The following is a 115,343-nucleotide window of genomic DNA, read 5'->3' on the forward strand; positions in this document are numbered from 1 at the left end:
CAATGGGAGAGCGCAGAAACTGAAATGAAGGCCTTCTTTGAGCGAAACCGATTCGATCAGGTCACCCGCGATGAGATCGCTGAACTCACGGAACTATTGTTGGTTCCATATGTATCAAACTAACCTAGCCCGCGGCGACGACGCATAGCAGCGATTGAAGGCGCGTAATCCCGACACGGCGTCGCTCGCGGCACAATACCCAAACATCGCCGCGCCGGCGTCGCAGCGGAGTACACGCGACTGGCAATCGCCGCTCGGATCGACTCGGTCGCCGTGCACGATGCCTGCGATGGCGCCGGGCACGAACGGTGAGCTGGCCGAGTCACTGGCCGCTGCCCGCGCCGCATGAGCCGCGCAGGTCAACATGATCGGCGAATGTCAAGACGCCCACCGCGATGATGCGAAGGGCCGATCCAGGATATCTATGCGCTCTCGCCACTGCAAGATGACCCCTTGTTTCCCCTCTCTGCTGGCCAGCGACCTGACGCCAGGTCAAAACCCGCGGCTTTCGCATTGAGCCGGGCGAGATCGAGGCGTGCCTGGCTGCGCACCTTAAGGTGCGCGATGCGGTGGTGCTGACGGTGCTCGATACCACGCCAAACCATGCCTACCAGGATGACGAGAGTCCTTCGCGTAGTTTTGTGCGCGGTTGGGATTTTTTGTCAAGATGCAGTTGCTGCCATTACATCGAGTCGTTATCATCCGTGGTTCGATTTTGAGTCCGGCGCGCCAATGGACGTGCGTGGGCGTGCAACCGGGGAGCTGTGGAAGAAAATAGCCTTTCATATTACTTTCGGTTTATTACTTTAGCGTTGTCCCGGCCCGGCTTGAACTGGCCACAACAAACGAAAACGACGCATGTCGCCAAGGTAGCATGCGTCATATTGTGTGATGGCAGCAACCGCAAATCTTGCGTCCTGGTTAATCGTGACCGTCGCCGCCATGGCGGCGTTTTATGCTGTGATCGCCGCGGCGGTATCGCTGCGCGGGCGTCGCCCCCCGCATCCGGCACAGCTGAATGTGCCAGGCGTGCCGCTTGCGCCGGTCAGCGTGCTCAAGCCGCTATGTGGACTAGAGCCGCGGCTGTTTGAAAATCTCGCGACATTCTGCGAGCAGGATCATCCGTGCTTCGAATTGCTTTGCGGCGTCCACTCCCCGAACGATCCGGCGATTGCGGTCGTCGAGCGGCTGCAAGCGGCTTATCCGACATGCGACATCCGACTGGTTGTCGATCCGCATGTGCATGGCAGCAATCTGAAGGTCAGCAATCTGATTAACCTGGCTACACGTGCCCGCTACGATACGATTGTCCTTGCCGACAGCGATATCGCGGTGCAGCCGCATTACCTGGCCTCGGTGTGTGCGCCGCTGGCCGATCCGGCTGTGGGCGTGGTCACGTGTCTGTACCGGGCGCACGGTGTCGGTCCGTGGTGGACGCGGCTCGGCGCGATGTTCGTCAACGACTGGTTCGCGCCGTCGGTGCGGGTCGCGCATGCCGGCGGATCGACCCGCTTTGGTTTCGGCTCGACGCTGGCGCTGCGGCGCCAGACCCTTGATACAATTGGCGGCTTCCAGCGGTTGAAGAACTGCCTCGCAGACGATTACTGGCTGGCCGAGCACGCGCGCGAAACCGGGCTGGCGACAGTACTGTCCGACATCACGGTGTCCACCGACGTCGCGGAGTCGCATTTCGGTGCGCTGTGGCGGCGTGAAACGCGTTGGTTGCGCACGATCCGCTCGATCAATCCGTTCGGTTTCGGCTTCCTGTTTGTCACGTTCACGTCGCCATGGCTGATCGCGGCTGCGGCACTCGCACTGGCCCAGCCTGCGTCCCAGACGTTGTTGGGCGGTGTGGCCGCGGCGCTGGCCGGCATCGGCTTGCTCGCGCGACTGGTGTTGCATTGGCGTGGCATCGACATCACTGGTGAGTTGGATCGGGACCACGACGCGCGCGCCGTGCGCCCCTTCCTGCGCGATTTGCCACTGGTGCCATTGCGGGACATGTTGCTGTTGGGCCAATGGCTAACCGCTGCGGTCGGCTCGCACGTAGACTGGCGCGGCTCTCGCGTGCCGCTGGTCGGCACGCCATTGCCGCCGCGCAACCGTGAGTCGCTGTAGCGGTATGCGTCCCGACCGATCAAGGTCACGGCTTTTTGGGGAACGGGGTGCGGCGTTCATCGCACATTGCGGAGCATTCGACTAAATGAAGACCCTTTTCTTGCAGGCTCCGTCGTTTGACGGTTTTGACGGCGGCGCCGGATCACGATATCAGGCCAAGCGCGAAATACGTTCATTCTGGTACCCGACATGGCTCGCGCAGCCCGCCGCGATGGTGCCGGGCAGCCGCGTGCTCGACGCGCCGGCTGACGGCCTATCGGTCGAGGCGACGCTTGATATCGCGCAAGGCTACGATCTGGTCGTGATCCACACGAGCACGCCGTCGTTCCCGACCGACGCGCTGTTTGCGCAAAAGCTCAAGGAGCGCAAGCCGTCGGTGATGATCGGCATGGTTGGCGCGAAAGTGGCGGTCGATCCGCATGGCTCGCTCGGCGCGAGTGCGGCGATCGACTGGGTCGGCCGCGAGGAGTTCGACTATACGTGCAAGGAAGTGGCCGAGGGCCGGCCATTGAAGGACGTCACTGGCCTGTCGTATCGGCTGGCCGATGGCTCGATCGAGCACAATCCGCCGCGGCCGATGATCGAGAACATGGACGCGTTGCCGTTCGTGGCGCCTGTCTACAAGCGCGACCTGAAGATCGACAACTATTTCATCGGCTACTTGAAGCATCCGTACGTGTCGATCTATACCGGCCGTGGCTGCCGCTCGCGCTGCACGTTTTGCCTGTGGCCGCAAACGGTCGGTGGACATCGCTATCGGGTACGCTCGGTCGAGAACGTGTTAGAAGAAGTGAAGTGGATCCGCGACAACATGCCTGAAGTCAAGGAGATCATGTTCGATGACGACACGTTCACCGACTTCAAGCCGCGCGTGGAGGCAATCGCGCGCGGGCTCGGCAAGCTCGGTGTCACATGGTCGTGCAATGCGAAGGCGAACGTGCCGTATTCGACGCTGAAGATCATGAAGGAGAACGGCCTGCGGCTGTTGCTAGTCGGCTACGAGTCTGGCGACGATCAGATCTTGCTGAACATCAAGAAGGGATTGCGCACGGATATCGCTCGCCGTTTCAGTGAAGACTGCCGCAAGCTCGGCATCAAGATTCACGGCACGTTCATCCTTGGCCTGCCCGGGGAAACGCGCGAGACGATTCAAAAAACCATTGCGTATGCGAAGGAAATCAATCCGCATACGATCCAGGTGTCGCTGGCCGCGCCGTATCCTGGGACGACGCTGTATAAGCAGGCCGTTGAGAACGGTTGGCTAGAGGAAAACAAGGTCATCAACCTGGTCAGCCACGAGGGCGTGCAGTTGGCGGCGATCGGCTACCCGCACTTGTCGCGCGAGGACATCTATCACGGCCTCGAGGAGTTCTATAAGCGGTTCTATTTCCGGCCGTCAAAGATCTGGGAGATCGTGCGGGAGATGCTGACGAGCTGGGAAATGATGAAGCGCCGGCTGCGCGAAGGGGTCGAGTTCTTCCGCTTCCTGCGAGCCCACGAGGCGTGACCCAGTCGCCGGCTCGCGCATTGATCGTCACCGCCGACGATTTCGGGCTGCATCCGCGCGTGAACGAGGCGGTTGAGCGCGCGCATCGCGATGGCATTCTGAGTGCGGCGAGCTTGATGGTGGCCGCGCCAGCCGCGCGCGATGCGCTCGAGCGCGCGCGCCGGATGCCGTCGCTGCGTGTCGGCTTGCATCTGGTGCTGGCCGACGGCAATGCGATGCTGCCGCGTGAGCGTATCGCGTCCCTGGTCGATGCACGCGGCCGGTTTGGCGATGCGATGGCTCGTGATGGGGCTCGGTTTTTTTTCCTGCCGCCTGTGCGCCGGCAGCTGGCCCGCGAGATTCGCGCGCAGTTCGATGCGTTCGCTGCAACCGGCTTGACGCTAGACCACGTCAATACGCACAAGCATTTCCACCTGCACCCGACCGTCTTGTCGCTGATCGTTGAAATCGGTCGCGACTACGGCATGCACGCGATGCGGCTGCCGCGAGAGGTTGACGCGCCGTTGCTGCTGCGGCCGTGGATTGCGCTGGTCAAGTCGCGGCTGCGGCGTGCCGGGATTGCGCACAACGACTACGTCGTGGGCATGGCCCGCAGTGGCCAGATGGACGAGGCCGCGCTGCTCGCGGCTGTCGCGCATCTGCCGCCCGGGGTCGGCGAGATCTATCTGCATCCGGCCGTGCCGGGCGAGGGGGCCATCACGTCGTCGATGCGCGATTACCGCCATGCGGACGAACTCGATGCACTGTTGTCGCCGCGTGTTGCCGCGGCGCTGGCAGCGGCGAACGTGCGGCGCGGCGGTTTTCGCGATGTGCTGCCGGCCCGGCCCCGCGCGAATCGCGAGGCGCTCGCATGAAGCTGCTGCGCGCACTGAGCTGGCCCTTGGGCATCGCGATCTTCGTCGCGCTGCTGTGGCACGAGGGTGTGCATGACGTGAAGCAGCCGCTATCGCAGGCGGGATTTGCGTTGTTATGGCTGGTGCCGTTTCACGTCGTGCCGCTTGCATTCGATGCGCAAGCATGGCGAATCCTGTTGGAGCGGCGCGCGTCGCTGCCGTTCCTGACCTGGGCGGCGACCGTACGTGAAGCCGTGTCTCGAATGCTGCCGTCCGCGGGCATTGGCGGTGAACTGGTCGGTATCCGGCTGGCTGCGTGGCGCGTCAACGATTCGAGCTTGGTGGCCGCGTCGGTGGTGGTCGAGGTGCTGACCACGATCGCGGTCCAGTACGTGTTTTCGGCGCTGGGCATCGTGCTGATCTTCCTGCAGGCTTCGCACCGCGGTTCGTTGACCCCGATTGTCGTCGGCCTTGTGTTGTCGTTGCCGATACCGTTCGTGTGCGCGGTGTTGTTGCGACGCGGTGGCTTATTCGACAAGCTCGACCGTTTCGCGAAACGATTGTTCGGGGCCGGTCACCGGTTGCTGGCCGGCGTCGATGGCGCTGCATTGGATCGCTGCATCAACGCGATGCTCACGCGTGCGGCGACGTTGGCGTCAGCGTTCGCTTGGCAACTGGCCGGCTACATAATCGGCGCGCTGGAAACGTATTGGGCATTGGCACTGCTTGGCCATCCTGTATCGATCGGCGCGGCGCTGGCCATCGAGGCGCTGACTCAGGCGGTACGCCACGCGGCGTTCATCGTGCCGGCCGGTCTCGGTGTGCAAGAGGCGGCGGTGCTCGTGCTGGCGCAGATGTTGGGGGTCGATGCGGCGACCGCGATGTCGCTGGCGGTGACCAAGCGCATGCGCGAGGTCGTGTTCAGCGGCCTGGCGCTCGCGTCATGGCAGCTTGCGGAGTTCTGGCGTGCACACCGGGCTATTGGCGAGCCATGGCGCCGTCGTTGGCGGGTGCAGCGACGCCTGCGACTGCGGGCGCGCCGTACTGCCGCGGCTTCCGTGCCGTTGGGGCGTCGCTGACGCGAGCCGTGTTAGCGGCACAATGCGCTGTGCTCGGCCGGTTTGACGTCGCGCTCGATCGCCTGCAGGTGCCAGCGGCCGTCCGCGGGCTCACCGCTGCGGGTGCTGACCCAGGCCGCGGCGCCATGTTCGATTGCGGCGCGCACGCCGCGCCCAAAGCGCAAGCCGTGCAGCGTGCACAGCGGGGCGTTTTCCTCGGGGCTGCACAGCAGCATTGTGTCGTCCTCGTCGTGCCGTCGTCCCCGCGATGGCAGATCGATGCCACTGTGCAATTCACGCGACCAGACACGCTCATCAATATCAGGCCACAATACCGCGAAGTCGTCGCGAGCCTGCGGATCGCTACCGTTAACTAGGATTGTCAAGTGCATCATGTGCTCCTCGCGATTGGCGGGGACACCATCTGATCTCAACCGTGACCGGCGAACCAGCGTAACCGACGTGATAGGGGCGCGGCCTCAGCCACGCTGTATCGCGCGTGCCGCTTTGCGGCATTGCTGGAAGCGCAAGTAGCCGCTACGCAACAAGATCTCGTTGGAATCCGAAACTTGAAGCACGTTGCGCGCGGCATGCTCGATCGCCGAACGGTGCTGGTCGAACGCCGCCAACAGGTCGCCCGGATTAGGCGACTGCGCACCAAAATGGTCCTCGAGTGCTTCTGCCGAGATCGAGCAATCGACTTGTCGGTCATCGACCTTCGCGGTGAACCCCACGGTCAGATTCCAGCCGCGGAATTCCGGCGGGGTATTGACGAAAGTGATCTCCATGAAAGGCTCCCACGTGGCGCGGATGGAGGTGGTGCGCACGGCCGCGCGACGGCGCATCACCCGGGGCTGGGCGCTCTGCCGGCCCCTATTTGAATGATCGTAGCTGCTGGCGCGCGAAAAGCAAGAAAATCAATAACGGGTGCCCAGTGTTTGTGCACCTATTTTCCATGGTTGTAGCCCCACCGGTAGTGACCCCTGGCCCAATGGTATCCCGGCGCGGGAGCGCCTGGCACCACCTCGACGACGAGGGCTGGTTGCGGCGGGTGCGTGGGCTCCACCACGCACGCGGCCAGCGCGGCGGGTACAGCTGCGGCGAGCGTGAGCGCGCGCAGGTGCGGAATTGCTGGACATGGCATGCTCCATTCGAATGCTCCTGTGGGTTCGTCGGGGCGCCGGCGCAATGACGGCGCCTTTGCGTAGAGCAACGGCCCACGGCGACCATGCGTGGGCATCATGGCCGTATGCAAACGCCTGAAGTTGTAACAGGCGGATTGCGCTGATGCGGCACGCTGACGCGCGAGCGTGACGCAGGCATGCGCCCCACATCCCAGAGGTGAGCGCATTCGGGACAAGAGTGTAGGATTTCAATGTGGCGCAGCGGCGGGCGCCACAAAGGTGAGGTTTTTCGGGAGTGGCGTGCAACGCGCACCCGGTCAAGCTATCCCGGCCCGATCCATCGCGTGCCAGCGACCGCAGTGCGCGGCGCACGCCGGCCTCGGGCATCCAGTCGATGCGGCATCGAGCCGCAGCCGGGTGTCAACATGTTCGCACTGGTTTCAAGCGATTGTCGCGCGATCCATAGCGGATCGATCGCACGATCCAGGCGCGGGCCGATGTCCATGAGCGACAGCGGCGCGGCGCGCGACGATACGTAGAAGCCGGATCCGCGTGGAGCAGTGATCGTGCGTGCGCGACGAGCCGGTCGTACGCGTCCCCAATCGTTGGTTTGGGCACCTGCAGGGTGTGGGCCATCACGCGAATCGACGGTAGGCGCTTTGCTGCCATGACATGACCTCAATATCGGGTATGCCGCGCATGCTGTCTCCTGCATGGGTGATGCCGGTTAACGATCCATTGGCAGCGGAGCAACGTTAAGGGCGGGTGACGCACTGGTCGAAAAGACGTTTATACGGATTCACCACAAGGGGGGCGTGCTGACCAGGCGATCACGTATATGGCCCATCGTTCGAGCGGTCTCTAACCTATCTCGCAAAGAAGTCGATTATACGCTGTCGCCATCCTGTGACGCAGTGCCGCAGGACTATTGGTCGCGTCTTCTGTATCGTTGTCTTGACAACTATTAGTAGTATGTTAATTAGGGTATCTAATTAATAATCATAGTCTTGCCGAGACTTCGCGAAGACAGCGCTTAGATCGCCATCCTGGCTATTAATTTACGTGTGCGGACCTAACCTGATTGGGCACTGACTGAGGGTGTTAAATAGATGCGCGTTGCATTTCCGCCAAGTCAGATGCCTTTATTTGACAGTTCAATTAGTGAGGCTCCCCATGCAAGTCAATACGATCAGTCCAGGCTCGGCGCAGGTGGATTCCTTGTCGTTTCACAATGAGCTGAATACAGGTAGTGAAGTCGCGGGACAGCGGCAGGCACGTGCCGGTTCAAAGCCAGAGGGCGTGCTGGCTGAACTGCCTGCGCTCGCATGCCGCACGTCGATGGCAAGGCGCAGAAATGTGACGAGCCAGGCCGCCTGTTTTGCCCAGCATCCTGAAGCGAAGTATTATCCCCCCGTGGTGCAACAAATCAGTGGCCTATTGGAGAAACAGAACATCGGCATATCGGATCGCGCGCATGATGGGGTTATTGCGAATATGGAAGGGTTGCGCTCTGGTACGCAAACCCATACGGGGGCGCATCTGGTCGAAAGCAGGGTATTCGGACGCGATGCCATTGAACATTTCAAATCGGGTGAGACGTACCTTGCTGTGGTAAATTGTGTTGGCTCTCTAATCAATGGCGTGGCGTCGATGACAGTCGGACCGGCGCATGATTTCGACGATGCTCGACGGTCGTCGGATCCCCAGCGGGCCGCACGTGCGTATGCCAGTATCGCTTGGGACTTCGAAACACTGCCGTCGCCGACACCGCGCGATTGACGTGGACCATCGCGGACGTCATAGGTGACCAATATGTCCGGCTACGCTCCCGTGGCGCCGCACGCTGCTGGTTGGCCATGTTCCGGATGCCGCAGACGGGCCGGCCCGGTGCGGCATCCATGGTTGCAGATGGCCACGGCCGGCCCCACATCGGCATCCGCCAGTTGGATATCCAAGCCGTCAATTTTTGTGAAGGATCGGTGACCTGACCTCCAACAATCTATCGGCCAGCCACACCACATCATCCGGCATCCTGACATGACTTCGGAGGCGTTTGGTGACATGTGGCGCATGCTTGAGCGTGGCTGTCAATGGAGCGGTCTGGTTAAGAGCCGTTGCAAGAACGGCGACGATGACTGGGTGCTGGACAGCGTCACGCCGGTCATCGGACTGGGCGAATGGTCGGCTACCTTAGCGTGCGCGCGAAGAGGTCGCGTACGCGAGCAGCTTCGCATTGGTCACCACCGGATCGAGCACGAAGCCGTATCCGGCGGCGTGCATGGCGGGCTGCCATCAAGTTGAGCGCTTGCACGACTTCCGGGCAGTTTTGGCAGGACAGCGAAAAATACGTTTCAAACCGGTAGTCTCCGTCCAATTCACGGATCTGCTGAATCAGTGCATCGTCGAGCTTCAATGGGTGTCCGCCGGTCTGCAGCAGCGCAAGTACCAGCGACGTGAACTCGTGGCCGAGCGGGACGCCCGCAAAGCGGATGCCGTTGAGCTTGCCCGGCTCGCCAATCGAGAACGACGGCTTGCGCGGTTCCTCGTCGCGCCGCACGTTGACACGGATGTGGTCGGACAGCGACGCAATATCGTCGAGCGACGCGAGCAGTTCGCGCGACTTGTCGCTGTCGTCGACCGATGCGACGATGTCGATTGGCCGACTAACCTTTTCCAGGTACGCTTTGAGTTGATGCTTCAGGGTTGTGTCGAGCATGTCAGTGCCAGTTGGGTACGATTGGGGGGCGCGGCGCCTTCGGGGTGACGGCGTCGCGCGTCATGCGACGCCTTGCGTCAGATCTTTCCGATCAGGTCCAGCGACGGCTTGAGCGTTTGCGCGCCGGGGGACCATTTCGCAGCGCAGACTTCGCTTGGATGCGCAGCGACATACTGGGCCGCTTGCACCTTGCGCAACAATTCACCGGCGTCGCGGCCGATGCCATTGTCATGGATTTCGCATAACTTGATCTCGCCTGCCGGATTGACGACGAATGTGCCCCGCAGCGCCATGCCTTCCTCTTCGACGAGCACGTCGAAGTGACGCGAGATCGCTTGCGTCGGGTCGCCGATCATGGGGTAGGCGATTTTGCCGATCGTGTCTGACGTGTCGTGCCACGCTTTATGTGTGAAATGCGTGTCGGTTGATACATTGTAGATCTCGACACCGAGTTGCTGGAACTCAGCGTACCGGTCCGCTAGATCGCCAAGCTCGGTCGGGCAGACGAAGGTGAAATCGGCCGGGTAGAAGACGATCACCGACCACTTGTCCTTAAGCGTCTGGTTGCTGACCGGTACGAATTGACCGTTGCGATAAGCGGTCGCGTTGAACGGCTTGATCCGGCTGTTGATGATCGACATTCGGTCTTCCTGATTGTAGGGCTTTGATCCAGGACGCTAGTATGTCGTTGGTATGATATTAGGTAAATTTGATTGGATTTATGGATCCAATTTACATTTCCTATGCAATGGCGGACACGAATGTCACGTTGCCCACTGCGGGATCACCTTGCCGCGCAATGCTTGGGCTGCCTCCTGTCGCGGGCAGCGGCGCGACGAAGGCATCGACCAGGCGCTGCCGGAGCCATGCGCTTGTGGGCTACACATGCCGCAGCGGTTCGCAATTGGCTTAAGGCGGCGCTGGGTGATACGATCTATGCTGTGCGACGCCGGCTATAATTCGTGTACGAGCCTCAGAAAGCCGCCGCTTCTTTACGTTCTAATTCTGGCCGCCCTACTTGATCGCAGCATAAGGACGATATCTACCGTATGACGCCGCAGAGTAAAAATGAATTGTTTAGGACTGACTATTCGGAGTAAGCTTCCTTAACTATCATCGACCTTTTGGCTTTAAATTTATATGTTAGGTGTTGTCCAGTGTTCTTGTGCAAGCTAAGTGAGCCAACTTCTCCTAACATCTTCACCAACACATGGCCTCGTTTATAGCTTAGAAGGGCAAGTCCTTGTCCGTATGTCATTCCGGTGTCATAATAATTAAATTTGCCATGACTATTTGACCCGATTCGCTCCACTTCTGAGCCAGGCTTTCCATTGTATACAATTAAACTTGATTTGTGTGCGTCGGCAAAATCAGAAAGTAAATTATTGTCAAACGGTTCAATGTCGGATTCCGGTTTTTGCCACTCCTTGATGGAATATTTAAAATCTTCTGATGACATTAAAATCGACTCCACACCCTGTATTGATGTTTTCCAATCTTCGCTAGGTGTGGATATGCCAGCATGATAAGCATAAAATGCACGTTCTTGAACGGAAAACATCATGGTGCATCCGCTTAACCCTCCGCTGGAAACAAGGATAGGATGGCCATTTTCAATTTGGCTAAAATCAATTCTTATCGCAGCTGTTCCTGCAGTGGCATTGGCGATTGAAATCACTTCAGTATTAAATTTTAATTTATTAGGCCCCCAATAAGAACCTTGTGTAATGCCAGCATTGGAATCATACGATGTAATTTGGCTTCCATTCCCAACACCGAGTACTTCTCTTTTTTGCTGTTCCGTGGCGCTTAATATTTGGGTGGGACCGAAGGACTCAGGTTTCGCCCTGCCTGGAATCGTACTTTCACGGCGTAAGAACTGGAAAGGTATGCGAGCTTCGCTCTCGCTTGCCAAGTTAATGATCCCTTTGTTCAATAGCGGTGTTGTGTGACCTGACTGCACTCGATTCGCAACACTATATATAGGCATCAAGCCGCTTTTATCGGTTAGCACGATCGGGTTGTTTTCTACCATTCGATAGAGGTTGAGGCCACCCACTGTACCAATCGGATCGGGGTTGAGCCATCTTCCAAGCCACGACATGTAATAACGGTAACCGTAGTTATATAGACCGGTCAAATCGCGTTCCTTGCCGGAATAGTGGATGAACTTGTATTTGGCTTCACTCTGATTCTTAGCACTTGAAACAGAGGTGCCCCCAAACGGATAGTATTCTTCCCGCGTCAGCACATTAGCTGCGCTGTCCAACTCGAGCGTCACCGATCCATTTGCATCGTCCAGGCTGTAACGCAACTGGTCATTGTGGATTTCTGCCGGTTGGCCCTTATCCCAATGCAGGATGCGAACTTGGGTACGCCCGATGTTTCCTGTATGGATAACTTTTAAGTCCTCCGTGACTTTAGGGGCGGCCTCATCGTCTAACGTGATGATTTCGCTTTTTCTGATTTCCAACCCGGGCAGATAAATGACCGTGGTACGCTTTTGATTTTGCTTTTCATCCGCGTAAAAAATCGTCGTCTTCCGTACCCGTATGCCACGTGCATCATATTGATACACTTCCCGGTCGTTGAGTGCCGGTGTGTCGCGCTCAAGCAGCACAACTTGATACAGCTGGTTGCGTCCATTCCACATCAGTGGCTGCATGGAGTCCGGTTGCAATTGCAGGCTGTTGCCACACGCATCAAAGTACCGCCCATCGATATCCGCTGGTTTCAGGCTGCCTGCCTGATTCTGCATGACCGCATGATTACTTGTGTCCGACACCACGATTGAGCGTGTATAAGTACTTGCGCCCTGGTGCTGGATTTGCGTCAGGTTGCCGCCCCGATCATAGTGATACTGCCGTGTGTAGTTTGTCAGCAATGAATCATCCTGCGGTAATGGAACGATCGGCTGTAATACCGCGGGTACTTGGCTACCTGCATTGGCATTTTCGCGACCGCTCACTTGAATCAGTTGATAGAGCGCATCGTAGCGATAGGTGTTGAAGGCGTTGATTTGTTGGTTACGATAGTAGCTGACCGGCTGCGTAGCTTCCTCGCTACCAATGATGTTGCCAACAGGATCATACGTGTAGCGGATCGCTTGCAAACATGCCTCACGCGGCTGGCCTTGGCGATTGATACACGAGCGCTGCGCGACAATGCTGATCAGCCGCTGGCTTTGCGGTTCATAGCCATAGGTGGTCGTCACAGCATTGCCAGCGGTTTCCTTCTGCACCTGACCCGCGGCATTGTAGTCAATGGATGCTAGTAGCGTTTGAGCGGTGCTGTTCACTGGTCTTAGGCTAACCGAGGCCTGCCGGCCGGCGACATCGTACGCTGTTTGCTGCACATTACCCGCCGCATCGGTTTGGGTCAGCGGCATTCCCATCGCGTTATAGGTCCAGCACGTCGTGTAGCAGTGCGTATTATCCAGTTGGCCAGAGGTGGGCTGACTCCAGTCGGGATCCTTTTCCGCGTGCAACAGCAGTTGGCGGGTCTGAGTTTGCGGCTGGCCGGTCAGTGTCATCGCTGACGTTGTCAACTGTCCGGCAGTATCGAGCTGTTTGTTCATTACACCGCACAGATTAGCTGATTGCGCATCTTCCCGGGTTAATGTGCTGTCGTTGTCGCCATAGGTCAGAATGGTTAGTCCAACCGGCGCTGTCTGGCTAACTGGCTGCTCGGTGATTTGCGTGAGCCGGCTCAGCTTATCGTACTGGCTACACGTTACTGTGCCGCGTGCATCACGCTGCCAAACCGGCTGTCCATTAACATCAAAGAGTCTCCAGTGTGTTCCAGCGTCAACGCTATCGGTACGTAGCGCCCGACCAGCCAAATCAGAGTGGTAGTGAACGTTGTTGAGTGGCACGTCGTGCATGCTGGACGGCTGGCTTCCTAAGCGTGGATCAGTTCGGTTAAGCACAAATCCCGCCATACTATATACAACGGTTGTAATGCGCTCATCCATGTCGCTGCCCACCGTAGTACGGTTGTATTGGAGTGTGCGAACGGTTAAGCCCCGATTGTTGGCGACAGTGATCGTTGGCGTGCCATTATATAGCGTCTTATTCATAGTGTGGACCGTATAAAGTATATCTTCGCATTCCTGAAATAGAATATCAGATTTATATTGAAGATCTTCGGCCGCTATATCGATTCGCGATAACTCCGTTGCGAACCTCAGCTAAAAAATTATATCTTTCTGTAGATGATGAAGAGGCACTGCCGACAAAATCGATAGAAATAATCCCAGGATTATTGCCTGAAGTCACGAGGCTTTCGACTGCATTCGCCACAATTCCATGATTTTTCGATGCCAGATGCTTAAGCCCCCTAGAAATAAAAGGTGGCTTTTTGATGCTAATTCCTGGCATATTGGTTTGTGTTATAACAATTTTTCCATTGGGTGCTGTTTGACCAAAATTCGCAATATGAGAAGCCATTGATTTGCCACTGAGAGTATTTCCCCACTTCGTGTGCACACTCGAGCTATAATCCCAAACAAAATCTTTAATATTCTCATGCACGCCTTGCGCTTCTTTAGTCAACACGGCGATATTCCTTCCAGTGTGTACAGATTCACCAACCGTGACATCCCCCAGGGTTCTATTGCTAAAATGGGCAGGCGTAATAAGCCTATCAGCATATCTGTCCGTCACTCGCGAGAGAAAGACATTTTTAGCGTCTACAGCATCCTCTTCTTTGAAATGAAATTTCAATATATACAAAGATCCTGAGTCTTGTGCTGCATGGTCAAGGAGTGCGTAGATTTCAGAGAGTGCATCGCCCGGGGTATTGCTCAGGCCATGAAAGAATGCATACTGATATCTGGAAAAAGATTTAGTGGCAGGCCGGATATCAAAATACTGAACACCAGCCTGGGCTTGCTCGACGAGGCTCAACTCTTGAGTTCTAAAAAGGCCTTTTAACCAGGATCCTATGGAGGTTAGTCCATCATTATACTTATACGTTCCTGCATCGTGGGAACCTAGCATGGCAATATCCGATATTCTGGTGTCGCCAGGCATATTGCTATTTCTATTGACTGGCGCGCGGCCGTTGGGGTCGGACAATCCAACAGGATTATTTCTAACCATCCGATAAAGATTGAGCCCATCTATCGTACCGGCCGGATCGACACTGAGCCAGCGGGCCACCCAAGGTTGGTAGTAGCGGTATCCGTAATAATATAGGCCAGTGGCATCACGCTCCTTATTCGAATAGCGCACGCTCTTGTAGTCCGCTTCGACTGCACTACGTGCGGTCCACACCGCGGTGCCACCAAATGGGTAGTATTCTTCCCGGCTGCATAACTCGCCGGCCGCATCGAGTTCTAGCACACTGCTGCCGATCAGATCGTCAACGCTGTAGCGTACTTGATTGTTGGTCATTCCCGACGGCGGCGCCGTTGTCCAATGCATCACGCGCACCGAGAGCTGCCCCGTGACTTGTAGACGGATAAGCTGCACATTTTCCGTTTCTGTGCCCCCAGTATAAGTCGTACGGCATTCCAATCCCGGCAAGTACAGTACTCGGCGCACTTGTATGGTGTTTGCGCTTTGCTGCTCATTGACTTTTAGCACACGCATGCCGCCACTGTCGTAGCGATACCATTCCCGGTCATCTTGACCGCTGTCCCGGCGGACCGGTGTGACTTGACACAACGCGCCACGATGATTCCAATCCAGCGCTTGCCCCGGCATAAGCGTGCACTGATGGCCGGCGACATCGAATAGTGTATCGACCTGATCGGGTGTTAATCCATGCCGTGCCAGTACCGCTCGGTTACTGCGGTTGGACACCGTGATGTCGACTGTGTAGCTATTGCTCGTGGCGGGCGCGCTGTGGCCAATTTGTGTTAAGTTGCCCGCACGATCATACCTATAGTGACGGGTGTAGCCAGTGTAGATACTGTCGTCGGTGACCAGCGGAACCAGCGCGCTGGGTAATTGCGTACCTTGTTGGCCCCGGCTGGCGGTTTCACGGCCGGTTGCGCTCACGAGCTGATAGAGCGCGTCGTAGGTGTAAGTCTGCTGTGGCTCGACTTTCTGGTTACGCCAAAAAGAGGAGGATTGTGCGTTGTCGCACACATTGAGCACGTTGCCCACTGGGTCGTAGGTATAACGCAGGTCCTGCAGTAGCGTGGCACGACTATTCTGAGCCAGACGGGCCGTGGCAATCCGCACGCGCCGCTGAGTTTGCGGCTCGTATTCGTAAGCAGTGAGCATGCCGTTACCCGCTTGCTCGCTTAGCACCTGCCCCGCTGCATTGTAGTTGATCGCGCTCAACAGGGTCTGATTGGCCCCGCCGGCTAACATCAGGCTGTGTTTGGTAAGCCTCCCGGCAACATCGTAGCACCGATGCTGCTGATGGCCGGCCGCGTCGGTCTGTGTCAGCCACTGATCCACCGCATCATAGTCCCAACGGGTCATATAGACGGACGCATCAAGCAAATCCTGCCATGCTTGTTCGTCTTGGCCGGCCCAATCGGCATCATGTTCGGCATTGGCGAGTAACTGACGCGATTGGCACAATGCTTGGCCGGCTAGAGAGAACGAGGCAGAGCTCAGCCGACCGACTGTATCGTAGTGGCGGACACACTGGCCGCGCAGATTATTGTCTTCGGGATGCACCTCGGCCTCGCCATAAAAGAAAGCATCACGCGTTGCAGGCGCCGCTTCGCTGACAGCTTGCTCTTGGACGGTCAGCACACGGCCGAGTGGATCATAGTTCCGGGTGGTTACAGTGCCGCAAGCATCATGCTGCCAGTAGACACGATCTTCCACATCATGGAGGCTGAGGGTGGTGCCTGCATCAACGCTTGCCGTGCGCAACACGCGGCCGCTCAGCGCGTGCACGGACTCAAAGTTGGGCGCAAGGCCTGTAGCAAACAGCCGGGGATCGATACGGCTCACTGCAAAGCCAGCGGGGCCAAACACAGTGCGTTCGATACGTTCATCGAGCGGATCCGTCGCCGTGCTGCGGTTGTAATACAGTGTGCGTACAGGCAGCGCACGATTGTCCGTTACCACCAACGTGGGCGTGCCAAACGCAGGATTGTTCAAGTTTGTCATGGCGGTTTATTGATTTCTATTAGCAATTTGGGTATCAGTCCAGTAGACGATTTGCCGGTCATTCACCTTTTAGGTGTCTCCTTGCCACGTATCGTTCTCATCCTCGGCTACCGTAAACCACGGGTAATAGCCGGTTCGGCGCAGGTAGCCTTTGGCGGTCAGCACCTGGATTTCACGCCCTGTCGCATCGTAATAGTGCGTGTCGGCGTAGCCGCAACTGCGCATTGCCTTGTCTGCGACATAGCGCCAGTCATTGATGAAGTAAGGCTGATAGCTGCGCACCGGCTGACCTTTGTTGTCGTACTCCACCTTGCCTGAAACGGCCCAACGAGTTGAGGCAGTCGCGCTCACCGGCTTACCGGTGCTATCCACAACGATTTCGCCTTGTGCATCACGTTGCCATGCATCGCCTGGCGGTACTTTCTGCACGGCTTGAAGCGTGCGGCCTAGCCCATCGAAATAGGCGAGGTTGACCCCAACCTGCTGTGCTGTGTCATTCGCGTAACGGTCTGCCGTGAGTGTGACAAAGTGCACTGGCATGCGAATCAGCGCGGTAATCAGCGACCGCACTTGGTCGGGAATGCCAGCGATGGACACACTGCTGGCTGCCCACGCATGACCCGCAGCTAGCACCTGACCTTGGGCCGTGATGAAGCGTTGCGATTGCAGCGTATTCCACACCGCTGCGGGATCATCCGGTGCCTTGATCACCGCTCTTAACGCCGCTTCGGTAAGCTGCCCCATCCAGCTAAAGGTATCAATCACGCTAAAATTGGCAACCACTTGTGGTTGGGTACCCGCCTGCTCGATCGCTTGTTCGACGGTCAAGCCCGCCGCAGAAAACGCACTCACAGGCGAGAAGCCTACCTTTTGCCCTTGTTCAGTGCCATAAAAACTGCTGGCGACAACACGCCCTAGTGCATCAAGCTTCACCTCGTGGGTATTCGCATTGATATCTACGATTTGCCAGGGCACTAAAAAGCGATAGTCGTAGGCTGCGGTGATTTGATTGTTCAACGCGTCCGTGGTACGCGTCAACGCGCAATAATCATCATCGTAATCATAGGTCACTGGGCCGGTGAGCTTCGTCGGTTGCACGCTCTTTGGACGATAGAATCCATCAGCGCCCAGATAAACCGTGTAGCCGCGCGGCGCAACCCAAACTTGGGGCTCAGGGCCATTGGGCGGTAACAAGCGTTCGGCTTGTTGATAACCGGCGCTGGTCAGCCATTTCGCTCGTGCCTCGGTATCCAGCACGCCGTCGTAAGCGGCCAGCGCAGTGTCATCGAATTCGGCGGTCTCTACGTGATCGACCAGAGCGGTCAGTGCCGGCAGTGAATCCACATAGACGGTTTTCTGTTGTCCGGTATAGGTACGCGGTTGGCTGGCGCCCAGCAGGCCGCTAGTTTGGATTAATGCTTCATAGTTGAGTCCGCCCGCCGGCGCTGCGCTGGCTGGATAGATCAGCACGTTAGTGCGTTGCTGGCTGGGCAGTCCCAGGCGCCATGCTTGCGTGGCATCCAGGTGAATCGGCTGTGCGCGCGTTTCGCTCAGATGCAGGTTTTGCTGTTGGTCGTCATAGCTGCTGGCCCAACTCGTCGCGGGCAAGGTGTCCGGATAAGGATTCATCCCAGTCTTGGGACGCCGCGGATATGCGATCGTGACTTGCCAGCCCAAGTTGCCATACTGATCCCGCTGCAACACGACTTGCTGATTGACGACCGGATCGACGGCAATGCGCTCGTAGTGGTAACTGACCTGCTCCAGCATGCCGGGCAACGCAATAAGGTCCGCGTTGCCCGCGCGGGCTTGCACTTGCCGCACTTGGTAGCGCCACGTGCTCACACTGTAGGGCACTTGCTGTGCACTACCCTCCAGGCCATATACTTCTTGCCGCAATGTCTGCCCTTTGAGCGCCCGGAATAGCCACCAGCGGATCGTGTCATTGGGTGCGTCCAGTGCGGTGTCTTGTTGTGTCGCGCTGTCAAAGCGGGTCAGACGGGTCGGTAGCAGCGTCACGGCGCCCGCATCCCGATACGGCGTGCCTGCTAACGCGTGTTCATCGTTCTCGCGCCCGGTGTGATACCAGGTCTTAGTCAGCAAAGGCGGTGCCAGCGGCACACTGGGAGTATGGGCCATAGGGTCCGCCTTTGTCTCCGCCACGATGTTTGGCGTGTCTTGCACGGTCACAAGGCCAAAACCGCGGAATTCACGCTCCACGCCATCATAGACGCCATGATGATAGCCATACTGATGGCTCACGGTGTTACCGGTGATTTCGTCAAACGTGCTTACTTGCGCGAGCGTGTGAATGGGCATTGGCAACGAGGAGCTCGCGTCGTTGCCGGCTTGCTTGTCATCCAGCCAGTATTGCGCCGAACTCCGGTAAGCTAGTTCGGTCTGCGCGCCCCTATTGTTGTTCAGCGTCGTGAGCAAATACGGCTTGGCGCGCGCGAAATCGAGCCGCCAGTGCGTTGGCGTCATATGCGGATAGGTAATGACAAGACTCGCGACACCCAAGCCTTGCAAATCAGCGAAGCTGACCTGGCACAACCGGTCGAATGTCAGATTGCCGAGCAGCGGGAGTGTCACAGGCGCAGCAAAACCGTTACCCGACTGGTTTAAGTACACCGTCAAACTGTCGTGATTGAAGTAAATCAGATCACTCGCACCGCTGCCATCCAGGTCGGCTAAAAAGACCTGATCGGGATTGAACGTCTCGTACGCTAGGTTCAGCGTGGCCAGTGTGATCGGTTTGCCGAACCGGCCGCGCCCGAGATTAGGCCAGCAGGTCACGCCGTCGTAGCGCACCCGCACCAGATGGGGCTGGCCTGAGCCGAGCACATCGCTAAAAGCGATCAGCTCGTGCGCTGCTCGTCCTGCGACTGGCAACGCAATGCCGTTATCTTGCGCAACGTCCTCAGCACGCGAAAATCCATCACGGCAATTCATGTATAAGCGCACGCTATTGGGGCCAATCAATGCCAAATCGGATAGGCCTGTGCCGACCAGATCGGCCAACTGCGCTTGTGGATGAAAGAACTCCGGCGGCAATGCCGCAAACGGCATGAAGTTCGACCAGGTTTTGTCTTCCCGCAATGTGAAATAACCGTTTAAACCCGGCTGCGTGACCAGCCAATCGAGACGGCCATCGCCGTTGAAGTCCATCAACATTGGGCGCGCCGGCTGCATTGACGGTACGGCAGGCAATGGCTGCCAGGCGCCGTATTCGACGCTGTCACCGCCTTGCTGGCCTCGTATCGGCGCACGGTAACGCCAGTCGCTGCCAGCACGATAGAGCACACCGGGGAGTCCCTCACCATACAGGTCCACGAGTTGATAGCGCTGGCCGTCATTGAGGCCCGCTAGCCCCTCGAACACTTGATAACCCGCTGGCAGCGTACCCAGAGAAAAACCGCTGTAGCCGAGCTCTAGCGGTGGCAGGCTTTGCAACGTGCTATCCGCTTCATAGGCAAGCGACTGCGCAAGCGTGAGCAGACTGAATACTGGGGATTGATGGTATGTGAGCAGCAAGCGGCTGATGAGGGTGTCCGGCGCGTTCAGCTGCTGCGGGAAATGATGAAATAGCAATACCTGCCGGCACAACCGATGGGTGCGAAACTCAAAGCCATACTGATAATGCGAAAAGCTGTCCGCGCGGACAGGCCATGTGCCGCTTGCAGCATAGGGCGGAGCGCTTTGGCTGTCACCTCCCCGTTCTCCATAGTCAAACACTAGGCTAAACAGCCAATCGCAGTCACTCGCATCATCGGTATCCCACAGATACAAGTCGGCTGCCGCGGTGCGATTGCCGTATGCTACCTGAATCAAGTAGCGGTTGACCTGATGGTCACGACCGGCTTCGTTACCGCTTAGATTCACATTGTCTGTGTTTTCTGAGCGATACTGGTAATAAATATGTTCACCCAGCGGGTTAACCGATTCCTCGATCCGCCACTCGGCAATCTGGGTCGTATTGGCGGGATTTGCAATCCGCCCGGCTGGGGTTTTACCCAGGCAGTGCAGTTGACCGTCGGCGCCGTGAATTAGCCAGAATGCATCACCGGGCTGCGTGCCTTGCCAATACTCGATCCGATCGAATGCGCGTTCTACACGTGGAAAATAACGCGTTACCTGATAGGTGGTGTTAAGCGTTTTGCTGCCATATTGATGAACGGATGCGGTAATGGGCTGGCCGTGCGCATCCCGTTCGCTGACCAGTACCTCGCCGTCGGGGCCAAGAAACTCGTCTTGTGGGCCGCCATCGTAGCGCGGCACGCCGTGACGCGTGCGGCGCTGGATGAGTAGAAGATTCAGTTGCCAACCCAGGCCAAACGGACCGTTGCCGGCGCCGCTGCTGTAGGTAAGCGTCAATGCCGGTGCATAGCCGCGACCGGTCGAGATCGGCAACGGCAACGTTAGCATTGCTGTCCCGGTGGGGCCGCTCGGATTCAGTGACTCGCCTAGGCCTTGAATCGCCCCTCCTCCTTTGGGTAGCGATGGCGCGGTAAGCGTAACAGTAGAAGAGAGTGTGTCGTGCATCATCCCAACCCTTATGAGCCGGCATCCTGGCGCGTCGGCACATTAAGCATCCTGATGAGAAAGCAATCCCGAGGCTCCTGCCGCCTTTAAGCATCGGGATTTTTCCAAGTTCTGTTACGGAACGCGCGGAGCCGGCGCCGCGCTTCGGTCAGCCTAATTTGCGAGTGCGCAGGCCGCCCTCCGCTCCGCCAGTCTTGCTCTTGGCCACCAGTGGATCAAGCCAACGGCTTAGGCCTGGCATGCTCGGATGCTGTCCCGGGCAGGACTCGGTCGGTAGGCGAATCTTCTTGGACACTTGGCAGCCGCACAGGGTACAGACCTTGTTGCCGGTGCGATGACCAAGCTCGTCACGGATGGGCCGGGCCGGCAGCAGCTTTTGCACCAGCTTGTTGGGTTCGCCTAGGTTCGGGCAAGCGACACAGGCTGCCTCGCGGCGGGCAATGGTTTCGTCGTCGGCTACGGTAAAACCTGCCTTCCCCCAGTTGACCATAGCTTTGGCAGCGCGGCTGATCAATTGTGCATTGGTCACCTCGCCCGCGGAATCGAAGTCGCAGTTGCGAGGATCCATCAGTAGCGGTTCAAGGAAGCCGATTACGTTGCGAGATGTAATCAGCGCAGCCGCATAGGAGGGATCGCTAATGGCCCGCTGAAAAGCGCCGACTGGTACCGGCTCGGGCCAGCCAATTACCTGAGCCAGCCGAGTGCGCAGGTCGTCAATGGTGTCGGTTTCCTTGATGTCGAGAAATGCCTTGATCATAGATTGACCTTTGTTTGTCTTGTGGGCGATGGATGGCCGACGGTGTGGGCCGTCGGCCGCCTTGCGCTTAACTAGTTAGTGGTAAAGACTGCAGTGTTTTTACCAGGCATTAATGGTTGCTGCTCGATCGACAGGACCCCCCCTACAGTCAGCGTGTACTCTGTTTGAGCCGCTAGGTCAGCAGTCACCACCACGGTCGTCGGATCAGTTGGTGACACCTGAGCTGAATAGGCACTTGCCAGCGGCTCGAGGGCGTAGTTACCCAACTCGCTGGCGGTGGTTGAGTCAACCGGTAAACTGAATGTCACTGTAAAAGTGCCGTGCGGTTGGCCAGTTTGGCCGGATGCTGTGCTAACCTCGAGGGCCGGGTCGGGCGGACCACCGGCGCAATGAGGCAGCGGCAGCAGGTTGAACGCTGCTTGCATGGCTTGGATTCGGCAATCACACGAGACGTTCATGCAGGTATCGCTGCCGCCCTTGTTAGCGTCAGTGATATAGGAGAACAGTTCGGTGATCTGGTCAATGCCTTTGGCCATAATCGGCGCCGCTTGCACTCCAATCCATACCTCGGGCAGCACGCCGGCGATGCCATAGCTGGCGACGCCCAGACAACTGAAGCCAAGATTGTTGTGCGGCGGACCACCGGTGGTGGCGCCTACCATGGTGGCGATGACAGCGGCCAGGCCCTCGAACTTCAGGCATTCCAGTCGGCCCATGCCGCCGGTCATTAACACCCGAAGGCGGCCATATTCCTCAAAGATGTACGCGTTCGGCATCAAATTGCGTTCATCGTAGAAGAAATCGATATGGGGGTAGAACGCGTTGAATAGCTTGAATTGATAGTTGATCAGTTCCTTACCCGCCTGCGATGCTGGCGAATAGGTGGGAGCGTAACGAGCAATGTCCCAGGCTTGGTCCGGGTTGAGAAAAGCGAAGGCATTTTCAGGCACATAGGCCGAGTGGATTGAATCATAAGGTTCGAATTCCTCAATGGCTGGCTGGGCAGCATCGATGGCTGCCTTGCTGAGGTGAGTGACGTTGGCACGGAAATCTGTGTAATCCAGGTTGGGATAGGCATCCTTGTAAGCCTGGGTGCCGAACTCGGGCAGCTTGTCCATATCCTTGACCGTTGACAAGCCAGACACTGACAAGTCAGCCATTGCTGAGGTGCATACAGCGATTTGGAGCGCCCAGTCTCCGCATACTACACCCTTGGCCAAAATCAGATGGCCACTTACCGACTTGGCCGGGCCAATGCTGGTGGCGATGTGGTGCATGCCCTTCTTAAACACGCCGACCTCGAGGGAAATCAACGGCTTGGTGCTGCCGTCAGCGGTCAACAGCAGGTGCTTGCCCGGCACCAGCGCAGCGGCTTGGATTAGGCCTTCTGGAGTAAGGAACAACTGGGTGCGGTTCACCAACAGGTAGTCGGTATTGGGGGGCGAACCGAAAGTGACTTTCAGCATAGTGTTGTGAGCACCTTGATCCCCAGCGCCGGCGCTGAACTTTACTGGCCGCTGGCTCCACGACTTCAGCGAGACGTCGTCAGCGACGTAGACCGGGTCACCGATCTGAAAGTCGACGATCGCCTTGTACGTGTCCTGGGCAAAGGCTACCGGAGTGTTATTGGCAAAACAGCCACAGCAGCAATAACAACCTAGGGATATGATTGGCACGGGACTGGTGGCGCTGTATGAGCAGCAATTGGGCGGGGGGTTGCTGCCTGAGCAGCCGTTGGGATAGGGTTGTTTGCAATTGCAGTATGCTTCCGAGTAGTCATGGACTATTGAGGCGTCGCAGTGGTTTGTGTCACACATTGTGCCGCCTAGCTTCTGAATGTTCTGCAGGCATTCAGCGTACCACCAAGGTTGGTCTTGAACTGTGCTCATGCATACCTCCTAGGAAAGTGGGTTTGAGAAAAACGTCGTCATACGGCGTTTTCTCTCTCCCGGTTTAGGATCAAATTCAAAATGGGGCAGCGCTATACATCACCACCACCGCTACATCGATCAGCTTGGTTGAGTCAAGGGCGCCGTCGTGGGTTAGCAGCTTGGACGGCGTTTGTGCGAGGTTGAACACGAGCGACCAAGTTACTCCGGTGAATTGACTTGGGAACACACTGCCGTCGACTCGACCAAAATTGTTGACGATAGCCACTGGAGCTGCCGTCGACGGTTGCCCATCGATTTGTAGGTCAATAAAAGCTTGACTTGTACTGCTAACGGAGCTGCCATCAGCAAGTTTTAATTGGACTATAACTGAGTGTAGCTTGACACTTTTAAGGTTGGGCAGGACGATTCCGTTACTGATGGGGAACGAGATGGTCTGAGTATGGTTGACCGGCGCCGTGTGCATGGCCTGGTACCATTGAGCGGAAAATGCGCTGGCCAGCTCGAAGGTTGCATTCATCAGCCGAGGGAAAGTGGATGCCTGTTGGTTATAAAATTGCTTGATTTGTTGGCCGAAGGTAATGCCGCCATCCTTAGCGGTGTAGCGCACCTTGACGATAACGTCGGTAATCGAGTTGAAGTCGATAGTGTTGGTCTCGGGTGGCAGTGAGAAAGTCCACGACGATACCGCGCCAGTGCCTTCGAACGGCAGATAACGTTCGTCGTTGAAGTCGAGGACGAAGAGTCCCGAATCGTCCATGCCTTGTGAGATGGCGATGTGCTGGTCAGGCACCCAGTTTTGGCGCAGGGTGCCAGCTGGCGGCGGGGCGAGGGTATCCACGTTGGCCGAGTTTCGCTGGGCCAAATATTGTACCGTCGCCACATTGGAAGCGGTTACCACCGCATTGGAATTTTGGGTCAGGGTGGCGTGCAAATCCTGGTAGGGCCCGACTAAGCAGGGAATTGAGATCGAAATGGACTTGATTTTGCGGCAGTAGTGGCTGGGGAAGTCGAAGTCGAACAATGATTCGGATAACGTAAAGTCCAGTTGGCCGCGGGTCGACGCACTGTTGCCTTGCGCGAAGCCCCAGCAAAAACCGATGAAGGCCATCGGGAAAGTTTGGCGCAGTGATACCGTTTTCTCGATCTCTAGCCGGCGTATGTTGTTGTCCGTATAGGACTTCTGCAATTGTGCGAGGGATAGCGCCAGTCCTTCGCCGGCTAGCAGGCCTTGATGGAGGTTGTCCCAATAGGCGAAGGTGATAAATTGGTCGTCACGGTCCAGTTCGTACTGGTAGGTAGTCTGAGCCGCCAGCGCCAAGTCTTGTGCCAGTCGGTAGGCCTGGAAGTACAGCGTGCCCAGCCGCCCAGTCATCCAACGATACAGATCCTTGTTGGTGAACTTGGTTTTGAGAAAGTCCAGCTCTTGCTGGCTGTCTTTGATTTGCTGCAAAGTGGTGGCCAGATCTTGCTGGGCTCCGGCCAAACGGGCGGTAGTCGCGGCGATGTCATCGGTAATCTGAGCAATGTCATAGCCAGCCAGGGCCGTTTGCAATTGCCAGTCCGACGTACGTCGCTGATACTCGGCCACGGTAGTGGAAATGCTGGCGCTTTGGCCGAGGATGTCCGATTCGGCGCCGGCGATCATGGCGCCTGCGTTGACAGCGTCGCCGAACTTCATGCCGCCGTCGGCCAGACCAAAGATGTTAGGCGCCAAATAACCAGCAATAGACAGGCCGTTGAAAGCAATGCTCCCGGCGCGCGCGACGAGGGCCTCGGCCATCAGAGTCAGCGCAGCGAGTTCGGCGGCGTTGAGCCCGGCAGAGAGCAATGAGTTGTAGTGATTCTGCCGATACTGGGCGTTGGCCAGGCCTTGCTGCAGGGCCAGAATCTGGTTGTTCAAATCCTCGATGGCCTTGCGCTTGACCAAGGTGGTCATCTGCATGATGTCGACTGCATGAGTCTGCGTCATCACGGCTAGCGCCTCGGCATCGCAAGCTTGCAAAGCTACCAGCAGCGACTGGCCGAAAGCGCGCACCTTCTCGGTAGCATCGACTGCTTGCTGGATCATCACGGCAAAGCGATAGTGCGGCACCTTGGGCTGCGATTGGCTGACCAGCGCCAGGATGTTGTTGCCACTCGCCGCGGCTCGCACTAGGGCCATAGGGTCGATCGGCGGCTCGAAAAGTGGCATCGGCTGAGGCTGGCCGTCGATGTTCAAGCAGTTGCGGATCTTGGTGACGCGGTCGGCCACCTCGTCCCAAAGGGCAATTAGGCGATCGTTCTCTGGCACGATAAACACGCCACCCAAATCGTTGAACGGCTTGCCGACTTGGGTCAGTAGTGGCCCGTTGACCACCATCGCGGGTATCGCATTCTCCATTTCGATTAAGAATTGCGGGATGTCACCGGGCTTGTTGCCGTAATGTGCCAAGATGATATTGAAGGTAGTGGGTGCCGCTTGGCTGCAGGGGCCGACATCGACAGGTCGCGGACCCAGCAGGTCGCTGGCGTAGGCATAAAGCATACGGGCGGTGGTGATAGTTTCCCACGTGTATTGTGAGAAATTGGAGTCACCCCAGGCCAACAGGTTTTTAATATAAGTTAGTACTACGGCCTTTTCGTAGGCGCCGATGCGCAGGCGGGCGATGGCGTCGGGATCAAATGGATCGTTATTGTAGGCGGCGATCTCAGCGCAGTTGGTCAATTGATCTTTCAGCGATTCCAGTGTGTGGTTGCGAAACGGCAGGAACTGCCAGTAGCGGCAGGTCGGGGTAACCAAATATTGGTTGACCAGCACGTTTTTGATTTCCATTGCCGTTGCCGGCCTTACCGACAACGCTGCCGCCAGCATGGCTGGCGGTGTGCTCAACGCCAACGCCAGTACGTTGCCACTGTCGTCGATCAGCCGGGTGGGATCGGTAGTCAAGATAGTGTAGTAAGCTTTCGCGTCCTCGGTAGTTACATCCTTGGGTCGCAGAGTGACAAAGCGAGCCTGGGTCAAAGGTGCTGGCGGCAGGGTGGGGTTGAAAATGTACTGCAGCCACGTCTCAGCATCTTGAAACTGCTGATTGTCGTGCAGCATTTCGGCAACCAGGAAAGGGGCGTGAAAGAATAGCTCCCAATAATACTGACCAAACGGCCCGTCGAAGTCGACTTGGCGACCGAAATAACACGTGGGGGAAAGCATCACCGGTTGGCCGGTCGAAGGCCCGATCAAAATGTTTTCCGTGATGGGCTTTAGATCCGAGAACGGCTGGGCGGCGTCGGTCGGCAATTGCTGTTGCTGCAACGCCAGCAGCGCGGCAACGCCGCCAGCATCAAGTGCGGCGCTCAGACTGTCGATGGCGCTGGTGGCCAGACGCGATACTGTGAACTGCAAGGTGTACAGCGAATCTATGACGGCGAAGCCGGTGGTGCCATGCGCGGCGGCGGCCGGGCCGCTACCTGACAATAAGATGTTGCGGACTTCTTGTGCGCGGCCGAGATCGGTGCCCAGTGTCTTCGCCAGCATCTGCACCGACGTTGTCTTGACAAGGTCGGTATCGACCTGGCCGTTGTCTTTAATTAAAACATTCGGAGCTTTTGTTAGGATAGTGTAGAACTGGCTGGCTTGGGCGGCGTTGATATCGCGGGTGACTAAGGTGGCTGGAGTGATGGCCGCAGTGGTGGGAGTTACTGCCAGCGCCGCGTCGATCATTGGCAACTCGGGTCCTTTCGGTGGTCGAGCCTCGAGCAGGAATACCTGTGCGCCGTCGGCGACGATGAAGCCGCCCGGTTGGTTGGTCACTGGAATCACCGAGGCGTTGCTGGCCCCGACCTGCGATAGCAGCGCCAGGCTACCGAAATAGGCATTGAGCAGGACTTCCCTCACTTGACGGGCGGTGCCGACATCGGTAGACAGCGCCGCTGCCAGCATATTTAAATCAACTGTTTTAATTAGATCCGATACCGACCCCGTCTCGGGATTGACAAGGTTGGTGACGGGCGCTGTTAGTGCAGCGTAGAACTGTTCCGACCGATTCGAGGTGACATAGTCGTTGACAAACGATTCTTTGGTGATAGGTACCGAGTTGGCCGTGGAGAAAAATGGAATGTTTATTCCTTTACCTTCAATGTAGTTGGTGACCAGCGTGTTTTGCTCGCTGGACGCTACCAGTGAATTGCCGTTCAGGCCAGTGATGAGGCTGGGCGCAGCATTAGCCGCCGGTGTGTCGCCTTTAAGAATTAAGTACTGTCCTTCAAACAGAAGCGGCGCAGGCTGCAGGGTAGCGTCGATCGTTACCATCGGGAACAGTGGCGTCTGGCCGGGCAAGTCGAGGCCGCTCAACTGCGTTTTGATCAGCGTCGCTTGACCGATTGCCGTGCAGAACTCGGCGACTGTGGGATTGGCGGCATATTTGGCCGAATCAGGCGGGGGATTGCCGTCGCCTGATGACTGGTTAATCATCGGGCCGAAGTAGATGCACAGTTTCTCGCTCTCGGCTGAGTTATTGGGAAAGGCCGCCGCTGGAATGCGCAAGCAGCCGACCTTGTTCCACAGCACATCGGGCGACTGGTTGAAGCTAGCCGAAAACGGTCCGTAGAGGTTGGGTTGGATACCGGTGACGTTGACTGGCAGATCAGTGACCAGGGTCTGCGGCTGCACCCAGTTGCCGCTGGCGTTTTGGAACGAGTACTTTAGTGACAGCTTGGTGATGGTTGCCCGCTTATTGGGATCGCCGGTGCCGTCCAGCTCTTGCGTATCAATCAACTCGCTCCAGAATAGCAACAACCGGTTGAAAGCGTAGATCGCAGTGACTTGTTCAGCGTTAATCGTAATGGATACCGGCAGCCATTGAGTCCACTGAGCCGCGCTGGCGTTATTGCAGTTGCCCAAGGTCTGGCGGCAGGTGGTATAGAATTTGTAGGGCTGGGTCGTAGTGCGGGCGAACAGGAACAGGGTATCGATTTCGCCCTTTTCATGATCGTGGACCACTGCGCGACAGGCGTCGACGATCTTCAGCTTAGCCAATTCGGACAAGCCATTTAAGTATTTGCGGAATTCCTCGTCAACTTTGTCTGCGGTGATGTCACCCTGCAACAGACCGTTCTCGAAGTTTTTGAACAACTCGGTCTTGCTCTGGCGCAAGCTGGGGTCGATATAGTTCTCAGGATAGAGGAAGATTTCGCGGTTGGCTTGCCATACTCGGTAATTGAGCAGCCATTCCCACCACACGTCAGGCAGATCGTCGGTGCTGATCACCACGTTGCGCTCAAGGTTCAACCGGCACCGCTGCAGATACAGTTGGGCGGCGTTCAGTGCCTCTTTAATCACCGAGATACGCGCGCAGCCTGACATCTCTACGTCGATCAGTAGGTATTCGTACAGGCTATCGGCAGTGGTGATATCGCTGTAGGTCGGGCGTAGCTGGCTGATGGCGATGGGTACCAGCGCGTCGCGCCAGTTTTCCAGCAATGGTCCATTAATCTGGTCATACACGGTTGGCCATGCCTGTGCCTGAGTGTTGGCTCTGAGCGATTCCAGCAATTGGCCGGCTAGCGCGTCAGCAGTGGCGAAATTGGCTTTGGTGGCCGAGGCCTGAGCGGTGGCGACGATGTTGCTTAGCATGTAAGCATCGATGCCGATGGCGGTGCACATGTCAAACACTCGTTTCAGGCCAGCGACGCGGGTCAATGTGCTAGCGGCGACGTCCTTCCCATACATTTTGGTGCGGATGAACGTACATTGATCGACGTCCCAGCCAGTAACACTGCATAGCCGGACATCGGCGTCGAGCGCGGCGAGTTTCTGGGCGTCGGATAGATAGCGGGCCAGGCCATCGTCGTTATCATGCAAGGCCGCTACCATGCCGGTGAAAGCATAGACGGCACTTACTGCAGCCAGTGGGGTAGCCACTGGCTGGCCTGGTACCGCAGTAAAGCCGAAGGCAGTCGGGACCGACATTATGGTGGCCAATGCGGTGTTCGAAAGGGTCATCGCCCCGGTTAGTACCAACATCTGCGAGGCGGTTAGCACCATGGCAGAAGCGGCAGAAGGCGGTTGCTGGGGCACAGTGGCTGCCGCCTCCAGCACCTCGAGCGGCGCTTTGTCGCTGCCGCGTTGAGTCGCAAGGTAGGTGGTGCCCGAGGTGGGATTCACGATGGCGAAGGACAACGGCCCTACCTGCAGGGTGACGGTTGGAGAGCCCGACAGCGAAAAGCCAGCGGCGGCGAAAGCGTCAGCCACTTTCTTTGGATCAACTATCCCAGCGGTTTTGACGTCGTCTAACAGACCGCGGAACAATGGGGTCGGGCCGCGATAATAGGCGACGCCGATCAGGTCAGATGTCACTGCCTGGTAAGCGGTGCCGTTATCGTCCACCGACCACGATGCCCCAGTCTGCGGCACGATAGTGGTATTAGCCGGGAGGGTGATGCCTTTGGCGGCGAAGGCTAAGGTTAATTTGGCCAAATCGGGTAAGCCGCCAGTCTGCACTGTGTCCACCGGTAGCGAGAACAGCGACGCTAGCAAGAAAGGCTCGACGGGGCTGGATAGATGCTGCCAACCGGCGGCGCCAGTGAGAATTACCGCCATGGTGTCGGCCTTGGTCCCGAAAAAGGTGGCCAACTGCTGCGACGCGGCGTCCAACTGACTCTTGGCCGTTTTAGCCAAGGTCTGTACGATGGTGTCCACTTGTTCGGTGGTCGGTGCCAACACCGTTGGGTCGTAGAGAGGAGCCGACGATAGGTCGGGCCGGACTGCAGTAGCATCCTTGAGGACAACGCCGATCGGGTTGATGTAGCCAGAATTGACCAGTACTTGCGTACAGGCGGCCGATTCAGCGCCAGTAATGCCCGGCGAGACGAAAGCATCGGTAGCCAACAGCGTGGCTTTTAGCGCGGTGCCTAGACTAAGCAGCAGGGTGGTGACAGCCGCTGGCTGATAGCCAGGGGTGGCGTAGATGCTGGGTATGCCAGTCATCAAATAGTTCAGGTTGGGCACGCCAATGCCTGACGCCTGGACCCACTTGGCTGTAGCCAATATCTTCAGTAGCTCGTCGCGGGTGAAAGTGTGTGGCAGTGTGGTGGCAGTGCCTAGGCCTACCGCCTGCATTAGCCCCAGATAAGCCGGGGCCCGCATGTTGAGAAAACTTGCCAGCATCGCATGGCGGTATAGTACCGATAAGTTCGACACCGTCAGCGACACCTTGGCGTTGGCGCCAAAAGCGGCAGCGGCAATGCTGGCCAAATCGTCGGCATTGGCGGGGATACACGACACTACTGCGGCGGCTGGGGTACCATCGGCCGAGGTGCCTACTGTCCAGCTCAGTGGAGCATCGGTATACAGCGGGTTAGCGTAACTGCTGGCGTTAGCGGAGATGGTTGGGTGATAGACTGACCGGCTAGGGAATTGGGCCAGCACCGTCGGGTTATTAAAAATGACGTCGAAGGGTGCGGCTGAAACCTCAGTCGGCCCACAGCCAATGGTGCGGATGTCGAACCACATGGCCACGGCTACGTCAAAATCCATACCGGCGTCGATTAGCTGTTGCACTTTGGCCAGTTCGATGAGGGTGGCCGAGGTCAGCTCGGTGGCGCAGGTCAGGTTGCCCGAGTCGTCGCGGGATGGTGCATTCAAAGTGTTCAGCGCCCAGTCTAACTGGGGATAGCTCCAGCCCAGATAGCTGGCCAGTCGAACAAAGCGGTTGACGGTGTCGAGCGTGTCCAAGCACTGGTTGCCGATCTTCGTCACCGTGTCGTCATTGACGGTGGATTCCACCGTCTTGAGATACTGGCGGACTGCCAGCGGTTTGTTGATGAAGAAGCTATGCGGGATAATGCCGGCGGTCACCGTTGAGGACGGGCGGTTACCGTTCCACGGCGTGGGGTCCCAGTCGCCAGAATAACCGGTTCGCCATTTGCCTGTGAACGAGGCTCCGTCGTCCGAAAAAGTCAGTTGGAAATCGCCCGCGCTGGTATCCTTTCGCCAATAGCCGGTCACTACGGTTCCCACTAGCACAGCCGTTAAGGTGCCACCAGTGTCGAAGTTACCGGTCACCCGGTCGCTGGTCTGAGTCAAGGCCAGCGAGGTGCTGAGGCCGGTGGTCGTGTAGTTGCCGGTCGTGTCAAAGATTTCGCGGGCGCTTAGATTCTGTACAAGTAGTGTGCCGACATCAGTGAGCTCCAGTCCAGTCTGGGCCATGAAGGCATCTAATCGATCCATGCCGGCCAAGTTGCCTGCGCTAATGGCCAGGCCGTAGTTTTTTGATACTGCTTGGGCTATGTTTTGCGGGAGTGCCAAATTACCCAATTGCTCGGCCGACAAGTGCAGATATTCGGCGTATTCGGCCAGGTTCGGCACATCGTGGTTGAAAACGCTATAGGCCTGAGCCAGGGTGACCGACTTGGCTGCCAGATAGTTGCGCAGGCGATCCAGTGGCTGGTTGTAGGGTAGGTTGAACGGATAATAGAGGTTGGCGAGCGTCAGGAAGACGTCGTCATCTTGCAGCAGATGGGATTTGACTAGCCCCGTTTTCACCGTCTGGGCCAGGATGGAATCGACAATCTGCAGATAGGGTACTTCGTCGAAGGTGTTAGCGTCGGTCAGCGGGATGTCGCCGAGATCGGGCCGCCGGTCGTTCAACTTCAATCCAGCCGGGATTGACGGGTTGGGTTGAGTAATGGCTAGGTCGATCGTCCTGAGCAGGTCGACCAGGTAGGCGGCTGGGCTGAGGATGGTCGGGTCTTCGCCGGCATTGCAATAATTCAGGTTGCCAAACAGAGTTTGATAGTTGGACAGCGTCTCGAAATAGTCTTGGACGTCGCCGCTGACATTGTAGCCACGGAGCGCGCGAAAATGCGGCGATGCGATCGAGCCCCTAAGGCTGGCGATCAGGTGCGATACTCGCGTCTTGATCAGGCTCGAGCGATCATAGAGGCGGCGGGCGGTGGCCTCGCCATCGTCCCCCAATTTGGGGCCGAACTCGCGCACGAAGCGACTGCGAGCGATCGCGGTGATTTGATGAGCCGAACTAAGACCTTCCGCCAGCAGCACGCGAGCGATGCCGGGATCGGGCTCAATGCGTAGCACCCGCTGTAGGCTGCGCAACTGGGCTAGTGTTGGCGCGTTTGCCTGTTCGTCGAGTTGCAGCTTATGTAGCGTCTCGGGGTGGATCAAGTCAGCGGTGACGCCGCCGACATCGGACAGCTTAGTGAGCGCGTCATCAAAAGCAATCATGCGGGGCTCCAGGCAAAGACGTTTAAAGAGGACGGCGTCAGGACAGTGCAAACGGCCAGCACCGTTCCACACACTTGTCGACGGTATCGAACGTCGCGTTCATCTGAAACGAAGTCGAGTACGGTGACTGCGAACTGGCTGGAATGACGTGCGGCAGCTCGCCTATTACGTTTCTCCCAGATATCCGGCGAGCTTTCTCGAAACGTTCGATCAACGAGCAGTTGATACAGATTGCATGGCATCATCGCTGTGTCCTCTGGTTTACCAAGCCCCATAGCTGAAGCTTCGTTAGATCGAGAGATTCACGCACTATTGTGTGCGGGCTTAAGCATGAATTCCGTTAAGCTGTGCAATCCATCAACCCTTTGTCAATGCGTCTTTAATGTCTCGCAGCAGCGCGATATCTTCACGCGGCAACTGAGGTATGGCGGACGCAATCGGCTCCTACGCGCGCATGCTGCTTGCGAGCCCTTTAGCGCGGCCTGCGTGTACGTTATTGATCGGCCCCCCGTGCTGCGACGAACTCGACGGTAGCAGGTTGGGACGCTCGATGCGTACGCGGCACTTTTGCTGCAGCTGCATCCAGAACTTACTGAACACGGCCGTGGGCATCTCATGTTGGCCTTGCGCGTTATTCCTTCGCCGCCAAGATCATGAAGGTGGTTTGAGTAACCGGCCTCATTACCGATAACTTGGTCAAACGCGTTCTCGAAGGTGCTCATACTGCGCCTCCCCAAAAGCGACACTGTTCGCGTCACAGGCAAAGCGATGTTGCACAAATTGAATTAATAAGCCGCTCTGTTCGCCCGTCAGCGCGAATCATTAACAGCCACTAGTCACTGAACCCACTCTCAGGAAAAGCAGGAATGTTGTGGCATCCTATACAAACACGTTGTCTTCGTGCCGCAAAGCCTGCATTCCTAAGGCGACTTGATAGTCTTCCCGCCGTTGTATGGCACACGGAACCGTTTGAAAACGAAAATAATCTCTCATAACTTCCTCAAGTCTTCAAGCACTTTTTGGTCTCTTTTAGGTTTAGTATTTTTTACATAGGTGAGGCCTTACTCGTTCGGACAGTGCTTTTAGATTTTTAAGTGGCACGTCCGGGGCGATCATGCTGCCAATTTGATCGCAGGCAGCGTCGCGAAGGTATGCTTGTCCGGCATCCGATCTGTCAGACTCGAATGGGGCTGTTTCCGTTTGTGCAGCGCGGTGTGTTCACCGATGGAGTGGCGGGCATGACTGACTCGTACGCCTTCAGGTAGCGCTCTTCATACTTGATGCTGCGTCATACCCGCTCAACGAACACGTTGTCATGCGAGCTTCTTTTGTCGTCCATCGACATTCCGATGCCTCGGCTCAACACGGCCTCGGTGAACGCGTTCGCCGTGAACTAGCTACCTTGGTTGGTATTCCCAATTTCGGGATGCCCGCATCGCGCGAATGCCTCTTTAAGTATCTCGACAGCATGCACTGCCTCTAACGTGATCCCTAATCGGTACGCGAGGACCTTGACTCAGCAATTCCGCCTTGGTGAGCGCGCTCTCTAAAAAATCATTCTCCAGGGCCAACTAGCCGATCTTGGCATGCGGCGACTTCAGGCCTACCGGTGGCGCGCTTGTAGCACCGAACACATCCGCCGTACGTTGCTGCAACTGCCGTTCTCATTCCGTGATCTGGTTTGGATGCCCATCGAACTGCTGCGTCAGTTCGGACAGCGTCCGCTCGTTCTGACTGCTACCAGTGCCACTTTCGCTTTGAACACTGTTGAGTGCGTCCATCGGGTTCTCTTCGTCATCTTCTAAGTTCTTTTGTCGGCATTATCGCCGGCTCAGGCTCTGAGCATTCCACTTAACCGACTGTCCGAATCCGCGCGGCTACCTCTTATCGGCATGACCACAAGCGATGGCAACGAGCGACAAAACGCTAGACGGGATGAACGTATGGAACCTTAAGTCAACTACCCAATCAAGTGCAGGCACGACGCTTGCCGTAGAAATTGCGGTGCTGCCAGTCACGTCTGTCAAAATCCAATTTATAGTATGTCGAATATATTAAAGTGTGCCACAGTAGCGAATCCTGTATAAACCGTTGCTTATGCTCGAAGCGTTATGCAGTTTGCCAGCGAGACTGTATAGCAAGACCGCATTGGGTCTTTCCCTAATCGCCGTCGGCCCATCGAGTTGGCGGCGTCTTTTTTGATGCAACGCGAAGCGTCGTAAAAAGTTTTGTCAAAGTGAGTTTAAAGACGCTCGTTGGTGATCCGACGTCCATCCATGCCACGATGGCTTAAGCCGGTATGGCGGGTGGCCGCTGGAACTCCTCTGTAGTGTCACGATGTATCCGAAAGCATAACTGGCTTGGCGAATTTTGTGTTTGACACCGCGTTGCCGGCGCGCTGCATGCGAAGTCGTTTCGGCACGTGATCGCGATGCCGCGCTACCGTGCCATGTCCCGCACAGGCCATGCAATGGAGAATGTTGGTGCACAAGAAACGAGCGATGCTGCTGGCCACGATGATCCTTGCGTACGCGCTTCGATGCGTGGCCGTGGAGCCGGGCACCATGCGGTACGGGAACGACGATTGTCTCATGCGTATCAGCGACAGCGCGAGCGAGCGGACGCGTCGTGATCAGCAGCGATACTGGCGCCAATATAACGATCAACAACGGTATTGGCGGCAATACAACGACCGGCAACGATACTGGCGGCAATATAACGACCGGCAACGATACTGGCGGCAATATAACGACCGACAACGATATTGGCGGCAATATAACGATCGGCAACGATATTGGCGGCAATATAACAATCAGCAACGATACTAGCGCCAATATAACGATCTAACGATCAGCAACGGTATCGGTAGCAATACAACGATCAATATCGCTATGGGTGCGAATATAACTAGCGCGGCACGATCGGCACCCGCGCGGCCTCGGTAGCCACGCGGCCTGACGGTGCAGCGCGAGTCGCGACGACAGTCGCCGCGTTTTTACGGTATTTTTTCTTGCGACGCCGCAAAGCCGGGCTCTAGACTTCGTACAGCTGATTCAGTGTGGAGGAAGTCGCATGTCATTGCAGCGCTCGTATGTCGATGATGGCAAGGCGCGAACAATCGGACGGGGCGTCACACTCAGACGGTTCGATCCACGCGTGGATTCCTATGCGTCGTTGACCGCTATGTTGCATCGCGCATTCGCCGGCCTTGGGGCCATGGGGCTGAACTGCACCTGCGTCGATCAGCCGGTCATCTCGACGATGCAACGTGCGCGGGCCGGCGATTGCTTCGTCGCGGCATGTGGCTCTGCGCCAATCGGCACAATGACGTTGTATGCCCGCGATGTCGATTCCGCATGCGATTACTATCGGCTGCGTGATGTTGCGACGCTGCGTCAGTTTGGCATCGATCCGGCATGGCAAGGACGCGGGCTCGGCACGATGCTGCTAGCGTTCGCCGAGCATTGGGCGGCCACCCGCGGCTACGCGGCGCTCGCGCTCGATACCCCGTATCCGGCGTCGCACCTGATCGCATTCTATTGTTCACAGGGATTTCGCCTCGTTGACGTGATGCGATTTGCTGACAAACGCTATGACAGCGCTATTCTGAGCAAACCGCCGGTTGCGGCACGTATGCTCGGCCAGTGGGACCGGCGATTGATGCCGGCGCGGCGCACGTTGGCCCGGGCTGCATAAGCGTGGCAGCGCCTATCCAGCGCATGGTTCATCTTCGCTCGCATTGTTGGCGCATCACCTCCCATGGAATACAAGGGGCAGCGTCGAAGCGAGATAGAAGCCCAGTCCGAGCGTCGGATGGCCTGCGACGATCGTCGCCGTTGCGATGACAACGCCGGTCAACGCCAGCGCATCCAGCCATCGGCGCACGCGCAGGCGGCGGCGAAGTGTTTGTTGCCTTGTGCGGCCTTTTCCGCCGCCATGGCGGATCGAATACTTCAAGATGGACAGATCAGACATGACGTTCTCCAAGCGGGAATCTTGCATAGTCACTCGCCAAAAAAACGGTGTGTAAATATTTGATTGGCTGCCGTAAAACGACATCCACAGCCCAATGTCGGTCAACTGCAGCAGTGAGTCGGCGCCGGGACACGGTCGGGTGTCGGACGCACACGCTCTCTTGACGTTTTTTATATGCACGCGCGCCGGAATTTTTCGGCGGCGGGCGACGCGGCGCAGCGGGGACCTGTGACGTGGGAGTCATAACAAGCGGTGAGGCGTGCCGCTGATCCGATCCTAGAAGACAAAATCGATCCTAGAAGACAAAAACACTGTATGCGTGTACAGTATCGGGGAGTATCCTAAAATGGTCGGATAAATTGTCTTCCTCGAACTCAATCCGTATCCGTGGCGCGCGCCAGCATAACCTGAAGAACCTCGACCTCGACTTGTATCCGGGCGAGATGACGGTGGTGACCGGACCGTCGGGCTCCGGCAAGTCGAGCCTCGTGTTCGACACGCTCTATGCGGAAGGGCAGCGTCGCTATGTCGAGACTTTCAGCGCGTATGCGCGTCAGTTCCTGGACCGTATGGACCGCCCACAGGTAGATCGGGTCGATGGCGTGCCGCCGGCCATCGCGATCGACCAGACGAATCCGGTGCGCAGTTCACGTTCGACCGTCGGCACGATGACCGAGTTGAACGACCATCTGAAGCTGCTCTATGCGCGTGCCGCGGAGCTATTTGACCGGCAGACCGCGCAGCGAGTGCGCCACGATACGCCCGAGACGATCTACGCGGAGCTTGTCGAACGCACACGCGAGCGCGATCCGCGGGTGATCGTGACGTTCCCGGTTGAGCTGCCGGACACCGCAACGGAGGCGGAAGTCGAGCAGTGGCTATCGGCAAGCGGTTATACGCGCGTGCACGCGCAGCGCGTGGTTGCTGCCGCGTCCGGTTCCCGCAAGCTGCTGGACGTCGTCGCGGATCGTTTCCGCGTGCACGGCGCTGACAAGGCGCGGGTCGTAGAGGCGATCGAGACGGCGCTCAAGCGCGGCGGCGGCCGCGTCGATGTGCAGGTGCCCGAGCACGGTGACGTACCCGCGCAGACCTGGCGCTTCTCGACCGGCCTGCATTGCCCGCACAGTGATTTGCGCTACGCGCAGCCGCAGCCGGCCTTGTTCTCGTTTAATTCGCCCTATGGCGCGTGCGACAAGTGTCGCGGTTTTGGCCGCGTGATCGGCGTCGATCTTGGGCTGGTGATCCCGGACGAGCGCAAGTCGCTGCGCGATGGTGCGGTCAAGCCGATGCAGACCCCTGCGTGGAAGGAGTGCCAGGACGACCTAATACGTTATGCGGCGCGCGCGGGCATCCCGCGCGACACGCCGTGGGCGCAGTTGTCCGCGCAGCATCGCGATTGGGTAATCAACGGCTCGCCGGATTGGGACGGCGATTGGCAGCGGCAGTGGTATGGCGTACGGCGTTTCTTCGATTATTTGGAATCGAAGGCGTACAAGATGCATATCCGCGTGCTGCTGTCGAAGTATCGCAGCTATACGCCCTGCGACACGTGCGGCGGCGCACGGCTCAAGACCGACGCGCTGCTGTGGCGGCTCGGCACACAAGCCAACGCGGACGTGGTGTTACCGCGTGAGCAGCGGTTCATGCCGCGCGGCGTGGACTGGACGCGTGCGCAGCTCGAAGCGTTGCCTGGCTTGACGATCCATGATTTGATGCTGATGCCGATCGAGCGCATCTGCCGGTTTTTTGACGAGCTAACGCTGCCGAGTCTGTTGCTCGACGATGCACTGAAGCTGTTGTTGGCCGAAGTGCGCACCCGCTTGCGCTACTTGTGCGACGTCGGTCTTGGCTACCTGACGCTGGACAGACAGAGTCGCACGCTGTCCGGCGGCGAGGTGCAGCGGATCAACCTGACGACCGCGTTGGGCACGTCGCTGGTCAATACGTTGTTCGTGTTGGACGAGCCCAGCATCGGCTTGCACCCGCGCGACCTCGGCCGGATTATCGAGGCGATGCAGCGATTGCGCGACGCCGGCAACACACTGGTGGTCGTCGAGCATGATCCGCTTGTGATGCTTGCGGCCGACCGCCTGATTGACATGGGCCCCGGTCCAGGGGAGCGTGGCGGCACGATCGTCTACGACGGCACGCCAGTTGACGTACGCGATGCGGCGACGCTGACCGGCGCATATCTGGGCGGCCGCAAGCGTGTCGCCGATGCGTCCGAGTGGCTGCGTCGCCCCGTCGATGCGCAAACGCGAAGACTGGTGCTCGAGGGGGCGACCGAGCACAACCTGCGCGACGTCACCGTCGAGATTCCGCTGCAGCGGCTGGTGTGCGTGACAGGCGTGTCCGGCTCCGGTAAATCAACGTTGCTGCAGAACGTGCTGTACCCGGCCCTGGCGCGCCACTTTGGCAAGCCGACCGACGCGCCGGGGGCCTATCGCGCGCTGCGCGGCGCCGACGCATTGGGCGAGGTCGTGTTCGTCGACCAATCACCGATCGGCAAGACGGCGCGGTCGAACCCGGCCAGCTATGTCGGCGCGTTTGACGAAATCCGCAAGCTGTTCGCCAAGGCGCCGCTCGCGCTGCAGCGCGGCTACACGGCCGGCACATTCAGTTTCAATGCCGGGGACGGGCGCTGTCCGACATGTGGTGGCTCGGGGTTCGAACACGTCGAGATGCAGTTCCTCAGCGACGTGTACCTGCGCTGCCCAGATTGCGACGGCAAGCGTTATCGTGCGGAAGTCTTGGACGTGACGATCGAGCGCACGGCGCCAGGCGGCGCGACGCGGCGCCTGGCGATCACCGACGTACTGGAGTTAACGGTCAGCGAGGCGACGGCGCTGTTCGCCAGCGATGGGGAAGTGCTGCGCGTGTTGCAGCCGATCGTCGACGTTGGACTCGAATATGTGAAACTCGGGCAGCCGGTGCCGACGCTGTCCGGCGGTGAAGCGCAGCGGCTCAAGCTCGCCGGTTTTCTTGCCGAGACCACGCCGGGCCGGGGGGCGGGCACCGTGCCGACACGGTTGTTTATGTTCGACGAGCCGACCACCGGTCTGCACTTCGACGACATCGCGAAGCTAATGCGCGCATTCGGCAAGCTGCTCGAGCGTGGTCATTCGCTGATTGTGATTGAGCACAACCTCGATGTGATCCGCGCGGCGGATTGGTTGATCGATCTCGGCCCCGACGGTGGTGATGCGGGCGGCAAGCTCGTGTGCAGTGGCACGCCGGAAGAGGTGAAGCGCTGCGCGCAGTCGCACACAGGTCAGGCGCTGTTGCAATACGATCGGGCATTGCAAGCAGGTGACGTCAGGGCGACATTGCCCGGTGCGCATGGCGTGAACGAGCCGTTGGTGCCGCACCTGGCTGGCGAGGCCGCTGCCGCCGGCGTTGCGCTGCAAACGGCGTTGACGGCGGGGCGCGTGCGGCACGCGAGCCCCGAGCATGCGGTGCGGATCGTCAACGCGCGCGAGCACAATCTGAAATCGCTTGACGTCGATATCCCCCACGGTAAGTTCAATGTGGTCACTGGGGTGTCGGGCTCGGGCAAGTCGACGCTCGCGTTCGACATTCTGTTCCATGAGGGACAGCGCCGCTATCTCGAGTCGCTGAACGCGTATGCCCGCTCGATTGTGCAGCCCGCTGGTCGGCCGGAAGTTGACGCGGTGTATGGTATTCCACCGACCGTCGCCATCGAGCAACGGTTGTCGCGCGGCGGCCGCAAGAGCACGGTCGCGACGACATCCGAAGTGTGGCACTTTCTGCGTCTGCTGTATGTGAAGCTGGGTGTGCAGCATTGCGTGCATGACGGCACGCCGGTCACGTCGCAGAGCATTGAGTCGATCGCCGCACAGTTGCTGCGTGACTACAAGGGGCAGCATATCGGCCTGCTCGCTCCACTCGTCGTGAACCGCAAGGGCGTCTACACGGACCTGGCTAAGTGGGCAAAGGCACGGGGCAATACGCACCTGCGTGTCGATGGCGCGTTCGTCGGTGTCGATCCGTGGCCGAAGCTGGACCGCTTCCGCGAGCATACGATCGAATTGCCGGTCGCCGATCTGGTCGTGTCGGCAGATCACGAAGGCGAGTTGCGCCGCCTGCTGGCGGACACGCTCGAGGTCGGCAAGGGCGTGATGCACGTGCTCGCGCCGCTGGACGGCCTGCTCGACGGCATGACGCGCGGCGGCTCAGGCGCCAATATCGGCGCGATCAAGGTGTTTTCGACCAAGCGTGCGTGCCCGGTGTGCGGCACTAGCTACCCGGAGTTGGATCCGCGTATGTTCTCGTACAACAGCAAGCATGGCTGGTGCACGACATGCGTGGGTACCGGTTTGAAACTGACGCGTGAGCAACGCGCTGCGTTCGACGATACGGTCGTCGGCGGTGATGAGCGGGGTCGTGAGCAAACGCTGCCCTCCGAAGAGCAAGAGCCTGAAGGCGTCGGCGACACACCTTGCCCGGATTGTGGCGGCACGCGGTTGAACGACGTGTCGCGGGCGATCACGTTTGCCGGTCAGCCCATCGTCGCGGTTGCGCAGTGGACAGTATCGGATACGCGACACTGGATCAGTCAATTGCAGATGGGCGGGCGCGAGGCGGAGATTGCGCGCGACGTCGTCAGCGAGATACAAAGCCGGCTCGAATTTCTCGAAGAGGTCGGGTTGGGCTACCTGAGCTTGGATCGTGCGGCGCCAAGTTTGTCCGGTGGCGAAGCTCAACGCATCCGCCTTGCCGCGCAGCTTGGCAGCAACCTACAAGGGGTGTGCTATGTGCTGGACGAACCGACGATCGGACTGCATCCGCGCGACAACCGGATTTTGCTGGACGCACTGCGCAAGCTCGGCGACAAGGGCAACACGCTGGTCGTTGTCGAGCACGACGAGGACACGATCCGGCGCGCGGACCATATCATCGACATCGGGCCCGGCGCGGGCAAGCGCGGCGGTACGCTCGTCGCATCCGGCCGTGTCGCCGACATCGCGGCGGACCCGCGGTCGTTGACGGGCCGCTATCTCGCACAACCGATCGTGCACCCGTTGCAGCCGAGGCGCGCTGTCGATGCGGCCGGCCGCATGGCGCCGTCGCGTTGGCTGACCGTGCAGCGCGCGTCGCTGCACAACCTGCGCGATGTGACGGTCGATATTCCGCTGGCGCGGCTGGTTGCGATCACGGGCGTATCGGGTTCCGGCAAGTCGACGCTCGCGCGCGATGTCCTGATGGCGAACCTGCTCGATGCGGTCGGGCGCTCGGTGCTGTCATCGCCGGCACAGCGTCGCGCGCGCAAAGCGGCACAGGGTGACGCCGACAACGTGTCGGCACGCGCTCGACGCGCCAGCGTGCTGGCGCGCACCGACGCTCGCCCGCGTGTCAGTGTCCGTCATCTGTGGCGCGGTTGTGAGTCGATTACCGGCTGGGACGGCATCGATCGGGTGCTGGAAGTGGACCAGACGCCAATTGGCAAGACGCCGCGCTCCTGTCCGGCCACGTACATTGGCATCTGGGATGCGATCCGCAAGCTGTTTGCGCAGACGCTGGAGGCGCGGGCGCGCGGCTACCAGGTATCGCGCTTTTCGTACAACACCGGCGACGGCCGCTGTCCAGCGTGCGAAGGACAGGGCGTGCGCACGATCGGCATGAGCTTCCTGCCGGACGTCAAGGTGCCGTGTGATGTTTGTCACGGGCAACGGTTCAATCCGGAGACGCTGGCTGTCACGTGGCGCGGCCGCAGCATCGGTGACGTGCTGACCATGGAGATTGATGAGGCAGTCGAGTTTTTTGGCGCGATCTCATCGATCGCACATCCGTTGCAGTTGATGAAGGACGTGGGGCTGGGCTACTTGACGCTGGGGCAGCCGTCGCCGACGTTGTCTGGGGGCGAGGCACAGCGCATTAAGCTCATCACCGAATTGAGCAAGGTCCGTGATGACGTCGCGCGACGCGGCCAGCGCGCTCCGCATACGTTATATGTGCTTGATGAGCCGACGGTCGGCCTGCACATGGCCGATGTCGCGAAACTAATCCATGTGCTGCACCGGCTCGTCGATGCCGGGCACAGCGTCGTCGTGATCGAGCACGACCTGGATGTGATCGCCGAGGCGGATTGGATCATCGACCTGGGTCCGGAAGGCGGCGCCGGCGGCGGGACGGTGGTGGCCGCCGCGGCGCCCGAAGGGCTCGTCAAGGTCCGGCATAGCCATACCGGCGCGGCGCTTGCATCAGTGCTCGCGCGTGAACGGGTGCCGGGGCACGATGCTTCCTACGGTGATCTTCGTGCGGGTTGAGGCTCGCTGGGGTGTTCGCTTGATTGGTGCTAACTTTGATTGATAAAGGGTTGTATGGTTAGCCAGTCTCGGCTTCACCCAGCGTCCCAATGATCCGCGACGCAGGCAACGTGTATGTCCTTCAACGCACGTGCGCTCTTAGCATCGATGTGTTCGGTATGTGGAAGGATCATCACGTCGGGGGCCTTTCATATGTATCAAGAGGAACTATGCCGCGAATGGGAAAGCCTTGTTTGATTCGAACGTGCTGATCGACTCCGTGAATGGCATGGAGGCGGCGAAGGACCTTGTCATGGATTGCGTCCGCAAGTTCGTGGTTGAGGACGCAATCGTAAGGTTTCTCACCCGCTCACGCCAGGTGCGCTGGAATTCGCGCTTACATATAGACTACTTAACCTTTGGGCTAGAATCTGACCAATTTCAGTGGCCGGTCCAGGCCCTCCCATGTCCCTATGTTTGCAATGTATATTGCATATTTCAATATTTTTAAGAATATAAGGTTTCCAAAGATCAGGAGAGGCTAGCGGAATTGATTCATCATCCGCTATCGTGGCATAAAAAAACAGTGCGTCGCCACAATAGATAGGTATTGAAGCTTCTTTTAAAAGACGATGATTATTTTTGATAACATCCCGAGTTTTTCCCCATAAATAATCTCCTACATTTGGGATGCTGTCATCCCCATACCGGGACAGCAGCTCAATATAAAATTCCTTTTGAATTTTATCTGGATCATCAACTCGCTGAGCATAATCTGGATAGCTGTCTAGCAAAGCCAGTAACGACACGCTTTCACCTTGTTGTTCTAGTTGCGACGCCATACTATGGACTACATTGCCGCCGAAAGACCACCCTAGCAGATGATAGGGCCCGTTAGGCTGAATGCGGCGAATTTGCTTGATGTAGTCCGCCGCCATTTCATCGATTGTTTCCGCAAGTGGTGAAGCGCCATTGAGTCCTCGGGCTTGTAAGCCATAAACGGGTTGATCAGTATCTAAGTAATTTATCAAATTCCTATAGAGCCAGCTTAAGCCACTGACGGGGTGAACGCAAAAAAGAGGTGGCCGGGTACCAGTGGGTTGAATAGGAAGCAAAACAGCGAAGGCGTCATCGCGAATACCTGTTTTTTGAACTAAGCGCTGTACCAGTCCCGCGATGGTGGGAGTTTCGAATAGCGAAAGGATAGTAATCTCGATACCCAATGTAATGCGGATGCGTTCAATCATCCGAATAGCGAGCAGTGAATGCCCTCCAAGCGCGAAGAAGCTGTCCTGACGCCCTACTCGCTCCACGCCCAGCAATTCGCCCCAGACGTCAGCAAGCGTAGTCTCGAGTTGGCCCTGCGGCGCTTCATATTTTTGAAGTGCAAGTGCACCCGTGTCAGGTACCGGCAACGCGCGGCGATCTAGCTTGCCGCTCGGCGTGAGCGGAAAAGCATTGAGCTGTACGAATGCACTGGGGACCATGTATTCAGGCAGGCTAGCTGCTAGATGTATGCGGAGCGTGTTGGCCAGTTGTTCGTCTGCATCCGCTATTACATAGGCTACTAAGCGTTTATCCTGATCCTCGCCTGTCGCTAGTACCACCGCATCACGCACCTGCGCATGCCGAGCCAAGCATGCCTCGATCTCACCTAATTCAATTCGGAAGCCACGAATTTTGACCTGATGGTCGTTGCGGCCCAAAAACTCCAAGTTGCCGTCTGGCAAGTAGCGTGCCAAGTCTCCTGTCTTATACATGCGCGCATCGGGTTGATCCGAGAATGGGTCGTGTACAAAGCATTCAGCAGTGAGCTGCGGACGGTTCAGGTAACCGCGTGCCACTCCTTCTCCGCCAATATACAATTCGCCCACTGCGCCTAGTGGCACTGGCTGGCCACGAGCGTCAAGCAGGTAAACTCTCGTATTTGCGATCGGTCGGCCAATCAAAACATTTTTTGCTGTCCATTTTACTGGGCAGGTCCAGACTGTTGTACCAATAGAGGTTTCGGTGGGGCCATACAAATTATGCAGTTGCACCTGAGGAAGCAGTGCTCGGCAAATTTGAATATCTGCACTGGATAACGCCTCTCCACTGCAAATTAATTGCTTTAAAGATGTACAGTGCTGGATACTTCCACTATTGAGAAAAATACGAAGCATGGACGGCACAAAGTGAACGGTGGTGACACGCTGCCGTATAATCAAGTCCACTAATGCAAAGGGATCTTTGTGCGCGTCCGGCGGCGCTACCACAAGGGTAGCGCCGTTCATTAGAGTCCAAAAAATTTCCCAGAGAGAAACGTCAAAACTAAAAGGCGTTTTTTGCAAGACGCGATCAGTAGGCGTTAAGCTATACGCCAGTTGAGTGCTTTTCAGTGCTTGATTTTCTGTAGATGGTTCAGTTTCAAACAGACGCACAATTTGTGCATGCTCGATCATCACACCCTTTGGAGCACCGGTCGAGCCGGATGTATAAATCACATACGCGAGATGACTAGGGGTAAGCTCGGAAACATTGGGGTTGATGCTGGAGGATTCTGGCAATACAGCCGGATCGAGCACGGTCAGCGAATGGAGAATTGTTTCCCCCAATGCGGCACGGCCAGCCGCATCGGCTAGCAGAATGGCTGGTGCTGCATCTTTAAGGCAATAGGCGAGGCGCTCAGATGGATGCCCTGGGTCAAGCGGTACATAAGCACCACCCGCCTTTAGGATTGCGAGCAACCCCACGACCATTGCAAGACTGCGTTCTACACAAATTGCGACACGTACGTCCGGTTGAACGCCCAGTTCGATCAAACGATGTGCAAGGTGGTTGGCCTGAGCATTCAATTGTGCATAGTTGAGTGTTTGATTTTCGCATACCAGCGCAGTGGCTTGCGGCGTGTGCTCAACCTGGGCTTCGAACAACTGGTGGATGCACATGTGCTTTGGATACGGTTTTGTAGTCGCATTCCACGTTTTGAGCAAATGTTTTCTTTCCTCGCTGGATAATATTTCTAGTTGACAAACTGGCATATCGGGCGTGTATTCGAGCCCTTCGACTAAGCTCTCCAGCGCCTGTTGCATATAACTGCATACGTGGGCAGGGTCGAACGGCTGTGCAATTTGAGCTGTCAATCCCAGTGCAGTGCCAAAATCGTCCACCGACAGTATAAGAGGATAATTGGTACGCTCCTCAAAACTTAGGAATTCAATGCCGGGAGACGTTTCGCTCTCAACCGTCTGTATTGCATTGTGTCGGTAGTTCAACAGCGCACTAAAAAGTGGTGTACCCGCTAGTACGCTACTGCAGCGTTGTGCAAGCGTCAGCGACGCATGCTCATGCTCGAGCAGCGCAGCTAGCCGCGCTTGCGTGTTTCGCACACTATCTGCCACGTTGTCACTGCCCAAATCCACACGCAACGGCAGTGTATTGACAAATAGCCCCATTGCACTGTCTGCGCCGTCGCCTGCGTGCATCCGTCCAAACAACACTGTACCAAATACCACACGCTGCTGGCTGCTTGCACGAGCGAGCACCTGCGCCCAGGCCAGATGACACAAACTGGCTAAACTTACGTCTAACCGTTTCGCTTGGGCACGTAGCCGATCATTTAAAGCTTGCGGTAGCCTTTGATGTGCCTCGGTAATTTGTGTGCCGTCGTGATGCACGTCGGCCAGTCCGAACGGTAGCGTCGGTTCTTCCACGTCGGCAAGCATCTCGGTAAAGAAACGCTCGTGCTCGACTTGCGATATGCCTAAGTACGCTTGCGCAACCAAGTTGCGAAACGGCTGCGCGGGTGGCAGCGTATCATCCCGACCTTCGATAAAGGCCTTGACTTCCGCATGCATGACTTCCAGCGTCGAGTGATCGTGAACGAGATGATGCAATAGTTGAACCAGCAGCCAACGACCGTCATTGTTCTGCGTAATCACAAACCGCAACAACGGAGCTTGAGTCAAATCGAGGCAGTGTTGCCGGGGATCAAAGCGTTGGGCCAATTGCTCAGTGATTTGTCCCTCTTCCGGATCGAGAGCGAGCTCGGTGATTGCCAGTGGAGCGTGACGCCAAACGACCTGCGCAGGGGTGGATAGACCTTCCCAGAAAAACGCGGTACGCAGAATATCGTGTCGGTTGATAACTTGTTGGACCGCATTCAAGTAACGGTCGAGCATCGCCCTGTCATCAAACGCCATTTGGGCGATCAGCAAATACGGATCACCATCGGTCGACAGCAGATGGTGAAATAAAATACCGTCCTGCATCGGCGACAACGCATAAATGTCTTGAATATTTGCGATGCCACCGGGGACCTGTTCGACAATTCGGTCAATGTCGGCCTGGTTAAGGTTGACCAATGGCAGCAACTGGGGGGTCAGCGTTGTAGTCTCGAGTGTAATGAGATTGGGCGGCACGGCCACTTCACAGTGTTGGCCCAACGATTGGGCCAGCTTGCTGAGTGTGGGCGTGTTGAATAGTGTGCGTACCGACACGGTAAGGTCGAGGCGTCTGAGACGTTCAATCATTTGCACGGCGAGCAATGAATGCCCACCGAGCGCGAAGAAGCTGTCGTGACGACCCACGTGTTCGACACCGAGCAACTCGGACCAAATTTGAGCCAGCGTGGTTTCGAGCTTGCCCTGTGGCGCCTCATACGCTTGATGCGCGAATGCCTCCGCATCCGGCGCCGGCAGTGCGCGCCGGTCCAACTTGCCGTTCGGCGTCAGCGGCAACGTATTAAGCCGCACGAATGCACTGGGCACCATGTATTCAGGCAAACTCGCAGAAACATGGGCGCGCAAGGTGCCGGACAGCGCATCATTGGCCTCCGCCACTACATACGCCACCAGACGCTTTTTGCTGTCATCACCCAGTGCCAGCACTACCGCCTCGCGTACTTGCGCGTGTTGGGCCAAGCAAGCCTCGATCTCGCCCAATTCAATCCGGAAGCCACGAATCTTGACCTGATGGTCGTTGCGACCTATAAACTCTAAATTGCCATCGGGCAAATAACGTGCTAAATCGCCCGTCTTGTACATGCGGGCATTCGGGGTAGCCGAGAACCGATCAGGCACAAAGCGTTCAGCAGTGAGATCCGGCCGGTTCAGGTAGCCGCGAGAGACACCCGCGCCGCCGATATACAATTCGCCGACCGCACCTAGCGGCACCGGCTGACCGTAGGTATCGAGCAAGTAAATGCTCGTGTTCGCAATCGGTCGGCCAATCGGGATGCTCCGACTCGGAGTGACGCTGCGCACTTCATACCAACTCGCATAGGTCACCGTTTCCGTTGGTCCATACACATGCAGCAAGTGCCGCGGCTTTGCTTCCTGCAAAACGCGAGACACGCATTGGGGATCTGCCGCTTCTCCTCCGAATAACAGATAATGTAGATCACTAAAGGCATCAGCCTGTTCTTTAGCGATTTGGTTAAAAAGCGCCGTTGTTAAAAAGAGCACGGTCACCCCACGCTGTTTGAGCTTACGAGCCAAGGCAGACGGAGAAAGTAGGCTTTCTCGATCGATAATCTCGATGCGAGCGCCGTTTAATAGGGGTGCCCAAATTTCGAAAGTTGCTGCATCGAATGCCACGTTCGATGCGAATGCAAAGACCGCTTCCGGCTCAACCTGTACGTAATCAGTTTCTTGGATCAGTCGGACCACGCCTTGATGGTGTGCCATCACACCTTTAGGCGTACCAGTCGAACCGGACGTATAGATCACATATGCCAAGTGACTTGGACTTAGGCCTGGCACCCGCGGATTTGTGTCAGGTTGGTCCAACACTGTGTTCGGATCCAGCACGATACGGTTGGCCAGAGCCGCATCACCCAGTGCGGCGCGCCCCGATGTATCGGCCAGCACGATCTGTGGTACCGCATCTTGCAGAATGTGCGCGAGCCGCTCCCTCGGATACGCCGGATCTAGCGGCACATAGGCGCCCCCAGCCTTCAAAATCGCCAGCAATCCCACTACTATCGCAGGACTCCGTTCCACGCAAATCGCCACCCGCGCATCGGGCTTCACGCCCAACTCGATTAGCTGATGTGCCAAGCGATTTGCCTGAGCATTAAGTTCAATATAGCTGAGCTTCTGGCCTTCATGCACGAGTGCCGTAGCCTCGGGTAGGCGAGCTACCTGCGCCTCGAACAACTGATGGACACACGAATGCGCTGGGTAATCCCGTTGTGTTGCGTTCCATGTATTGAGTAGTAGTTCTCGCTCGGCTGATGGCAGCAAGTTTAATGTTTTAGCTGGCTTGTCAGCATGATCGGCATTCAGTGACGCATGTCCCAACTCGCGTATATGTTCGCTGATGCGCTGGACCTGAACAGCATCCAAACGGTTGGCATCATATACCCAGCGAAATGCTCCAAGTGAATTAATTTGAAGCGTTATCAGCGTACCAACTGCGTCCGTGCTAGAAATCAGATAAGACTGCGTTTCATTAGGTAATACCGACACTGCCACTGGCCAAGGATGTTTTGCACGCAAGGGGGGCAAATCACGAAGTACTGGGGAACGGGAGGCTAGGTCGCGCACAAATGTGCGATGTTTCTCAAGGCGAGCGTACTCTGCCTGAATGTTGGCCAAATTCTTTGCAAAAGGTTCATCCAACTCTGCCACGATGTCCATGGGCACCACTGAAGCCAAGCAGGCGAGGGCATTTAACGAGTTGTGGGCTTCATTGACGTGCCAGCCAATCTGAAATTTCGTTTGCGCCGTCAGACGGGCCAGATAGATCGAAAATACAGTAAGTAGCGCTGTCGCTGTCTGATTTGATGCATCTTTCTCTTGCAAGGGCGGGCACCATGCGCTCGCTACCCATTCAGGTTCGGTGCTATGCTCACGTTGTCCAAAAGGCAACTGTAAAGGCTGTAGGCATGCCAAGCGTTGTTGCCAGAAAGCTTCGTGGGGCGCTAGCCTTTCATGAATCTCAGTGATCGAATCGGCTTGTTTTTGGGTCAGCTCGGGTAGTCTATCGCCTTGACTAATGCCTGACTGTATTGCTAAATCCTGGGCGGGCAAAGGCTCGCCCTCAAGAGTGGAAAAGCCGCTAACTAACACATCTTCGCTACCCGTCGAAATTTGCCAGGCGTGAGGCTTGATGCTGATCACCGTACCAGCTACAGCGCTGGAACGCTGGTCCAGTCTCGTAACACGTGCCACCTGTACCGTACCTTGTTGAAGCAACAACTTCGGACAGCCCAACGGATTGAGATAAAGCTCGCCAAACGTCAGCGCACGCACCAATGCAGATAAATCCCGAGCTGGACTTGTCCAGCGCAAATAGGCGCCAGCCGGAGGGCGACGGTGTTTGGCATAGAAACTGCGCTGGGTCGGGTCTTGCGAGCGTACGACTAATGAGCATTGGCTTAAACCAGATAACAATTCATTAAAACTTTCTCGCGCTGCCTGATAACATTTTAGATTTAATGTTAGTGCGGTCTCGTCTGCATCGATTACAATAGGACGTTGGACTGCAATATGCCCGGCATCCACCGCTGCGGTAAGGTAATGCCAGGTAATCGCGTAATGAGATTCATGAGCCAACAACGCCCAAGAAGTGGCATGAGTGCCTGCGTAACGGGGCAATGGCGCGTCATGGTAATTGAACGCGCCATTGCGGATGTTCTCAATCAGTGACGCTGGCAGGATGAACGGATTAACGACCGAAAATAACCAATCTACCGGATGCTGTCTGATGTTGTTGTTTAACGAATCAACCGTATCGACACAAAGTATCCCCTCATGATTTGCCCATGCTTTTAACACTGCGTCGGTTGCCAATACCACTTGGACGACATGCCCTGAGGCAACAAGTTGCTGCGCACAGTGTACAGCCAATGTAGTGCCGCCCACAATTGCACACCGGCGCGATGGAGCAGAATGCTCTTTAGTCTGTAGCGCAGGGCTTTGTGCTCCGAGTGAAGAAGAATGCACTACTTCAGTTGGGCCAGAAGTTTCAAGCTTAGCAATTTGATTATTCATATTAATTTTGCACTCGTTCAATATAAGGGAATGGCTTTACCACTTAGCATCCAGTTTGCGCTACGCTATTGTGGCGCACGCGCATCCGATATGAATGCCTAGCCTCTAGCACATTGGAAATTCAACCAGCTCGGTATGGGTGCCATTCAAGACTGGCAGGCTATCATCTGCTAAGCGCGGCACTGCCTGCGCAGATATAAAAATCGCTTCACATCGTCGTTTAACTCACTGAGGCTAACATTGATTGAGTTAATTGAATCCGGCGCCATTGCGATTTATTTAATGATTGTCGAATTTTATGTTTTGCTGTTGGTCGGCCCTTTTTAAATCTGCAAATATTGCTTGCTTATCGAATCATTTAAATTCGCTAAGACATTGTGCTTTTAGTAGGATGCTGCAATGTTTCAGATTGCGACTGAAATGAGGGGGATTTTAACGATGTTCCCGATCATGAAAGCCATTGTCTGGATGTATATCGAACTAAAGCACCATTGCGTCACAGTTTGCACAGTGGTTCGAGACAAGAGAGATAGGAAAAACGGATGTACCGCGTAAGGACAACGTGGCTTGGATTAACTCAGAGTACTTCGTCATTGCGTTCACTCCAGACATCGCCTGTATGAAACGGCAGTCGCGGCTGCCGACGAATCACCCCATTCTTCTGATAATCCACACCGCGTATGGGAATGAAGTCCCGTTCCCAAGTGCATAGGTTTCCAATGAGGTGAAGTCACTATAGAACTAAATTGGGAACCATCCAAGCAATTTTTCTTTTCAAAAAACGCCAGAATCAGTATAGAAAAGCACGTAAGCAGTGTGTGCCGATAACTGGAGATGGCAGTATAAGACAAATGATGTAATAATCATGTTGTTTGCATCTATAAAATTTATCCGTCTGAAAAAATAATTTTTTAAGTGCATCTGCGACGCTTGGTTTGCGGGTTCCATCGGAAACACCAGATGGGCTGGTGTCAACGTCGGACGTAATGTGGTTTTCCCACTTCCTGGCTAGTGAGGATGACGGTCAAGCACGATATCTCATCACTCGGACACCGGCGTGGATTTTTCCTTCAACGCCTGTTGCCCACTCCTCGCATGGATGTTTTTGGAGGGGAACGGTCGGGTCCAAACGATGCTTCGTTTGCTCAAAGGCCACGGTGATGAGCCATGCGCAGCGACACCGCAGCCGCACATCATGGGTATCGTTGACGGGCTATTCAAACGTGGCTCTTGCTACGCTACTCTATTGACCGATCTCCAGAAACGCCGGCTACTGGATCTGCTGCCGCCGCGCGGTGCAACGACGGCGGCGAACTGGCTAAGTCGTCATTGCGCAGTTCAGTTTGTGTCGCGCGGTCGCGCCGGCGCCTATGCCGAAGGCATTTCGCGTGGTGATTCACATGGCCATGCTAAATCGCGTGTCGAACCGATGCTAGCCTACGGCACAAACTTCACACAAAGTGTGGAAAAATCATTTTCAGCGTGCTGCTGACAGCATGTCTTCCGGCGTTCGCAAGCATTCGTTTCATAAGCGCTCATGTCCGTGATGCCGTGCGCTTCACGCGTATGCAAGGATTTGGAACGCGCTGGCAGGTGTCTTACCCTATCGTCGCGGGCCGAACGGGCATGAAGGGGCGGCAGAGCCGCTGAGGCTGACGCGCCTGGCAGCGTCATTGCATGTCGCCCAGTAGATGGCTGCCTGAGCCCGATAATCAAAGCTTTCCCGAGGCGTCGGGCGCTGGCGGCCGCCGGATTGTCGTGCGCGTCAGCGCAATCGTCATCGAACATTAACAATCATCAGCCTTCTCTGTAAGCCGTAAGCTGTGCATTCAATGCACCGTGCTCCATACTGTTCGATGCGGCATCGGTGAAAGCCGGGGAATCGTCCTGCACACCGGCGCCGGTGATCTCGTGGCAGGTGCCCCATTCGGCTAGCCGGCGACGGTGCCGCGCGGAACCCGCTATCATCCGCGCGTCGGTCTTATCAACAGGAAGGGCAGCGTGGATAAATTCACCAGCATTCGGGTGTTTCGTGAAGTCGCCGAAGCGGGCAGCTTCGTGAAGGCGGCCGAGCGCTTGAATATCTCGACTGCGATGACGAGCAAGCATATCGCCAGCCTCGAGCGTGAACTCCATGTCCGGTTGCTGAACCGCACCACGCGTCAGATGAGCCTGACCGAGGCAGGCAGCGTGTATTACGAACAATGCTGCGAGGCACTGGACATTTTGCAGGCCGCCGAAGCGGCGCTCGGCGCACAGAGCAGCCAGCCGCAGGGTGTGCTGAAAGTCTCGGCGCCGGGCTGGTTCGCGACGCGGCGATTCGCAGACTTGGTCGCGGCTTACCAGCACAGGTTTCCCCACGTGTTGATCGACCTGCGGCTGGAAAATCGCTTTGTCGACCTGACGCAAGAAGGCTATGATATGGCGCTGCGCGCCACCTCTGAGCCGTCGCCGTCGCTGATCGTGCGGCCATTGTGCGAAGTGCCGTTTCTGCTAGTGGGCGCACCCGATTACCTGGCCCGGCATCGTATGCCGCGCGAGCCGCTCGACATCGAGGCGCATCGGATTGTGCTGCCGAACTATACAAACCTGGACAGGGTTGAGCTGTCAGGGCCGCGTGGGCGGTTCACAGTCAGGAACCGCGCGGTGCTCAAGACCAACGACACGTCGATGGCGCTGCAATGTGTTAAGGCGGGGCTGGGCTTGGCGTACCTGCCGGAGTGGATTGTCACGACTGAGGTGCGCGACGGTGCACTGCTCAAGCTGCTGCCAGACTATGTGTTGTTCTCGCCGCGCGTGTACGTCGTCTACACGAGCCGCAAGTACATGACGCCGAAGGTGCGTACTTTCATCGATTTTTTGTCCGAGGCACTGGGCTCGGGGGCCATGCCCGCGTCGGACGTCGCTCGATAGCCCACTGTGGCAGGCAGCTGGACCGACCATGTGCGTAAGGTGCCGCGCAGCCTGCGACATTTCGCTCAATATTGCACTGCGCAAAAAGAAGTAATATTGACGAATCTTTAAGGGGGCGATGATGACTGCTACCCTGACACGATGACTCATTGCCGCATTCCGCGTATTGAGCCAATATAATCATGTAAATAAAGGTGGTGACGTAAGCATCAGTCCGGAGTTCCGACGTCGCGCCAACGTCTCCCCAAAAGCGGAAGATAAGCGGGATGGATGATCGGATTCTTGAACAGGGGAACGGAATGGGTGAAGAATCGAGTCACGGTGGGCGACCGTCGTCGCCGGGCGCGCGTGGCGAGCGGCCGGATGTCGACCATCTGGATGCCGCGCTCAACCACGTGGACACACAGCTTTCGTCAGGCCATATCGCAGCCGGCGCAGCCAAGGGTATCCTGTACAGCTTGATCGAGACACTGGGGGCGCTGGTCGGTGATCCGGACCTACCGGATCACGCGCGGTCGGGCTACGAGGGGTTGCTGGAAACGGCGCGGGCGTTGCGCGCGCGGCTTGGCAAGTAGCGCTGTGGCCGCTTGGTTCGCGGCCAGCACCGCTTGTCACTCATAACAGGGACCAGCCGGTGCCAGCCGTCACGCGTCTGCACGCGCACACGGCCAGGGACGGAGGCGAGCGACTGCACTATGACCAATAGCCTGCATGCTTTCAAGTCGTCTTAAAAACGCATCATCCGTTTGTACACTGCGCATCCCCTGCCTCGAGGCCGCGCTAACTTCACTATTCCGCGGGTCCGACGATGAGCAGCCATGTATGACATGGGATCTCCGTATTAGGCAGGGCGCTGTCACCCGGGCACCTTCGGACAGGATATACGGCATTGCGCAGCGGCCCTGCCGATCTTGGTTTTAAGACAGATTTAAGCGACCGCTCCTATTCTGGCAGGCATTGTAGCAGTCATGCCGACGAGGAGCGCAATCGATGAAAACCAAAATCCTGTCGCGTAGCGCCGTTGCCGTCGCGGTGGCGGCCGCGTTATCGGCCGGGTACTTCGCTGGACACAAGGACATTGAGCCTGTGCAGTCGGCCCATGCCGTTCCGATGATGCCGGCCGAGGCCGCCGCGAAGACCGGCGTACCTGATTTCTCCGGGTTGGTTGAAACGTACGGCCCGGCAGTCGTCAACATCAGCGCGAAGCATATCGTGCGACAAGCCGCACAGCGCGGCCTGCCGTTGCCACTCGACCCGAGTGATCCGTTCTTCCAATTCTTCCGCCGCTTCTACGGGTTCGGCGGCAATTTCGGCCCGCAGCAGGAGGTACCGAGCAGCAGCCTGGGTTCGGGCTTCATCATCAGCAAGGACGGATATATCCTGACGAATGCGCACGTGATCGACGGCGCGAACGTGGTGAGCGTGCGATTGACCGACAAGCGCGAGTTCCGCGCGAAGGTGGTGGGCAGCGATAAGCAGTCCGATGTGGCGGTGCTCAAGATTGACGCGAGCAACCTGCCGGTGGTGAAGATCGGCGATCCCAAGCAAAGCAAGGTCGGTCAGTGGGTTGTCGCGATCGGCTCGCCGTATGGTTTTGACAACACTGTGACGTCGGGCATCATCAGCGCGAAGTCGCGTGCGCTGCCAGACGAAAACTATACGCAGTTTATCCAAACCGATGTGCCGGTGAATCCTGGCAATTCAGGTGGGCCGTTGTTCAATCTGCAGGGTGATGTAATCGGGATCAACTCGATGATTTACTCTCAGACCGGTGGTTTCCAGGGCCTGTCATTCGCGATCCCGATTGATGAAGCGATCCGTGTGAAGGATCAGCTAGTGAAGACCGGTCACGTCAGTCGGGGGCGGTTGGGCGTGTCGGTGCAGGGCGTGAACCAGGCGCTGGCAAACTCGTTTGGCCTAAAGCAGCCGCAGGGTGCGCTGATCAGTTCGGTCGAGCCCGGTGGGCCGGCCGCAAAGGCTGGGCTGAAGGCAGGCGACGTGATATTACAGGTCAATGGCGCGCCGGTGCTAAGCTCGTCGGAACTGCCCGCGCAGATCGCCGCGATGCAACCGGGCACGACTGCAAAACTGCAGGTGTGGCGTGACAGGAGCACAAAGGACGTGAATGTGACACTGGGCGCGTTCACAAACGGTAAGCTCGAGTCCAACGATGCGCAAGGCGCGACGCAGGGCCGGCTCGGTGTCGCGGTGCGCGTATTGACGCCGCAGGAGCGACGCGCAGTGCAGGCCCAAGGCCTGCTGGTCCAGGATGTTGCAGGCCCGGCAGCGGCTGCCGGCGTGCAGCCTGGCGATGTCATCCTGGCGGTGAACGGCCAGCCGGTCACGACGCCCGCCCAACTTGCATCAAGCCTCTCGCGGGCCGGTAGCAGTGTTGCGTTGCTGGTGCAGCGCGACAACGCACAAATCTTTATACCGGTTGACCTCGGCTGACCCATCATGCACCGTGGCTGCAGGGTTGGCCGTGGTTTTCTTGTTTGCGGTGTTCGAGCCACGCGGCGAAGCATGCGCCGGCGCCTAGGCCTACTACTGCGGTCGCGTGCTCGATAACGCGCAGCCACGCGCGCCGCTGCGCATCGTGCCGCTTGCGGCAATACCATGGAATGAACTGCGCGACGACGCGGTGGTCTCGATGCTGGAGCGCTATGTGATTGAGCGCAGCGAGGACTTATTGAGCGCCAATTCGGGTACGCTGCAGCCGCCGCATGCGGCTTCGTGACCGACGACAGTCTCTTGCGCCCAAGGACGAACTGCTACAATGGGCAGACTCCTTTTAAATAACAAGCAACATGGGTTTTGAGCAACTTGCCGCGCTGAAGCAGCAACTCGCTGCACAGGCTAGACAGCAACGGGCTGAGCAGGCGAAGCAGCGTACGGAACAAGGCGAGCCGCAGCATGCCGAACAAGGCAAGCAGCAGGGCAAGCAACACTCTGCGGCTTATCATGCAAAGCGGGCACGAACCGGGCAGGGCGGCCAGCAGCGGCCCGTTGCGCAGAGCCACAAACCGGTCGATCCGGTAGTGGAAGCGATCTGGCGCTTGCAGAAGCATTTTCCAAAGTCTTTTCCTAAAAAACCCGAACCGAAGCTGCCGCTCAAACTCGGTATTCATATCGATGCGATGCAGCACGCGAAGAAGCTTGGACTGACCGAAGCGCAGATCAAGGATGCGATCGCGACGTGGTGTCAGGGTAGTCGTTACTGGAATTGCCTTGTCGAACATGCTGCGCGTGTCGATTTGCAAGGCAATCCTGTGGGTGAGGTTTCGGCGCCGCAGGCAGCGCGCGCACGCTGGCTGGCGTCGCGGCGCTCGCATCCGCATGGCGGTGTCAAACGGCAACGCGCCGAGGCGAAGACCGGCACGGCATGCTTGTCAAACGAAGCGCGGATAGCAAAGACGTCGCCGCAGCCGGCGCAGCAGCCATCGGCACACGCATCGGTGGACGCGCAGCAGATGGAATGCCGGGACCCTCAGTCGGCCCAAGCGCATCGAACGGCCCAGGACCCGAAGACAAATTTGGAGTGAGGCCGGGGAGATTCTAGCTGCTGCGCCAGTGCAGCAGCGATGCGCATCATGACGTGCACGAGCGTTTGGCGCTGACCATATCACGCAGTCTTGTTGTTTAGCTGCCGTGTCCGAACACACCTGCATCGTGATACGTAACGGCATAGTCAGCATGTTTAGCTTATAAAGGTAAACATGCAAGGTATGCGTAAGCTTGCTGTCATCATATAGGCATCCATATTATTATATAAATGCCTATATGATTTACATGACTAAATTATTTTGTTAAGGGCGGCGACAGTAGATAGTGCGTTAGCCATGAGCCCGTTTCGTAGTAACACGTACTCGTAAGGGCGTTGTTTAGCAAAATATGCTCTGGTTTGTCCACTGGAGAAAGCAGCCGCAACGCTGTTTGCTTTTTAATGAATCCCTTCAACGTTTTTTCTCACGCTCATTCTTCCCCCGCTGCGAATTTTCAACAACCGGACGGTGTAACGCAAACAGGCGTCGACGCCACATCGCGTCAAGTACAGCCACGCGTCCATTCGTCATCTCGGGCCCTTCAGGGGGCGATCATGACCTGGTCGTCGGACCCGTCAATAAGGACCCTAGCAAATTCCTCCAGTACTAGAAACTTTCAACAACCGGACGATGTAGCGCAAACAGGCGCCGACGCCACATCGCGTCAAGTACAGCCACGCGTCCGTTCGTCACGTCGGGCTCCTCAAGAGGCAATGATGACGTGGTCATCGGACCCGGCAAGGATGACCCTGGCAAATAGTAGCCAGCTTCGGCAAGATGGGGGCCAGCAGTTCTCTGTAATTAAGCCGGTCGACTTTGCGGAATTGGATGATGCGTTGGATGATGACATTCGGCGTCCGTTCGCTTCTGAAAACCATACCCGTTTGGATGATACGAATGTATGGACACGGGGGCGAACTCGCAGCGGCTCACCCATTCGAAGCCAAACGAGGCCAACACGACGTGATGAACCGGATATGGTTGAAGAGCGGTCTTTACCGCGTCCACCCGTCAATGTTCCATGGCTTAGCAATGTGTTCCGGCGTCTTCGATCGCCTTCAGCGTCTACTCAGCAGCAACTGTTAACAGAGCAGCATGCCGGAACCAGCGTAGATGCTAGTGGCACGACAATCCAGCCATACCTTGCTGCGCTCAACTCAAGCGCACCTGCTGGTGCTAGCATTCGCCCAAATTTTATTTTGTCACAAGAAGATAAGCAACTTTTATTCAATATAGATAGACGCTTTGCCGCTTTAGGGGAGGCTTGTCCAAAATTTAGGTATAAAAAATCCGAAGAAGGAAATTTAGTCCGCATTTTGATTTACTTTGCTGGATGGCTAAATGTAAAGCATGAAGGCAGTCTTGTTGCTTATTTGAGAAGTCAACCGGTTACGGATCCTTCAAATATTTATAATCCAACTAATGTATTTTCGCTATTTAAAAATGATGATAGTTTTAAGCTGAGCAGTGGTTATAGGTCTAAAATTGATAGGGCTGTTAATAAACTTAAATATTTGCTTGAATGGGAGAAGGGAAGGCAGTTGTCGCAAATAACGGGTTATGATAGTCTTTTTGTGGAAAATTCTGCGGCGTCTGACTTGGCTAGTGACGCGCGCAATATAGTTAGTCTCCGCTTGAAAATGTCGCAGCCCAAAGAAAAAGATGTTGATATTCTTCATGCGTTGAGGAACTCAAGACATTGCGATACGTTGTTGAGAATAAAATTTTTTATTGAGAAAGAATTTGGAGTTGATGAGTCGTTAAGTATTATAAAATCAGAAATTGATAGAGAATTTACCGATGCACTGGAAACGCTTTTTAAGGCTGATGGAAGTATGAAGCCGACTTATAAAAAGGACTTTAAGCCGTCAATTGATATTTTGCGTGGAAAAAAGAGGTCTTCAATAGCGAAGAACTACGATAGATTTTTATCTGAAAAAGACAAAAAAACTTCTGATAATATTTATAATTATTGTAAGGCTAATGGAATTGGCCTTGGGTATAACGAAGACAAGATTAAGTCGTTAAAAATTTTTTCTCGTTGGCTAAGTGGAAAAGGGTTATATATTTGCTTGGCGGATGTCTTAACCGGTATCCACAGCAGAGGGCAAGTTGATGCGCTGATGGATCAATATGTTGTCGATGAGGAGGTCGATTGGAGATTTAGAAGTGTTATAAAAGAATTTGTTGAGAGAATTAGGGGTGACAAAAATTTAATGGATGTATTGGATAATGATGTCGGTGCGCATAACAGCGCTAACGCTTGAAATTGTGGGCTGATTAAGCGGTGCATGAGCTGCAAAGGATCGCTTAACCGCAGCTGGCTCATAATTGCAGTTGGCCCATCATAATAAGAGCAAGTGAAATCGATGATCGCATTTTTGCTCGGCACTGGTGACGGTTGTCGATTAATATTATAATCCAATGCATGCGGTCTGCAGCCTCAAAAATAAGTGCGAATGCCGTCGACTTTTGCGCACCGGGCAAGTCTAATATGAGCCACGCCAGCCTTCTGAGTGGCTCAGCGCGCAACGCAGAGTGTGCGCGGATCCGTTCAATCTCGGCTAATAATTGAAGTGCTGATGCTAAATCAAAATTACTCTCTTTTAGGTGCAGGGCGCGTGCATAGCAAAGATAGCGTAGCCGCCGTTCTCGCAGCACGTGGTATGTGCGCCTGTCCACGGTCGATAGATCACCGATAAGATCAAAGGGTAGGCAGTCGGCCACCTGCTGGATGATTTCGAGCGGCAGATCTCGGTAGGTTGTCGGACGGTTTTTACGAACTATTGTCGAGCCATTTACTGGTTCTTTGGCTTGATTTTCCGTTGCACAGATCATCGGCTCTTTCAACGTACATGTGTTCTCGGGCGCCATCTGGCGTAATGAGCCAGGCGGTGCGGCTGCAGTAGCATGTTGGTTTTGCTGGCTCTGCATTGCGCACATAGCCACTTGAGCGTTGATAGATGCAAGGTTAGGATCAAATTCCATGGGTCATTTTATTAGGTTTATGTTTGAATAGGCATGCGGATGGTGTCATGGGTACAGACACTTGTCGTTGCACTGTGAATGCATCGCGGTGCCTGGGCGTTCAATGCACTAGTCGTGCAATTTACCACAATGGGAAAAATTAAAAGCACCGAGGTGCAAAATGAAAGCTAATGAAAAAACGTTACCAAGTACATAGGCTAAGCAGTATCCATTAATTTTTGGTCTGATTCATAATGTCCGACGTGTTTTTAAACAGCATCATGGCGGGTTAATCAAAAGTTGACGCATTGGCGTGAGACATTCACCGCGCGCGCTGCGATACATGAAAGCGTGCGGTAAGTACCTGTATGGCGCGCGGGCTGCGCATGGCGTGTAAACTATTGGCAAGAGACGGAGCGTTTGGCCCGAACGCCCCGTTTGCATTGCGTTTGGTAATACAATTGATGCCCTGTGGGCGCGAAGCCCTTCTGTAAGCGTTTTCATCCGACATTTCCGCACATCAGCTATGGCAACTATCCTGCAACAACTTCCGCGCGGCCAAAAGGTCGGCATCGCGTTCTCAGGCGGCCTGGACACCAGCGCAGCGCTGCACTGGATGCGCATCAAGGGGGCGATCCCGTATGCATACACGGCCAATCTGGGCCAGCCGGACGAGACCGACTACGATGACATCCCGCGTCGCGCGAAGCAGTATGGAGCAGAAAACGCAAGGCTGATTGATTGTCGCGCGCAGCTTGTCGCAGAGGGCTTTGCCGCGCTGCAGTGCGGCGCGTTCCACATCAGTACCGCCGGCGTCACCTACTTCAACACGACGCCGTTGGGCCGCGCAGTGACCGGCACGATGCTGGTGGCGGCAATGAAGGAGGATGGTGTCAACATTTGGGGCGACGGCAGCACGTTCAAAGGTAATGACATCGAGCGCTTCTACCGTTATGGGCTGCTCGTCAATCCGGGCCTGCGCATTTACAAGCCATGGCTGGATCAGGCGTTCATCGACGAGCTCGGCGGCCGGGCCGAGATGTCCGAGTTCATGCGCCAGGCAGGCTTTGATTACCGGATGTCGGCTGACAAAGCGTATTCGACCGATTCGAACATTCTCGGCGCCACACATGAGGCCAAGGATCTGGAGCAGTTGGACAGCAGCGTGCGGATCGTCGCGCCGATCATGGGTGTCGCGTCGTGGCGCGACGACGTGCAGATTGCCCGCGAGGACGTGACCGTGCGGTTTGAGCAGGGTCTTCCGGTGGCGATCAACGGCGTCGAATTTGATAGCGGCGTTGAGCTACTGCTCGAGGCGAACCGCATTGGCGGACGGCATGGATTGGGCGTGAGCGACCAAATCGAGAACCGGATCATCGAGGCGAAGAGCCGCGGCATCTATGAAGCGCCGGGACTGGCGTTGCTGTATATCGCCTATGAGCGCCTGGTCACGGGTATCCACAATGAGGATACGATCGACCAGTATCGTGACAACGGTCGCCGCCTTGGACGACTGTTGTACCAGGGCCGCTGGTTTGATCCGCAGGCGATCATGCTGCGTGAGGCGTCGCAGCGCTGGGTTGCGCGTGCGATCACCGGCGAGGTGACGATCGAGTTGCGTCGCGGTAACGATTATTCGATCGTCAACACCCAGTCGCCGCACCTGACCTACCAGCCCGAGCGGCTGACAATGGAAAAAGGTGAGTCGACGTTCTCGCCGTTGGACCGCATCGGCCAGTTGACGATGCGCAATCTCGATATCGCCGATACTCGCGACAAGCTGCAGATCTACGCGAAAACTGGCGTGCTCGGCGCCCAAGGCGGGATCTCGCTGCCGCAACTGGAGCAAGGCGAAGGCCGGTGCGGCGACGACGCGGGCCAGTAACGCCTCGCTGCGCCGCATCCATCGCAAGGCGAGCAGCACCGTACTCTAATTTTCAGGGATGAGGCAGCATGGTTACGTCGAGCTATACGGATACCCGACTTCTCATTGACGGCCAGTGGTGCGATGCGGCGAGTGGCAAGACGCTCGACGTGGTCAATCCGGCGACCGGCCAAGTCATTGGCCGTGTCGCGCACGCCGGCATCGCGGATTTGGACCGTGCGTTGGCGGCCGCGCAGCGCGGCTTTGATACCTGGCGCAAGGTACCAGTTCACGAGCGCGCGGCGACGATGCGCAAGGCCGCGACGCTGGTGCGCGAGCGCGCCGAAGGAATCGCGCGGTTGATGACACAGGAGCAGGGCAAGCCGTTTGCAGAAGCGCGCATCGAGGTATTGTCAGCAGCCGATATCATCGAATGGTTCGCGGATGAAGGGCGGCGCGTATATGGCCGCATCGTGCCGTCGCGCAATCTTGCGGTGCAGCAGTCGGTGCTGAAGGAGCCGATTGGGCCGGTTGCTGCCTTTACGCCTTGGAATTTTCCGGTCAACCAGGTCGTGCGCAAGCTCAGCGCGGCGCTCGCATGCGGATGCTCGTTCCTCGTGAAGGCACCGGAGGAAACGCCGGCGTCGCCGGCGGGGCTGCTGCAGGCATTCGTCGACGCCGGCGTGCCGGCCGGCACCATTGGACTCGTGTTTGGTGATCCCGCGGCAATCTCGAGCTACCTCATTGCGCACCCGGTGATCCGCAAGGTGACGTTTACCGGATCGACGCCGGTCGGCAAGCAGCTCGCGGCGTTGGCCGGCGCGCATATGAAGCGTGCGACGATGGAGCTGGGTGGCCACGCGCCGGTGATCGTCGCCGAGGACGCCGACATCGCACTGGCGATCAAGGCGGCCGGTGGGGCAAAGTTCCGAAACGCGGGGCAGGTGTGTATTTCGCCGACGCGTTTTCTGGTACACAACAGCATTCGCGAGGCATTCGAGGCGGCACTGGTCAAGCACGCACAGGGTTTGAAACTCGGTGACGGGCTTGCGCAAGGCACCACGCTCGGTCCGCTGGCAAACGCGCGTCGTCTTACGGCAATGACACGGATCGTCGAGAATGCGCGCGCCACCGGCGCGACGGTGGCTACCGGCGGCGAGCGGGTCGGCTCCGCAGGTAATTTCTTTGCGCCGACGGTATTGACGAATGTGCCCCGGGACGCAGATGTGTTCAACCAGGAGCCATTTGGGCCTGTTGCCGCGGTCCGCGGCTTCGACCGGCTCGAGGACGCGATCGCCGAGGCGAATCGGTTGCCGTATGGTCTTGCCGGCTATGCGTTTACGCGTTCCGTGCGCAATGTGCACCTGCTGTCTCATCAGCTCGAGGTCGGCATGCTTTGGATTAATCAGCCTGCGACGCCGTGGCCTGAAATGCCGTTTGGCGGCGTCAAGGATTCGGGGTATGGGTCCGAGGGTGGGCCGGAGGCGATGGAGGCTTATCTAGTCACCAAGGCGGTGTCCGTGGCGGCGGTTTGATCTCGCCGTGACGCGGTCGCGGTCGCGGTAGTCGGACGCTCGGCGGTGCTGGATGTGCTCGGCAGGGCTTATCGTGCCGCATCCACATTGCATTAGACCGACGGATGCAGCGTATCGTACCATTTCAGGTAGAAGTGGCGCCGCGGCGATTTTCTGCGTGGCATCGACCGCTAGCGGCTCGCCGCGGATTGCGCGCCAATTGTCGCGCAGCGGCGCAAGTTCTGGAAAGGTGTGGCTGTCGAGATGGGTCCCGCGCCTCACGCTCGAGAACAGGTAGCACAGGCAATGGATCGGTGCCATGAACGTCGAATGGTCGGACCGCTGGCGTCAGAAGCCAAACCGCATACGCCCGCGTATCGACACGTGGAACGCACTGGCCACAAACCAGAAAAGCACTATCCAACGCATGCAAATCTCCGAATCATCCTCCACGCGAGGCCGGCGGCCGGTGCCCCCCAGTCTGGCCACCCGAGGCTGTCAGGAGCGGAAATCGGATAAATCCGCTCAAAATATTCATAAACCTATGAACTTAATGGCCTGCTTCATCAGTAGGAGCGGCGCGGCTTGTTTGCTGTGAAGCGGCGCGGGCTGCGCATCGGTGCCGTTCAACTGTGCATCGCCACGGTTGCCAGAGCGAGGATGCGAGCCGGGGCGGTAGAATTCAGTTTTTCCTATAGTCTGCGATAACTGATTTGACAGCGATGTCGATGAAAAACAGCGCCCCGTCGAAAGGGTGGCATACGATCCACCCCGCAGATATGCGGCGCAAGGAACTCATGAATGTCGGCGCCAGGCTATTTGTGCGGAACGGCATCGACAAGGCGACGACTGACGACATCGTCATCGAGGCAGTCAATTTGAAGAGCACGTTCTATCATTATTTTAAGTCGAGGAATGAACTCGTTGACGCATGGCGGGAGCGATTTTCGACTCATATCCGCGAGCAGACGCAAGTTGCGAGGGAGGCGATGTCAGATGGCGACTGGAACGGCAAGCCGCGCGCATGGGTGAGCACGCCGATCCCAGTCCCATCAGTGATGGCCTGACGACGTTGTTTGCGAGGATGCTGGCGCGCGGAGCGCTTGAAGTGCCGCGCGGTTTGCGTTTAGTTTAGCGTTCGCTATGTTTTACCGGTCTGCGTGATGGTTGTGGTCCGTCGCGGTGGCATTGGCCGGGTGCAGGGTTGCGCGCGATATTTGCAGGGGGAGCCATGTCCGTGCTCGACGAATCTCGGCGCCATGTGGGCGGCGACGGTGAAATGGCGCAGCGGATCCGGGCGTTCGACTGGTCCGTGACCGAATTGGGCTCGATCGAGCGCTGGCCGCAGAGCTTGGTGTCGGTGATGCAAGTGGTGCTGGCCTCTCCAGTGCCGATGGTGGTGCTGTGGGGCGCCGATGGCTACATGCTGTACAACGATGCGTATGCGATATTCGCCGGCGGCCGGCATCCGTATTTGCTCGGCTGTCCGGTCGAGCAAGGCTGGCCGGAAGTGGCTGCGTTCAATCGCCGCGTGCTGGAGACTTGCCTTGCCGGCGGCACGCTGACGTATCGCGACAAGGAGCTTGTGCTGCTGCGCGACGGCAAGCCGGAGGACGTTTGGATGGACTTGTACTACAGTCCAGTCGCCGGCGACGATGACGTGCCTGCGGGCGTCATCGCGGTAGTCGTGGAGACAACCGAGCGCGTGCAGACCGAGCAATCGCGGCAACGCGCAGAGGTCGCGCTGCGGTTGGCCAACGAGCGGTTGCAACTTGCGCTCAATACCGGCGCGGTACTTGGCACGTGGGTCTGGGACGTTGGCTTCGGCACGGTCAGCGGCGACGAACGCTTTACTCGCACCTTCGGCGACGTTTCACAACGACAAGTCCGCGGCATTGGCGATCTATTGTCCATTCAGCAGGTCGATCCTGATGACGTCGCCCAAGTGCAGGCGCAGATGCTTGCGTCGCTGTGCTCGCGAACGCCGTTTCGCGCCGAATACCGGATCACACGCGCGAACGGCGAATTCCTTTGGGTGCAATCAAGCGGACAGTGGGAGCTGGATGCGCACGGAGGGCCGCGCCGGCTACCCGGTGTGCTAATCGACATTCATGAGCGCAAGGTCGCGGAAGCGGCATTGGTGCAATTGACGGCCACCCTGGAGCAGCGGGTCAAGGACGCGGTTTCTGCACGGGCGGCGGTGGAGGCGCAACTGCGGCAGGCGCAAAAAATGGAGGCGCTGGGCAGCCTCACCGGCGGCGTTGCCCATGACTTCAATAATGTCTTGCAAGTGATCAACGGCAACCTGCAAATGTTGTCGGCGGAACTGGCCAACCACCCGGTCGCGCAACGTCGGATCGCAACCGCGGCGGAGGCAGTGCGGCGCGGTGCCCGGCTCGCATCGCACCTGCTCGCGTTCGCGCGACGCCAGCCTTTGTCGCCATCGGTGGTTTGTCCGCGGCAGTTGCTTGAAGGCATGGACGAGATGATTCATCGTTCGCTTGGCGAGACGGTCAATATCGATACGATCGTGCCGGATGACTTGTGGAATGTGCTGGTCGATCGCAATCAGCTGGAGAACGCGCTGCTGAATCTGGCCATCAACGGCCGCGACGCGATGCGTGGCGAGGGCACGTTGACGATCGCCGCACGCAACGTGGTGCTGGACGGCAAGCCGGACAATGGGCACGGCGGTGGCGGTGACACTGAGGTCAGGCCGGGCGAGTACGTTTGCTTTTCGGTCTCGGATACCGGTGTGGGCATGTCTGCCGAGGTGCTCGAGCATGCCTTCGAGCCGTTCTACACGACTAAGCCGGAAGGCCATGGAACCGGGCTGGGCTTGAGCATGGTATTCGGCTTTGTCAAGCAAAGCGGCGGTCACATGGAAATTGATAGCGTGGTTGGGCGCGGCACAACGGTCGAGTTGTTTTTTCCGCGCTCGCTCGAGACGCCGTGCATAGACTCGCCCGTGACGCCGGGCGGCGTGCCGCGCGGTAACGAGACGGTGCTCATCGTTGAGGACGATGCGGATGTGCGCCTGACCGCCGTCGATATGATTGCGCAGCTTGGCTACCAGGTGTTGACTGCGTCGACTGGAGACGAGGCCAAGGCGATATTGCTCGACGACGCGCGCATCGACCTGCTGTTCACCGATGTCGTGATGCCGGGGGACGTGAAGAGCCCCGAGCTTGCTCGTCTTGCTGCGCAACGGGTGCCGCCGGTGCCCGTGGTGTTCACGTCGGGCTACACGCGTGACGAGATCTTTCATCATGGCCGGCTCGATCCGGGCGTGACGCTGCTGGCCAAGCCGTATCGGCGTGATGAGTTGGCGCATAAGCTGCGCAGCGCGCTCGAAGGGCAGTTTAGGGGACGCATGACGCCTCAGTCGGCACTGCCGCCCGGCGAAAACGAGTCGCCATCGCCGTCAATCTTACCCGCTGAGTCGGCATCGCCTTCCCCATTGCCATCACTTGCGGCGACACAGTCCGCCGCCCTCGGGCCGTGCGACGAAGAAGGGCAACTGCCATATCATGTGCTCCTGGTAGAAGACGACGCACCATCGCGTGAGGCGATGCGCGACCTGATTGAGGTGATGGGGCTGCGGTGTTGTGCGGCCGGCAGCGCGGAGGAAGCGCTGACGCGGGCCGCGGCGCAGCGCTATGATGTCTTGCTGAGCGATCTCACGTTGCCCGGCATGGCTGGCGATCAGCTTGCATTAGCGCTGCGGCGTACCCAGCCGCATGTCCATGTGTTCCTGATGTCAGGGTACGGGCAATGCGCGGATGTCGACCCATTGCTCAACGATGTTCCCGTGCTGCAAAAGCCACTGGACGTAGTGGCGCTCGGCCGTCAAATTGCAGCGTGCTGCAAATCGGCGTAGCGGCGTTGCCCGCGGGCTGTCGGCGCGAGCCGGTGTGCCGGTTGACGCCGGCTGAGAGGCTAGATGCATGAAGTCCTCCGCGCAATGGACGGTTTGCTGGCAGCGGTGGCGGGCAGGCGCGCACTCGCTGCCTGCCCGCGCAGCGTTTGCCTACACAATGTTGCAAGCAACGCCTGTCTGCGTAGAATCGCGTTGAGCAAATGTCAATGCCGAGGCCAATGGTGAGTCTGAGCGAGCGGCGGCTCCACTACTTTCATGCGGCGCTCACGGCCGGCTCGATGCGCGCCGCTGCCGAACGGCTTGGCGTGGAGGCATCGGTAATCAGCCGGCAGATCCAATTGCTCGAGAAAGAGTTGAATGTCACGCTGATCGAGCGGCGTGGGCGCGGCGTCGCGCCGACCGATGCGGGGCGCCTAGTGCTGCAGGCCTACGAGGAGCGGCGCCTGGTGGAGGAAACACTGCGGCTGCGCCTGGACGAACTACGTGGGTTGGAGCGAGGTGAGCTGACGATCGTGACCGGCGAGGGCTTTGTGCGCGAATTGATGTCCAAGGTGATGGCGGCATTCTGCGCCCGGTATCCAGGAATCAACGTGCAGATGGAGACGGTCCGGGCGGAAGAGGCGGTTGCACACGTGGTCGAGGACCGGGCGCATCTTGGCTGGACGCTGTGTCCGCCCGCCCATCCGGCGGTGCGCATCGTGCACGAACGGCCGCAGCCGCTGTGCGCGATCATGGCGGCGGCGCATCCTTTGGCGGGGCCAGCTGCGCGGGTGTCGTTGGCTGCCGTGGCGCAATACCCGCTGGCGCTTGCGCCAGCGGGCACCGGCCTGCGCGCGCTGACGCATCAAGCCGAGGTGGCAGATGGGATCCGGCTCAATGCCGTATTTTCGGCGAATTCGATCGATGCGTTGATGCACTACGTTGGCGCGGGGCTGGGCGTGACATTCCTGTCAGTCTATCCGGTGGAGCGCGAGCTGGCCGCTGGTGTGCTCGTTGCACGGCGCACGACCAACGCCGTGCTCGAGCGCGCCAAGGCTCAGCTATTCGTGCGGCGCGGCCGTCGCTATTCGGCCGCCGTGCAAGCTTTTTTCGCGCAAATGCGGCAGTCCGGCCTGTTTTAGCCGGATGGCTGCCGCGCTTGCGCTCGATATTGTGACCGCGATGATCACCCGTGTCGGCAGGGCGGCGGCAGGAGCGGAAATCCACATTCCCTTTTCACTCGCCTACTACTGAAGCTATGGCATGATTTTGCCCGATACTAGGCACTAACCTTATTCATACAATTTCATAACATCCTCTAATTGGCTGAGTACGGACTGCGCGCGCTGTGCTGGCAGTAGGCGCAGCAATGCCGGCTCCAGTAACTGGAGTCCATATGCGTGATGCTCGCGCGGTAACTCTGCCCACCCCTTTGAAAGAAAGCATAGCGCAATTTCCAACTGCTCGTCAGGCAGCGACAGCGCCACATCACGCAGCTGCGTGTACTGTGCGAGCCGCTCCGCGTGCGGCAAAACCCATATGGCACTGGCTAGCATGCCAATCGATGCGCCTTGAACAGAGCGCGGCAGCTGCAACGCGTGTTCGCGTAACACTGCATACAGCCCAGGGAGGCGGTCGTCTCTTCTACCAAAGCCAAGCATTTGTCTACACAATACCGGGATCAGCTCCGCTTGCTCGGACACCCTCAAGGACCCAAGCCGAGCCACGAGCGCCTGATAACGCTCGACAAACTCAGCTGAGCCAGCCAACAAAAATATCAAACAGTTAGCCAGTTCCGTCCAGACATTATCCTCCTGGGGTGCACGCCGCTGCGCCATCGCGTAAGCGAAGTCGAATAATTCATCCCGATGGTTCCAATTAAAACCGGGCAATGAGTACAATAACAGCGCTTTTTGTATCTGCACGCCATCCTTCGGAATGCGCTGCGCCGCCGCGTATATGCGCTTGAAGGCTTCGCCTTGCTCGTGATACGGCAACGCGTCCAAATGTTGGCGCAACGCCTCAAGCGGCTCGATGTGCTGCGCCGGATGGGCGAGCGTGCCATCCATCTCATTGAGCAGCTGGTTGACTGACGCGAGACTGACGACTTGGTTGGCTCGTTGCCAGTAGCGGTAGACTACGCGCCGACTGTGCATCGCATGATACGTACGACGATCGACTGCTGAAAAATTTCCCACGTCTTGGACGGGCACGTAGTCACCGATCTGCTGGATGAGTTCGGACGGCAGGTTATGATATGTCGTGGGCCGGCTAGCCGACGGGTTCACCAGCCCACCGCTTGCTGGTTTCAATGTCGGCGGAGAGGCCGATGCGGCAGGCTGCGGACACGACTCCAACGCACAAACGTAGGCTGGGTAGTCGTTCAAAGCGGCATGCAGATCAAAATCCATCGGTAAGTTCGGCAATCGATAAAAAAACGGCGCAATACGAAGCGAGGCCACACAGCAGGCTAGCCGAAAACGGGAAGCTGAGCACAGCGATGAACTGTGAACGCCATGCTCTTGGTGGATAGTGCAATGCCGATATGCGGAAGCTGTTACATCCTCTGTTGGCAACTCACAATTTTAAAGAAGCTTGGGCGAAGCTGGCAATGGTAACCAGCACGCAGCCGAAACAACGTGCGGATCGAATAAGTGATGGTGCAAGTTGAGTGACACTTCACCATCTCAGGCCTCATCGTACACCCGTAGCTTGGAAAGCACGAAGTTTGTCTATTGCGCGCGGGTCGTCGGTAAAGGTAGAGAAAATTTATTACACAATCTTTACGTAGAGGCCGCATGGGAGGGGGTGCCCGCGGACACAATAAAGAATTCAAAAGATTATGCAAGTGAATCCTTACCAAAGAAATAGTTCTTTGCCAAAAACAGGATCTAAAAATCAATGTGATGACCTAAAAACTTGACGGTATTGAGTCGAAGATTCCATCTGGGCTGAAAATGATCAAAAAGATATTCGAAGATTTGTCTAAGGCATGATACTCTTGCGCAATGCTGGGGATCATTAATAGGCGAGTCGTCCAGTAAGGTTGGGCAGCCTTACCCCTTCGTCTCGCTGAGATTGACGTTATTTCATTGCCGGTGCAGCCGTGTCTTGATCCAATCGACGATTGGCTGGCGACGGCGCTCGCTATCTAAGATCGCTTTAGAAAACGAAAAATAAAGTACGTTTAACCGGCAACGCGTTGTCGGAATGAGCATGGGCTATGGTGCAGCGAACGGTCCATCCGTGTGCCGGGAGCGTTTGACCTCGTCGCTCCGAAGATCGATCGAAATGGTTGCGATCGAGGCGTGGCGCAGGCTATCCCGCATGGTTGTCAGCTCCGCGTCGCGAGCGAGCGCATGTGTGCCTTGGGTATGGCGTATCCGGGCAGGGCTGGGGCAACGCAACTTTTCAGCCAGTACGGGATGATCGGTGCCGATGATATCGGTGGCCTGGCGGAAGAAGCGGCGCATCACGAACTCTCCTCGGAAAGCCGTGCTGCAACGCCCGCTACCACCTCTTCAACGATCTCCTGCAGCTGCGTCGGTGTGCTACCGTCCCGTGCCTGGACCGACATGCCTTGCATGACGGCAGCCAGATAGCGCGCCAAACGTTGAACCTCGTGCACCCCCGCAAAGGGCTGGAGCGCTTGCGCAATCCGTTCACGCATGGCCTCACGCCGCGCGGCCGCGTCGCGGGCGAGCAAGGCATGCTCCGGGTGACATGCGATCATGCCGCTTGAGATCAAGCAGCCTCGTTCAAGTTGAGGGTGGGTGACGGCGCTCACGGCTCCCTCAAGCAATACCCGCACCGCCTGCGCCAGCGACGCTGCCGAGTTGATGGACGCCACATCGAGGCGTCCGAGCGTCGCCTCATAGCGGCTCACCGCTTCCCGATAGAGCTGCGCCTTGCTGCCGAAGGCAGCATAGAGGCTTGGAGGCGCTATCCCGATCTCCTTCGTGAGATCGCCGATCGACACCCCCTCATAGCCGTGCCTCCAAAACAGCCGCATCGCAGTGTCCACCGCCTTTTCCCGGTCGAAGCTCCAAGGCCGCCCGCCCCGCGATTTTGAGTCTCGTTCCATAGCGACACTAAACAGCCCTTGACACGAAAAGTCAAGCCTAGTTAAATATTGATCACTAAACAACATGGAGCGACACTCATGAACCACTCAAGACGTACCTTCCTCGCCGGCGCGGCCGCCCTGGCCGCCTCAGTCGCCTATGCGGCACCTCGAGGGGCTACCGCATCCGTCGACAAACCGGGCGCCTTTTCGGATATGGCTGTACCGTCGCGCGAGCCGTTCGTCGTGCGCTCTGCGGATGGCGTGATGCTGGCGGGCGAGGCGCAGGGCGACAGCCAAGCGCCCGAGATCCTGTTCATTCACGGCTTGCGTCAGAGCCGCCTGAGTTGGGAGAAGCAGTTCGCCGATCCTGCGCTCAGGCACTTTCGCATGGTCGGCTTCGATCTGCGCGGCCATGGTGATTCCGACAAGCCGGTTTCGCTCGAAGCCTATTCCGAGGCTGATCGATGGGCGGACGATGTCGCCGCCGTTATCGCCGGCGCCAAGCTTCGCCGACCGGTGCTGGTGGGCTGGTCGCTCGGCGGCTTCGTGGCCGGCGCGTATCTGCGCAAATATGGCGGCGCCGCCATTGCCGGCGTCAATCTGGTCGACGCCGTCACCAACCTGTCGCCGGATCTTCTCACCGCGGAGGCGGCTGCATTCACCAGCACCACCACCTCTCACGATTTCGCCGTACGGACCGCGGCCACGGCCGAGTTCCTAGCCGCCTGCTTCCACCGGCCGCCGACCGAAGTGGAGATGCAGCGCATGCTGGTCGTCAACGGCATGACGGCACGGGCCGTGAACGAGGGCTTTATCAAGACGCAGACGCCCGATTTCGAGCCCGTCTTTAAAGCCTATTCTGGACCAATCTTGTTAACCCACGGCCTTCATGACCGGCTCGTGCGCCTGGCGATGTCGGAACGGATCAAGTCGATTCACGCGAACAGCCGTCTGTCGCTTTTCTTCGAGAGCGGACATAGCCCCTTTTACGAGGAGCCAGTGCGTTATGGACAAGAACTTGCGGGGTTCGTGACAGCAGCTAACCAGGGCTGAGAAGATCGCCGTAAACCTGGATCAATAGCACAATCCTGCCAATCTTTCCGCAGCCGATAGTGCCGAGCCTGACGCGACGCCACCGTTCTTTCCAGGCTTGCGCACGCTGGATATCGATGCCGGCGGTGTTCGCTTGGCCGGCAGCATCGGCGGTGCGAGGCCACCGCCGATGCTGCTTCATGGTTCGTGCTCAGGCGTGGCGGTGTGTTGGTCTCAACGGTTAGCTTGCCGGATACGAAGCGCGGCCAACGTGTCGACGCGATCGGCAAGCATTTCGCCGCACGCTCCAACGGCGCTTGGTTGTCCGCACTCGCGTTGCTTTATTAGCCAGGATAACTGAGAACTGATTTTGATCCCGTGTATCCGCTTGCCCGTGTCAGCGAAGCGATGGCAAGAAACATGGCGCGTGTATGTGGGACTATCGTCGCCATCCATGCTGTCAACGCGTTGCCCGTCGCTATGATAGCTGTGGACGCAGTCGCTCGATCAAGCCCGTGGCCAAGACGGTACCGACCAGCACAATGGCGCAGCATTCCATCATCCATATTGATATGGATAACGAAAGAAATAGTGAATCCCAAAGGATGCCGAACACCGGGATTACGAATGTGGCGGTCATCGCCTGAGCCGGCCCGCCGGCATTGAGCAGGCGAAAATACAGTACATAGGCAACGCCGGTGCACGCCACGCCGAGTGCCAGCGCCGCGAGCCACGCCCGCATCGAAACCGGTGTCGCTGGCCATGCCCATGCGGCGAGCGGCAGCAGTACGATCGATGCGCCGACGAGGCTGCCGGCCGCGATCATCAAGGGGTCGATGTCGGACAAATAGCGCTTCGTATAGTTGGCCGCGATACCCAGCAGCGCCGTGGCGGTGAGTCCCGCGCCGGCGGCTAGTGCGGTGGTCCGCGCGCATGGCGCTGCGTCTGCGACGCTGCCCGTTGCACTGATCTGACTCCCGACCATTAGCGTCACACCGGCGAAACAGAGCACGATGCCGGCGATTCGCATGATGCTGGGCCGGTCCCCGAGCCAAAGGAACGCGACCAGCGCGCCCCACAGCGGTGCGGTCGCGTTGATCACGCAGGCCAGACTCACCGACAGAGCGGGCACGGCATACGCAAACAGGCAGAATGGCATCGCAGCATTCAGCACGCCGAGCACGAACAACGGCCAAAGCTTGCGTTGCGAATCACGCCATTTTCCCTTCACGCCTTTCCGCACGATCAATAGCGCGATTAAGAAAGTGGCGCCGATCGACACACGCAACGCCACCATCGGCACGACGCCGAACTCCGCAACGCCGATGCGCACGAAAAGAAACGACGTACTCCAAAGTGCTGCGAGCGCCAGCAAGTTGGTCAAGTCGAACACCGCTCGGGAGATCATGCGGAGCCTTCGCCGGGTGACCGGCATTGCACGTTGCACGCATCGGCAAGTCCGGATGGAACAAGGGCAACTAGTCAAGCGCCACTGTGAGCAGATTATGCGAAAGCGCGAGCAGTATTGATGGGGTCAGCGGAGGCGGTTATGCTTTCGGCGGATAAAGCATGGTAAGCGCAACAGCCGCTGGCTTGTTGTGAAGGGCAGCCTATGGGTAGACTCGCCATTTACCATGGTAGTTTTTTGTACCATGATAACACCAACACTTTATTACAGTTTGGTGTGCCTCGCTATTTACCGAGGGCGGCACGTTGTCGGTGGCGCTGCTGCCGTATGTTGCGTTGCACTGGGGTTGGCCGTTCGCATGTTTGGCAGCTGGCGTGAGTGTGCTAGCAGGCGCGATGGCCTGTATTGCGTTTCATCGTGTCCGGCTAAGCATGCCTGCCAACACCGACGCAGGGGACGGCGCTGCCCTGTTGTCTTTGACCGGTCGGTGTGCCAAGATACGGCACAATGCGGCTGCATTGATCGTCGAGGGGATCTTCGACGTCACGGTTTTCATGGCGGAAAAGATCGCCATGTTGAGCCGGTCGATCCGCGGCGTCTGCATAAGCTCAATCGCGTTGCGCACGATGTCTGCTTTCTACTCAAGCTCGGAAAGCGTTCGAGGTCGGAAGATATTGACCACCGCGTCGGTGATGAACAGCGACTCCGGATTGACCGGCACGTCCATCATGAAGACATGACTTAGTCAACGCTCGGTGCGAATGCCGGTGTCCTTGTGCACAACTTCGGCAAGCAGCTCATTGGTGTATGGCTGCGCTTGTCGGTCGCGCTGCATTAAAATTTTGTATCACTAATGAATGCGCTACATCATTAGCTTCCTCAACTTGGCGGTAAGCCCCACCGGTATCGCGGCAAACGCCGGAGCCGCACGCTATGCAGGCTCGAGCATGGCGACGCTTGGTCAGAGCGCACGCAGGGCTGCTCGCGTTGGGGCTGCACAGCGGTGCTGTCCATGAACGGACGCTAATGGACGGCGTGGCATTCCGGGTGAAGCGCATCAGCAGCTGCTGGTGTTGCTTCTGGGCAGCGAATTGCCGCTGCCCGACGACGCCCAAGTGTTGGAAGAGGCCCGTTTCGTGGCTGTAACCGATCGAATCCTGGCGCTGCTTGCCGCGTGCCATGACTTTCCAAAGTCCACAACCGGTGCGGTCAATGCTGTGGTCCGGTACAGCAAGCTTGACGGCGGTGTTTCGTGATAGAAATGCAAGGATCTCGACCCACTGCGTCGGAGGATGCCTTGTCGATACTTTACTTATGTCGATACGTAACCTGTTTCAACGATGCAGGGCGGCTTTTGTAGAGGTGCTTTACGGTCCACACAGCGCGCAACCGTAAAGGCGTTTTCCAGCGACGCGGCGGTCGTTCATGGACGCGTCGCTGGTCTGTATTAGCGTTAGTCGAGGGCGGGCTTCAAGTTTGGAGCAGCTCCCTGAAAAGCGGTTCGGTTAAATTCGTCAACCAATTTTTGGTAGGCCTCCTTTTGCTTGCCAGTCATCGAATCAAATTTCTTATCAAAATCATCCTTATTAAAAGCGCCAGAAGCCGCAGCGCCAGGAGCATTGACACTTATTGCTATCCTCCAACAAAGTAGGGGCCAGAAGGCCCTAGTGGTGTGTACGCGGGTGTTCTCCGCGACACTCACTATGACGGAGCGGCCATTGGCGCACGATTGATTCGCGAAGGAGGCGGTTCGAAAGCGAACATCGAGCCGCCGGCTCGGGATGTACAATGGTCATTAATCGACGTGGCAGGTCCCCGGCGTGCCATCGGGTCGATGTGTGCCGGACTACGCCACCCCTTTGCAGACAGAGACGAAATGTCCCGCACCGCCGCCTTTCGACAACTGCATCAATCCGGCTGCGTCGTCTTACCGAATGCATCAGCCGTAGGGAGCATCCGCTATCTGCAACTTCTCGGTTTCGGGGCGATCGCAACGACTAGTTCCGACTTTGCGTGGTCGCGCGCTCGTATGGGCGACATAGTCTGCCGCGGCGTCGTGCTCGGGCATCTGCGTGAGATTGTTGCGGTGACTGACCTGCTGGTCAATCGAGGACTCCAACGGCGACGAGACTGCACCGCTGTTTCCGCGGGATGTCGCCGTGCAACGCTCGCGGGCGGCATGGCGCGCGATCGATGAAACCGGTGGCGATACGCTGCCGTCGCGGCACGCCGGCAGCCTGTCGTGCAGCCGGCGTGAGATCGGGCCGCGGTGGTTACGCGGGGGAGGCCGCGGCGACCGCGCGTTTCAGGAAGTCGAGCATCGGCGCGTCGGCCCACGCGTCCTCAAGCAGCTCCGGTTCCTGCTCGTGTGCCAGCCTGAAGCGCGCCTGGGTGGCAGGATCGTCGCCGGCGTAGGAACGGAACAGCTCAAGCCAGCGTTGTGCGAGGCGCCGTACCGCAGGGGCGGACGGTTCGGCGCCTTGCTCGATCTGCGTGCGCAATGCCCCGATCAGCTCCGGCCACTCATGCGCGCGCTTACTGTAATGTGCGCGCATGTAACGCACTTCATCAGGCAGTAGGTATTTCTCGTACAACGCCATTTTTGTTTCCCAACTCGCCTGCAGCACATATTGCAGTAGGTCCGGCGAAATGCCAGTCTTGCTCTGCATGGTGGGCTCGGCTTCGTACATCCGGTTCAGCTTCGCGAGTAGTCGAGGATCGCCGCCGGTGTCGCGCTGCACCATCGCCATCCACCGCTTGGCTAGCGCTCGCGCGTCGTCGCTTTGCGGTGGCACGCCCTGTGTAATCAGCACACGCGCCTGCGCAACCACTTCGCGCCATTCGTTTTCGCGCGCCTCGTCGAGGCGGTACAGCGGCAAGCGATTCAGTTCGTCGTCGGAAAAGTACTTTTCATACACGGTGATCATCTCCAAAGTGATTAGCCAGTCTGACTGGTCCGGATCGGTTCCCACCAACAACTGTTCGTGCAGGCGCGCAAGCTGCTCGCGCAACAGACGCGCTTGCGTAAGTTGTGCATCGAGCGTGCCGATCTGGCGTTGCACGATAGTTACCAGCGAATGGTCCGGCCGATCCAGGCAAGCTCCGATGTCGGCGAGCGACATGCCAAAGCGACGCAGCGCATGTATCTGGTACAGGCGCGCGACGTCGTCGCGGCTATAAAGCCGGTATCCCGCTTCGGAGCGTGCCGAAGGCTTCAGCAAACCGATCGCGTCGTAGTGGTGCAGCGTGCGTACCGTCAGTCCGCTGCGTTTGGCCAACTCTCCCACCGTCAAGCGCATTTGCCTTTGCCTCCGTTTCCAGCGTTTCAAAAAGATGAGCCCTGACGTAGCGTGAGGGTCAAGCGGAAAGTCGTCAAGGCGGGTGAGCGGCCCTCATGCAGAACGTTTCTTCGCGCTGCTATGGCGTTGTCAAGCCACGGGACGGAGGCGGCATCGCGCGTCGTGACCATCAGGTGTAACGCGTCCAGTACTCCGTGGTCGGTTGCAGCATTGGGCGCGTCGCCTATCATCTGCATGACGAAGGTGAGGCTTGCTTGCCGGGCAGGCAGCGGGATGTCGCGCATGCCGTCGCGCATTTTCAGTGTAAGACTGGCGTGCCAGCGCCTGTGCGGCAGAAGGGGGAGCTGATGACAGTGATCAGCTTAAGCGGCTAGCGCTCGTCTACCGGTGCGTTGCACCGACGTAAACGTCCTATTCAGACATCGCGTGGGGTCCGCTCGTGCAAGCATGCCGGTGGACGATGTGCAACGTGCGCCCAGCATCGCTCCATGGGCTTGCGGCCACGCTGCTGCGCGAGCAGCACGTGCTGCGGGATGACGCCGCGACTAAGGAGCGCCAAGGCGCGGTTTCGGCCGGACTCGCGTAGACTGTGCCAAATCCGCCCGTTCGCCGACTCGACTGCTGGCTACGACCCTCGAAGTACCTTTACGTAAGGAGGCGTCACGCATGCATGCACTGCCTTTGCCGGACACCGGCGCCATTGACCTGCCTGCCAGTGCCTCGGTGCGCGATCTGCGCCGTGTGCCGATTCACCCGGACCACTAGTATCCGTTGGCCTGGTCTCACGAGGTCAAGCGCAGCAAGGCGCTCGGTGTACAGTTTGCAGGCGATCCGATCGTGCTAGCGCGCACCGCGTCCGGCAAACTATTCGCGCTGGAAGATCGCTGTGCGCACCGGCAAGTGCCGCTGCATGCGGGCGTAGTCGAAGGCGAGTCCATCCGCTGCGGCTATCATGGCTGGGCTTACGATTGCGGCGGCCACTGCATCGACGTGTCGTATTTTGGGCGGGAGCGCTTGCCCAACGGGGTGCGCGCCTATCCATGCCGTGAAATGCACGGCCTGATCTTCGTCTTTCCGGGCGAGCCAGCTTTGGCTGACGCGCGGCCACTGCCTATGCTGTCCTCGGTGGGCGACAGTGCGTACAAGACGCGTCGCTTTGGCCGCGAGGTCAAGTGCCACTACTCATTCATGCACGAGAACTTGATGGACATGAACCATCAGTTTCTGCACCGGCGGCAGATGGGGCAGATGCGCGCACGCTGCGTGGGCCGAAGCCGTGGCGAGGACTGGATGGAAGTGAACTACATATTTGCGCGCATGGCGGGCAGCCAGCCGATGGGTGAGGCGCTGGTGTTTGGCGCCCGCATTTTTGCTGGCGCCAAGCCGACAAGAGCGTGATGGTGGTGCGCACCTGTTATCCATATCAGACTTTGCAGATCCGGTCGGGGGACGGCACGCTGGTCATGGATTTGTGGATCGTGTATGTGCCGCTGGATGCGGCGCAGCGTACCAACCGCACGTTCGGCCTGCTTTCCATCCGTAAGCCGAAAATACCATTCGCGCTGGACCTGGCCTGGCCGTTGCTAATTTGGTTCACCGAGCGCATCTTCAAGGAGGACCGCTGGGTCGTGGAGCAGGAGCAAGCAGCCCACGACAGGCAGGGTGCGGATTGGAATCACGAGGTGTTCCCAGTGATCAATGAGTTGCGCGACTTGCTGCGCCACTGTGGCGGCCGCACGGAGCTCCCGATTCGTGAGGTGGGCAACAGGGCTTGATGTCCAATGGGTCCTCGTTGTTTTAATCTAGCTTATTTCGTTCTCAATTCATTTAATTTGTATTTCACGGTCTTTGCACAGAACATCGACGTTAACCGCGGCCAGAGCGCGTTCTTTAGACAGGAACAGACAGGGGGAAAGCAATAAACGCGCCTGTCTTAGCCAAATTACTGCGGACATTACGTTCGACGGCACAAGGCACGATTAGCGGTGTCTGTTCGTGACTTGCATCGTCGGTATGCGCCCCTGAACGCGCTACTGCGCGGCATACGCGCATGCCGCGTCTACGATACTTAATACCTGCTAGTGCTCGTCCGGTTGTGTGACCTGGCCCCAGCGCGCGGCTATTGACTGTCGGGTAAGTTTCAGGGGCGAAAGTCCATGCATCGAGTGTGCCATGTAACGACGCGAGTGGTGATCATCCCTTGGCCGGAATGCGCGCAGTTGTGGCTGGCGCCGCTGCAGCATTTACCGCAGATTGAGCTGACGTTGCTGGTTGGACAGTATGTGCAGTGCAAGGTATCGCCAGCAGAGACAGTGTGGGCATGAGCTGACTATGCGCCGCAGTTCGTGCGGTTGCCGAGTTCGCCTGCTAGTGCAAGCCCCGGGCCGATTCAGCTTACTCCAAAGAGCCGGAAATTTCCACTTTAGAACGGCACTGATTCCATAGGGTGTACCTGCAAAGTTATACGTCGACATAGTTCATCGGAATGTGCGCCATTATTTAGAACTACATTGTAAAAAGACTTAGAACTATCGAAAATCCGCGGACGGATGAGATGTAAGTTGCTGAGATGATCAAGCGGTCATAAACCATCACGTTTGCGCTATGCACCGGTCAAGCCGGTGATGTACCGGCGGTGCGAGCTGTTCAGGATCCTGGGGGCGGTCAATCGTGCACTGCATCTGGACGACATAAGCGGGTGTGCCAATAGCGTGATGACACGATGGGACAGATGTCGCAGTTCAAAAAGCTTGAAATTTTATTGAACTTGTGAGAAATTCCCTCCCGTCCGGACGAAGGGGCGGGCAGCGAAAGGAGGCATGACGATTCGCTGAGAGCAGGTACAGTACCCCGTCCTTCGATCCATGCAAGCGATGTTTGGGGCACAATAATGAAAGAGAATACTGGCTTGACTCAACGACACTCTCTCAGGTGCGCAGTACACCTTCAGTCTTCCCCCCTACTATCAGTTCCACGAGTATGGCATGGCGATAACGCCGCGTGATAACTGATCAAGCATATCCACTTTTCTGCTCATTGTTGAACGGCTCATGCTGACGTGTGTCGGCGTGATGCGGTGCTTTAATCCAGCTGGTGCACGAATCGCTTTGCGTGAGAAGCGAAAGTGTTTCTTTTTGGGGTAAAAAGGTATGAGCGTTTTCGACGACGCCTTCGATAAGCTTATTGGCAATGAAGGCGGTTATTCCAATAATCCTCAGGATCCAGGAGGGGAGACGATGTGGGGCGTGACCCAACGCGTCGCGCGCGCATGGGGCTATACTGGCCCGATGCGGGAGTTACCACGTGAGACAGCGAAACAGATCGCCAAGACCCTGTACTGGGATCCATTGCACTGTGACCGCTATGACGCACGGGTCGCGTTTCAAATTTTTGATGCCAATTACAACGGTGGTCACGTTGTTATCTGGATGCAGCAGGCCAGTGGCGTATTCGCTGACGGCAAACTCGGGCCCAAGACGATCGCTGCGGTGCAGGCCGTCGATCCTGAGCTTTTCATTATGCGTTTTATTGCCGCGCGCTTGACCTACTTGACCGCACTGCAAACTTGGCCGAGCTTTGGCCGCGGCTGGGCGCGACGCATCGCGACTAACTTAAGAGTGGCAGGAGCCTGACCATGTTACCGATTGTTCTCGCACTCGCGCAATTCGCGCCGCAGATCGCGCATTGGATTGGCGGCAGTCGAGCCGAGCAAGTGGCTCAAAAAGTGGTCAATATTGCCCAAACTGTCACGGGCACGAGCACTCCGGAACAGGCACTGGCCGCGATCCAGGCAAACCCAGACCTTGCTTACCGGTTTCAGGAGTCGATCGTTGAAAGCCAGGTTGATCTGCAGCGCATTGCAGCCGATGTGGAAAAAACCCGCATTACGGCCGACGTGGAAACTGCGAAGACGAATGCGGCCGATCGCGCCAATGCCCGGCAAATGGCTTTGACTGAGCACGATCACACTCCGCGTAACTTGGCCTATCTGTACACAGTTGGCTTATTCTTGGTGATTGGTGCGCATTTCTGGTTGTTGTTCGCTCGCATACCCGTCAATCCGATCGCCTTTGGCGTGCTTGGCAATATTGAGGGGGTGCTAATTGCGATGGTGCTAGGAGCAAAAGAATTCTTTTTTGGCTCGTCGTCGACGGCAACCAAGCAGGCGGCGGTGATTACCAGTTTCGCGACTGATCCGGACACGCATGTGACGACCCAAACGATGAATGGTGCACCGACGTCTGCTCAAGCAACGTTGCCCACTACAGCGAACAAAAAATCATAAATATTATTTAAATGATGCAGGCGAGTGCGGTAGTTTAGGCGTTAACGAGAGGAAGCAGTGTGAAGTGAAAAGGGCGCATCTCATACGAATTGATGTGTAGCAACCGCTTGCTCCGAGCAGGGATAACCAATACATCTTTGCTCGACGGAGAAGTAGTTGAGTCCCAGTTAAATATGATAAGGAATGCTAATGGCTACGACGGCTGAAAAAATTGCAACAAATTACCCCATTCCCACTTATCGATTTAAGGTGGTAGTCGGCTCTGAGGAAATGGCGTTTAGTGCCGTCTCGGGTCTAGAATTAGGAGTAGAAACAATTGAGTATAAAGATGGAACAGGTCAGATATGCCGGATGCCTGGTCAGCGTCAACCATTGACCATTACGTTGCGTCGTGGCGTTTTTAAAGGGCGTAGCCAGTTGTATGACTGGATCAACTCGATTTCTTTGAACCAAGTCGAGAAAAAAGATATTTCGATCAGCCTGACCAATGATGCTGGCAATGAGCTATTGGTTACCTGGAATATTACGGATGCATTTCCCACGAGGTTGTCGGCACCCAGCTTCGATGCGAGCAGCAATGAGGTGGCCGTTGAAGAAATGACGTTGTCAGCGGACCGCCTGACGGTGGTATTCCACTGATCGTATGTGGCTCATGGATACGGCGTTAGTTGATCTGTGACTTGATTTGAGGGGTGTGTGATGAGTGATTACAATTGTCCTGGCGTCTATATTGAAGAAGATGCCAGCCTGGCTTTATCTATTGCAAGTGGTGCGACGGCCGTGCCGGTGTTCGCGCACGATGGCAAGCTGATTAAGGACCCCACGGCGGTGCGAATCAACTCGTGGCTGGATTTTATGACGTTGGCTGGCTCACAGCCTTCAGAAACGGATTTGCTGTATGTGTCATTGAAAACGTATTTTGAGAACGGTGGAGGCTATGCGTATGTGTGCCCGACCGATAAGTTGGAAGATCAAGTGCCAGGGCATGACGACATCACGTTGGTTGTTGCGGCCGGCCAAGATGTGAAAGCGGCGGTCGGTAAGCTATGCACGACAGGGGAAACACGGTTCGCATTGCTTGATGGACCTCAGACAAAATTAGAAGAGGCGGTGCCTTCCACGTTCATGGACGGCTATGATAACTCATCCTATTCGGCCGTCTATGGGCCGTGGCTGACTGCGAAATGGACGACGATATCGATTCCGCCGAGCGCTGCGGTGGCCGGTGCAGTGTGCACAACAGACCGAGAGCGCGGAGTGTGGAAGGCGCCGGCCAATATTGGTTTGAAAGGCGGGGTGCGGCCTAATCAAAATGTGTCGGACACGGTGCAGGGCATCTATAACACCCTCGAGAAACCGCTCAATATAATCCGGGCGTTTCAAGGCACCGATCCGATGATCTGGGGCGCGCGCACATTGGCCACCGATACCAAGCGCTGGCGCTATGTACCAGTGCGACGCCTATTTAGTGCGGTTGAAAAAGATATTCGAAAAGCGATGCGCGTCGCGGTGTTTGAGCCAAACAGTCAACCTACGTGGGAGCGGGTGCGCTCGGCGATTGACAATTATTTGCATAGTATCTGGCGCCAAGGCGGGTTGATGGGCCCCAAGCCGGAAGAGGCCTATTTTGTGCAGATCGGTAGGGGCGTCACGATGACGGATGACGATATTCTGCAAGGGAAAATGATTGTCAAGATCGGTATGGCTGCGGTGCGTCCGGCAGAATTTATCATTCTCCAATTTACGCAAGATATGGCTACTGCTTAAGACACACTGCTGGCATCGCGTACGAAGCGGACTGAAATAACGATTAATGTGTGAGGCTATGATGCCAACGAATGTCAGTTATCCAGGTGTATATATCGAAGAAGATCAGTCACTGGCAATGAGCGTGCCAGCAGGCAAAACAGCGGTGCCTGTATTTGTAGGCGTATTCAGAACTCCGCAAGGGACGTGGGCGGATCCGAAACAATGCGTCCGAGTCAACACGTGGCTTGAGTTTAAACAGAACTTTGGCGATTCTGCTGTCCCGGCTGTTACAGTAACTCCACCGGGAAAAGTAGCAGTAAAGAAAAGCAGTAAATCGACATCTTTGGACGGAGGTGCTGAGCAGGAAAACGAGGGTTCAGATTACGCTGTTACAATTGATTATAAAGAGTATTTGGGATCTTTATCTGTTAGGCATCATTTCGATAATGGTGGTGGGGTCTGCTATATCTTGCCGTTGGATAAAATCGGAAAGGATGAAAAAGCGTTTGTTGTTCCTGCTATCGAAGCTTGCTCCGAAATTTCTTTGCTGTGTTATTGCGAGGTAACAGATAATAAGCAGGATCAAAGCATTTATAGTGAGTTAAACAAGCTCCTAAATAAGAAAAAAGGCTACTTTCTGCTGGTTGATAGTTACGATAGTGAGCCGCCCAGCGGATTGGTGAGCGAGCAAGTCGCTGTATATTATCCAAGCTTGAAAACGACCTACCAACGGCCACATGTTGATGACGCACTGATTACCATTACGGGCTATCCGGGCGTAAACAACCTGGTCGACCTCAAGGATAAGCAGGATACAGTCAGTCAAAACCTTTGTAAAAAGATTGGCGAAGCGCTAAAAGCGAAGTTAGAAGAATCACCAGTATATTTGCGTGCCAGTAGCGCGATCGCGGGCGTTTATTGCAAAACCGATCGAAACCGCGGCGTGTGGAAAGCGCCGGCCAATGTGGCGCTGACTAATGTCGCTGGATTGGTGCAGGTGGCAACAGCTGGTAATAAGCCCATTTTCACACCTGTTACTGTGACGGAGGCTGACCAGGGTAAACTCAATGAGAAAGGCATCAATGCCATCCGCGCCTTCAGTGACCAAGGCTTTGTAGTCTGGGGAGCGCGCACGCTTGCTGCCCAGGATCCCGAATGGCGCTATGTTCCAGTGCGTCGTTTGTTCAATTCGGTCGAACGCGATATCCAGCAGGCGATGCGCACGGTGATGTTCGAACCGAATAGCCCGCCCACTTGGGAAAAAGTGCGCGCAGCAATCGATAATTACTTGTACAGCCTATGGCGCTTGGGTGCATTAGTGGGGGCCAAGCCGGACGAAGCATATTTCGTGCAAATTGGCCAGAACATCACAATGACCAAGAGTGACATCGATGCGGGTACGCTGATTGTCAAAGTAGGAATGGCCGCAGCACGTCCCGCCGAATTTATTATTTTGCAGTTTTCACAAATCCTGGGAGGCGGCGCGTCATGAACGGTAATGCGTCACGCCGCTGTCATTCTGCGATTTGAGTGAGTGTCATGGATTCTCCTTTCCCACCCGGCGTGGTATTTTCCCAGGAGCCGGCCGTGCCAATGCCAACGGAGTTGCCTACGGCAGTGCCATTGTTTGTTGGGTATACCAAAAAGGAAAGCGAAGCGCCGACTGTGTATAACCTCGGTACTTTCGCAGACTATGAAGATCAGCTTGGCGGCGCTCCACCAGAAGATTGCGGTCTAGCACTTTATAACACCGTACGGCACTATTTCGATAATGGCGGCGGCCGATGTTATGTGCTGTCGGTCGGTTCGTATGCATCAGTTAAGCAGGCGACACAGGAAGCAATCGCACAGGCGTTGCAGCCTGATTTGGTAAGTGCATTAGCTCAGGCATCCGAGGCCGCCTTGCTGGCAATACCAGATATAGTACTGCTGGAATCAGGTGATGAAGATGTGCTTGTCGATCTGTGGACTGGGGTTTGGGAAAAGATGTTGTGCGTTCATCGACACCAGCGTGGTGTTTTTGCACTGCTCGATGCGCCGTCGGATCCCGATGTGGCTCGCCAATGTTTGGACCGCATCGCAGAGGCGGGGCTGGGCGAAGCGCTGGCGCACGGCGCAGCCTACTGGCCACAGTTGGTCACCAATTATGCAAAAGACGACGGCAGCTGGATTACCGTGCCTCCGTCAGGCGCGTTGGCAGCGGCTATTCAATGTACGGATCGTGGACGTGGGATCTGGAAAGCGCCCGCAAATGTGCTTTTGGCTCGCGTGATCCGCCCCGCACGACCTTACCAACAGGCTGGTGTGTTCGGCCAGGAACCGAACATTAATTTGATTCGTAGTTTTCCCGCGCGTGGTGTGCGTGTTTGGGGATGTCGCACATTAATACAGTCTCCTCCGTGGTGCTATGTGCAAGTGCGCCGGACGCTGTCCTACATTGAAGCGCATCTGAGCGAAATTGGTCGCTTTGCAGTGTTTGAGCCCAACAACGCAATCACCTGGTTCAAACTTAAGGCGTTGGCACGAGCATGGCTGCGCCAACTTTGGCAGGCTGGCGGCTTATTTGGCGCACAAGAAGATGAAGCTTTCCGGCTGTTGTTGGGGTTGGGCGAGAGCATGACCGAAGAAGATGTTCAAGCCGGCCGTTTGATCATGAAGGTTTTTCTTGCTGCTTATTATCCAGCCGAATTTATCGAGTTGCGCCTGCAGCTTCAAACTTCGGAGAGAATGATGACGCCTGACATGGCGCCTCCGCATAAGAGTGTGATGCGATGAGCGATATTTTTGAACCCGCGGTAGCGCACCGTTTTATCGCCTCTATCTTCTTTGACAAAGTGCCCAGCCCAGTGGATTTCCGTTTCCAGCGCATCTCTGGCCTGAGCCGGGAATTACAAATTAGCAGCCGGCATGAAGGGGGAGACAACATTGGTAACGTGCATTTGCCCGAGCGAGTTGTCCACGGCAATCTAATTCTGGAGCGAGGGGTGATGACATTGACGCCGCTGACCTGGACGTTCAATGATGTGCTGAGTGAATTTAAGAGCCGCTACGCCAATGTGGTCGTGTTGCTTATGAATCACGTCGATGTTCCAGTATGCAGTTGGACCTTTACGCAGGCGTTGCCAGTACGCTGGCAGACAGGCGACTTGGATGCAACCAGTAACACTGTGTTGATCAATACACTGGAGTTAGCTTACCGTGAGATGCACTGGTTAGGAGCTAAAGCATGACGCTCGAAATTCGGGAGCTGGTTATCGAAGCACGGATAGTCGATGCTGCGCCAGCAGTAGCGATGCAGAATGCTGAAACACGGCTCACGCTGCAGCAAGAAGAGCGGCTCATCGAGGAGGTGGTGCGCCGTGTACTGACGCAACTTCGGGAAGAGTTGCGGGAAAATGGAGAGCGACATCTATGAAAGCCTTCGAGCGCAGCCTGGCCAAACTCACGATCCGTGCTTATTTAGACCGTGACCTCAAGCGTGAAATCGGTCAAATCCAAGCTATGTATAATCCCGAGGCGCTCGAATTGAATTATGAGGCTGATTATCAAGAAAACCAGGCGTTAAATGACTCGTCGCAGGTTAACTATTTTACCGGGCTGCGACCAGGCCGGCTAAGCCTGCAGCTGCTTTTCGACAGCCAACTACCAGGCAATATCCAGCCGGTCGACACTCAATTAACCGCATTGCGGGCGCTGTGCGGCATTGTCGACGGACGTAGCCAGGAGACACGCTTTTTGCAAGTCAAATGGGGTAAGCTCAGTTGGCACGGTGATGGCTATTTTGCTGGGCGGATGGCCAGTATGTCCGTGTATTACACGTTGTTCGACCGAGATGGCGCTCCGCTGCGGGCCATTGTGACGCTGGTGTTGAAAGAAGACCGTAGCATTGTTCTGCAGCAGTCCGCGCAAGGCCGTTTAACACCGCCTCCATCAGCCGTACAGGTGCAGGGGCAAGACACGCTGCCACTCATTGCTAGCGGTGCATTGAGTGCGCAGTCGAGCACGGTGGATTATTTGGATTTGGCGTATACGAATGATCTGGACAATCTAGGTGCAATCGCGCCGGGACAAACGTTGGTCTGGCCAATAAGTGGTGGAGAGGTGTCATGAGCAGCGGGTCAGCCACGGATCTGACGACACTGTTTCAGGGCCAGCCACTTAAGTTTTTCAAACCCGTGCGGATCGAGACACGTTATACGGTTCAGCATATCCCATCAGCATATTTAGTGTTGGAGCCGACGGGCGATGCGCATAGTGATCTCTGGAAGCATAGTTCGGAAGATGCGGCACGCTGCCAGCCGGGTACGGAGGTGCATGTCCAATGCAAGCAGACAACGCTGTTTTCTGGCGTTGTCGTGCAGCAGACGTGGCGTTGGCACGACCGGCAACTCGTGCTACGGCTGAAGCACCCGCTGCATCGGCTGGTGAGCACCTATCGCAGCCAGCTATTCGAAAACCAGAGCGACGCCGATATCCTGCGACACTTGCTGCAAGCACAGCGCATCCCGGTTGGCACAATCGATGGCATGACCGTTAAGCATCCGCAACTGGTTCAATGGGCGTGCTCTGATTGGCAATGGCTGCGTAGCCGGTTAAGCGCCTACGGCGTATGGCTGCTGCCCAAGCCTGAGCAACTCGAGTGCCGTTTCCCGAAATTGGCGGCCCGCGCCGATCATACGCTTATGGCCAGCCGATCGTCGGATACGCAGGCGGCAGTTATTGATGCCGAATGGCAATTTAGCGGCGAGACCCAACCGTCATCGCTGACAGTGAATTATTGGGATGTTGCACAACAAGCGATGTCGCGTACAGTGCGGGCCAACGCTTCAAGTCTGGGCCAAGGAGGCTTGGATCCTACCAAGGTTGCGGCCTTGAGTTCACTGTCTTGGCAATTAAGCCATGCGGTGCCATTGACGCCAGCTGAAGCACAGGCACAAGCCGATGCACGGTTGCTCGCGCAACATGCCGCCGCTGTGCAGGCGCGTTTGACAGTGCTGGATTCGGCCGAATCGCTCCGGTACGAGTTGGGACAGACGTTAGCGCTCGAAGGTTTTGGAAAGCACTTCGAAGGTAAAGGCATCATTAGCGAAGTGCGGCACCATTGGCAACGGGGTGCATTGCGGACCACTGTGGCGATCGGCCAGGATGCATTGCGCGCGGTCGATGCCGGCTTGTTGCCACGTGCTCCTGGACTGACGATTGGCGTGGTACAGAAATATCAAGCTGATCCGAGCAATCTTAACCGGCTGCGCGTCAGTGTTCCCGTGCTGGGCACTCAACCGCTCTGGGCACGGCTGGGTGCGCCATATGCGAGCAACGGTAGCGGGCTGTGCTTGTATCCTGAACCGGGCGACGAAGTCGTGCTGGCGTTTCTGGATGAAGATCCACGCTATCCGGTGATACTGGGCGCAATGCATAATCCCAAAAACAAAGCGCCATTTCCTCCTAGTGAAGAAAACGCAAAAAAAGCCCTAATCTTCGTGCGAGGTGAAAAGCAACAGGGCTTGGTGTTTGATACACAAGAAACTTCTGCTGTGCTCGAGAGCGACAAAGATCGGTTGACTTTGCATAAGGGTGGGCAGATCGACAGCGAGCAGAATATCGCGATTAACGGACAAAAAGTCGCTATCCAGGCAAAGCAGCAATTTACGGCGGAAGGCACGATGGGTGTCACGCTTAAAGGTGCCAAAGTAGACTTGACTAATTAAAGCATGCGTGGTTAGAGCGATGAGTGATAGAAGCAAAGACCTATATGGTCGTGGTTGGTGTTTTCCAATCACCTTTACCAAACAAGGGGTAAAAATGGTGACCGACCAGCAAGACATCGAGCAAAGCTTGCAAATCCTCTTTAGCACGCAGCCCGGTGAACGCATTATGCGGCCCCACTACGGATGTGATTTACAGTCGGCTGTTTTCGAAAACATCAGTGAAGTATTGCTCGCGGAGTTGCGCACGCGGATCATTGACAGTGTATTACAGCATGAGCCGCGAGTGATCGTCGAGGACGTAACGTTTACACAGGGTCCGGAACATCCAAATCACCTGCATGTTCAGGTCGCTTACCGTATTCGTGGTGCAGACAGCGTGCATAGGCTCAATGGTCAGTTAGATATCGGTAACGGTCGTGCAGGAGGATTCGTGTGAGCGGCATCATTGTGGTGGATGGCGATACTTTGCTGTTTGAACCGATGTTTGGCAATCGGCAAGTGGTTGTCGCTGCCCCGGTCATGATTCGGGGCAGCGGTCATGCAACGGTTAGCGGCCGTCCGGTTTGTGTGCTGGGTGATGAGAAAAAAGTCCAAGCACAGGCGCAATATTTGATACCTGGATATAGTCCCGGCCAAGGACTGGTGAGCATTCTGCAACTGTTGCCTAATCAGCAAGCTCCGCGCTGCAGCAGTGGTGCGCCTATTTTGCTTAAAGGTCAGCAGTTTATCGCCCGTTTTACACCAACGCAGCCGGCGATTATGACTAATCCGCCTAACACCCCTGATGTGCCAACGCCAACAATGGGTAAAGGACGCTTTATGACGACCCAAGTGTTTGCGCGAGCGGGTTAGACCGGCATATCTGGATCTTGGGCAACTTGGATTTAACTTGACCTTATGGCATTGCAGCAAGACACACCGTTTGTACTCGATGATCGCACGATCGCCCGGCATTTGCGTGACTGGCATAAGCAGTGCGAAAAAATACAGTTTGAGACGCCGCAGGATCCGTCAGCCACGCATTCCTGGGCAGACGTGCTGTTTCCAGACGGCGTCGAGAGTCTGATTCAGTTGGTCGAGGACCCAACGCAAAGTGATGGTCAATTACCGCCTCATCAGGCGTTGCTGTTAGCGTTTTTGCAACTGCTGCAAACACCGCGGGCGTTATTAAACGCGCTGCCTGCACAACACCGGCAGTTTTATTATCGCCAGGTCTTAGGACTGCGCGAGCGTGCAGGCGTTGCCGACCGGGTAGTGCTTTCGTTCCAGCTCAATGACGATAGACCTGAAAAGATGTTGCCAGCTGGACTCTTGGTCGACGCCGGGCAAGACAGTGACGGCACGCCTCGGCGCTATCAGCTAGACCAAAATTTGTTGGCCAACCAGAGCCGGTGGACCGACTTGCGTTGGTGTCAGCCGACGCCGGGCGGTGGGGCTGGCATTTATCGTATTGTGTATAGCGCCCAGCAGCCCTGGCCGACCGCAGGCATTCGGCTGTTTGAGCAAGATGATGTGCGCGATCAGCCCATCGTCACGGGCCGGGTGCTCAGTACTCCCGCGCTGGCGCTATCGGGTGGCACACGCACACTGACGCTCAAGTTGGGTGGAAAAGTGGATAACGTAACGCAGTTACAAGCGTATGCCAGCAGCAATGGGAAATGGATTCCATTGCCTAATACGACTGCTACTGGACAAACGGATCCTCAATTTACATTGGGTGTCGATGCGCCAGCGATCAGTGCATCGCCAGGGCTGGACGGTTTTACCAATACCGCGCCACTGCTCAAGCTCATTGATCCTAGTGGCCAAGCGGTGCCCGAAATTAAGCAGCTAAGCATCCAGGTCGAGCAATTACCCGACGCACGATTGAGCACCGACGACGGGGTTGCCAAGTTGACCGAGCGTGTCTACCCTTTTGGTATGGAACCGTTGATTGGCAGCGGCGTGTATTTGACTGCTGCTGATTTCTATAAGCCAAAATGCGAGATCAAGCTGACTCTTATGCCGGAGTGGTTGGACTTGCCTGCGGTGTCTTTTTCAAAATGGTATGAAAATTATAAGGATGTAAACAATGTAAAAGATAATGATGCGTTCAAACTTAAAGCGACGGTTGGCTCAACAACAAGCTCATGGAGCGAGATCCATCCAATTTTTTCTAGTATTGAGACGACAGGTGAGCCAACATCGCAATCGTTGCAGTTTACGTTCTCGAGCTTCAATGCTACGCCGTCTACCAGCCTTGATCCTCGAGAATGGCCACAATATCTGCGTCTGGAATTGGCGGGACAGGACTTTTTGCATAAAGAATATTGGCAATATTTAACCGCGCCTGCAGAGGAAGATAGTAAAAAGGTGCTCAATCCACCGTACACACCTCAATTCAAAAATTTGAGTGTAGGCTATCAGTGCGACTATACGCTGTCACCTGAAATCGATAAGCAGTACGTGCTGACGCCATTTGGTTATGCAGATGCCGAGGGCGCTGTTGAACAATGTCAACTTTATCTCGGCTTTGAACATCTTTTACCTGGCCAAGATCTCGCTTTGCACTGGCAGCTTAGCAGTGCGCAGCGGCATACAATTGCTTGGGAATATTTGTGTGACAGCAATCAGTGGAAAAGCTTAGATGCTCAGGTGCGGGATGATACCAATGGCTTGTTCCACGCTGGCTTATGGTCGGCCACGCTCCCCGACGACGCGAGCACTCATGCCCCCGCGATGCCCCCAGGGCGTTGTTGGATTCGGAGTTCATTTGCGCATGAGGCTGAATTCAGTGAGGTTGCTTCGAAGAGTGAAGATGTATCGAATTTTCCGTGGATTAACGGTCTCCATACCAATAGTGTAACGGCAACGCGTGTGAGCGGAGGCGACCTGGAGCTTGCATTGCCTGCGGGCACAATTACTCGCACTGTCGAGTCCTGCGATGGGGTTCAAACGATCGTGCAACCGTGGCCGTCCGAAGGCGGGCGAGGCCCGGAAAATGAAACCGAGTTTTTAGCCCGGATAGCGCGACGGCTTAACCACAGGAATCGCGCGTTGACCTGGCGCGATATTATCGCACTGCTGCACGATCGTTACCCGGAAGTGTATGACGCACGGATCACTCAGCCCCAAAAGTCTAGCAATTCGGCTGAGCCGCCGATACAGCAATTGGTCATCATTCCAGCGCCAGGACAACGCGATAATACTGATGCGCTGCGACCGATGTTTAACCCCGCGCGGCTACAGGCGATGCAGCAGTATCTGCTCAGCCGTGCTTCGCCGTGGCTGGCACGCTCGCTCTCGCTACGCAATCCGACATATAAAAAGATTCCGCTGGAATATGAGTTGACTTTTAACGACAACCTCAATCCGTATTACGGCTATCGGCAGGTCAAACTCGCTTTAACAGCCCACTATATGCCTTGGGCCGACGATGCAAATCATCGCACGGTAACGCTTGGCGAATCCCTCGACTACTATGCGCTGCTCGCTTTTATTCAGCAACTGGCATGGGTTAAAAGTGTCAATGAGCTGAAGCTTGATGGCGAAGAGAAGGCGATAACCGCACAGGCGCTGGAAGTGTTGATTCTTGATATTCCCGATTATTCTAAGACGCGCTAAAGATGGATAACTTGATTTTAGACAACTTGAATCGGGTGCCTGCCGCAGTGCGGCGTCAGATTCACTTTGATACCCTTTGGGAAACGGCGAGCCAGGTGTTGGCTACGTATGCCAGCAAATCCTGGAGTGACAAGGCTGAACATGATCCCGGTATCACGTTATTGCAAGCGTTGACCTATGGCGTGTCCGATCTGGCTTACCGGCATACCCATCCATTGGTAGACTTACTCACGCCGGCCACGTCCGGATCGCAAGCACGGCAGGCGCAAGGAGTTTTTCCAGAATCATTTGGACCGCAGTGGGCACTAACCTGTACGCCGATTACCGCGGAAGATTATCGGCGTGCCTTGCTGGATCTGCACAGCGATAAAGAAAGTGATCCTTTCTACTTTAGAAATATTCAGTTGGTGTGTGAATCCGACGAACAATATTACACTTATTGGTATAACGTTAAAACGCGTCAATTCCAGTTTAGTAACAAAGATGCAGCACAGAAGCTTCATTTATTAGGTGGTTATCAACTCTTTGTCGAACCTAATCGAAATGCTAATTTAGGGCAGGCTCAAGAGGCGCTAGATAAGTTTTTATTTGAGAATCGAAATATTTGCGAGCAGGTGCGAACCATCACTTGGCTGAAGCCGCAGCCTGTTAACGTACACTTGGAAGTGGATCTGGACGACGACTGCCAAGACTATGAGCGCGTGATGGCCGATCTTTACGCACTCGTCGATGATTGGATCAGTCCGAAGCCGGCACGCTCGGCGTCCGATGCGCTGATAGCGCAAGGGTGGTCTACCGACGATATTTACGACGGCCCCTATCTAAATCATGGCTGGATTACTGCGTTGCCGCCAGCAGTGGATTATCGTAACAAGCAAACCGTAGACATCAGCGGGCTGGCCTGTCACTTATTGAACGTGCGTGGTATTACGCGGATCCGCACATTGCATTGCGGACAGAACACTGGCTGGACTCAAGATATACCAGCACAGCACTACCCCGTGGCTTGGGGTGATCAGCCAATTGAGATATTGGCAGGGAAGGACTCACCAGTCAAACTGTTTAAGCGTGGGCAACACTTGTTGCCTGAAGTTCAAAGCATCCGTCGTTATGTTAAAACTTCTGAACCGCTCGGTAATGTATTACCTACGCTGCCTATGGGGCGTGATCGCAATGTGGGACAGGCGTTATCCATAAGTGCGCTGCTGCCAGCTTGTTATGGATTGCAAGATGCATCAGACGACGCAAAGCTCACGACTGATAAAAAGCTGCAACGCCAGAATTTACGTCAATTCTTGCAGCTATTTGAGGATTGCCTGACGACGGAGCGCCAGCAATTGGCTATGCTTCCTCAGCGCCTGGCCTTTAATCGGGACCGCCAGAAAGTCGAAGAACAGGAGCAGGATTATAAGAAAGAACTGGAAACTATCGATGCATTGCTGCGTTATTTTGGAGGCCAAGTTGCGCCCGCTGTGCTGTCACGCAAAGAACTTTATGATCCAGATTTCCTTAAAACGCAGCAAAATTATCTCTCCCAGTTTTGCGATTTGACTTATCACCGCGCCAAAGTTCGGATTGGTAAGACCTTTCCTCTGCTCAAACGCATTGCGGCTCGGCTCGGTATCGAGGCGAACGATAATACAACCGACTCTCAGTCGGATAAATCGGGTATTTACTTGATTGAATATCGAGCGTTGTTGCCGCAAGCGCCCAATACAGATTTTGTGAACCAGATACCGACTGATGTTGATGTTAGCGACAGTGGTAAATTAAAGTTGTTTTTTAATAGTATCAAGGCCGAATGGTTGCCTCAAGCGGGGCAGCTGATTCAATTGAAAGGCGAGCAAGTTAAGATTAATTGGGCCTTGGTAATTCAGGCGGACAAAATTAACAAGTTCGTTGAGCTGGATACTAAGCAAAATGTTCATTTGCAACGCAATACTGAGCGTATTAAAAAAAATTTATCGAGCGTGCAGTGTAGCTACTGTGATGTGTGGTTGCACGATATGGATTTTCGGTTAGTGTATGCGAATGATCAGAATGGTCTTGACAACAATGGGCGACAAAAACGCATTCAAATCAGCCTCAGCCCAACTGTGTTGAAAATTGGCAACGACATTATTGTTGAGCCAGCCCAAACTACTGCATCACGGAGAAAAGAATCTGACGCCTCCATCAGTGATGTCCCATTGCATGCTACAATCCGTTCCATTGATGTGGCCAAAGGTTGCTTTGTGGCTGAGCTCAAGGACTCGCAGTCCACTTGGCCAGATACGTCCAGTTCGCATCGCTGGTACATTCAAAAGAATACGACTGGGGATCAGTTCTCATTTGGAGTGGGCATCGTTCTTAATCGGGACCAGTTACTCAACGTCGCTCGGCCAGGTGATGTAATCGCCTGGGTCGAGCAGATCGTGCGTGAAGAAATTCCGTGTCACATCGCTACGCATATCCACTGGCTCGACAAAAACGAGTTTCAGCAGTTCAGCCAAAACTATCAAGCTTGGCAAAACAACGGTGTTCCGTTGGGCCAAAAATCCTACACGTTGTTACGGCAACTTGCATTAGGCCGGCTGCCTGATGAGCCGGAGGGGATCGGCACGATGCACGTTATCACTCGTGAGGAGTTGGCCGACGCGACATTGGTCGATCCAACGACGCATGAATGGACAACGGAGGAGAATGTTAAGCAGGCTGAAGTGCTTTACATTCCTAAGCCAAAGGATGCCTTGGATAGTGGAAAAGATTGATTGCTTCGGCAGGGACTTTTTTGGGCTATAGCGTTGCTATAAGCGGTGATGGCCAAACGCTGCTTGTGGGATCGTATAACTTCTACCTTGAGACCACGGCCTATGTTTATGAGCCGTCTGTTTAGCGTATTACGACGGCAGTGTGGCGTGATGAGGTGGTGAAGTTGGAATCTCATTAATGAGCGTTACCACTATACATAGCGTACTCGTGATTCTATGCACGCGCTCCATTAAGCGGAGTAAGGAGGTCTTGCAGCGCTGTCTCGCTTTTTTCACCAGTACTTGTGGAACGATTTGACCAAAGGGTGGCCTGTAAGCTCTTGACCACCCGCTAGACATCTGAAATCCAGTAAGTATTTAACCAAGATATCTATATGGAAAATCAATCGCAACAGAATTCGGCTGCTCCAAAACAATTTCCGGTGGGGCACGATACCCAACCGCCGACGCCGATACAAAGCTTAGAAGAAAAGTTCAGTGGAGGGTACATCCCTACGCAGCAAGATCTTAGTGACCTAATCGATATGGCATCGGTGGGGTATGCTGCTGTGGGTACGCAACCGAATGGTAGTAAAAAGCCGGGATCGTGCTTGGAGTTGGATGGCAACCAAAGGTTATCGGTAAAAATCGATAATTCGACATCTGAAGGCGGTATGGGAGGGGGGCTTAGCATTAGCCCAAACGGCTTGAGCGTGGCCATCGATCCGAGTTCAGGTTTGCAGATTGATGAAGAACATCGACTGGCTATTAACAAGGATGCACTGCTTTCTGTTAATGCCTTTAAACAATTGAGTAAAGCTGAGCGACGGGCGATTTATCAGCTGCTACTGTGTCCATGAAATTTCGTTTATAGAGAGCAGGAGTTGAATTTTTCAAGCGGGGTTATGGGCGACTTTTTTGGCTATAGCGTTGCTGTGAGCGGTGATGGTGAAGTGCTGCTTGTGGGAGCCCCTGGAAAGAGTAAGGTATATATTTATAAGCCGTCCTTTTAACAGATTATGATGACAGGGTGGCGTAACAGAGTGGTGAGGTTGGGAGATCACTAATTAGCGTTACCACTAGTAATAGTATACGCATGATTTTATACATGTGGTTCGTTGAGCGGAGTAAGGTGGTCTTGCAGGGTTGTCGCACCTTATTTCACCAGTACTTGCGGAACGATCTAACGCAGGTAGTGCCACGTTCACTGAACGCTTTAAGCTTTTCCATTGACCGATTGGTCTTGGATATCGCTTCGCTCAGTTATACGCATTGGGAAACGGAATTACGCCAACGGCTGATCACGCTCCCGATTCTCGATGCCTTAGATAAGCAAACCGTCTCTGATCGAGCATGGCTGGTGCGGCTGTGCTTGAATTTGGGGATGGTAAAGCATCTGCAGCAGAGTTTTGATTCCGATACGCTCCAATGCATTACACACGCACTCAACGGCGATAAGTGCTCGCCGCGCTTAGCGATGTACTGGAATTCAACACACCGCAAGCATATCGTAGCACATCGGTCTGGACATAAAAAGTTTATTGAGCTGGAGACGCAGAAAAATAATCATTTGAAACGTAATGTCAAGCGCATTAAAGATAATTTCCTGATCGTGCAATATAGCTGCCACGATGTGTGGTTGCTCGATGTGGCTTTTCGATCGGAGTATGCGGGCGATCAGGGGAGGAAGTTTGACGATAATGGACGACAAAACCTAATTCAAATCAGCTTCAGTCCAACTATGCTGAAAGTTGACAATGATATCGTCTTTGAGACAGTTATATTTAATGCATTATGGAGAAGTAAATTTGGCTTTTCCAACAGGCTTGGCAAAACGATGGTGTTCCTTTGGGTCAAATCCTACACGTTGTTATGGCCACTCCCACTAGGTCGGCTGCTTGATGAACCGGAGGGGATCGGCGCGATGCATGCTATCACTCGTGAGAAGCTGGCTGACGCCACATTGGTCGATCCAACGACGCACGAATGGGCAACGGAGGAGAACATCAAGCAGGTTGCAGTGCTTTACGTTCTCAGGCCTGCAAGCTCTTGATGAGCCGCTGCGTACCTGGAAATCCAGTGAATATTTAACTTTAAGGTATCTATATGGAAAATCAATCGCAACAGAATTCGGCTGCCCCAAAACAATCTCCGGTGGGGCACGATACCCAATCGCCGACACCGACACAGAGCTTAAAAGAGAGGTTCAGTGAAGGGTGCATCCCTACGCAGCAAGATTTCAGTGACCTAATCGATATGGCATCGGTGGGGTATGCTGCTGTGGGTACGCAACCGGATAATAGTAAAAAGCCGGGATTAGGCTTGGAGTTAGATGGTAATCAAAGACTATCGGTGAAAATCGATAATTCGGCATCTGAAGGTGACATGAGAGGAGGGCTTAGCGTTAGCTCAAATGGGTTGAGCGTGGCCATCGATCCGAGTTCAGGTTTGCAGATTGATGAAGAACATCGACTGAAGATTGATAAGGATAATTTGCTTTCAGTCAATGCCTTTAAGCAATTGTGTAAGGATGACCGACGGGCGATTTACCAGTTACTGCTGGATTCGTATAATTTTGATAGCGGGAAGAGGCTGGTGGCTTCAGATATGGGCGCCGATGACTCGCTTGGCATTAGTGTTGCAGTAAGCAGCGACGGCCGAACATTGCTTATCGGAGCACAGAATCATAATGGTGATGCTTCTTGGGCATATATTTTTATAAAAGAGGCTGGGGAATGGAAAGAAAAACAAAAGTTGACTACTTCGGCTGGTGATGTCGGTGGTGCCAGTGTTGCTATAAGCGGCGATGGTAAAACGCTGCTTGTGGGGTCACAGAATGGCTCGGCATATGTGTTTAGGAAAGAGGAAGAGGAGTGGAAAGAAAAACAAAGGCTGGATACTAATACTAGTGTTGCTAGCCTTGCTATAAGCGAAAATGGAGAAACGATAATTATAGGAAATAATGATCGTTATAGACAAATGCCGGCATACGTGTTTACGAAGGAGGGGGATGAATGGAGAGAAAAGCAAAGGCTGACTGCTTCGAATAATGATTTATGTTTCGGTGTTAGGGTCGCCATGAGCAACAATGGGCAAATATTGCTCGTGGGAGCATTAGAAAGCCCAGATAATAAGATAGTGGCATATGTGTTTATGAAAGAGGGGGAGGAGTGGAAAGAAAAAAACAGGCTGATTGTTGAGGAGAGTGTTAACGGTTCTGGCGGTGGCGTTGCCATGAGCAGTAATGGAGAAATTCTGATTGTGGGAACAATAAATTCGAAGACTGGGGTAGCATATGTGTATATGAAAAATGGGGATGGGTGGGAGGAAAAACAAAGACTAGTTACTTCGACTCAACAAACTTACGGTGATTTGGATAATAATTTTGCTATAAGTGGCAACGGCCAAACGCTGCTTTTGGGGTCATGTGTGTTTATGAAAGAGGGAGAGGAATGGAAAGAAAAACAGATTCTAAGTTTTTCGAATGAGTTTATCCGCAGCGTTGCTGTAAGCGGCGACGGCGAAACGCTGCTTGTGGGAGAATATAAATATGGAAGTGGGAGCGAGGCGTATGTTTATGAGTAATCCACTTAACGAATTATGATGATAGTGTGGCGTGATGGGATGGTGAAATTGGAATTTCACTAATGAGTGTTGCTGCTATTAATAGTGTACGGATAATTCTACACATGCATTCCGTTGAGCGAAGTAAGGTGATCTTGCGGCGTTGCCGTAACTTATTTTACCAGTATTTGCGGGATGATCTAACGCAGGTATTGTCATTTTCACCAAACGCTTTGACTTTCTCCATGGACCGATTGGTCTTGGATGTCGGGGAACTCAATTATATGCATTGGGAAACGGAATTGCGTCAGCGGCTAATTACGCAACTCAGGCGGCGACTGCATGAGGTAAATGTATCTACTCCGCATGTCTACCTACAAGCTGAACAGCGTTCTCCCATGGAACAAGTAGGCGATGCGGCTTGTGAAGCGGACGATGAACAAACCTTCGGTCACTTGGTCTTCGGTGCCTTGCGCAGCCGAACCCTGTCTGATCGAGCATGGCTGGCGCGGCTGTGTTTGAATCCGGTGACGCTGCAGCGCCTACAGCAGACGTTTCATTTTGGCACGCTCCAGCGCATTGCGCGCGCGCTTGATGGCGATGAATGTACACATGCGCTTAGCGATGCGTCGGAGATAAACACGCTGCAAGCACGCCGCAGTACAACGGTCCAGACCTATGAGCGAGTCACGGAAGTGTTATTGCACAGCGCTGAATTATTTTTTCAACACCATCCCGAGCATCGCTTGCCCGTGGTACAGGCAAGCGATGCAGCTCGCGAAGCGGATGATGGACAAACCATCGATTACTTGGCCTTCAATGCTTTGCGCAGCCGAACTCTGCCTGATCGAGCATGGCTGGCGCGGCTGTGCTTGGATCCTGGGATGGTAAAGCGTCTACAGCAGATGCTTGATTCTGACACGCTTCAGTGCATTGCGCACGCGCTCAGCGGGGATGAATGCACCACCGTGCTTAACGATGTGCTGGGACTCGACAAGCCGCAAGCCCACCGTAGCACAACGGCCCGGACCAGTGAGCGAGTCACGGAGGTGCTGTTGCATAGCGCTGAATCATTCTTTCAGCATCATCCTGAACAGCGCTCGGCTGCGCTTATGGATATTTGGCCAATGGGCAATCGCAAGGCGGCCTTGCTTTCCCGGCCGGAGCAGCTCGCTGCACGGCAGCCGCTACCTGCATCTCAGCTTGATCTGTCCATCGATAAACCATTGTCTATCAGCGGTGCGGGCCTCGTATTGCTTTGGCCATTGCTACCTAATGTGTTGCGACGCCTGGGTCTAGTGACGGAAAAAACATTTATCGATGAGGCAGCGCAATACGGCGCCGTCAATTGGCTCGATCGCTTGGTATGGGGCGACGACGCTAACCTTGAATCGGGTGCGTTGTTTAGCAAGGCATTGTGCGCGTTACCGCTGGATGCGCCATTGCCTGAGGCGCCGCTCGACACTGAGCGGCTCGCTGAACTGAACGCGTGGCTCGATGATTTACCGACGAGTCTACCAGGCTTACAGCGCTGTGGCGTGCCTGACATACAGCAACTGTTTTTACAACGGACAGGTTACTTGACGCAACGTGCCGGGCAATGGACCGTGCATGTCGACGCCGATGCCAGTGACGTTTTATTGCGCGACATCTGCTGGCCAATGCAAGCCGTACTGCTGCCATGGCTTGAAAAGCCCATTGTGGTTGATTGGGCGCTAACCGACAATGCATACCGATGAAAAACGACTTACCTGGCCTCAATATACCGACGGACATGATGAGCCTTCTGCCGCATGTCGAGCGGCTCGATTTGCTGCTGCAGCGTCGGCTGCACACGCTCGAGCAGCATTCGGATGATCGTCTGATGCTGCAGGCGCTGATGTTGCCACCCGAAACGCTTGCTGAGCGCCTTGAGCGACCGACCGGTGTACCAGCGTGGTTTGTCCCGTCTCACGAGACGATGCCGCCGCCCCCACCCACAACCGGTCGATTGGCTCAGGTAGTCGCGCGCTTTGGTTTGTCAGACCTTGAGCGTGACCTATTGATACTTAGCTTGTTACCTCGCTTAGATAGCCGCTACGGAGTATTATTGGCCTATGCGCAGCAAGACGAGGCGCGTCGTTGGCCTACACTGGATTGGGCGTTAAGCTTATTGTGCCCGGATAACCAGACCCGCCTTGCGCAGCAAGCTCGCCTGGGCGCCAACGCGCCGCTATTTGCACACGGTTTAGTGCGCCAGCCAAAAACGGGTGAGGTACTGCAGGACCTCAAAATTAATCCATCTGTTTATTACTATCTGATTGGCGGCGATGTGGCATTGCCCGCGCGTTGCGCCGATTGGCTAACGTCGGTAGCTGGTGCGCATGCGCCCAATTTTATCGCCGCGCTCGCGCGCGATTGGCATATGCCTGACACGATCACCCCGGTGGTCGCTGTAAAAGGCGAGGGGGGAGGTACGGCGCTTGCCGAGGCTGCCGCGTCAGTGGGGCGTCGCGCGCTTCAGCTGAATTTAGCTAGCTTACCCGACGAAGACGATGACGCATGGGCCGTACTGGATCAAGTGCTACGTGAAGCCCGCTTATGGGATCTATGCCTCGTGTTGGCCGCGTCCGATATACTGGCCGACACGCGGCCTCGGCTGTTTGCGCCGTTTGCGCGTCAAATCGCCGCGCATTCAGCGCCAGTGGCCGTGCTCGTCACCAGCCAACCCGTGTGGTTCGGTACACGCGCGCAGGTATTTTATGATATGCCGCCACGTTCAATGGTGCACGATGTGAAATGGTTGCGTGAACAGCTGGCTCCATGGGCAAAAGCATCAGAAGTCGACAAGCTGGATTTGGACACGCTGGTGCAACGCTTCCGGCCAACTCCGGAAACGGCAACGCATACATTGCAAGAGGCAGATGGTTACCGTCGGCAACGCGGTCAAGATGCCGTGTTGGAGATGGCAGATCTAATAAAAGCATTTGGATTGCGTGCACAGCGTCAGTTTGGCTCGCTCGCCCAGCGCCTAACGCCCAAGCGGAATTGGGATGACTTGATGCTGCCCGACGACGTGCAACACCAGTTACGAGAAGTCCAGGCGGCAATCCATCATCGGGAAAACGTGCTTGCGCGCGGTTTTGCACGCAAGCTTGGAAACAATACCGGTATTAGCGCACTCTTTTACGGCGATTCGGGTACCGGTAAAACTCTAGCTGCTGAGGTGTTGGCTAGCGAACTCGGTGTTGATCTGATCCGAGTTGATCTGTCGACGGTGGTCAACAAATATATTGGTGAAACCGAAAAGCATCTGGCGCGGATTTTTGATTTGGCTGCAGCCGACTCAGGGGTTTTGTTTTTTGATGAAGCCGATGCGCTGTTCGGTAAGCGGAGCGAAGTCAAAGACGCGCAGGATCGCCATGCCAATATTGAAGTGGCTTACCTGCTGCAGCGGCTCGAAGCCTATCCTGGGCTGGTGATCTTATCGACAAATCACCGTGCGCATTTAGACGATGCGTTCACGCGTCGGCTCACGTTCATGATCCGTTTTACCTTTCCCAACGCGGCAGTTCGCGAACGGATGTGGCGCTCGATCTGGCCTGCGACTATCGCGCTGGCCGACGATGTGGACCTAACACGACTTGCGCGACAGGCCGAAATTACCGGAGGTAATATTCGCAATATCGCGTTGCTTGCCACTTGGTTAGCTGTTGACGAAGGAGCACCCTGCGTGGGGTGGGTGCACCTCGAGCGGGCGGCACAGCGTGAGCTAGGCAAAATGGGGCGCTTATGGGCGCGGGATGACGATTAAGCTGGAACTAAATAATGGACATAACTAGAAAATCGGATGATAAGCTACTCGAATTGAATGAACGCATTCAAGAAGCAATCGAGTTATATGTTCCCAAAGATTTGAATTTGGCAATCCGTTTCGACTTGCCAGAACAGGGGAAGGTCAACGACCCTACGGTCAGCGTATTTTTATATGATATACAAGAAGATTTGCAGTTGCGCAACAGCGAAAGCCGACTCTATGACGCAAATACAGGCAGAACGGCGCCGGGTTGTATACAAGTGCGTTGTTGCTATCTAATCACATACTGGGAGAAGTCCCAAAACAGCGATAGCCCAGCGGTGCAGGGGGCGAGAAGTGACGCGATGGTTCGGATGAATTGGGTGCTCAATGCATTGGTCAATCACCGTACGTTGCCGGGTTTGTCTGCCTATTGCCGAGTTCTGCCGCCAGCTGAGCATTTAACAAGTTTAGGCGCATTTTGGCAAGCGTTAGGTAATAAGCCAAGACTCAGTTTGAGTTATATGGTTACCGTGCCCATTGCGCTGACCGATCTAAGTGAACCATCCCCCCCTGTACGTGAAACTATTAGTGACGTGCAGTCCAAACCAGCGATCGATTTATACAGGCAGGCTGAGCATCTATTGCGTGACAAGCTGAGCAATGCAGTTGACGGAATGAACGGGGATGCCATTGAACTTGAAAAAGTAAAAATTTGCTGTAATCCGGTACCGGGGCAAGATATGGTTGATGTTAAATTGTCCGGCGTTGTATCGAAGGATATAGGCGGGAAGATCACGCAAATCGTCGATGCGTGGCGTGGCACGACCATCTCTCTTGCAGAGGATGTGAGTTTGACCCTCGAGAATGTGGATGATACAGCGCTAATTTGCGCATAGTAGAAAGTGAATCGAATTTTCAAAAGTAAAGATTGGGTGCCACTTAATCGTATTTAAATATCGGATAAAAATGCTAAAACAGATGCGCCTTAATAAAGAAACAAGGAAAAATCATAAAATTGAGAGCCTTGGTGAAGAGCATGCTGATATGCGTCCTGAAGTTAAACTTTCTCAAATTTCGATGCTAGGCGCACACGATGCTGGGACATATCAGTTTAGCCGAAAAAAAGCGAAAGGGATCGATAGCTTAGGAACATTGTTTCCTGGTGGTTTCAAATGCCAATCTTTGAGCTTGGTCGAACAAGCCCAGGCAGGAGTTAAATACTTTGATATTAGAGTAAAGAAGGGGTGGGCGGGAAAATTTAGATTTTTTCATGAGTATAGTAGAACGGGAAATGACGCGCTTGCTGAAGTGATGGATTTGTTTAATTATGCCGTCAATGATAAGGATAATTTATATATATTTAAGATGCATTTTGACAAAAAGGATGCGGATGATTTTCTTCGCAATTTTGTAATTAGATACAGGAGGCATCTGATATATGATTATAAGGGTAATGATAATGACAATGAATGCGGTAATGGCAAGGGGGATAATAATGGACAGGAGGGCAGGCCGCTTGGTAGTTTTACCGTGGGAGAGACGCTTTGTCGCGGTAAAAATATTTTAATTATGGTGAACCATGCGGAAGATTCATTTAAATTTTCCACTGCAAGTAAATATGTATGGGATTATAAGGGTAGCGCTCATTCCAAATGGGCAAATAAAGCTAGCGGTAAGAAAACGGCAAAACATATTTTAAATTTTCATGGTGAAATGGGGTTTGAAAATAAAAAAATATCTATTATTCAGTGCAATATGCCGCTCAGAATATTGCCGACACCAAAATCGGTAAAAAATCTGGCCAAAGATGAACACCGTGATGTAATTTCGGCTATTAATTCAATTCGTAGAATAAATGAATACCTAGGGGTTGTTTCTATTGATTACGTTGGAAGAGAAAATATTTCATCAACAGGGGAAATTAAGGAGTTGATCAGAACGGCCAATAGACCACTTATGAAGACAGCATGCTAGTTCCTATGTAGTGGAAGGCTGGTTAAATCGCTAGTTACCTGATATAAAGGAAGAAGCGTAAATGCGCAGTCATGAGCCTCAAATACTGAAATGGGAACAGACGTGGGCTGACCCCACGAGAGTCGTGTTCATGTATTGCAGTCACCCCGCGCGTGCGCAGTTGGACGGTTCAGCGGACTGATTGCGCCGATCTTGCAGGCGGGCGGGCTACGCTGGCCGGTCGCGGCCACCATCGCGCCGTGGCCTAGTATGAACCATGCGCCAGCGCTGCCGATACGCAACCCACACTTTGCAGATCCGGTCGGGGGACGGCGCGCTGGTCATGGATTTGTGGATCGTGTATGTGCCGCTGGATGCGGCGCAGCGTACCAACCGCGCGTTCGGCCTGTTTTCCATCCGTAAGCCGAAAATGCCGTTCGCGCTGAACCTGGCCTGGCCGCTGCTGATCTGGTTCACCGAGCGCATCTTCAAGGAGGACCGCTGGGTCGTGGAGCGAGAGCAAGAAGCCCACGACCGGCAGGGTGCGGATTGGAACCACGAGGTGTTCCCAGTGATCAATGATTTGCGCGACTTGCTGCGCCGCTGTGGCGGCCGCACGAAGATCCCGATTCGTGAGGTGGGCAACAGGGCCTAACGTCCCACAGGTTTTCATTATTTTAACCGAATCCATTTCGTTCTTGAGATCGCCCTCGGACGTCGATCTGCGGGTCCCGGACAGCCGTAAATTTTGATTAGCCGATAGCTCATTATTGATTTCGTCTAAATTCGTTTAACTCATATTTCATGGTCTTTGCTCAGGCTGGACTCATTCATCGAGTGGCCGCGTCATTCTGCGTTATGTTTGCCTTCTTCCAAAAGTAGTTTACTAAACTCCGGCTGGTTATGTTTGTCGGGGCAGACCAGATAGCCAAGCCGGGCTATTTTTCTCTGCATGGGATTACATCCGCTTATCGCTTTTCGCCCTTGTGCTTGGCTCCCAATGCAGGCTGCTCCTTCCCTGAATTTAGCGAAGTCGGCTGGTTCATGCTGGAAATTTTGCCTTGAATATACAGTTTATAATGCTCAGCGTTTTTTGGAATATCAGTTAGTAAATGATGGGAGGGCCCGGATTGGTTGGTTTTCATCCTGTCCTTGATGGAATCAAGAAATTTAATAATATTATTATATTCTTTTCCGTTTTTATTAAGCATGTCTTTGTTAACAGATTGCGCATATTCGCTTTTTGGGTTGGGGAAGTCAAGTTCGCCCAGCTCAGACTTGTATTCCTCGTATGGTCTCTCAGCGCCCGGCACAAGGGTTATAATATATTCATACTCACCTAATTTGCTATTATTAAAATTTTTTATATTTTGATTGCTTAACGTCATGCGCAATTCATCTGGGCGAATTTTGTCAAATGTGTGTTTTTTGTAGTTAATGCCTGTGTAAAGTCCGCCCAAGTGAGTTTTTGTGAATCTAAGGTTGTTGTAATTTTCTATATCTTTCGTTTCGCCGTTGAAGAGGATAAATTCCCAACACCATGGATTGGTTTGCCTCTTTAAAAATCGATTAATGGTTTTTGCAACGCTGCTTGTGAGATTTTTTGAGTATTCGTCTTTGTTTTTCTCGTCTGATGGTTTTCCCTTCATCTCAATTTCTATGCGAAACGGATTATTTGTTTCTTTAAAATAATTTTGAGCTTTTTGTTTGGATAGGTTGAGAAGATGTTCAAGTGAAATAAAATTGCTTCCTTCTCCGTTCCGACGTATTTTATACAATTCTTCTGCATTTAAATGATCAATCGACTTTTCTTCGTCGATATATGGGTGTGATGCGCTATCTGAAAGTTGTTCTTTTATTTTGCCTTCGTGGCTCAGAATTGGTACGTTATCTTTTGATAAAAAAACATCACATTCAACGCCGTCGAGTCCGGGTTGCAATTCTGTGCCGGCAGCATTAAATGCTGCCTGAAATGCACTTACTGAATTTTCCGCGGGCCTATCGGTACGTCGCTTATCAGTAAGCTTAATTAGGCCGCCACGCGTTCGGTTGGTGGGGCCGTGTCCCCGATGTGCAATAATACTAATGCCGTCACTACGCTGCGCCATTTTTAGACGTAGCGCTCTTTGTACTTCATCGACGATTGGAACATACGTCCCTTCATCTTGGCCTTCTTCTGCTCCTTTGAGTGATGAAACCAGCGGGCTAAGTCCATAATAGGCATTTGCTTCACGAGCCGTAGTATTTTTATTCTTTTGTGCCTGAGTGATGGCTTTTTCTACTATCTCAATCACGCTCGAAGATAAGCCTTCGGGAACCGTTTCTTCTTTCCAGTCAGGGTCAAATTTATTATTTAATCCAAATACAACTGTTGCCACGATGTCATCGATAGTTTCGATGTCTGCTTTATCTAAAAGATGTAAGGATCGGTCGATTTTTCTAAATGTTCTTTTTTTAAAATCTTTCATATATTAAAATTGTAAATTTTTCTGGATTTTTGACGTCAGGAAGTTTTAATGTAAAGTGTTCAGCGTACTGACTAATCCTCATTTCCTACAACGGTTCGGATTATGTAACACAACGTTGGCTGTGCCAAGTCGCTTTACGCACTTGTCGGTGGCTTGTTCGGCAGACTGTATTTCGGCTTTCTTCACTATACAGTACTTGCGTATCGCAGCCATGGTCTTCGCTAACAAAACGGTCCGTTATTAAGCCATTCGTCGCGTCGATCGATGAGCCTGTCGTTGGGTTTCGCAGCATTGTGATGCTCGTGCTCGCTGGCATTGTTAGGGTTAAAGAATGAGTCGGGGCAGCCTAGGGCAAAGCTACCGGCTTGCCGGCTTTCCATTGCATATAAGGCTACTTGAGCGCTGTTGGATGCGGCATTCAGATTGAAGTCCATCGGCAAGCTCGGTAATGAGTGAAACAAGCGCAACGAGAAGCGATGCTGCGCAACAAGTTAGCTGAAAGCACGTGAAAAACCACGGAGGAGAGCAGAAATGGTTAAATTTTTGGCGGCTAATGCATTGGTGATAAGCGTGCCGGGTCAGCAAATTATGGCGAGTGATCACCAGCGAGCGAGCAGAAGAAGGCCAAGATGAAGGGACGTATGTTCCAATCGTCGATGAAGTACAAAGAGCGCTACGTCTAAACGAGTAGGTTGCTTGAGGCATCGGCAAGGGCAACAAGCAGCATTTCGTGCCAGGCCGGCCATTGCGTGTGAACGAATGTACGTTGGTGCTCCACTTGCCCGTCGAGCAATATCGCATCGAATGCCACGTCCTGGTACCGGCCGTAGCCGAGCAGGTCGGGCGCGGCATGCGTGCGTCGGCACAGCCGCCCGAATGCGCCGCGTGACGGCAAGACCGACGTGATCACGCTTGTGGCGCTACGTGCGTCGCGATCTCCGGAAAGATCCGGTAACCAGCGTAATCGGGATCGCTCTGCAGAACTGCGTCGAACCGGTTACGATTGGTTCGGCATTACGGATCGCGCAATAATTCGATCGTCAGATCGCCTCGTACAGCGGCAGCGTCAGGAAGTCGATGAACGTGTCCGATGTCGACATCTGTCCGAAGATCTGCGCGGCCCGATTGTATGGCGCAGTGTCGCCTGAGGCTACCCCCAAATCAGTGCCGTTCTAAAGTGGAAATTTCCGGCTCTTCGGGGTGGGCCGAATCGGCCCGGGGCCTGCACTGGCAGGCGAACTCGGCAGGCGTCATCCACTGCAGTGCCCAGTGGGGACGCGCCTCATTATAGTACTGGCGCCAGGCCTCGATTTTGCGCTTGGCATCCTCGAGCGACAAGAACCCATGCTCGTTTAGGCATTCCTCACGCAAGCGCCCGTTAAACGACTCGTTCTTGGCGTTATCGGTTGGCTTGCCAGGACGAGAGAAGTCAATCTCAACGCCCCTCTCATACGCCCACTTGTCGAGCACCTTGGAGATGAATTCGCTGCCATTGTCTGCCTTGATGAAGCGCGGTAACGGCCGGCTCACAGCAATGCGATCTAGCGCCGCCACAACGTCCTCACCACGTAGCGTGGCGCCTACCTGCGTCATGGCCCCCTTCCCACGGGCTTGTGCTTCTTCGGCTCGCATCGAGTCTCTACCGTCCTAGTCGCGGTCATTCATGTTCGGCCCTTCGGTCGTACCGCACCTATTATGGCCTCTGCTGACTTCTGCACAGCCATCCCAACGCCTCTCGACGTCAGTAGCACTTTGGCAGCCGTGCAGATCTCCCCGGGTATTGCGCACCCACCTTCACGCTTATGCCTGTCGGATATACGCCGCATCGTTCCGTGCAAGTTTCGGGCTTTGACCTTTCATGCTGCCTCACCCCAACTCGGCGCCTCGTATCCGCTTCCTGTTCGTCAGGCCAGCGCTTTGCCTCGGGCTTCCTCCAGATTCGCAGTCGCCCGCGACATCCTTGCCTCTGGCTAACACTTCCCCTTGCCGGGCGTGTAGAGGACTTTCACCTCCTATAGTGAGTGCGCCCTGCTGGGCGCACACAAAAAAATGGCGCCGCAAAGGGCGCCATCGTCTCGGAACGTCGGGCCATCGCTGGCCCGCTCGCGCCAGAACGGTTAGTCGTCGTAGCGTGACGTACGGCGATCGTCATCCCGCCGGCGCGCCGGCCCGCGTGAATCCGCAAAACCGCCCCGGCCACGGTCATTGCTGGCGCGGGCATCACTGAATCCGCCGCGATAGCCGGCATCGCGGCCGCCGCCTTCGCGGCTACTGCCAGCGCCGTGCCGCGCGTTGCCGTAGCCGTTGCCCGTTCCTCGTCCTTGATAACCGCCGGCACCCCGCCCGTTGCCACGCGGCGGCGCGCCGCGACGTGCCGGTGCACGCGTGGACGGTGCCCGCTTGGGCTCGAATCCGGCGATCACGTTAACAGGCAGCGGTGTACGCACGAATCGCTCGATTCGCTTTAGGGTGCCGACTTCAGCATGGTGCACGAGGCTGACGGCGATGCCGCTGCGCCCCGCACGTCCAGTCCGGCCGATCCGGTGCACGTAGTCTTCCGCGAATTTGGGCAAATCGTAGTTGAACACATGCGTGATGCCGGGTATGTCGATGCCACGCGCGGCGACATCGGTCGCGACCAACACGCGCACGCGTCGTTCACGCAAAGCGCGGATTGTCCGGTTGCGCGCGCCTTGCGGCAGATCGCCATGCAACGCGGCGGAGGCGAAGCCGTCTTCGGCCAGCCTGGCGGCGATCACGTCCGCGTCGTTCTTTGTCGCAGTGAACACAATCGCCTGATCAAGCGCGCCGTCAGCCAGTAGATGCGTCAGCAGCCGATCCTTATGGGCGCGGTCGTCGACGTAGTGGACGGACTGCGCAATGTTCGCGCGCGACTCTGGCTCACGACGAATTTCGATCCGTTCGGCGTCGCTGAGAAAGCGCTGCGCCAACGATCCCACTTTGCCGTCGAGCGTTGCCGAGAACAGCAGCGTTTGCCGTGTGGCCGGGGTGCGGTCGATGATGGCTTCGATGTCTTCGATGAACCCCATGTCGAGCATCCGGTCGGCTTCGTCGAGCACCAGCATCTGCAACTGAGACAGGTCGATGCGGCCGCGCTCGAGATGATCGATCAGCCGGCCGGGGGTGGCCACCAGGATTTCGGGGTTCTTCGCCAGCAGCATCAATTGCTGGCCATAGGCGACCCCGCCCAGAATGCTGACTGTGCGCAGCCGCCGCAGGTGCTTGCCATAGGTGGTCGCCGCGGTGGTCACTTGCATTGCGAGTTCGCGTGTCGGTGTCAGTACCAGCAACGCCGGTCTGGCGACAGGCTGCTCGCGGCGATGACGGCGCTCGCCCCGGTCACCGCGCTGTGCCTGATGTACGGGCTGGTTCGCGCGCTGGCCAAGCGTGCCGGCTTTTTGCATCTGCGCGAAGCGCTCGATCGCGGGCAGCATGAATGCCGCGGTCTTGCCCGAGCCGGTCGGGCTCGAGACCAGCAGATCGCGGCCGGCGAGTGCAGCCGGTATCGCGCGCTGCTGGACCGGCGTCGGCGCCTGATAGCCGGCAGCAGTCAGCGCGGAGACGATCTCTGGCGATAGGCCGAGCGCGATAAAGCCGTCGCCGTGAGGGGTGTCGCTGTTCGCCGTGTCGGCGGGCTGTGCAGCGTCAACGGCCGCGCTTGCTGTGGAGCCGGGCTGTGCGGCTATCGACGTGGCCATCGCATCGGGTGCAGGCGTGGCGGCTACTGCGTGCACCGTCGTGGCAGGGGCGGCTTCAGCAGCCGGCGTGGGCACCGCCGGTGCGTCGCCGTGCGACACGGGGGCATCGTTGCCGAAAAGTTCACGCGCCAGCGCGCCGAGTGACGAGGGGGAATTCGAGGTCATGACGATCCTATGAGTTTCGCGCCTGCGGCGCGAACCGGTCCGGAAAAATGCGAGAGGCGCCAATCGGCAGCCACGATCGTCGGATGCGATGAACGATATTTGTTCATCAGATCGAAAAACGGGCATGGCTCGTGAAATGCGAGCCGATGTTAGAACCTGTAACGGTGCGAACCGCCCAACGCGGAAACGCGAACCTTGCTCGGTCTACAACCGCACCCAAAAGTGGGCAAAGGTGGGAGGGGACAGTTTCTAAACGGGGATTGGAGCACAACGCTGTAAAAACGCGCGACCAGGCCAAATAATACAGTTCGCCGGCGCGCGCGAAGTATTGATTCTATCTGAATTTGCTGCGCTGTGCCACCTGCTGCGAGTAAGATCTCGCTGTGCCCGCCGGCGCGGGCGCGCGGCATCACGACGCGGTGCCGTTCTTTAACGATTCGACCAACTCGGCGTATTGGTGCTTGGCGGTGTCCTGCGACGTGCCTTTCAGCGCGGCCCAGGCATCGTACTTGTACTTGCCGACGATATCGGCTAAGCCAGGCTTGTCACCGTGCACGTCGCCTTTGGTGGCTTGCTTGAATAGCGCGTACAAGCGCAGCAACGTTAGGTTGCTGGGGCGCTCCGACAATTGCTTAACTTCGTCCTGTGCTTGTGCGAACCGCGCATCGATCTCACGCATCGTGACCTCCTCGATCCTGTCCATCCATCCTGAACTGCTAAGTGTAGTCGGAACGTGTCGTTATGCGTTGGAGCAAGTCCTCCAAACAGCAGAGTTGATGTGGGCGGGCATTACAATAGCGGTCATGACGCCTCATGCCTTGCTTGCCCTCGATACGTCGACCGAATTCTGCTCGGTCGCAGTGTTCCACCTGCCACATGCCGCCGGCTCGCCGCGCGTGGTCAGCCGCCATGAGCACACTGGCCCAGCTTCCAGCGCACGCGTGCTGCCTGCGGTACGCGAAGTGCTGGAGGAAGCGACACTCACGCTGGCCGATTGTGCCGCCGTGGCGTTTGGCGCGGGACCCGGTTCGTTCACCGGCTTGCGCACGGCGGCCGGCGTGGCGCAGGGTCTGGCGTTTGGGCTCGGTGTGCCGGTGGTGCCGGTCGGCACGTTGCTCGCCTGCGCGGAACGCGCGCGCGCATCGGATCCGGATGCACGACGCGTGCTCGTGGCGCTCGACGCGCGGATGGGCGAGGTCTATTGGGCGGACTTTGCGTGGGACGACACGCTCGCCGACTGGCGGGTGTGCCATCCCGCCGCGCTCGCTGTGCCCGCCCGCGTGCCGGTGCCGGACGAGCCGTTTACGCTAGCTGGCAATGCATCCTCCGTGTTCGGCGATGCGCTGTGTGCCGCGACGCAGGCGCGCGTGATTGACCCGGGCGCGATGCCGCATGCCCACGCGCTGGCGCTGGCCGGCTGGCGTGCGTTCATGGCGGGCCGCGCGTTGCCTGCGCACCTGGCCATGCCCGAGTACGTGCGCGACAAGGTCGCGCAAACCACCGACGAGCGCGCGGCGGCCCGTGCGTTGAAAGATCCGGCGAAGGAGGCCCGATGAGCGGCGTATTGATGACCGAGCGCTATCTGACGCCAATGACCGAAAGCGATCTCGATGAGGTCGCAGCGGTCGAGCGCGACGCGTACGAGTTTCCCTGGACGCGAGGCAATTTCGAGGACTCGTTGCGCAATGGTTATTTCGGCGTCTGCCTGAGGCACGTCACCGGCGTGTTGGTCGGCTATTGCATACTGATGCCGGTTGTGGACGAGATGCACTTATTGAACTTGTGCGTGGCGCCCGCCGCGCAAGGCCACGGCGCTGGCTTGGCGTTGCTACGCGAAGCGGTGCGCATCACGCGTGCGCGCCAGCTCGGCAGCGTGCTGCTCGAGGTGCGTCCGTCCAATCAGCGTGCCATGCGGCTGTACGAGCGCTTTGGTTTCATCGTGATCGGCCGGCGCAATAATTACTACCCCGCGCGGCACCGTACGCGCGAGGATGCAATCGTGATGCGTTACGGCTTGCACGCCGAGGTGTCGGTCGCACCAGCCGCTGCTGCGAGACACGCCGACGCACAGGGGCGGCATGCCCCGCAGCAGGCCGCCTCGCCACAGGGCGCGCCATCATCACACGAACAGCCGATGCCCGGCGCGCGGCGCGTGGGCGCCCCGCTGGAAGCGGAACGGGAGCAGGCCGATGACGCAGCTTGACGCGATTCTGGAAGAACTTGGCATTGCGCCGTTGTGGGTCCGCCGCGGCGCGGGTCATGCTCATCGTCTTGGTGACGCCGAGGGCGATGGGCTGTCCCCGGCTCGGGACGTCATGCGCGAGGCCGGCATCGTGCTGCCGTCGCAGGCGCTCCAAGCAACGCAGGTGACTGTGCAAGCTTGCGACGCGCAAGAGAGGGCAGCGCATGCGTCCGCTCAAGCAAGCCACACGCCGGTTGAGGCCGCGCGGTCACGAGTTGAAGCGACCGAGGCGCAGGGCGCCGCAACCGGGCCAGCGGGTGACGGAGTCAAGGCGGCTGAGGGAGTCAAGGCGCTCGAAGGAGTCAAGGTGGTCGAAGGGGTTAAGGCGGCTGAACGAGTCGAGGCGCCTGAGGGAGACGGGGCGGTGGTAGAAGTGCCGAATGCGCGGCGGGCGTTGGCCGCGCCGGTCAGTCCGGCCGAGACCGTACCGACTGGACTGGGCGATGCTCGCTCGTTGCAGGCCGAGCCAATGGGTGGACAGGGTGAAGCTGCCGCACCGGCGCTCGGGGTCGCGGCAGACGCGCAACCGGTGCCGATGTTGGACTGGGAAGCATTGAAGGCGCGCGTCGCGGGCTGTACGCTGTGCCGGCTGTGCGAACGACGCACGAACACGGTGTTCGGCGTCGGCGACGAGACGGCCGACTGGATGCTGGTCGGCGAGGCACCAGGCGAGAACGAGGACAAGCAAGGCGAGCCGTTCGTCGGCCAGGCCGGCAAGCTGTTGGACAACATGTTGCGTGCATTGCAGATGCGGCGCGGCGATAACGTCTATATCGCGAACGTGCTGAAATGCCGGCCGCCGGGCAATCGCAATCCGCAGCCGGACGAAGTGATGCGCTGCGAACCCTATCTGAAACGGCAAGTGGCGCTGGTCAAGCCGAACGTGATCGTTGCGCTCGGACGGTTCGCCGCGCAGAGCTTGCTGAAGACTGATGCGAGCATTGCTTCGTTGCGGGGACGTGTGCACGAGTATGAAGGCGTGCCAGTGATCGTCACGTATCACCCGGCGTATCTGTTACGCAGCCTGCACGACAAGCACAAGGCTTGGAGCGACCTATGTCTGGCTCGCGCGATTCATCGCAAGCGCACCGTTGCGCATTGAGCCGCCATGATCGCGACGCCGGCGCGGCTGCCGACGAGGGCGGCGGCACGCGGCAGCCGGAGGGCTCGGCTGCATTTGCGGCTGCCGCGCGAGCGCACGCGGATCACCGGATGCCTGCGCATGCCAGCAGGCCCTGCGTTGATCTGCTACATGCGTATCGTGACGTTGCGGTGCGTGATCTGGCGTGGCTGCTGCTGTCGCCCTCGTTGCTTGACGCACGATATTTCGGCCCGCGGTTAGCACACATGCTGGCGCAGTCGCAGCAGCGCCAGCAAACGCTCGCATGGTTGACGCGGCTCGACGCCGATCCGCGTGCGTTGCATGTGGCTTTGGATGCCCGGCCGCAGTCGCGTCTCGGCTTATATGCGGAGCAGTTGCTCGGCTTCTTCCTGCAACATGGCCCTGCCACGCGGTTGATCGCCGCGAACCGGCCCGTGCGGGTCGATGGCCACACACTGGGGGAATGCGACTTTCTGTTCGAGGATGACGGCGCAAGGGCATGGCATTGGGAGCTGACGGTCAAGTGCTATCTCGACGCGGGTGGTCCGCCCGGTTCGCTGGCACGCTATGTGGGGCCGAATTTGGCCGATCGCTTTGATCGTAAGCTGACCCGGCTGCTGACCCACCAGCTGACGCTGAGCCAGCATCCACAAATCGCGGCGTTGGCCGCCGATGGCCATTGGCAGGCGGCCATGATCGTGCGTGGCTGGCTGTTCCGTCGCTGGGATCTGAGCGACGTCAGCGATTCGGACCA

Annotated in this window: 75 protein-coding genes and 6 pseudogenes (1 of these 81 running past the window's edge); 54 read left to right on the top strand and 27 right to left on the bottom strand. The window is 56.3% G+C overall.

Annotation, left to right across the window (positions count from 1 at the left end):
• Nucleotides 1-891 precede the first annotated feature (891 nt).
• The 4 genes from hpnI to KPG66_RS12395 all read left to right on the top strand — a co-directional run bounded on the left by hpnI (nt 892) and on the right by KPG66_RS12395 (nt 5,537).
• Nucleotides 892-2,118: a bacteriohopanetetrol glucosamine biosynthesis glycosyltransferase HpnI gene (gene hpnI / locus KPG66_RS12380; protein ID WP_237071035.1), complete on the top strand. Its 1,227-nt coding sequence runs from the start codon at nt 892-894 to the stop codon at nt 2,116-2,118.
• Nucleotides 2,119-2,203: 85 nt separating this feature from the next.
• A complete protein-coding gene (hpnJ, locus tag KPG66_RS12385; RefSeq protein WP_237071036.1) occupies nt 2,204-3,625 on the top strand; it encodes a hopanoid biosynthesis associated radical SAM protein HpnJ in 1,422 nt (473 codons plus the stop codon).
• Nucleotides 3,622-4,479 carry a hopanoid biosynthesis-associated protein HpnK gene (hpnK, locus tag KPG66_RS12390; protein ID WP_013428742.1) on the top strand — a complete coding sequence of 286 codons (858 nt, stop codon included), beginning with the start codon at nt 3,622-3,624 and terminating at the stop codon, nt 4,477-4,479. Before hpnJ ends, hpnK begins: the two co-directional genes overlap by 4 nt.
• Nucleotides 4,476-5,537, top strand: a complete 1,062-nt coding sequence (locus KPG66_RS12395; RefSeq protein ID WP_013428741.1) for a lysylphosphatidylglycerol synthase domain-containing protein — start codon at nt 4,476-4,478, stop codon at nt 5,535-5,537. Before hpnK ends, KPG66_RS12395 begins: the two co-directional genes overlap by 4 nt.
• Before the next feature lie 11 nt (nt 5,538-5,548).
• Here KPG66_RS12395 and KPG66_RS12400 read toward each other — a convergent pair whose 3' ends face one another.
• From KPG66_RS12400 to KPG66_RS12410, 3 genes are all read right to left on the bottom strand, one after another.
• Entirely contained in the window at nt 5,549-5,908 is a 360-nt protein-coding gene (locus tag KPG66_RS12400) for a DUF3564 domain-containing protein (protein ID WP_041755028.1), read from the bottom strand.
• A gap of 87 nt (nt 5,909-5,995) precedes the next feature.
• Nucleotides 5,996-6,304, bottom strand: a complete 309-nt coding sequence (locus tag KPG66_RS12405) for a DUF1488 domain-containing protein (protein WP_237071037.1) — start codon at nt 6,302-6,304, stop codon at nt 5,996-5,998.
• A 158-nt stretch (nt 6,305-6,462) separates the two neighbouring features.
• Entirely contained in the window at nt 6,463-6,660 is a 198-nt protein-coding gene (locus KPG66_RS12410; protein ID WP_237071038.1) for a hypothetical protein, read from the bottom strand.
• 1,153 nt (nt 6,661-7,813) lie between these two features.
• On the opposite strand from KPG66_RS12410, the gene KPG66_RS12415 reads away from it, so the two are divergent.
• Both KPG66_RS12415 and KPG66_RS17760 read left to right on the top strand, forming a co-directional pair.
• A complete protein-coding gene (locus KPG66_RS12415) occupies nt 7,814-8,419 on the top strand; it encodes a hypothetical protein (protein WP_232509382.1) in 606 nt (201 codons plus the stop codon).
• Nucleotides 8,420-8,701: 282 nt separating this feature from the next.
• Nucleotides 8,702-8,941: a hypothetical protein gene (locus tag KPG66_RS17760; RefSeq protein WP_336886358.1), complete on the top strand. Its 240-nt coding sequence runs from the start codon at nt 8,702-8,704 to the stop codon at nt 8,939-8,941.
• Here KPG66_RS17760 and KPG66_RS12420 read toward each other — a convergent pair.
• The 9 genes and pseudogenes from KPG66_RS12420 to KPG66_RS12460 all read right to left on the bottom strand — a co-directional run.
• A pseudogene (locus KPG66_RS12420) lies at nt 8,913-9,356 on the bottom strand (alkyl hydroperoxide reductase subunit F); the annotation flags it as partial. The gene KPG66_RS17760 and the pseudogene KPG66_RS12420 overlap by 29 nt on opposite strands.
• 77 nt (nt 9,357-9,433) lie before the next feature.
• On the bottom strand, nt 9,434-9,997 hold the full coding sequence (gene ahpC, locus KPG66_RS12425; protein ID WP_237071039.1) for an alkyl hydroperoxide reductase subunit C: 564 nt from the start codon (nt 9,995-9,997) through the stop codon (nt 9,434-9,436).
• A gap of 446 nt (nt 9,998-10,443) precedes the next feature.
• Nucleotides 10,444-13,434, bottom strand: coding sequence for an RHS repeat-associated core domain-containing protein (locus KPG66_RS12430; protein ID WP_237071040.1), 2,991 nt, complete (start codon nt 13,432-13,434; stop codon nt 10,444-10,446).
• A gap of 52 nt (nt 13,435-13,486) precedes the next feature.
• Nucleotides 13,487-16,435: an RHS repeat-associated core domain-containing protein gene (locus tag KPG66_RS12435; RefSeq protein WP_237071041.1), complete on the bottom strand. Its 2,949-nt coding sequence runs from the start codon at nt 16,433-16,435 to the stop codon at nt 13,487-13,489.
• 69 nt (nt 16,436-16,504) lie between these two features.
• Complete coding sequence (locus tag KPG66_RS12440) at nt 16,505-20,977, bottom strand: SpvB/TcaC N-terminal domain-containing protein (RefSeq protein WP_237071042.1); 4,473 nt, start codon at nt 20,975-20,977, stop codon at nt 16,505-16,507.
• Nucleotides 20,978-21,125: 148 nt separating this feature from the next.
• Nucleotides 21,126-21,734 (bottom strand): hypothetical protein, encoded by a 609-nt coding sequence (locus KPG66_RS12445; protein WP_237071043.1) that lies wholly within the window; start codon nt 21,732-21,734, stop codon nt 21,126-21,128.
• A gap of 71 nt (nt 21,735-21,805) precedes the next feature.
• Nucleotides 21,806-23,410 (bottom strand): hypothetical protein, encoded by a 1,605-nt coding sequence (locus KPG66_RS12450; RefSeq protein ID WP_237071044.1) that lies wholly within the window; start codon nt 23,408-23,410, stop codon nt 21,806-21,808.
• A 289-nt stretch (nt 23,411-23,699) separates the two neighbouring features.
• A complete protein-coding gene (locus KPG66_RS12455; RefSeq protein ID WP_237071045.1) occupies nt 23,700-32,843 on the bottom strand; it encodes a neuraminidase-like domain-containing protein in 9,144 nt (3,047 codons plus the stop codon).
• 1,112 nt (nt 32,844-33,955) lie between these two features.
• Nucleotides 33,956-34,641 (bottom strand): annotated as a pseudogene (locus tag KPG66_RS12460) (hypothetical protein).
• A gap of 830 nt (nt 34,642-35,471) precedes the next feature.
• Here KPG66_RS12460 and KPG66_RS12465 point away from each other — a divergent pair.
• Nucleotides 35,472-35,690 carry a hypothetical protein gene (locus KPG66_RS12465; protein ID WP_237071046.1) on the top strand — a complete coding sequence of 73 codons (219 nt, stop codon included), beginning with the start codon at nt 35,472-35,474 and terminating at the stop codon, nt 35,688-35,690.
• Nucleotides 35,691-35,915: 225 nt separating this feature from the next.
• On the top strand, nt 35,916-36,539 hold the full coding sequence (locus KPG66_RS12470; RefSeq protein WP_237071047.1) for a GNAT family N-acetyltransferase: 624 nt from the start codon (nt 35,916-35,918) through the stop codon (nt 36,537-36,539).
• A gap of 54 nt (nt 36,540-36,593) precedes the next feature.
• Here the strand turns inward: KPG66_RS12470 and KPG66_RS12475 are convergent, their stop codons facing one another.
• Entirely contained in the window at nt 36,594-36,923 is a 330-nt protein-coding gene (locus KPG66_RS12475; protein WP_237071048.1) for a hypothetical protein, read from the bottom strand.
• A gap of 254 nt (nt 36,924-37,177) precedes the next feature.
• On the opposite strand from KPG66_RS12475, the gene uvrA reads away from it, so the two are divergent.
• Nucleotides 37,178-43,105, top strand: coding sequence for an excinuclease ABC subunit UvrA (gene uvrA, locus KPG66_RS12480; protein ID WP_237071049.1), 5,928 nt, complete (start codon nt 37,178-37,180; stop codon nt 43,103-43,105).
• Nucleotides 43,106-43,446: 341 nt separating this feature from the next.
• On the opposite strand, the gene KPG66_RS12485 is transcribed toward uvrA, so the two are convergent.
• Nucleotides 43,447-51,060, bottom strand: coding sequence for a non-ribosomal peptide synthetase (locus KPG66_RS12485; RefSeq protein WP_237071050.1), 7,614 nt, complete (start codon nt 51,058-51,060; stop codon nt 43,447-43,449).
• Nucleotides 51,061-52,117: 1,057 nt separating this feature from the next.
• On the opposite strand from KPG66_RS12485, the gene KPG66_RS12490 reads away from it, so the two are divergent.
• From KPG66_RS12490 to KPG66_RS12520, 7 genes are all read left to right on the top strand, one after another.
• Nucleotides 52,118-52,552: a hypothetical protein gene (locus KPG66_RS12490; RefSeq protein WP_237071051.1), complete on the top strand. Its 435-nt coding sequence runs from the start codon at nt 52,118-52,120 to the stop codon at nt 52,550-52,552.
• Nucleotides 52,553-53,061: 509 nt separating this feature from the next.
• Complete coding sequence (locus KPG66_RS12495) at nt 53,062-53,973, top strand: LysR family transcriptional regulator (RefSeq protein ID WP_237071052.1); 912 nt, start codon at nt 53,062-53,064, stop codon at nt 53,971-53,973.
• Nucleotides 53,974-54,272: 299 nt separating this feature from the next.
• Nucleotides 54,273-54,548, top strand: a complete 276-nt coding sequence (locus tag KPG66_RS12500) for a hypothetical protein (protein ID WP_041755018.1) — start codon at nt 54,273-54,275, stop codon at nt 54,546-54,548.
• A 415-nt stretch (nt 54,549-54,963) separates the two neighbouring features.
• Nucleotides 54,964-56,424, top strand: coding sequence for a DegQ family serine endoprotease (locus KPG66_RS12505; protein WP_013428710.1), 1,461 nt, complete (start codon nt 54,964-54,966; stop codon nt 56,422-56,424).
• 106 nt (nt 56,425-56,530) lie between these two features.
• Nucleotides 56,531-56,710, top strand: coding sequence for a hypothetical protein (locus KPG66_RS12510; RefSeq protein WP_237071053.1), 180 nt, complete (start codon nt 56,531-56,533; stop codon nt 56,708-56,710).
• 70 nt (nt 56,711-56,780) lie between these two features.
• Complete coding sequence (locus KPG66_RS12515; RefSeq protein ID WP_237071054.1) at nt 56,781-57,515, top strand: ProQ/FinO family protein; 735 nt, start codon at nt 56,781-56,783, stop codon at nt 57,513-57,515.
• 743 nt (nt 57,516-58,258) lie between these two features.
• Nucleotides 58,259-59,782: a hypothetical protein gene (locus KPG66_RS12520; RefSeq protein WP_237071055.1), complete on the top strand. Its 1,524-nt coding sequence runs from the start codon at nt 58,259-58,261 to the stop codon at nt 59,780-59,782.
• A gap of 58 nt (nt 59,783-59,840) precedes the next feature.
• Here KPG66_RS12520 and KPG66_RS12525 read toward each other — a convergent pair whose 3' ends face one another.
• The gene (locus tag KPG66_RS12525) at nt 59,841-60,503 is read right to left on the bottom strand and encodes a hypothetical protein (protein ID WP_237071056.1); all 663 of its coding nucleotides are present in this window, start codon (nt 60,501-60,503) and stop codon (nt 59,841-59,843) included.
• 505 nt (nt 60,504-61,008) lie between these two features.
• On the opposite strand from KPG66_RS12525, the gene argG reads away from it, so the two are divergent.
• From argG to KPG66_RS12550, 5 genes are all read left to right on the top strand, one after another.
• Nucleotides 61,009-62,367, top strand: a complete 1,359-nt coding sequence (argG, locus tag KPG66_RS12530; RefSeq protein ID WP_237071057.1) for an argininosuccinate synthase — start codon at nt 61,009-61,011, stop codon at nt 62,365-62,367.
• A gap of 68 nt (nt 62,368-62,435) precedes the next feature.
• Complete coding sequence (locus tag KPG66_RS12535) at nt 62,436-63,881, top strand: NAD-dependent succinate-semialdehyde dehydrogenase (protein ID WP_013428703.1); 1,446 nt, start codon at nt 62,436-62,438, stop codon at nt 63,879-63,881.
• A gap of 707 nt (nt 63,882-64,588) precedes the next feature.
• Complete coding sequence (locus KPG66_RS12540) at nt 64,589-64,927, top strand: TetR/AcrR family transcriptional regulator (RefSeq protein ID WP_013428701.1); 339 nt, start codon at nt 64,589-64,591, stop codon at nt 64,925-64,927.
• A gap of 164 nt (nt 64,928-65,091) precedes the next feature.
• Nucleotides 65,092-67,740, top strand: a complete 2,649-nt coding sequence (locus KPG66_RS12545) for a hybrid sensor histidine kinase/response regulator (protein WP_049786539.1) — start codon at nt 65,092-65,094, stop codon at nt 67,738-67,740.
• A gap of 218 nt (nt 67,741-67,958) precedes the next feature.
• Nucleotides 67,959-68,861, top strand: a complete 903-nt coding sequence (locus KPG66_RS12550) for a LysR family transcriptional regulator (RefSeq protein ID WP_041754784.1) — start codon at nt 67,959-67,961, stop codon at nt 68,859-68,861.
• A 150-nt stretch (nt 68,862-69,011) separates the two neighbouring features.
• Here KPG66_RS12550 and KPG66_RS12555 read toward each other — a convergent pair whose 3' ends face one another.
• From KPG66_RS12555 to KPG66_RS12565, 3 genes are all read right to left on the bottom strand, one after another.
• Nucleotides 69,012-70,130: a hypothetical protein gene (locus KPG66_RS12555; protein ID WP_041754782.1), complete on the bottom strand. Its 1,119-nt coding sequence runs from the start codon at nt 70,128-70,130 to the stop codon at nt 69,012-69,014.
• Between the two features lie 810 nt (nt 70,131-70,940).
• Nucleotides 70,941-71,192 (bottom strand): hypothetical protein, encoded by a 252-nt coding sequence (locus tag KPG66_RS12560; RefSeq protein WP_049786538.1) that lies wholly within the window; start codon nt 71,190-71,192, stop codon nt 70,941-70,943.
• A complete protein-coding gene (locus KPG66_RS12565; protein WP_442929439.1) occupies nt 71,192-71,743 on the bottom strand; it encodes a TetR/AcrR family transcriptional regulator in 552 nt (183 codons plus the stop codon). Before KPG66_RS12565 ends, KPG66_RS12560 begins: the two co-directional genes overlap by 1 nt.
• Before the next feature lie 138 nt (nt 71,744-71,881).
• Here KPG66_RS12565 and KPG66_RS12570 point away from each other — a divergent pair, with 138 nt between their 5' ends.
• Complete coding sequence (locus KPG66_RS12570; RefSeq protein ID WP_237071058.1) at nt 71,882-72,838, top strand: alpha/beta fold hydrolase; 957 nt, start codon at nt 71,882-71,884, stop codon at nt 72,836-72,838.
• A 457-nt stretch (nt 72,839-73,295) separates the two neighbouring features.
• On the opposite strand, the gene KPG66_RS12575 is transcribed toward KPG66_RS12570, so the two are convergent.
• Entirely contained in the window at nt 73,296-74,225 is a 930-nt protein-coding gene (locus tag KPG66_RS12575; protein ID WP_237071059.1) for a DMT family transporter, read from the bottom strand.
• 305 nt (nt 74,226-74,530) lie between these two features.
• Between KPG66_RS12575 and KPG66_RS17765 the strand changes: the two genes are divergently transcribed.
• The 3 genes from KPG66_RS17765 (at nt 74,531) to KPG66_RS12590 (ending at nt 76,422) form a co-directional block, all read left to right on the top strand.
• Complete coding sequence (locus KPG66_RS17765) at nt 74,531-74,965, top strand: hypothetical protein (RefSeq protein WP_041754771.1); 435 nt, start codon at nt 74,531-74,533, stop codon at nt 74,963-74,965.
• Between the two features lie 330 nt (nt 74,966-75,295).
• Nucleotides 75,296-75,481: a hypothetical protein gene (locus KPG66_RS12585; RefSeq protein ID WP_013428689.1), complete on the top strand. Its 186-nt coding sequence runs from the start codon at nt 75,296-75,298 to the stop codon at nt 75,479-75,481.
• A 620-nt stretch (nt 75,482-76,101) separates the two neighbouring features.
• Entirely contained in the window at nt 76,102-76,422 is a 321-nt protein-coding gene (locus KPG66_RS12590) for an isocitrate lyase/phosphoenolpyruvate mutase family protein (RefSeq protein WP_370645101.1), read from the top strand.
• Nucleotides 76,423-76,498: 76 nt separating this feature from the next.
• Here KPG66_RS12590 and KPG66_RS12595 read toward each other — a convergent pair whose 3' ends face one another.
• Together KPG66_RS12595 and KPG66_RS12600 are read right to left on the bottom strand one after the other, a co-directional pair.
• Nucleotides 76,499-77,524 (bottom strand): MerR family transcriptional regulator, encoded by a 1,026-nt coding sequence (locus KPG66_RS12595; protein WP_041754766.1) that lies wholly within the window; start codon nt 77,522-77,524, stop codon nt 76,499-76,501.
• Nucleotides 77,525-77,550: 26 nt separating this feature from the next.
• Nucleotides 77,551-77,808 carry a hypothetical protein gene (locus KPG66_RS12600; protein WP_041754764.1) on the bottom strand — a complete coding sequence of 86 codons (258 nt, stop codon included), beginning with the start codon at nt 77,806-77,808 and terminating at the stop codon, nt 77,551-77,553.
• A 382-nt stretch (nt 77,809-78,190) separates the two neighbouring features.
• Between KPG66_RS12600 and KPG66_RS12605 the strand changes: the two are divergent.
• The 25 genes and pseudogenes from KPG66_RS12605 to KPG66_RS12715 form a co-directional block, all read left to right on the top strand.
• Nucleotides 78,191-79,299 (top strand): annotated as a pseudogene (locus KPG66_RS12605) (Rieske 2Fe-2S domain-containing protein).
• A gap of 414 nt (nt 79,300-79,713) precedes the next feature.
• Nucleotides 79,714-79,848 (top strand): hypothetical protein, encoded by a 135-nt coding sequence (locus tag KPG66_RS17590; protein WP_272907081.1) that lies wholly within the window; start codon nt 79,714-79,716, stop codon nt 79,846-79,848.
• A gap of 825 nt (nt 79,849-80,673) precedes the next feature.
• Nucleotides 80,674-81,156: a glycoside hydrolase family 108 protein gene (locus KPG66_RS12610; RefSeq protein ID WP_237071060.1), complete on the top strand. Its 483-nt coding sequence runs from the start codon at nt 80,674-80,676 to the stop codon at nt 81,154-81,156.
• Between the two features lie 80 nt (nt 81,157-81,236).
• Nucleotides 81,237-81,809 (top strand): hypothetical protein, encoded by a 573-nt coding sequence (locus KPG66_RS12615; protein WP_237071061.1) that lies wholly within the window; start codon nt 81,237-81,239, stop codon nt 81,807-81,809.
• Nucleotides 81,810-81,998: 189 nt separating this feature from the next.
• Nucleotides 81,999-82,448, top strand: a complete 450-nt coding sequence (locus KPG66_RS12620) for a phage tail protein (protein WP_237071062.1) — start codon at nt 81,999-82,001, stop codon at nt 82,446-82,448.
• A 60-nt stretch (nt 82,449-82,508) separates the two neighbouring features.
• Complete coding sequence (locus tag KPG66_RS12625; protein ID WP_237071105.1) at nt 82,509-83,576, top strand: phage tail sheath family protein; 1,068 nt, start codon at nt 82,509-82,511, stop codon at nt 83,574-83,576.
• Between the two features lie 61 nt (nt 83,577-83,637).
• Nucleotides 83,638-85,050: a phage tail sheath family protein gene (locus KPG66_RS12630; protein WP_237071063.1), complete on the top strand. Its 1,413-nt coding sequence runs from the start codon at nt 83,638-83,640 to the stop codon at nt 85,048-85,050.
• Nucleotides 85,051-85,097: 47 nt separating this feature from the next.
• Nucleotides 85,098-86,333, top strand: a complete 1,236-nt coding sequence (locus KPG66_RS12635) for a phage tail sheath family protein (RefSeq protein WP_237071064.1) — start codon at nt 85,098-85,100, stop codon at nt 86,331-86,333.
• Complete coding sequence (locus tag KPG66_RS12640; protein WP_237071065.1) at nt 86,330-86,788, top strand: phage tail protein; 459 nt, start codon at nt 86,330-86,332, stop codon at nt 86,786-86,788. The genes KPG66_RS12635 and KPG66_RS12640 overlap by 4 nt, the downstream gene beginning before the upstream one ends.
• Complete coding sequence (locus tag KPG66_RS12645) at nt 86,785-86,973, top strand: DUF5908 family protein (RefSeq protein ID WP_237071066.1); 189 nt, start codon at nt 86,785-86,787, stop codon at nt 86,971-86,973. The genes KPG66_RS12640 and KPG66_RS12645 overlap by 4 nt, the downstream gene beginning before the upstream one ends.
• Entirely contained in the window at nt 86,970-87,668 is a 699-nt protein-coding gene (locus KPG66_RS12650; RefSeq protein ID WP_237071067.1) for a CIS tube protein, read from the top strand. Before KPG66_RS12645 ends, KPG66_RS12650 begins: the two co-directional genes overlap by 4 nt.
• The gene (locus KPG66_RS12655; protein WP_237071068.1) at nt 87,665-89,266 is read left to right on the top strand and encodes a phage baseplate assembly protein V; all 1,602 of its coding nucleotides are present in this window, start codon (nt 87,665-87,667) and stop codon (nt 89,264-89,266) included. Before KPG66_RS12650 ends, KPG66_RS12655 begins: the two co-directional genes overlap by 4 nt.
• A gap of 19 nt (nt 89,267-89,285) precedes the next feature.
• A complete protein-coding gene (locus tag KPG66_RS12660; RefSeq protein ID WP_237071069.1) occupies nt 89,286-89,702 on the top strand; it encodes a GPW/gp25 family protein in 417 nt (138 codons plus the stop codon).
• Nucleotides 89,699-90,118 (top strand): hypothetical protein, encoded by a 420-nt coding sequence (locus tag KPG66_RS12665; RefSeq protein ID WP_237071070.1) that lies wholly within the window; start codon nt 89,699-89,701, stop codon nt 90,116-90,118. The genes KPG66_RS12660 and KPG66_RS12665 overlap by 4 nt, the downstream gene beginning before the upstream one ends.
• Before the next feature lie 45 nt (nt 90,119-90,163).
• Nucleotides 90,164-92,869, top strand: coding sequence for a hypothetical protein (locus KPG66_RS12670; protein ID WP_237071071.1), 2,706 nt, complete (start codon nt 90,164-90,166; stop codon nt 92,867-92,869).
• Nucleotides 92,870-92,871: 2 nt separating this feature from the next.
• The gene (locus tag KPG66_RS12675) at nt 92,872-95,619 is read left to right on the top strand and encodes a hypothetical protein (protein WP_237071072.1); all 2,748 of its coding nucleotides are present in this window, start codon (nt 92,872-92,874) and stop codon (nt 95,617-95,619) included.
• 374 nt (nt 95,620-95,993) lie between these two features.
• On the top strand, nt 95,994-96,458 hold the full coding sequence (locus tag KPG66_RS12680) for a hypothetical protein (RefSeq protein ID WP_237071073.1): 465 nt from the start codon (nt 95,994-95,996) through the stop codon (nt 96,456-96,458).
• 24 nt (nt 96,459-96,482) lie between these two features.
• A complete protein-coding gene (locus KPG66_RS18040) occupies nt 96,483-96,611 on the top strand; it encodes a hypothetical protein (RefSeq protein WP_442929440.1) in 129 nt (42 codons plus the stop codon).
• 230 nt (nt 96,612-96,841) lie between these two features.
• Nucleotides 96,842-97,651 carry a hypothetical protein gene (locus KPG66_RS12685; RefSeq protein ID WP_237071074.1) on the top strand — a complete coding sequence of 270 codons (810 nt, stop codon included), beginning with the start codon at nt 96,842-96,844 and terminating at the stop codon, nt 97,649-97,651.
• Between the two features lie 53 nt (nt 97,652-97,704).
• Nucleotides 97,705-99,183, top strand: a complete 1,479-nt coding sequence (locus KPG66_RS12690) for a WD40 repeat domain-containing protein (RefSeq protein WP_237071075.1) — start codon at nt 97,705-97,707, stop codon at nt 99,181-99,183.
• Nucleotides 99,184-99,245: 62 nt separating this feature from the next.
• On the top strand, nt 99,246-100,901 hold the full coding sequence (locus KPG66_RS12695; protein ID WP_272907083.1) for a contractile injection system tape measure protein: 1,656 nt from the start codon (nt 99,246-99,248) through the stop codon (nt 100,899-100,901).
• Between the two features lie 38 nt (nt 100,902-100,939).
• The gene (locus KPG66_RS12700) at nt 100,940-102,955 is read left to right on the top strand and encodes an ATP-binding protein (RefSeq protein WP_237071077.1); all 2,016 of its coding nucleotides are present in this window, start codon (nt 100,940-100,942) and stop codon (nt 102,953-102,955) included.
• Nucleotides 102,956-103,008: 53 nt separating this feature from the next.
• A complete protein-coding gene (locus KPG66_RS12705; RefSeq protein ID WP_237071078.1) occupies nt 103,009-103,836 on the top strand; it encodes a DUF4255 domain-containing protein in 828 nt (275 codons plus the stop codon).
• Nucleotides 103,837-103,906: 70 nt separating this feature from the next.
• On the top strand, nt 103,907-104,914 hold the full coding sequence (locus KPG66_RS12710; protein WP_237071079.1) for a hypothetical protein: 1,008 nt from the start codon (nt 103,907-103,909) through the stop codon (nt 104,912-104,914).
• Nucleotides 104,915-105,194: 280 nt separating this feature from the next.
• Nucleotides 105,195-105,548, top strand: a pseudogene (locus KPG66_RS12715) (aromatic ring-hydroxylating dioxygenase subunit alpha); the annotation flags it as partial.
• A gap of 313 nt (nt 105,549-105,861) precedes the next feature.
• Here the strand turns inward: KPG66_RS12715 and KPG66_RS12720 are convergent.
• From KPG66_RS12720 to KPG66_RS12745, 6 genes and pseudogenes are all read right to left on the bottom strand, one after another.
• On the bottom strand, nt 105,862-107,361 hold the full coding sequence (locus KPG66_RS12720) for a glycerophosphodiester phosphodiesterase (RefSeq protein WP_237071080.1): 1,500 nt from the start codon (nt 107,359-107,361) through the stop codon (nt 105,862-105,864).
• A 221-nt stretch (nt 107,362-107,582) separates the two neighbouring features.
• Nucleotides 107,583-107,795 (bottom strand): hypothetical protein, encoded by a 213-nt coding sequence (locus tag KPG66_RS12725; protein WP_237071081.1) that lies wholly within the window; start codon nt 107,793-107,795, stop codon nt 107,583-107,585.
• A gap of 245 nt (nt 107,796-108,040) precedes the next feature.
• Nucleotides 108,041-108,271 (bottom strand): hypothetical protein, encoded by a 231-nt coding sequence (locus KPG66_RS12730; RefSeq protein WP_237071082.1) that lies wholly within the window; start codon nt 108,269-108,271, stop codon nt 108,041-108,043.
• Nucleotides 108,272-108,522: 251 nt separating this feature from the next.
• Nucleotides 108,523-108,948, bottom strand: a pseudogene (locus KPG66_RS12735) (integrase core domain-containing protein); the annotation flags it as partial.
• Between the two features lie 530 nt (nt 108,949-109,478).
• Nucleotides 109,479-111,080: a DEAD/DEAH box helicase gene (locus KPG66_RS12740; RefSeq protein WP_157864622.1), complete on the bottom strand. Its 1,602-nt coding sequence runs from the start codon at nt 111,078-111,080 to the stop codon at nt 109,479-109,481.
• A 574-nt stretch (nt 111,081-111,654) separates the two neighbouring features.
• The gene (locus tag KPG66_RS12745; RefSeq protein WP_237071083.1) at nt 111,655-111,924 is read right to left on the bottom strand and encodes an acyl-CoA-binding protein; all 270 of its coding nucleotides are present in this window, start codon (nt 111,922-111,924) and stop codon (nt 111,655-111,657) included.
• A gap of 124 nt (nt 111,925-112,048) precedes the next feature.
• Here KPG66_RS12745 and tsaB point away from each other — a divergent pair, with 124 nt between their 5' ends.
• From tsaB to KPG66_RS12765, 4 genes and pseudogenes are all read left to right on the top strand, one after another.
• Nucleotides 112,049-112,801 carry a tRNA (adenosine(37)-N6)-threonylcarbamoyltransferase complex dimerization subunit type 1 TsaB gene (gene tsaB / locus KPG66_RS12750; RefSeq protein ID WP_157864619.1) on the top strand — a complete coding sequence of 251 codons (753 nt, stop codon included), beginning with the start codon at nt 112,049-112,051 and terminating at the stop codon, nt 112,799-112,801.
• Nucleotides 112,798-113,271, top strand: a pseudogene (gene rimI / locus KPG66_RS12755) (ribosomal protein S18-alanine N-acetyltransferase); the annotation flags it as partial. The gene tsaB and the pseudogene rimI, both read left to right, overlap by 4 nt.
• Before the next feature lie 163 nt (nt 113,272-113,434).
• Nucleotides 113,435-114,589 carry a uracil-DNA glycosylase gene (locus KPG66_RS12760; RefSeq protein WP_013428674.1) on the top strand — a complete coding sequence of 385 codons (1,155 nt, stop codon included), beginning with the start codon at nt 113,435-113,437 and terminating at the stop codon, nt 114,587-114,589.
• Nucleotides 114,544-115,343: the 5' portion of a DUF1853 family protein gene (locus KPG66_RS12765; protein ID WP_232509407.1), read on the top strand. The gene runs 388 nt beyond the window's last position; only the first 800 of its 1,188 coding nucleotides appear in the window; the start codon lies at nt 114,544-114,546; the stop codon falls past the right edge of the window. Before KPG66_RS12760 ends, KPG66_RS12765 begins: the two co-directional genes overlap by 46 nt.

This window comes from Mycetohabitans sp. B2, assembly GCF_021733735.1.
Lineage (GTDB): Bacteria > Pseudomonadota > Gammaproteobacteria > Burkholderiales > Burkholderiaceae > Mycetohabitans > Mycetohabitans rhizoxinica.

Excerpts from the sequence above, each read along its gene's own strand:
- KPG66_RS12555 (WP_041754782.1), bottom strand. The coding sequence starts at position 70,130 with ATGGATTTTGATCTGCATGCCGCTTTGAACGACTACCCAGCCTACGTT.
- KPG66_RS12710 (WP_237071079.1), top strand. The coding sequence starts at position 103,907 with ATGCTAAAACAGATGCGCCTTAATAAAGAAACAAGGAAAAATCATAAA.
- KPG66_RS12575 (WP_237071059.1), bottom strand. The coding sequence starts at position 74,225 with ATGATCTCCCGAGCGGTGTTCGACTTGACCAACTTGCTGGCGCTCGCA.
- KPG66_RS12505 (WP_013428710.1), top strand. The coding sequence starts at position 54,964 with ATGAAAACCAAAATCCTGTCGCGTAGCGCCGTTGCCGTCGCGGTGGCG.
- KPG66_RS12630 (WP_237071063.1), top strand. The coding sequence starts at position 83,638 with ATGCCAACGAATGTCAGTTATCCAGGTGTATATATCGAAGAAGATCAG.
- KPG66_RS12625 (WP_237071105.1), top strand. The coding sequence starts at position 82,509 with ATGAGTGATTACAATTGTCCTGGCGTCTATATTGAAGAAGATGCCAGC.
- KPG66_RS12550 (WP_041754784.1), top strand. The coding sequence starts at position 67,959 with ATGGTGAGTCTGAGCGAGCGGCGGCTCCACTACTTTCATGCGGCGCTC.
- KPG66_RS12405 (WP_237071037.1), bottom strand. The coding sequence starts at position 6,304 with ATGGAGATCACTTTCGTCAATACCCCGCCGGAATTCCGCGGCTGGAAT.
- KPG66_RS12440 (WP_237071042.1), bottom strand. The coding sequence starts at position 20,977 with ATGCACGACACACTCTCTTCTACTGTTACGCTTACCGCGCCATCGCTA.
- KPG66_RS12660 (WP_237071069.1), top strand. The coding sequence starts at position 89,286 with ATGAGTGATAGAAGCAAAGACCTATATGGTCGTGGTTGGTGTTTTCCA.
- KPG66_RS12635 (WP_237071064.1), top strand. The coding sequence starts at position 85,098 with ATGGATTCTCCTTTCCCACCCGGCGTGGTATTTTCCCAGGAGCCGGCC.
- argG (WP_237071057.1), top strand. The coding sequence starts at position 61,009 with ATGGCAACTATCCTGCAACAACTTCCGCGCGGCCAAAAGGTCGGCATC.
- KPG66_RS12725 (WP_237071081.1), bottom strand. The coding sequence starts at position 107,795 with ATGGACTTCAATCTGAATGCCGCATCCAACAGCGCTCAAGTAGCCTTA.
- KPG66_RS12590 (WP_370645101.1), top strand. The coding sequence starts at position 76,102 with ATGTCCCGCACCGCCGCCTTTCGACAACTGCATCAATCCGGCTGCGTC.
- KPG66_RS12675 (WP_237071072.1), top strand. The coding sequence starts at position 92,872 with ATGGATAACTTGATTTTAGACAACTTGAATCGGGTGCCTGCCGCAGTG.
- KPG66_RS12695 (WP_272907083.1), top strand. The coding sequence starts at position 99,246 with ATGAGTGTTGCTGCTATTAATAGTGTACGGATAATTCTACACATGCAT.
- KPG66_RS12395 (WP_013428741.1), top strand. The coding sequence starts at position 4,476 with ATGAAGCTGCTGCGCGCACTGAGCTGGCCCTTGGGCATCGCGATCTTC.
- KPG66_RS12445 (WP_237071043.1), bottom strand. The coding sequence starts at position 21,734 with ATGATCAAGGCATTTCTCGACATCAAGGAAACCGACACCATTGACGAC.
- KPG66_RS12515 (WP_237071054.1), top strand. The coding sequence starts at position 56,781 with ATGGGTTTTGAGCAACTTGCCGCGCTGAAGCAGCAACTCGCTGCACAG.
- KPG66_RS12600 (WP_041754764.1), bottom strand. The coding sequence starts at position 77,808 with ATGCGCGACATCCCGCTGCCTGCCCGGCAAGCAAGCCTCACCTTCGTC.
- KPG66_RS12690 (WP_237071075.1), top strand. The coding sequence starts at position 97,705 with ATGGAAAATCAATCGCAACAGAATTCGGCTGCCCCAAAACAATCTCCG.
- KPG66_RS12540 (WP_013428701.1), top strand. The coding sequence starts at position 64,589 with ATGAAAAACAGCGCCCCGTCGAAAGGGTGGCATACGATCCACCCCGCA.
- KPG66_RS12485 (WP_237071050.1), bottom strand. The coding sequence starts at position 51,060 with ATGAATAATCAAATTGCTAAGCTTGAAACTTCTGGCCCAACTGAAGTA.
- KPG66_RS12760 (WP_013428674.1), top strand. The coding sequence starts at position 113,435 with ATGACGCAGCTTGACGCGATTCTGGAAGAACTTGGCATTGCGCCGTTG.
- KPG66_RS12520 (WP_237071055.1), top strand. The coding sequence starts at position 58,259 with ATGACCCTGGCAAATAGTAGCCAGCTTCGGCAAGATGGGGGCCAGCAG.
- KPG66_RS17760 (WP_336886358.1), top strand. The coding sequence starts at position 8,702 with ATGTGGCGCATGCTTGAGCGTGGCTGTCAATGGAGCGGTCTGGTTAAG.
- KPG66_RS12435 (WP_237071041.1), bottom strand. The coding sequence starts at position 16,435 with ATGACAAACTTGAACAATCCTGCGTTTGGCACGCCCACGTTGGTGGTA.
- KPG66_RS12535 (WP_013428703.1), top strand. The coding sequence starts at position 62,436 with ATGGTTACGTCGAGCTATACGGATACCCGACTTCTCATTGACGGCCAG.
- KPG66_RS12410 (WP_237071038.1), bottom strand. The coding sequence starts at position 6,660 with ATGCCATGTCCAGCAATTCCGCACCTGCGCGCGCTCACGCTCGCCGCA.
- KPG66_RS12740 (WP_157864622.1), bottom strand. The coding sequence starts at position 111,080 with ATGGCCACGTCGATAGCCGCACAGCCCGGCTCCACAGCAAGCGCGGCC.
- KPG66_RS12645 (WP_237071066.1), top strand. The coding sequence starts at position 86,785 with ATGACGCTCGAAATTCGGGAGCTGGTTATCGAAGCACGGATAGTCGAT.
- KPG66_RS12430 (WP_237071040.1), bottom strand. The coding sequence starts at position 13,434 with ATGAATAAGACGCTATATAATGGCACGCCAACGATCACTGTCGCCAAC.
- KPG66_RS12545 (WP_049786539.1), top strand. The coding sequence starts at position 65,092 with ATGTCCGTGCTCGACGAATCTCGGCGCCATGTGGGCGGCGACGGTGAA.
- KPG66_RS12570 (WP_237071058.1), top strand. The coding sequence starts at position 71,882 with ATGAACCACTCAAGACGTACCTTCCTCGCCGGCGCGGCCGCCCTGGCC.
- KPG66_RS12655 (WP_237071068.1), top strand. The coding sequence starts at position 87,665 with ATGAGCAGCGGGTCAGCCACGGATCTGACGACACTGTTTCAGGGCCAG.
- ahpC (WP_237071039.1), bottom strand. The coding sequence starts at position 9,997 with ATGTCGATCATCAACAGCCGGATCAAGCCGTTCAACGCGACCGCTTAT.
- KPG66_RS12620 (WP_237071062.1), top strand. The coding sequence starts at position 81,999 with ATGGCTACGACGGCTGAAAAAATTGCAACAAATTACCCCATTCCCACT.
- KPG66_RS12500 (WP_041755018.1), top strand. The coding sequence starts at position 54,273 with ATGGGTGAAGAATCGAGTCACGGTGGGCGACCGTCGTCGCCGGGCGCG.
- KPG66_RS12650 (WP_237071067.1), top strand. The coding sequence starts at position 86,970 with ATGAAAGCCTTCGAGCGCAGCCTGGCCAAACTCACGATCCGTGCTTAT.
- KPG66_RS12400 (WP_041755028.1), bottom strand. The coding sequence starts at position 5,908 with ATGCACTTGACAATCCTAGTTAACGGTAGCGATCCGCAGGCTCGCGAC.
- KPG66_RS12560 (WP_049786538.1), bottom strand. The coding sequence starts at position 71,192 with ATGCGCCGCTTCTTCCGCCAGGCCACCGATATCATCGGCACCGATCAT.
- KPG66_RS12455 (WP_237071045.1), bottom strand. The coding sequence starts at position 32,843 with ATGATTGCTTTTGATGACGCGCTCACTAAGCTGTCCGATGTCGGCGGC.
- KPG66_RS12720 (WP_237071080.1), bottom strand. The coding sequence starts at position 107,361 with ATGAAAGATTTTAAAAAAAGAACATTTAGAAAAATCGACCGATCCTTA.
- KPG66_RS12680 (WP_237071073.1), top strand. The coding sequence starts at position 95,994 with ATGGAAAATCAATCGCAACAGAATTCGGCTGCTCCAAAACAATTTCCG.
- KPG66_RS12595 (WP_041754766.1), bottom strand. The coding sequence starts at position 77,524 with ATGCGCTTGACGGTGGGAGAGTTGGCCAAACGCAGCGGACTGACGGTA.
- tsaB (WP_157864619.1), top strand. The coding sequence starts at position 112,049 with ATGACGCCTCATGCCTTGCTTGCCCTCGATACGTCGACCGAATTCTGC.
- KPG66_RS12640 (WP_237071065.1), top strand. The coding sequence starts at position 86,330 with ATGAGCGATATTTTTGAACCCGCGGTAGCGCACCGTTTTATCGCCTCT.
- hpnJ (WP_237071036.1), top strand. The coding sequence starts at position 2,204 with ATGAAGACCCTTTTCTTGCAGGCTCCGTCGTTTGACGGTTTTGACGGC.
- KPG66_RS12525 (WP_237071056.1), bottom strand. The coding sequence starts at position 60,503 with ATGGAATTTGATCCTAACCTTGCATCTATCAACGCTCAAGTGGCTATG.
- KPG66_RS12610 (WP_237071060.1), top strand. The coding sequence starts at position 80,674 with ATGAGCGTTTTCGACGACGCCTTCGATAAGCTTATTGGCAATGAAGGC.
- KPG66_RS12470 (WP_237071047.1), top strand. The coding sequence starts at position 35,916 with ATGTCATTGCAGCGCTCGTATGTCGATGATGGCAAGGCGCGAACAATC.
- KPG66_RS12745 (WP_237071083.1), bottom strand. The coding sequence starts at position 111,924 with ATGCGTGAGATCGATGCGCGGTTCGCACAAGCACAGGACGAAGTTAAG.
- KPG66_RS12670 (WP_237071071.1), top strand. The coding sequence starts at position 90,164 with ATGGCATTGCAGCAAGACACACCGTTTGTACTCGATGATCGCACGATC.
- hpnI (WP_237071035.1), top strand. The coding sequence starts at position 892 with ATGGCAGCAACCGCAAATCTTGCGTCCTGGTTAATCGTGACCGTCGCC.
- KPG66_RS12415 (WP_232509382.1), top strand. The coding sequence starts at position 7,814 with ATGCAAGTCAATACGATCAGTCCAGGCTCGGCGCAGGTGGATTCCTTG.
- KPG66_RS12700 (WP_237071077.1), top strand. The coding sequence starts at position 100,940 with ATGAGCCTTCTGCCGCATGTCGAGCGGCTCGATTTGCTGCTGCAGCGT.